The 115343-nt window shown below is 64.4% G+C and carries 94 protein-coding genes and 1 pseudogene (1 of these 95 only partly in view); 59 read left to right on the forward strand and 36 right to left on the reverse strand.

Features of this window, described 5'->3' with window-relative positions; translation table 11 throughout:
• A protein-coding gene (locus tag CJ179_RS46590) for an MFS transporter (protein WP_257016237.1) crosses the window boundary here: on the reverse strand, positions 1-264 show its 5' portion. The gene continues 993 nt to the left of window position 1, outside the view; 264 of the gene's 1257 nt are visible here — the first part of the coding sequence; the start codon lies at positions 262-264; its stop codon lies off the left edge, out of view.
• A gap of 65 nt (positions 265-329) precedes the next feature.
• Here CJ179_RS46590 and CJ179_RS46595 point away from each other — a divergent pair, with 65 nt between their 5' ends.
• The 4 genes from CJ179_RS46595 (at position 330) to CJ179_RS46610 (ending at position 7654) form a co-directional block, all read left to right on the forward strand.
• Positions 330-692 (forward strand): MerR family transcriptional regulator, encoded by a 363-nt coding sequence (locus CJ179_RS46595; RefSeq protein WP_005250705.1) that lies wholly within the window; start codon positions 330-332, stop codon positions 690-692.
• A 232-nt stretch (positions 693-924) separates the two neighbouring features.
• Positions 925-1848: a nuclear transport factor 2 family protein gene (locus tag CJ179_RS46600; RefSeq protein WP_095865977.1), complete on the forward strand. Its 924-nt coding sequence runs from the start codon at positions 925-927 to the stop codon at positions 1846-1848.
• Between the two features lie 297 nt (positions 1849-2145).
• A complete protein-coding gene (locus CJ179_RS46605) occupies positions 2146-3162 on the forward strand; it encodes an LLM class flavin-dependent oxidoreductase (RefSeq protein WP_095865978.1) in 1017 nt (338 codons plus the stop codon).
• A gap of 991 nt (positions 3163-4153) precedes the next feature.
• Complete coding sequence (locus tag CJ179_RS46610) at positions 4154-7654, forward strand: serine/threonine-protein kinase (RefSeq protein WP_095865979.1); 3501 nt, start codon at positions 4154-4156, stop codon at positions 7652-7654.
• A 261-nt stretch (positions 7655-7915) separates the two neighbouring features.
• On the opposite strand, the gene CJ179_RS46615 is transcribed toward CJ179_RS46610, so the two are convergent.
• The 7 genes from CJ179_RS46615 to CJ179_RS46645 form a co-directional block, all read right to left on the reverse strand.
• The gene (locus CJ179_RS46615) at positions 7916-9145 is read right to left on the reverse strand and encodes an MFS transporter (protein WP_257016238.1); all 1230 of its coding nucleotides are present in this window, start codon (positions 9143-9145) and stop codon (positions 7916-7918) included.
• Positions 9146-9394: 249 nt separating this feature from the next.
• Positions 9395-10177 carry an SDR family NAD(P)-dependent oxidoreductase gene (locus CJ179_RS46620; RefSeq protein WP_025433357.1) on the reverse strand — a complete coding sequence of 261 codons (783 nt, stop codon included), beginning with the start codon at positions 10175-10177 and terminating at the stop codon, positions 9395-9397.
• A 73-nt stretch (positions 10178-10250) separates the two neighbouring features.
• Positions 10251-11228 carry an ABC transporter permease gene (locus CJ179_RS46625; protein WP_226955567.1) on the reverse strand — a complete coding sequence of 326 codons (978 nt, stop codon included), beginning with the start codon at positions 11226-11228 and terminating at the stop codon, positions 10251-10253.
• Positions 11229-11278: 50 nt separating this feature from the next.
• The gene (locus tag CJ179_RS46630) at positions 11279-12280 is read right to left on the reverse strand and encodes an ABC transporter permease (protein ID WP_095865980.1); all 1002 of its coding nucleotides are present in this window, start codon (positions 12278-12280) and stop codon (positions 11279-11281) included.
• Positions 12277-13800: a sugar ABC transporter ATP-binding protein gene (locus CJ179_RS46635; RefSeq protein ID WP_257016239.1), complete on the reverse strand. Its 1524-nt coding sequence runs from the start codon at positions 13798-13800 to the stop codon at positions 12277-12279. The genes CJ179_RS46630 and CJ179_RS46635 overlap by 4 nt, the downstream gene beginning before the upstream one ends.
• Before the next feature lie 65 nt (positions 13801-13865).
• Positions 13866-14996: a sugar ABC transporter substrate-binding protein gene (locus CJ179_RS46640; RefSeq protein WP_257016240.1), complete on the reverse strand. Its 1131-nt coding sequence runs from the start codon at positions 14994-14996 to the stop codon at positions 13866-13868.
• 225 nt (positions 14997-15221) lie between these two features.
• Positions 15222-15749, reverse strand: coding sequence for a nuclear transport factor 2 family protein (locus CJ179_RS46645; protein ID WP_257016241.1), 528 nt, complete (start codon positions 15747-15749; stop codon positions 15222-15224).
• A 787-nt stretch (positions 15750-16536) separates the two neighbouring features.
• Between CJ179_RS46645 and CJ179_RS46650 the strand changes: the two genes are divergently transcribed.
• Complete coding sequence (locus tag CJ179_RS46650) at positions 16537-17610, forward strand: alkene reductase (protein ID WP_095865983.1); 1074 nt, start codon at positions 16537-16539, stop codon at positions 17608-17610.
• A gap of 261 nt (positions 17611-17871) precedes the next feature.
• Here the strand turns inward: CJ179_RS46650 and CJ179_RS46655 are convergent, their stop codons facing one another.
• Complete coding sequence (locus tag CJ179_RS46655; RefSeq protein ID WP_257016242.1) at positions 17872-20067, reverse strand: LuxR C-terminal-related transcriptional regulator; 2196 nt, start codon at positions 20065-20067, stop codon at positions 17872-17874.
• Positions 20068-20408: 341 nt separating this feature from the next.
• Between CJ179_RS46655 and CJ179_RS53880 the strand changes: the two genes are divergently transcribed.
• Positions 20409-20792, forward strand: coding sequence for a helix-turn-helix transcriptional regulator (locus CJ179_RS53880; protein ID WP_306454278.1), 384 nt, complete (start codon positions 20409-20411; stop codon positions 20790-20792).
• Positions 20793-20958: 166 nt separating this feature from the next.
• Here the strand turns inward: CJ179_RS53880 and CJ179_RS46665 are convergent, their stop codons facing one another.
• On the reverse strand, positions 20959-21405 hold the full coding sequence (locus CJ179_RS46665) for a cupin domain-containing protein (protein WP_095865986.1): 447 nt from the start codon (positions 21403-21405) through the stop codon (positions 20959-20961).
• A 105-nt stretch (positions 21406-21510) separates the two neighbouring features.
• A complete protein-coding gene (locus tag CJ179_RS46670) occupies positions 21511-22008 on the reverse strand; it encodes a MaoC/PaaZ C-terminal domain-containing protein (protein ID WP_025433362.1) in 498 nt (165 codons plus the stop codon).
• A 282-nt stretch (positions 22009-22290) separates the two neighbouring features.
• Between CJ179_RS46670 and CJ179_RS46675 the strand changes: the two genes are divergently transcribed.
• The 12 genes from CJ179_RS46675 (at position 22291) to CJ179_RS46730 (ending at position 33813) form a co-directional block, all read left to right on the forward strand.
• Positions 22291-23181 carry a CoA ester lyase gene (locus CJ179_RS46675; protein ID WP_095865987.1) on the forward strand — a complete coding sequence of 297 codons (891 nt, stop codon included), beginning with the start codon at positions 22291-22293 and terminating at the stop codon, positions 23179-23181.
• Positions 23182-23208: 27 nt separating this feature from the next.
• Positions 23209-23676 (forward strand): MaoC family dehydratase, encoded by a 468-nt coding sequence (locus CJ179_RS46680; RefSeq protein ID WP_095865988.1) that lies wholly within the window; start codon positions 23209-23211, stop codon positions 23674-23676.
• On the forward strand, positions 23673-24509 hold the full coding sequence (locus CJ179_RS46685) for a fumarylacetoacetate hydrolase family protein (protein WP_025433364.1): 837 nt from the start codon (positions 23673-23675) through the stop codon (positions 24507-24509). The genes CJ179_RS46680 and CJ179_RS46685 overlap by 4 nt, the downstream gene beginning before the upstream one ends.
• 392 nt (positions 24510-24901) lie before the next feature.
• Entirely contained in the window at positions 24902-26026 is a 1125-nt protein-coding gene (locus CJ179_RS46690; protein WP_061045928.1) for a substrate-binding domain-containing protein, read from the forward strand.
• Between the two features lie 62 nt (positions 26027-26088).
• The gene (locus tag CJ179_RS46695; RefSeq protein ID WP_095866140.1) at positions 26089-28629 is read left to right on the forward strand and encodes an ATP-binding cassette domain-containing protein; all 2541 of its coding nucleotides are present in this window, start codon (positions 26089-26091) and stop codon (positions 28627-28629) included.
• A gap of 13 nt (positions 28630-28642) precedes the next feature.
• The gene (locus CJ179_RS46700) at positions 28643-29659 is read left to right on the forward strand and encodes an ABC transporter permease (RefSeq protein WP_095865989.1); all 1017 of its coding nucleotides are present in this window, start codon (positions 28643-28645) and stop codon (positions 29657-29659) included.
• A complete protein-coding gene (locus CJ179_RS46705) occupies positions 29656-30507 on the forward strand; it encodes a mycofactocin-coupled SDR family oxidoreductase (RefSeq protein ID WP_095865990.1) in 852 nt (283 codons plus the stop codon). Before CJ179_RS46700 ends, CJ179_RS46705 begins: the two co-directional genes overlap by 4 nt.
• Positions 30508-30550: 43 nt before the next feature.
• Positions 30551-30904 (forward strand): EthD family reductase, encoded by a 354-nt coding sequence (locus CJ179_RS46710; RefSeq protein ID WP_095865991.1) that lies wholly within the window; start codon positions 30551-30553, stop codon positions 30902-30904.
• Between the two features lie 45 nt (positions 30905-30949).
• Complete coding sequence (locus CJ179_RS46715; protein ID WP_025433368.1) at positions 30950-31810, forward strand: LLM class F420-dependent oxidoreductase; 861 nt, start codon at positions 30950-30952, stop codon at positions 31808-31810.
• Between the two features lie 42 nt (positions 31811-31852).
• Positions 31853-32365 carry a nuclear transport factor 2 family protein gene (locus CJ179_RS46720; protein WP_179377914.1) on the forward strand — a complete coding sequence of 171 codons (513 nt, stop codon included), beginning with the start codon at positions 31853-31855 and terminating at the stop codon, positions 32363-32365.
• 184 nt (positions 32366-32549) lie between these two features.
• Positions 32550-32930 (forward strand): hypothetical protein, encoded by a 381-nt coding sequence (locus tag CJ179_RS46725; RefSeq protein WP_218834931.1) that lies wholly within the window; start codon positions 32550-32552, stop codon positions 32928-32930.
• Positions 32931-33030: 100 nt separating this feature from the next.
• On the forward strand, positions 33031-33813 hold the full coding sequence (locus CJ179_RS46730; RefSeq protein ID WP_095865993.1) for an SDR family NAD(P)-dependent oxidoreductase: 783 nt from the start codon (positions 33031-33033) through the stop codon (positions 33811-33813).
• A gap of 263 nt (positions 33814-34076) precedes the next feature.
• On the opposite strand, the gene CJ179_RS46735 is transcribed toward CJ179_RS46730, so the two are convergent.
• The 5 genes from CJ179_RS46735 to CJ179_RS46755 form a co-directional block, all read right to left on the reverse strand.
• Positions 34077-35360, reverse strand: coding sequence for a nitrate/nitrite transporter (locus CJ179_RS46735; protein ID WP_061045930.1), 1284 nt, complete (start codon positions 35358-35360; stop codon positions 34077-34079).
• A 334-nt stretch (positions 35361-35694) separates the two neighbouring features.
• Positions 35695-37158 carry an aldehyde dehydrogenase family protein gene (locus tag CJ179_RS46740; RefSeq protein WP_095865994.1) on the reverse strand — a complete coding sequence of 488 codons (1464 nt, stop codon included), beginning with the start codon at positions 37156-37158 and terminating at the stop codon, positions 35695-35697.
• 185 nt (positions 37159-37343) lie between these two features.
• The gene (locus CJ179_RS46745; protein WP_095866142.1) at positions 37344-38447 is read right to left on the reverse strand and encodes an NADH:flavin oxidoreductase/NADH oxidase; all 1104 of its coding nucleotides are present in this window, start codon (positions 38445-38447) and stop codon (positions 37344-37346) included.
• Between the two features lie 28 nt (positions 38448-38475).
• Positions 38476-38877: a cupin domain-containing protein gene (locus CJ179_RS46750; RefSeq protein WP_005250650.1), complete on the reverse strand. Its 402-nt coding sequence runs from the start codon at positions 38875-38877 to the stop codon at positions 38476-38478.
• Positions 38878-38916: 39 nt separating this feature from the next.
• Positions 38917-40089, reverse strand: a complete 1173-nt coding sequence (locus tag CJ179_RS46755; protein WP_095865995.1) for an acyl-CoA dehydrogenase family protein — start codon at positions 40087-40089, stop codon at positions 38917-38919.
• 295 nt (positions 40090-40384) lie between these two features.
• Between CJ179_RS46755 and CJ179_RS46760 the strand changes: the two genes are divergently transcribed.
• The 3 genes from CJ179_RS46760 to CJ179_RS46770 all read left to right on the forward strand — a co-directional run bounded on the left by CJ179_RS46760 (position 40385) and on the right by CJ179_RS46770 (position 42737).
• Positions 40385-40729, forward strand: coding sequence for a DUF485 domain-containing protein (locus CJ179_RS46760; RefSeq protein ID WP_095865996.1), 345 nt, complete (start codon positions 40385-40387; stop codon positions 40727-40729).
• The gene (locus tag CJ179_RS46765) at positions 40722-42308 is read left to right on the forward strand and encodes a cation acetate symporter (RefSeq protein WP_095865997.1); all 1587 of its coding nucleotides are present in this window, start codon (positions 40722-40724) and stop codon (positions 42306-42308) included. The genes CJ179_RS46760 and CJ179_RS46765 overlap by 8 nt, the downstream gene beginning before the upstream one ends.
• Before the next feature lie 111 nt (positions 42309-42419).
• Entirely contained in the window at positions 42420-42737 is a 318-nt protein-coding gene (locus CJ179_RS46770) for an EthD family reductase (RefSeq protein WP_095865998.1), read from the forward strand.
• A 15-nt stretch (positions 42738-42752) separates the two neighbouring features.
• On the opposite strand, the gene CJ179_RS46775 is transcribed toward CJ179_RS46770, so the two are convergent.
• On the reverse strand, positions 42753-43616 hold the full coding sequence (locus CJ179_RS46775; RefSeq protein ID WP_095865999.1) for an acyl-CoA thioesterase II: 864 nt from the start codon (positions 43614-43616) through the stop codon (positions 42753-42755).
• Between the two features lie 187 nt (positions 43617-43803).
• Between CJ179_RS46775 and CJ179_RS46780 the strand changes: the two genes are divergently transcribed.
• The 6 genes and pseudogenes from CJ179_RS46780 to CJ179_RS46805 form a co-directional block, all read left to right on the forward strand.
• The gene (locus CJ179_RS46780) at positions 43804-45600 is read left to right on the forward strand and encodes an acetyl-CoA carboxylase biotin carboxylase subunit (protein ID WP_095866000.1); all 1797 of its coding nucleotides are present in this window, start codon (positions 43804-43806) and stop codon (positions 45598-45600) included.
• A 1-nt stretch (position 45601) separates the two neighbouring features.
• Positions 45602-46351, forward strand: a complete 750-nt coding sequence (locus tag CJ179_RS46785) for an SDR family NAD(P)-dependent oxidoreductase (RefSeq protein WP_095866001.1) — start codon at positions 45602-45604, stop codon at positions 46349-46351.
• A gap of 42 nt (positions 46352-46393) precedes the next feature.
• Positions 46394-47959, forward strand: coding sequence for an acyl-CoA carboxylase subunit beta (locus tag CJ179_RS46790; protein ID WP_095866002.1), 1566 nt, complete (start codon positions 46394-46396; stop codon positions 47957-47959).
• Positions 47956-48714, forward strand: a complete 759-nt coding sequence (locus CJ179_RS46795) for an SDR family NAD(P)-dependent oxidoreductase (RefSeq protein WP_095866003.1) — start codon at positions 47956-47958, stop codon at positions 48712-48714. Before CJ179_RS46790 ends, CJ179_RS46795 begins: the two co-directional genes overlap by 4 nt.
• A gap of 325 nt (positions 48715-49039) precedes the next feature.
• Complete coding sequence (locus CJ179_RS46800) at positions 49040-49372, forward strand: WhiB family transcriptional regulator (protein WP_095866004.1); 333 nt, start codon at positions 49040-49042, stop codon at positions 49370-49372.
• A gap of 10 nt (positions 49373-49382) precedes the next feature.
• Positions 49383-49671, forward strand: a pseudogene (locus CJ179_RS46805) (DUF4193 family protein); the annotation flags it as partial.
• A gap of 474 nt (positions 49672-50145) precedes the next feature.
• On the opposite strand, the gene CJ179_RS46810 reads toward CJ179_RS46805, so the two are convergent.
• The 3 genes from CJ179_RS46810 to CJ179_RS46820 all read right to left on the reverse strand — a co-directional run bounded on the left by CJ179_RS46810 (position 50146) and on the right by CJ179_RS46820 (position 53828).
• The gene (locus CJ179_RS46810) at positions 50146-50988 is read right to left on the reverse strand and encodes a mycofactocin-coupled SDR family oxidoreductase (RefSeq protein ID WP_095866005.1); all 843 of its coding nucleotides are present in this window, start codon (positions 50986-50988) and stop codon (positions 50146-50148) included.
• Between the two features lie 593 nt (positions 50989-51581).
• A complete protein-coding gene (locus tag CJ179_RS46815; RefSeq protein WP_257016248.1) occupies positions 51582-52193 on the reverse strand; it encodes a TetR/AcrR family transcriptional regulator in 612 nt (203 codons plus the stop codon).
• Positions 52194-52301: 108 nt separating this feature from the next.
• The gene (locus tag CJ179_RS46820; protein ID WP_095866007.1) at positions 52302-53828 is read right to left on the reverse strand and encodes a class I adenylate-forming enzyme family protein; all 1527 of its coding nucleotides are present in this window, start codon (positions 53826-53828) and stop codon (positions 52302-52304) included.
• 465 nt (positions 53829-54293) lie between these two features.
• Here CJ179_RS46820 and CJ179_RS46825 point away from each other — a divergent pair, with 465 nt between their 5' ends.
• Both CJ179_RS46825 and CJ179_RS46830 read left to right on the forward strand, forming a co-directional pair.
• Positions 54294-55295 carry an LLM class flavin-dependent oxidoreductase gene (locus tag CJ179_RS46825; protein WP_095866008.1) on the forward strand — a complete coding sequence of 334 codons (1002 nt, stop codon included), beginning with the start codon at positions 54294-54296 and terminating at the stop codon, positions 55293-55295.
• 209 nt (positions 55296-55504) lie between these two features.
• A complete protein-coding gene (locus CJ179_RS46830) occupies positions 55505-56542 on the forward strand; it encodes a LacI family DNA-binding transcriptional regulator (protein ID WP_095866009.1) in 1038 nt (345 codons plus the stop codon).
• A gap of 118 nt (positions 56543-56660) precedes the next feature.
• Here CJ179_RS46830 and CJ179_RS46835 read toward each other — a convergent pair whose 3' ends face one another.
• The 5 genes from CJ179_RS46835 to CJ179_RS46855 all read right to left on the reverse strand — a co-directional run bounded on the left by CJ179_RS46835 (position 56661) and on the right by CJ179_RS46855 (position 63193).
• Positions 56661-57392, reverse strand: coding sequence for an SDR family NAD(P)-dependent oxidoreductase (locus CJ179_RS46835; RefSeq protein ID WP_218834932.1), 732 nt, complete (start codon positions 57390-57392; stop codon positions 56661-56663).
• Between the two features lie 17 nt (positions 57393-57409).
• Positions 57410-58168, reverse strand: coding sequence for a 2-oxo acid dehydrogenase subunit E2 (locus CJ179_RS46840; RefSeq protein WP_095866011.1), 759 nt, complete (start codon positions 58166-58168; stop codon positions 57410-57412).
• The gene (locus tag CJ179_RS46845; RefSeq protein ID WP_257016251.1) at positions 58165-60327 is read right to left on the reverse strand and encodes a thiamine pyrophosphate-dependent enzyme; all 2163 of its coding nucleotides are present in this window, start codon (positions 60325-60327) and stop codon (positions 58165-58167) included. Before CJ179_RS46845 ends, CJ179_RS46840 begins: the two co-directional genes overlap by 4 nt.
• 55 nt (positions 60328-60382) lie before the next feature.
• Positions 60383-61735, reverse strand: coding sequence for an MFS transporter (locus CJ179_RS46850; RefSeq protein WP_095866013.1), 1353 nt, complete (start codon positions 61733-61735; stop codon positions 60383-60385).
• A 900-nt stretch (positions 61736-62635) separates the two neighbouring features.
• Positions 62636-63193, reverse strand: coding sequence for a nuclear transport factor 2 family protein (locus tag CJ179_RS46855; RefSeq protein ID WP_095866014.1), 558 nt, complete (start codon positions 63191-63193; stop codon positions 62636-62638).
• A gap of 444 nt (positions 63194-63637) precedes the next feature.
• Here CJ179_RS46855 and CJ179_RS46860 point away from each other — a divergent pair, with 444 nt between their 5' ends.
• From CJ179_RS46860 to CJ179_RS54305, 11 genes are all read left to right on the forward strand, one after another.
• Complete coding sequence (locus tag CJ179_RS46860; protein ID WP_179377916.1) at positions 63638-64906, forward strand: MFS transporter; 1269 nt, start codon at positions 63638-63640, stop codon at positions 64904-64906.
• Positions 64907-64950: 44 nt separating this feature from the next.
• Positions 64951-67377: a glycoside hydrolase family 3 C-terminal domain-containing protein gene (locus tag CJ179_RS46865; protein ID WP_257016253.1), complete on the forward strand. Its 2427-nt coding sequence runs from the start codon at positions 64951-64953 to the stop codon at positions 67375-67377.
• Positions 67361-68026, forward strand: coding sequence for a TetR/AcrR family transcriptional regulator (locus CJ179_RS46870; protein WP_095866016.1), 666 nt, complete (start codon positions 67361-67363; stop codon positions 68024-68026). The genes CJ179_RS46865 and CJ179_RS46870 overlap by 17 nt, the downstream gene beginning before the upstream one ends.
• Positions 68023-68790 (forward strand): IclR family transcriptional regulator, encoded by a 768-nt coding sequence (locus tag CJ179_RS46875; RefSeq protein WP_095866017.1) that lies wholly within the window; start codon positions 68023-68025, stop codon positions 68788-68790. The genes CJ179_RS46870 and CJ179_RS46875 overlap by 4 nt, the downstream gene beginning before the upstream one ends.
• A gap of 120 nt (positions 68791-68910) precedes the next feature.
• Positions 68911-70257 carry an MFS transporter gene (locus tag CJ179_RS46880; RefSeq protein WP_095866018.1) on the forward strand — a complete coding sequence of 449 codons (1347 nt, stop codon included), beginning with the start codon at positions 68911-68913 and terminating at the stop codon, positions 70255-70257.
• Entirely contained in the window at positions 70254-70559 is a 306-nt protein-coding gene (locus CJ179_RS46885) for a hypothetical protein (RefSeq protein ID WP_373560195.1), read from the forward strand. The genes CJ179_RS46880 and CJ179_RS46885 overlap by 4 nt, the downstream gene beginning before the upstream one ends.
• Positions 70556-71839, forward strand: a complete 1284-nt coding sequence (locus CJ179_RS46890) for an aromatic ring-hydroxylating dioxygenase subunit alpha (RefSeq protein WP_095866019.1) — start codon at positions 70556-70558, stop codon at positions 71837-71839. The genes CJ179_RS46885 and CJ179_RS46890 overlap by 4 nt, the downstream gene beginning before the upstream one ends.
• Complete coding sequence (locus CJ179_RS46895; RefSeq protein WP_095866020.1) at positions 71829-72335, forward strand: aromatic-ring-hydroxylating dioxygenase subunit beta; 507 nt, start codon at positions 71829-71831, stop codon at positions 72333-72335. Before CJ179_RS46890 ends, CJ179_RS46895 begins: the two co-directional genes overlap by 11 nt.
• A gap of 4 nt (positions 72336-72339) precedes the next feature.
• Positions 72340-73293 carry a PDR/VanB family oxidoreductase gene (locus CJ179_RS46900; RefSeq protein WP_095866021.1) on the forward strand — a complete coding sequence of 318 codons (954 nt, stop codon included), beginning with the start codon at positions 72340-72342 and terminating at the stop codon, positions 73291-73293.
• Positions 73290-74600, forward strand: coding sequence for an amidase (locus CJ179_RS46905; RefSeq protein ID WP_257016254.1), 1311 nt, complete (start codon positions 73290-73292; stop codon positions 74598-74600). The genes CJ179_RS46900 and CJ179_RS46905 overlap by 4 nt, the downstream gene beginning before the upstream one ends.
• A gap of 628 nt (positions 74601-75228) precedes the next feature.
• On the forward strand, positions 75229-75453 hold the full coding sequence (locus CJ179_RS54305) for a hypothetical protein (RefSeq protein ID WP_218834933.1): 225 nt from the start codon (positions 75229-75231) through the stop codon (positions 75451-75453).
• Positions 75454-76172: 719 nt separating this feature from the next.
• Here the strand turns inward: CJ179_RS54305 and CJ179_RS46915 are convergent.
• Together CJ179_RS46915 and CJ179_RS46920 are read right to left on the reverse strand one after the other, a co-directional pair.
• Positions 76173-77813: an NAD(P)/FAD-dependent oxidoreductase gene (locus tag CJ179_RS46915; protein WP_095866023.1), complete on the reverse strand. Its 1641-nt coding sequence runs from the start codon at positions 77811-77813 to the stop codon at positions 76173-76175.
• A 28-nt stretch (positions 77814-77841) separates the two neighbouring features.
• The gene (locus CJ179_RS46920; protein ID WP_257016255.1) at positions 77842-78786 is read right to left on the reverse strand and encodes an alpha/beta hydrolase; all 945 of its coding nucleotides are present in this window, start codon (positions 78784-78786) and stop codon (positions 77842-77844) included.
• A gap of 256 nt (positions 78787-79042) precedes the next feature.
• On the opposite strand from CJ179_RS46920, the gene CJ179_RS46925 reads away from it, so the two are divergent.
• A complete protein-coding gene (locus CJ179_RS46925; protein ID WP_095866025.1) occupies positions 79043-79762 on the forward strand; it encodes an SDR family NAD(P)-dependent oxidoreductase in 720 nt (239 codons plus the stop codon).
• Between the two features lie 7 nt (positions 79763-79769).
• On the opposite strand, the gene CJ179_RS46930 is transcribed toward CJ179_RS46925, so the two are convergent.
• Positions 79770-81506, reverse strand: coding sequence for a sigma-54-dependent Fis family transcriptional regulator (locus CJ179_RS46930; RefSeq protein ID WP_179377918.1), 1737 nt, complete (start codon positions 81504-81506; stop codon positions 79770-79772).
• Positions 81507-81576: 70 nt separating this feature from the next.
• Positions 81577-82278, reverse strand: coding sequence for a GntR family transcriptional regulator (locus CJ179_RS46935; RefSeq protein ID WP_257016256.1), 702 nt, complete (start codon positions 82276-82278; stop codon positions 81577-81579).
• A 127-nt stretch (positions 82279-82405) separates the two neighbouring features.
• On the opposite strand from CJ179_RS46935, the gene CJ179_RS46940 reads away from it, so the two are divergent.
• The 3 genes from CJ179_RS46940 to CJ179_RS46950 are packed head-to-tail and all read left to right on the forward strand — an operon-like array spanning position 82406 to position 86147.
• Positions 82406-83899 (forward strand): NAD-dependent succinate-semialdehyde dehydrogenase, encoded by a 1494-nt coding sequence (locus CJ179_RS46940; RefSeq protein ID WP_095866027.1) that lies wholly within the window; start codon positions 82406-82408, stop codon positions 83897-83899.
• Positions 83896-85176, forward strand: coding sequence for an iron-containing alcohol dehydrogenase (locus CJ179_RS46945; RefSeq protein ID WP_095866028.1), 1281 nt, complete (start codon positions 83896-83898; stop codon positions 85174-85176). Before CJ179_RS46940 ends, CJ179_RS46945 begins: the two co-directional genes overlap by 4 nt.
• Positions 85173-86147, forward strand: a complete 975-nt coding sequence (locus tag CJ179_RS46950) for a 3-hydroxyacyl-CoA dehydrogenase (protein WP_095866146.1) — start codon at positions 85173-85175, stop codon at positions 86145-86147. Before CJ179_RS46945 ends, CJ179_RS46950 begins: the two co-directional genes overlap by 4 nt.
• A 236-nt stretch (positions 86148-86383) precedes the next feature.
• Here the strand turns inward: CJ179_RS46950 and CJ179_RS46955 are convergent, their stop codons facing one another.
• Positions 86384-87739 carry an MFS transporter gene (locus CJ179_RS46955; protein WP_095866029.1) on the reverse strand — a complete coding sequence of 452 codons (1356 nt, stop codon included), beginning with the start codon at positions 87737-87739 and terminating at the stop codon, positions 86384-86386.
• 383 nt (positions 87740-88122) lie between these two features.
• Positions 88123-89232: an NDMA-dependent alcohol dehydrogenase gene (locus CJ179_RS46960; RefSeq protein WP_095866030.1), complete on the reverse strand. Its 1110-nt coding sequence runs from the start codon at positions 89230-89232 to the stop codon at positions 88123-88125.
• A gap of 621 nt (positions 89233-89853) precedes the next feature.
• Between CJ179_RS46960 and CJ179_RS46965 the strand changes: the two genes are divergently transcribed.
• Complete coding sequence (locus CJ179_RS46965; protein WP_257016258.1) at positions 89854-90102, forward strand: hypothetical protein; 249 nt, start codon at positions 89854-89856, stop codon at positions 90100-90102.
• 418 nt (positions 90103-90520) lie between these two features.
• On the opposite strand, the gene CJ179_RS46970 is transcribed toward CJ179_RS46965, so the two are convergent.
• A complete protein-coding gene (locus CJ179_RS46970; protein ID WP_095866031.1) occupies positions 90521-91360 on the reverse strand; it encodes an oxidoreductase in 840 nt (279 codons plus the stop codon).
• A gap of 690 nt (positions 91361-92050) precedes the next feature.
• Between CJ179_RS46970 and CJ179_RS46975 the strand changes: the two genes are divergently transcribed.
• Positions 92051-93499: an IS1380 family transposase gene (locus tag CJ179_RS46975; RefSeq protein ID WP_095866032.1), complete on the forward strand. Its 1449-nt coding sequence runs from the start codon at positions 92051-92053 to the stop codon at positions 93497-93499.
• A gap of 125 nt (positions 93500-93624) precedes the next feature.
• On the opposite strand, the gene CJ179_RS46980 is transcribed toward CJ179_RS46975, so the two are convergent.
• Positions 93625-94557: an aldo/keto reductase gene (locus CJ179_RS46980; RefSeq protein WP_095866033.1), complete on the reverse strand. Its 933-nt coding sequence runs from the start codon at positions 94555-94557 to the stop codon at positions 93625-93627.
• A gap of 735 nt (positions 94558-95292) precedes the next feature.
• Between CJ179_RS46980 and CJ179_RS46985 the strand changes: the two genes are divergently transcribed.
• The 5 genes from CJ179_RS46985 (at position 95293) to CJ179_RS47005 (ending at position 100921) form a co-directional block, all read left to right on the forward strand.
• On the forward strand, positions 95293-96330 hold the full coding sequence (locus tag CJ179_RS46985) for an ABC transporter substrate-binding protein (RefSeq protein WP_095866034.1): 1038 nt from the start codon (positions 95293-95295) through the stop codon (positions 96328-96330).
• 283 nt (positions 96331-96613) lie between these two features.
• Entirely contained in the window at positions 96614-97681 is a 1068-nt protein-coding gene (locus tag CJ179_RS46990; RefSeq protein WP_218834934.1) for an ABC transporter ATP-binding protein, read from the forward strand.
• A gap of 28 nt (positions 97682-97709) precedes the next feature.
• On the forward strand, positions 97710-99458 hold the full coding sequence (locus CJ179_RS46995) for an iron ABC transporter permease (RefSeq protein ID WP_095866036.1): 1749 nt from the start codon (positions 97710-97712) through the stop codon (positions 99456-99458).
• Positions 99459-99744: 286 nt separating this feature from the next.
• On the forward strand, positions 99745-100254 hold the full coding sequence (locus CJ179_RS47000; RefSeq protein ID WP_179377919.1) for a nuclear transport factor 2 family protein: 510 nt from the start codon (positions 99745-99747) through the stop codon (positions 100252-100254).
• Between the two features lie 178 nt (positions 100255-100432).
• Positions 100433-100921, forward strand: a complete 489-nt coding sequence (locus CJ179_RS47005) for a nuclear transport factor 2 family protein (protein WP_179377920.1) — start codon at positions 100433-100435, stop codon at positions 100919-100921.
• A gap of 169 nt (positions 100922-101090) precedes the next feature.
• Here the strand turns inward: CJ179_RS47005 and CJ179_RS47010 are convergent, their stop codons facing one another.
• Both CJ179_RS47010 and CJ179_RS47015 read right to left on the reverse strand, forming a co-directional pair.
• Positions 101091-102674 carry an ISL3 family transposase gene (locus CJ179_RS47010; protein WP_095866039.1) on the reverse strand — a complete coding sequence of 528 codons (1584 nt, stop codon included), beginning with the start codon at positions 102672-102674 and terminating at the stop codon, positions 101091-101093.
• Positions 102675-103064: 390 nt separating this feature from the next.
• Positions 103065-103772: an IS6 family transposase gene (locus CJ179_RS47015; RefSeq protein ID WP_095866040.1), complete on the reverse strand. Its 708-nt coding sequence runs from the start codon at positions 103770-103772 to the stop codon at positions 103065-103067.
• A 977-nt stretch (positions 103773-104749) separates the two neighbouring features.
• Here CJ179_RS47015 and CJ179_RS47020 point away from each other — a divergent pair.
• The 6 genes from CJ179_RS47020 to CJ179_RS47045 are packed head-to-tail and all read left to right on the forward strand — an operon-like array spanning position 104750 to position 111168.
• Positions 104750-105868 (forward strand): thiamine pyrophosphate-dependent enzyme, encoded by a 1119-nt coding sequence (locus CJ179_RS47020; protein ID WP_218834935.1) that lies wholly within the window; start codon positions 104750-104752, stop codon positions 105866-105868.
• Complete coding sequence (locus tag CJ179_RS47025) at positions 105865-106884, forward strand: alpha-ketoacid dehydrogenase subunit beta (RefSeq protein WP_095866041.1); 1020 nt, start codon at positions 105865-105867, stop codon at positions 106882-106884. Before CJ179_RS47020 ends, CJ179_RS47025 begins: the two co-directional genes overlap by 4 nt.
• 45 nt (positions 106885-106929) lie before the next feature.
• Complete coding sequence (locus CJ179_RS47030; RefSeq protein WP_095866042.1) at positions 106930-108258, forward strand: dihydrolipoamide acetyltransferase family protein; 1329 nt, start codon at positions 106930-106932, stop codon at positions 108256-108258.
• Positions 108259-108301: 43 nt separating this feature from the next.
• On the forward strand, positions 108302-109684 hold the full coding sequence (gene lpdA, locus CJ179_RS47035) for a dihydrolipoyl dehydrogenase (protein ID WP_095866043.1): 1383 nt from the start codon (positions 108302-108304) through the stop codon (positions 109682-109684).
• A gap of 52 nt (positions 109685-109736) precedes the next feature.
• Positions 109737-109958, forward strand: a complete 222-nt coding sequence (locus tag CJ179_RS47040; protein WP_095866044.1) for a ferredoxin — start codon at positions 109737-109739, stop codon at positions 109956-109958.
• 7 nt (positions 109959-109965) lie between these two features.
• Positions 109966-111168: a cytochrome P450 gene (locus CJ179_RS47045; protein WP_095866045.1), complete on the forward strand. Its 1203-nt coding sequence runs from the start codon at positions 109966-109968 to the stop codon at positions 111166-111168.
• Positions 111169-111366: 198 nt separating this feature from the next.
• Here CJ179_RS47045 and CJ179_RS47050 read toward each other — a convergent pair whose 3' ends face one another.
• Positions 111367-112578, reverse strand: coding sequence for an FAD-dependent monooxygenase (locus tag CJ179_RS47050; RefSeq protein ID WP_095866046.1), 1212 nt, complete (start codon positions 112576-112578; stop codon positions 111367-111369).
• A 159-nt stretch (positions 112579-112737) separates the two neighbouring features.
• Between CJ179_RS47050 and CJ179_RS47055 the strand changes: the two genes are divergently transcribed.
• A complete protein-coding gene (locus tag CJ179_RS47055; RefSeq protein WP_143549062.1) occupies positions 112738-114438 on the forward strand; it encodes a helix-turn-helix domain-containing protein in 1701 nt (566 codons plus the stop codon).
• Between the two features lie 103 nt (positions 114439-114541).
• On the forward strand, positions 114542-115270 hold the full coding sequence (locus CJ179_RS47060) for an HpcH/HpaI aldolase/citrate lyase family protein (protein WP_257016288.1): 729 nt from the start codon (positions 114542-114544) through the stop codon (positions 115268-115270).
• The last annotated feature ends 73 nt before the right edge of the window (positions 115271-115343 follow it).

Consider the following 115343-nt stretch of genomic DNA (forward strand, 5'->3'; position numbering starts at 1 on the left):
GGCCGCCATGATCACCAGGAAGAGTCGACGGCGTGGCCAGTTGGCGGTCCACGCGGTGACCGGCAAGGTCACGAGCATGACCACGAGGGCGTAGATCGCGACCAACAGTCCGACCTGCGACTCTGATGCCCCCAGGCCTTGGCCCATCTGCGGCAGCAGACCCATGGGCAGGGTCTCGGTGGTGATGGTCATGAAAGCGGCCACGAACAGGACGCCGAGGCCGCCCCGTTTTGTTCTGGAGGAGTCGTTCATTACGTCGGTCACGCCATTGACGCTAAACTTGTACATTGATGTCAAGGTCAAGCCGAAACGGAGTGAAGCACATCACCATGAAGATCGGTGAACTTTCCCATCGCACCGGAGTTGCCACTCGACTCCTCCGCTACTACGAACAGCAGGACTTGCTGCACCCCGACCGTCTGGCCAACGGCTACCGGGATTACCCCGAGAGCGCAGTGCAGCGCGTCCAGCAGATTCGCGATCTGCTCCAGGCGGGGCTGAGCACCGGGGTCATTCGCGAGATCGTGCCCTGCTTCCTCGGCGCCGGCGCCGCCTTGCGCCCGATGGTCGACGCGGAGTTGGCCGCCAATCTCGCCCGCGAGCTCGGCGAGATCGAGCGGCGCATCGACACTCTGACGCGCAATCGGGACGCCATCCGCGCCTACCTTACGGTCGCCAGCCCGGCCGCCTGAGAGGCGAGAGGGATGGCCGCCCGCCGCCGACAGGGTGTGGATCTCAGGTTTCCGAGTTCGGTCGTATTCCGTTCTGCGCGTTTGCGCCGCGCGTGGGTGGTGACGTGCTTCACTCCGGATTCGCTTGACCTTGACATCAATGTCATTGATTAGCGTCGACAACATGACCCGCAACAATGGATTGATCAAATCGGAGCGAGGCCGCCTCGACCCAGTATCAGGACAAAGGCCGATGACCCCGACGGCCGAGGGGGCACTCGCGGCGTTGGACATCTTCGTGGCAGGTTGGGCCTGCAGCGACCAGGACGCCTTGACTACCGTCTTCGCCGACTCGAGCGTCCTGCACTCCAGTGCGCATGGCGAGGCCCGCGGAGCCAGGGACATCACGGCTCTGTTCAGCGCCGATTTCGATCCTGTCATGCCCCTGGACATAGTCACCACGAACCACTTCGTCGGCGGCGACGACGAGCGGGCAGTGCTGACCTCCTACCTGTACGGTTTCACGCCGCAATCAGAACCGGCGCCTTCGACGTTCGGCGCGACACTCGTGGCCGACCTCGTCCGGACTGAGTCCGGTTGGCAATTCGAGGTCCTGCGGCTGTCCATCCCATGGATCGACGGGGACGAGGCTCGGTTCGCGAAATGGAGCATCCCCTCCCCCGAAGGATGGAAGATCGGCGACGCGACGCCCAGCATCGTGAGCGAATTGGACTCGCCCTGGGCCCGCGGCATCCCCGATCTCGACCCCGACGATGCCGTGCGGCAGGTCGCCGACTTCTACTCGCGCTATTCGTGGGCCATTGACCAAGGGGACATCACGCTCCTGCATGGCTGCTTCACCGAGGATGTCTTCGGGGCGTTCCCCCCGATGGGTGACCTTCAGGGACGCCATGAAGTCATCGGACAGATGAAGTCCTTCCGTCGCCTGTGGCCGTGGATGCAACATTTCGGCCGTCCGCTGCAGATCACGGTCGACGAAGCTCGCAATACCGCTCACCTTGTGGTCGGCCGCATCATCCCTCAGCGGCCGGCTACACCGAATGGGCAGGATCTCTACGGAGCCCACTATCAGTTGGATCTCCGCCTCGAAGACGACACCTGGAAGATCTCGCGTTTCGAATACATACCCGGCTGGATCACCGCGACGGAACGGTAGACCGCCCGTCGCCCGGCTCGACGGCCACATCGAGATTTGGGTGCAGCCGTCACGGCACCCACCAGCGCATCCTCGGCCCGCCGTAGGAGGCCGTGGTAACACCGGCCGGGAGTGCGGCCGCCGCACCGCATCCCAGGATTCTGTCCCCGGTCCCAGGCACCCCGGGTCCGGGCACACCGCTGGAGCCGACTCTCGGGTGAGCAGGGCGACCGCTCTCGCCCTCCACATGGCGGCCCGGGTTCGCCGGCACCCCTGACGCACTCACTACCCACTCATAGATAAGAAACGGCACATGCGATGGATACCCTTTCCGCTCCTCAGGATCGTCCGGCACTCTCGCTTCTCGATCTCGCACCGATCCGTCACGGCCACACTGTCGGTGACGCATTGCACCGCACCGTCGAACTCGCCGCCCATGCCGAGCTCCTGGGCTTCCACCGGTACTGGCTTGCCGAGCACCACAACATGGCGCCGATGGCGAGCTCGGCCAACATCGTCCTGGCCGGCGCCGTCGCCGCCGGGACCCGAACCATTCGGGTCGGCACCGGCAGTCTCAATCTGTCCAACTACGCGCCGCTCGTCGTGGCCGAGCAGGTCGGCACGCTGACAGCCCTGCATCCCGGCCGCTTCGATCTCGGGCTGGGGCGCGCACCGGGAACGGACCCGTGGACAGCGGCCGAAATCCGTCGCGGACGACCGGCGGATCAGGAGTTCACTGCGCAATTCGCCGAACTCCTCGCCTACCTCCACGGCACACGACCCCGGGTGCGGGCCATCCCGGGAGAAGGCGCCCACATACCCATCTACCTGCTCGGTTCCGGTGTCTACAGCGCGGCCTTCGCAGCGCGTCTCGGGCTGCCGTTCGTCTTTGCCGCACATTTCGCCCCGACTCGGTTGCAGGAAGCGACGGATCTCTACCACTCCACATTCCGCCCTTCACAGACTCTTTCCGAGCCGTATGCGATGGTCTCCGTGAACGCGGTCCTCGCCGATGACGACCGAGAGGCGGCCCGGCTGTTCACCTCCGTCCAACAGCGGTTCCTCGCAACGGTGCGCGGCCGGATGCAGCCGCTGGCTCCACCGGTGGACGACATACATCGACTGTGGACCCGGGACGAAGCCGCAGCAGTGGCAGAGCAGCTGAGCCAGTCCTACATCGGTACGCCTGAGACCGTCCGTCCCCGACTCGAAGCGCTCGTGGCTCGGACGGGCGCCCGCGAGCTCATCTTCATGTCGGAGACCTACGACCAAGCAGCACGAATGCGCTCGTATGAGCTCATCGCCAGCCTCTGGAACCCAGTGACGGCACCGTAGCCGCACGCGCGAGGGCTGCCGCCTGGGCTGTTCGACGCAGTACCCTGAGTTGCCGCGATGGACGGCCCGCTGGACAGGGACATTCGCGTACGTGGTCCGGTGGAAGCGCACCCGAGACCGGACTTCGGCGGCAGCTGCGAGAAGCCACTCCATCTCGCAAACGAAATGCTTCTCGAAGTGCGCGCAAGATTGGACCCTGTCGATGTTTACCAGTGGTCGAAATGATTCATCAGCTTTGCGTCCCGAACAGATCCTACTGTCGTGGCCACAAGTCCGAGAGTCCGTTCAACCTTTGCCCACGCCCACGATCGGAGTGCACGCCTAGATACACCTGATACCTCATTCGACGCACTTGATGCAGACAATTGATACGAATACCGTTGCGCGAAACGCCAATAATCCCGGAAATCCGCATGCAGCGCTGGAGGTCCACACGATACGATTCCCGCGATGCCGCCAATAGTGTCAACCGAACGCGATTGGGCACAACGGCTCCCGAGTCTCGCGTTCCGGTCGGGAATAGCTCGGCCGCCCTGGTCAGCGTCACCGAGGATGACGGCGTCACCGCGGTCCGCGGGACCGACGAGGTAGTGTCTTCCCGCGAGGATCCGTGTCTACGACAACGAGACGGTCGTTCCGCGCGGACCGGAAGCTTTGCTGCACTGCGGGTACGGGAAAATTCAGTCGACGGCCGCAAGGCTGGGAGTGGCACTCGCCCGCAATCAGTTGCTCGTCGTGCTGCCGTGCCACAGCTGAGTCGTCTGGGCTGGCGCACTCACCAGATATCCGGGAGCTGGGAGCGCTACTCGATCTTGACCCAACGGACGACCGACCGTCGACCACGACCTCAGCTGATCACGCGAGCCGCTCGAACTGATTACCTACCGACGATTCGAGCGTTCGGATTGGGGTTATGCTCGCATTGATGCTCGAGAGGTGATTTGCATGACACAGGGATTGTGGACACCGAGGCACGAGATCGAGGTCGGCCGTGGCCGAATACGATCCACTGGCGACGCAGCGTGATTTGACCTCGGGTATCGCCACGGAGTTGGCCGTGGCGGGGTTCGACGATGCCCAGGAGATCGGGCGGGGTGGCTTTGGTGTCGTCTACCGCTGCCTACAGCCATCCCTCGACCGCATCGTCGCGGTCAAGGTCCTCAGCGCCGATCTGGATCCGGACAATCTCGAGCGGTTCATTCGTGAGCAACGGGCCATGGGCCGGCTGTCCGGGCATCCGAACATCGCCAACATTTTGCAGGTCGGTGCCACGGCCAGCGGGCAGCCGTACATTGTGATGCACTACCACGCGCACGGTTCGCTGGCTTCCCGGATCCACCGCTCGGGGCCGATAGGTTGGGAGGAGGCGGTTCGACTCGGAGTAAAGGTCGCGGGCGCGCTCGAGACCGCGCACCGGGTCGGCACCGTGCATCGGGACGTCAAGCCCGCGAACATCCTGCTCACGGACTACGGTGAGCCGCAGCTGACCGATTTCGGAATCGCACGCATCGCGGGTGGCTTCGAGACCTCGACGCGCGCAGTGGTCGGCTCACCGGCGTTCACCGCACCCGAGGTGCTCAAAGGCCAGCCCCCCACCCCGGCATCGGACGTGTACGGCCTCGGGGCGACGCTGTTTTGCGCGATCACCGGGCATGCCGCGTTCGAGCGCCGCAGCGGCGAGCAGGTGGTGGCCCAATTCCTGCGGATCACCTCCCACCCGGTCCCGGAACTGCGTGGGGAGGACATCCCCGACGACGTATGTGCCGCGATCGAACGAGCGATGTCCCGGGAGCCGGCCAGTCGTCCTGCGACCGCCGTCGAATTCGGGGAGGACTTGCGCGAAGCCCAACTCCGGAACAGCCTGCCCGCCGACGAGATGGCCCTACCCGCCGACCTCGGCACGCAGACCCCCGATGAATACCGCCGCGGCGCCTCGACCAGGACTGCGTCGGGCAGGTCCGGCCCAATGACGACGGGCGGCCGGAACGATGCAGCGACGCCAGGGACGCCGCCCGCCCCCTCCACCCGATTCCGCCCGCCCACGCCGACCCGGCAACTGGTCGAACGTAGACATCTGATCGACTTCCTACGCGCCGGAGAGCGGCGCCGGTTGACGGTCATTCACGCTCCTGCCGGATTCGGCAAGAGCACCCTCGCCGCTCAATGGGGTGAAGTACTGACCGAGGAGGGTGCGGCGGTCGCGTGGCTGACGGTCGATCACGATGACAACAACATGGTGTGGTTTCTCTCGCATCTGGTCGAGGCGATCCGGCGGGTCCGCCCGGCCTTGGCGCGCGACCTCGGGCAGGCGCTCGACGAGCACGGCGACGAGGCCGAGCAATACGTCCTGTCGTCGCTGATCAACGAGATTCACGCCCGCGGCGAGCGGGTGGCGATCGTGATCGACGACTGGCACCGGGTCACAGACGCCGGGACACGCGAAGCCATGGGATTCCTGCTCGACAACGGCTGCCACCACATCCAGGTCGTCGTGGCAAGCCGCACCCGGGCCGGCCTTCCGATGAGTAGAATGCGCGTGCGCGATGAGCTTGTCGAAATCGATTACACCGCACTACGTTTCGATGACAATGAGGCACGATCCTTCCTGGTCGACCTGGGCGGACTGGAGCTGGAGCAGGAGGATGTCGCGGACCTGCGGAACTCGACCGACGGGTGGGTGGCGGCGTTGCAATTGGCATACCTGTCACTGCGTGGACGCGACGACCCCACCGAGCTGATCGGGCACATGTCGGGTCGGCATCACGCCATCGGCGAGTTCCTCGCCGAGAACGTGCTCGACACGTTGGAACCGGAGATCCTCGATTTTCTGCTGGCGACGTCGGTTACCGAACGGATCAGCGGCAGCCTCGCGGGCGCGCTGGCGCACGTGTCGCGCGGGCAGGCGCTACTCGAAATAGTCGAGGAGCGGGATCTGTTCCTGCGACGGGTGGACGAGGACGGAGTCTGGTTCCGGTACAACCACGTTTTCGCCGAGTTCCTGCAACGACGACTCGAGCGTGATCAGCCCGAGCGGATCGACGAACTTCACCGCACGGCATCGACCTGGTTCGCCGATCATGAGCTGCTCGGCGAGGCCGTCGATCACGCGCTCAGGGCTGGGGATCAGGTCCGGGCAGTCGAGCTCGTCGAGCGTGATGGCATGCACCTGATCGAGTACTCGCGCATGACGACCCTCCTTGGGATGGTTGCGAAACTCCCTCCCTCGCTGACGGAGTCACGTCCGTGGTTGCAACTCGCAGTGGCCTGGGCCAACATCATGCTGCACCGGGCCGCGCCTGCACAGCGGGCACTCGACCGCGTCGAATCAACGCTCGATCGTGTTCCCCCCACCGACGAGGTCGCCGACCTGCGTGTCGAGGCGGCTGTGATGCGAGGTGTTATTCGGTTCCGCGCGGACCGAGTCGACGGCGCGGACGAGTTGGTCCAGGCATGCCTGCCACGACTGGACACGTTGCGGCCGTGGGTCGTGTCGAGTGCCGCGAACATGGCAACCTATCGCGCGACATACCAGTTCGATTTCGACGAAGCGCGCCGACTGCAGGAATGGGCGTCCGCATTTCATGCGCGAACCAACGGCCCGTACCTGGTGATGCACGGGCACTGTTTCGCCGGCCTTGCCGCCTACGAACAACTCGATGTCGCCGCGGCGGAAAGCAGCTTTCGGGCGGGGGTGCGTGTGGCGAGCAAGTTGGGTGGCAAGCACTCAGAGGCCGCGCGCCTGGCCGATTCTCTCCTCGGCGCGTTGTTGTACGAACGGGGCGAGATCGACCAGGCCGAAATCTTGCTCGACGAAGGCTACGAGCTTGGGGGCGAGGGCGGTCTCGTGGAATTCAAGATCCCTCGGTATGTCCTCGGGGCGCGTATCAAGGCCCTGCGGGGCGACCGAATAACGGCAGCGAAGCGACTGGATGAGGGGGCGAGGATCGCTGTGACACTGTCTCTTCCGCGGTTGCGCGCCAACGTCGAGAACGAACGGATCAGGCTGGGGCTTCCCCTGAGTCCCGACATCCCGGTCTCGCGGCCCGCAGAATATTCCTCTCGTCGTCGACCGGTCGACGGTGTCGAGGCACTGACGGCACAGATCGAGGAGGCAACAGCCATCAGACTGCTGCTCGACGAGCATTCACCGGACCAGGCCGTGCTCGCGTGCACATGGGCAAAGGAGTGGACGAACCGACTCGAGGGCCGCGGTGCACACCGACTGTTGCTGCAGGCCAGAAGGTTGCTCATAGCCTGTCTGTCTGCCTCGGGTCGTATCGACGAAGCCAAGGAACTGCTCACCGCGATCGCGGCACAATGCGCCGAGCTGGGCATGATGCGTCACCTTCCCGATGGTGGACCACACATCGTCTCGCTCATCGCGGCGCTGCGGGAGGATCAGGTCGCCGGGACGTGGCGCAGCGATTGGGCGCAAGTCCCGGCCACATTCCTCGCGGACCTGGCGACTGCCGACGCGCCCCAAAGGATCTGAATCGTCACTGCACTCGGTTCCAGCAGCCGGCCAGCACGGCAATCCTTGCGAAGACGACGCAATGTGAACTCGCCACATGGCATGTTGAAGTTCGGTGCCTGTCTCCTTCATATGGACTCGCCCACAAACCTGTTCAGCGACGATGTTATGTACATCGGGCGCAACGTATACCATCCAACACGCTTGGCCTACCAAACCGACCCGTGATGGTCGCGACCTGCATAAGGGCGGCGCCGCGTTTGACGTGGCGCACTGAGTAGCCTAAAGAGCACTGTGACAGTAGATTTCGCAGTGCCGATCGGTGAGGAAGTACGCGAGGGCGAGGGCGGGTAGGACTACACCGGTGAGTGCGGCGGCTCTCCATCCACAATGGGCGTATACGAAGCCCCCAACGGCGGACCCGAGCGCGCCGCCGGCGAAGAATGTGGCCATGTACAGGCCGTTGAGGCGGGAGCGCAGCTGAGGGCCGAGGGCGTAAATGGCGCGTTGCCCCAGGACCACGTTGGTCATGACGCCGAAGTCGAGCAGGATTGCCGCACCAACCAGGATGCCGACGCCGAGGGCGGTTCCGGTGGGGACGAATGCGGCAGCTAACAGGGAAGCAAGTACAGCGAGGATGGCGATACATGTCCACGGTCGGGTCAGTCCGCGGTCGGCTAATCGGCCGGCGAGCGGGGATACTGCGGCGCCGACGGCGCCGACTAGGGCGAACACGGCAAGTCCCAATTGGGACAAACCGAACGCCTCGCTGGTCAGAAGCAGGGGAACGGTTGTCCAGAAGACACTGAAGGATCCGAACAGGCAGGCATGGTAGAGCGCGCGGCGCCGCAGCACCGGGGTTTCGCGCATGATGCCCGGAAGCGACCCCAGCAGCGCGCGGTAGCTCACCGTGTAGTCCGGGCGCCGAGTGGGCAACGTACATCGGATTGCGATGGCAATTGCCATGACGAGGAGCGCGGACATTGTGTAGACGGCTCGCCAGGACCAAACACTCGCGATGAGACTGGCGACCGGTCTGGCCAGCATGATTCCAAGGGTGAGTCCACTCATGACGGTGCCGATGACGCGGCCGCGCCGATGCTCGGGGGCATAGTGCGAAGTGAAGGGCACCAGCACTTGCACGGCTACCGCGGCGAGTCCGATCAGTCCCGAAATCATCAGGAACGGGATCGGCGCCCCACCGATGGCGGCAGCGACGAGGACCAGGGCTTCGATCGTCAGCAGAACCGAGATCAGGGCTCGGTTCTCGAACACATCGCCCAACGGTACGACGAGGAGAAGACCGAGACCGTAACCGATCTGGGTGAAGGTGACGATCAGCCCGGCGGTCTGCGGCGACATCCCGAGGGATGCGCCGATCTCGCCGAGAAGTGGCTGCGAGTAGTAGAGGTTGGCGACGACCACGCCGCAGGCCGTCGTGATCAGCACCATAAGCCATGCTGGCATTGCAGTGTTGGCGTTGTGAGCCGGGAGGTCGGTGACGCGGCTCATCGGATCTCCTCTCCACAATGAGCAGGTGGGCATCGCTTTGTGCGTCCGCACGCGGTGCACTCGGCACGGCCCGCACGTGAGCCCCGGCTACCTGAAATCGTCGGTCTGGCAGGGCCGAAGTCCGACTCGGACGCCGGTTGATGGGTATGGGCTCGTTGCGTTGCCCCGCAGGGTGGGGCCGTGGTGTCGGCGACTGAATCAGGCGCGGCGGCCGTCCCCACCAAGTCGATTCTTAGGCGGCCGCACCGCCTACTGAATAGTCCAACCCCCGTCTGCCATGTATACCGCTCCGTGTACGAAGCTGGCTTCGTCGCTGGCCAGGAAGAGCGCTACGTTGGCTAGTTCCGAGGGTTGGGCGTGGCGTCCGGCGGGCGCCTTGCGCAGTGCCTCGACCACAGGCAACTCTTCATTGTTGAGGATGTCCTTCGTCATTTCGGTCTCCACCGCGCCGGGGGCAATGGCGTTGACCCGCACGTTTTGGTGGGCGTAGTCGAATGCCATTTGCTTGGTGAATCCGATAACCCCATGCTTGGAGGTGGTGTAAGCGATCCCGCCGCCACCTGCGATGAGCGCTGAGACGGAGGCGGTGTTGACGATCGCTCCGCCCCCGGCGGCCAACATCGAGGGCAGCAGAGCCCTGCTGACCAAGAACATTCCCTTCAGGTTTACTCCGACCACTTTGTCCCACAACGCGTCGTCCGTCTCGAGTGCGGTGGCGTAGTCATCGAGGATCCCGGCATTGTTCATGATCACGGTGACTTCACCGAGGATCCGGATCGACTCTTCGGCGGCCGCCTCTACGCTGGCCGTGTCAGAGATATCGACCTGTACACCGGCTGCATCGCCTCCGCAGTTCCGAATGAACTCGACCGTTTCGTCGATGCGCTCCTTGTTCAGATCCCAGATGACGACGCGTGCACCTTCCATCGCGAATCGGAGCGCGCTCGCGCGGCCGATCCCCGACGCTCCGCCGGTGACGACCGCCTTACGGTTGGCCAAACGTGTGCCCTGGACGAAGCCGGTTTCACTCATGAGTCATCTTCCTTCGATATATCGGTAGTGGACAGCATTCTCGAGGTGTAGTGGTCGACCCCGGTACGGGAAGCTAGGGCACAGGGGTGGATGCAGATACCGTCGTCTGCGTGCGGGGTGTGCGCGAGGACCGCCGGGCAATATGGAATCTGCGGAGCGACTGGCCGATCGGAGAGGATCCGTTCGCGATGTCCAGGACCAGAAATACGAGCAGGACCGCTCCGGTCGCAAGGCTTGCCGCCCAGAATGCGGCGCCGTGCAAGGTCAGACCGGAGAGAAGGAACTGCAGGGTCAGAACGCCGACGAAGATGCCCGACATGCTTCCCCGGCCGCCGTACAGGCTGATCCCGCCGATCAAGGCTGCCGTGACGGCGGCGACAAGCAGCGTTTCGTGTCCACTTGGAGTGGCACTACCGGACCGCAGGGATGCCAGCGAGCCCGCCAGAGCAGCCAGCCCCGCCGAGAGAGCGAAGGCCAGAACGAGGGGCTTTGAGGGTGAGATACCGGCCGCGCGGGATTCCTTGCGCGCACCACCTATTGCGTAGATCTCTCGGCCGATGCGGGTGTACCGGAGGACGTACCCGACCGCCACCACGAGGGCAATCATTGTCAGACTGAACGGGGAGAAGATGACGAACCGCTCGCGCAAGGCGGTTGTGATCGCAAGGTTGGACAGGTCCATCGTCACGGTCTGCTCGTGTGAGAGTACGTATGCCACACCGCGCAAGGCGATGAAAGTCCCGAGTGTGAACACCAGTGAGGAGATGTTCAATCGGGCGATGAGGGCGCCTTGAACGACACCGAAGGCGACCCCCGCGATAGTCGCCGCGGCAACCGCGACCACGACCCCGGATCCGGACATCTGGACTGCGACGATTCCGGCGCAGGCGGCGATCGAGCCCACCGACAGATCGAGTTCACCGGCCAGCATGGTGACACCGAGTCCGGCGGCGACGATGCCGACGAGGGCACAGGATTCCAAGATCGCATAGATGTTGCCGCTGCTTGCATAGCCTCCGGTGGTGAGGGCGAAGAAAAGAAACACCAGCACCGCCAACGCGATGCGCAGTATGAGGTCATGGTGAAGAATTCGAGACCGCATCATTTAGCTCCCGCTCTGCCACGAACCAGGTGGAAGGACACCACAACAACCAGGATGAAGGCACCCATGATGGTCGTCCTTATTCCGAAGGACCAGCCCAGCAACAACATGTAGTTTTGAAGCATCGCGATGAAGACCGCGCCCAGCGCCGTTCGAGTCGGCGAACCCTGCCCACCCTGAATCGCGGTGCCACCGATGAGAATCGCTGCGACAACGTCGAAGTCGAGGCCGCCGAACTCGCTGATCCGGGCCTGGCTGAACTGCGCGGCGCCGAATATCCCCACGATGCCCGCCGCTACGCTCGCGACGACGAAGACTACGGTCGTGACCTTCCAGACCGCGATTCCGGAACTGAGCGCAGTGGCCCGGTTGGCACCGGTGACCACCGTTTGCCGCCCGAATCGTGTCTTGCTCATCACGAACCACGCAACGACGATCAGGATCAGGAACGCCCAGGTCTGCGTCGGCACCCCGAGCGGACGAGCGTTCCCCCACCACTCAACCGAGGTGCTTTCGATACGGACGTTCTTACCGCCAGTCGCGAGACCAGCGAGACCCGCGAGTAGTGCCCCGGCCCCCAAGGTGGTGACGATCGGGTTGGCACCCATCGAGACCAAAGCGCCCTGCACGGCACCGAGTATCAGGGTTACGATCAGCGTCGCGACGACAGCGAGGGCAAACGGCGCACCGTGTGACATCAGCAGAGCAAAGGTCACTCCGCCGAATACCGCTGTCTGCCCAAGCGCCAGTGAGAAGAATCGGCCGGCGACGGTGATGAACGTGGCACCGAGGGCAACGATTCCGGTCAGGGCCGCGGACCTGAGGATGGCCAGCGCGTTCGCTGTGGTGAGGAATGCCTCGTTGGTCAGCCCCGCGACGATGATCGCCGTAGCCAGCGCCACGGCGGCCCCCGCCAGCGGGAGATATCTTCTCGCTGCCGGGGCGTCTGCCGACGCGGGCGGATCTGCGGATGTGACCGTAGTCGTGCCGACCGCGCTCATATCTGTGCCTCCTCGGGGTGAGTGATATCCCGCAGCACGTCATGTGTGCTGATGGACGTGGCAGGAACCGTGCGAATGAGACGACCACGGAACATCGTGACGATGGTGTCGGCGAGGCCGTGAACCTCCTCGAGGTCCGACGAGGCGAACACGATCGCCAGGCCCTGCTCGGCGAGCGTCCGCAAGTGCTGGTAAATCTCGGCACGCGCACCGATGTCCACGCCGCGGGTCGGTTCCTGCACCAGTAGCACTTTCGGTGAGATACCCAGCCACTTTCCTAACGCGACCTTCTGCTGGTTTCCACCGCTGAGAGTGCCGGTCTTGTGGGGCATCCGGGTCGGGCTCAGAGCGACTTGCCCTGCGATCGCGTGGGTCAGTTCCCGGACCCGGCGTCGGCTGACGAGTCCGTTCGGCGAGATCGACTTGATGGCAGGAACCATCAAGTTGGTCGAGACGGTCAGGTCGGCGAAGATGCCATCCAGTTTCCGGTCACTCGAGCAGTACGCAATCCCGGACTTGATGGCGTCGGTGAGGGTGTGCGCCGGTGCTAGTAGCGCACCGTCGATCACGATTGACCCGGACTCGACTACGTCCACACCCGAAATCGCACGCACCAACGCACCTGAGCCGGAACCTAGCTGACCGGCCACCCCGATGATCTCCCCTGCGTGCAGTTGCATCGACACGGGATTGGGAAGCTCTCGGGTCGTGATGCCGGCCACGTCGAGGATGGCAGCTCTGAATGATTGGGCGCGTCTCGGGAACATGTCTTCGAGGGGACGACCGATCATCGTTTCGATGACCTTCTCGAGGGTGACGTCACTGACGTTGCAGGGAGGGTTGCTCCGGCCGCTGCGGAATATGGTGATGCGGTCGGCGATCTCGAAGACCTCACCGAGCCGGTGGGTCACGTACACGATGCTGTGCCCGGCGGCCGCGAGCCGCAGTACCGTACTTTTTACTCGTTCGATGTCGCTATCCGACAATGCCGCAGTGGGTTCGTCGAGAATGAGGATCTTTGCATCACGAGCGAGCAGACGGCCGATTTCGATGAGTTGGCGCTCTGCCACCGACAGCGTCTCCACCGGGGTGCGTGGATCGATGTGCTCTAGCCCCACGGCATCGAGATGCTTGCGCGCTTCCTTCGCGAGCCTCGCGGAGGTCCGCGCGCCCTTGAACGGTACGCCGCCGAGGAAGATATTCTCCGCGGCGCTCAGGGGGCCGATCACGCTCAGCTCCTGCTCGGCGACGGCGATACCGGCAGATCGTGAGCGCCGGGTACTGCCGAGTTGAGTCGGTTCGCCGTCGATCAGGATCGTTCCCTCGTCCGCGGATTCGAGGCCTGCGAGAATTTTCACCAGGGTGCTCTTGCCCGCGCCGTTTTCGCCGAGGAGCGCCATCACTTCGCCCCTGCGCAGATTGAAGTCCACTCCGCGAAGGGCGTGCACCGACCCGTAGGACTTCTTGATGCTTCTCATCTCGAGGACCGGCGGCGCGGCGCCGTTGTCGACAGAACCCATCGTTCGCTCTTCCGTCTCTGATTGTGAGGCTCGAATAGTTACACCGCTGATCTGCAGGGGGTAGTTCAGCTGTAGTTGCAGAGCTCCGATGCCGGCCTGCCCCAGATGGTCGTGCTGTCGAACGATGCTGCGGTGCCGTCGAGTTTGGTGTTGGGCATGAAGTTGCGCTTGTGCGGCGGGGTGTCGATCGACGGCGGTGCGTCCGCGGACAGGTCTGCATCGCCGTCGAGGACCGAGCCGTTGTTCAGGTAGGCCGCCAGCGCGTAGATCGCGGACTGCCCCTCGACGAGCGGAGATTGGATCGCCGAGCCGACGAGTTCACCGTTTATTACCGCAGCATTGGTGTTGGCGTTCATGCAGGTGCCTCCGACGAAGAGCGCGTCTTTGCCGGGAAGGATGCCGTTCTCTTTGGCTGCGCGGATGGCGCCGAGCGCCAGGGCATCGTTGACGCCGTACACCCAGGTGAATTTTCCCTTGTTGGCTGGGATGACCTGGGAGCCGATGCTGTAGCCCTCGGCTTCGAGGAATCCGCCGGATGTCACATCGCTGAGAACCGCTGACGAGGGAGAGCTCTGCTTCAACTCGTCGGTGAATCCGGCGACTCGTTGCTGGGCGGCCGTGTGGCCGGCAACTGTGTTGACGATCAGACCGTCGCCGAGGGGGACGCCGGCCTTTTGGGCGCCAGCGATGAGCAACTGCGCTGCTGTTCGACCGCTGCCGTAGTCGTTGACGCCGGCGTACGCGTCGAACAAGGAGTCCTGCTCGTCGGTGGGAACCTGGTTGAGAATGACGAGCGGAATTCCTGCTGCTTTGATGGCTTGTTCGGACGCTACTGCCGCTTCTCCGGAAATGGGGTTCAGCACAACGCCGACGGGCTTGGCGCCCTGAGCCAGCATCTGCTGGATTGCAGAGTCCTGTTCTTCCTGCGTCGACGCCTCGACATAGGAGACATCCCAGCCGTACGACTCTGCAACTTCACGTGCGCCGACCTCGTTCTGTCCGAAGTACGGATTCTCGCGGGACTGACCGAAGAACATCACCTCACCGGATGAGGGCATGCCGTCGGGCGCCGATGACGTGCTGCTTTGAGCGTTGCCGCACGCGGTGAGCAGGAGTGTGGCGGCTGTGCAACCGGCGACGGCGGTGAGGTAGGCCCGTTTGCGCTGACGGTCTGCGCGAGGTGGGAATTTCGACATGTTGACTCCTGTTTGGGGACTTGCCGGGGGCACTGCCGGTGGGATGGGTGGGGTGAGTACGCGATCCCGCCGAGCTGCGGCCTGGGGACCCTGCGATGTGCGCGAAGGATCGGACTTCGAGCAGCAATATCCGGCCGCCGGTATGACCGGATCGCCATGGGGAAGCGGGCCTCGATTGTCCGGGGATCATCGTCACCCGGTCAGACAGGGCGCCGATTATCGTGCCTATTTGTCGGACCAGACGACTCGAAGCCGGGTCAAGGTAAGCGCGGAGAACTTCCATTCCCCGTCCACGCGCTCATACTTCTCGTGGTAGTGACCGTAGCCGTGCATGACCTCGTCGCCGTAGTCCAGACGGTCGTACATCGACCAGCGCCCCACAGCGCGATTCGGGCTGATCAGCTCAATTTGTGGGTCGTGTCCTTGATGAACTGAGATGACCTCGGAGACTGCACCCGCGATGACCCGCGCCGTCGCTTTGCCGCCGCTGACGATCCAATCGTCAGGGTTGATGTCGGCTGCAGTCACCCCGTGATGTCCGATGTGATGTTGACCTTCACCACCGAAATCGACGCGTGCGTCCGGGGTGAAGAGCGCCTCGATGCCTGCCCAGTCCTTTTCGTCGACGACCTGGAAGTATCGTGACTTCAGCTGGCGAATCTCCTCGATGGCGCACAACTTGTCGATAGGGCCTGGAACATAGCGACTCTTCACTTCTCGCGTGTCCGCAGTTGATGACTCTGAAACGATCACGGATCCTCCTCGCCTAGGGATACCTATCCGGTCCATTGGGAGCGCTTAGCTGGATCTGCCGCGGGCCGTCCGTGTTTTGCTGCGGATACGTCGCGCAGCCAGAAGGTCGGCCGGCGATTCGAACGGCGCGTCAGGAACGACAAGTAGATGTAACGAACGGGATAATGCCTACAAACGCTCGTTCGTTGGATGTAACGTAGATCATAGTTCGCGGGGGCGCAAGAGACTGCGCACACCGATCAAGCACCCGCCGGCACCGTTCCACTGCCGGACATCCGCGCCCTCACTGCGAGTGCGGCCGTTCGAGATGAACGACTCCCCACACCAGAGCAGCCACATCAGGCCTGATTGCCACAGCCTGTGACACGCACCCGGCCATGCGTCCTCCTGTGAGGGTTGACACATCGACCGATACCACCAATACTTACGAACGTCCGTACGTTTTCGGCACGGGAGAGGCACTTCGACCAATCATCGATCGCACGCGGGTCAACCAAGACATCATGCGAGACACCAACCCCACCTGAGCATTACCGGATCCGACGATTCGTCCTACGACACCGTTCGATGAGTCCCGGACAGGGCTCTTTCGTCGCAACCTCGGGCCTCGCTGCGCCAACGAGACTGCGCTCTTGGGCTCGGCCGACGACGGCACCACCAAATTCACGCGCACCAGACACCGAAAGCGCGGTCGACAACCAACCGTGCAAATGGCAGTGCTTAGTACTGATGCAAGCCAAGCGATAGCCGGCGGACAAACATCCCCACAGTAAGGAGATCTCAGGTCATGTTGTTCGAGACATACAAATTGGGTTCACTCGAGCTGTCGAATCGAGTCGTCATGGCACCCATGACGCGGGTTCGCGCCTCCGAGACGGGACTGCCGTCCCAGAGTGCCGCGCTCTACTACGCGCAACGCGCCAGCGCAGGGCTCATCGTGAGCGAGGGCATTTCGCCGTCGAAGCAGGGACAGTCCGAGCCGAATATTCCCGGTCTCTACAACGATGAGCAGGAGGCGGCCTGGCGCCCGATCACCCAGTCTGTTCACGATGCCGGCGGCCGGATCTTCGCCCAGCTCATGCACGGCGGCCGCGTGGGGCACCCGGAGATCAACGGAATGCAGCCGCTCGGAGCCTCGCCCATCGCCGCCCAGGGCACGATCTTCAACTCCGGTGGTCGGCTCGCGTTCGTCACGCCCGTCGAGATGACCGTCGAGCAGATTCGAGAGCAGGTCAACGTGTTTGTCGCGGCGGCCGAGCGCGCGATCGCCGCCGGCTTCGACGGTGTCGAGATCCACGGCGCCAACGGCTACCTGATCCAGCAGTTCCTGTCGGACAACAGCAATCATCGCACCGACCAGTACGGCGGGTCGCATGAGAACCGGGCACGCTTCGCGGTCGAGGTCGCTACCGCCGTCAGCGCCGCCATCGGCGCCGACCGAGTGGGGATCAGGTTCTCACCCGGCGGGAAGTTCCACGACATGAACGAGAGCGATCCCGAGGGCCTCTACACCACGCTTCTCAACGCATTGAATCCGCTGGGGTTGGCGTACCTTCACATCCTCGAGACTGCATCGGACGATATCAACGACCGCATCCGGGAGATCTGGACTGGTCCGCTGATCGTGAACCCTGCGATTGTCGGAAGTGCAGACTTCGTCGACAGGGCGAATGCCGACCGGTGGTTGGCGCGCGGCGGCGACCTGATCGCATTCGGCCGGTACTTCATCTCCAATCCGGACTTGGTACGTCGCCTGCGCGATGGCCTCGACCTGACCATGCCCGATCTCGACACCTTTTACTCGGGCGGGGACAAGGGCTACATCGACTACCCGGAGTGGTCGGACAGCGCCGTCAGCTGACACTGATTGGGCGTGGCCGGGCCGGAGTTATTCCGGCCCGGCATGGGGTGCTGTGTTGAGCTACCAATGGAGTTGCTCCGCCGCAGATGCTGTCGGCGGGCATGTTGGGCCTCCAATGGGCGATGCCGGAGGGCGCGTGCGTTCGAGTTGCCTGCCGGTGTGCGCGATTCCATGACCCCATAGGCCCTCAAAACCCCGCCGCCCCGCGTTGTTGTGGCTCGAAAGCTCATCGTTCACCTGACGAACATCCACGTGATTGGGTCACCGCCCGTGCCAGCCGACTTCCAAGACAGCCTCGGGGTCGACGGCGTCGCGCTCTGTCAGCCAGGCGGCAACGTGGACGCGGGAGGTGAATCCGAGCTTGTTGAGTATCCGCTCGACGTGGCCTTGGGCTGTGCGCTGCGAAATGACCAGAGTCTCGGCGATCGCCTTGTTGGTCGACCCCTGCCTGATCAGCTGGGCGACCTGCCACTCACGTGGGGTCAATCGATCACCGGATCGGGTGCAGCGCTCATCTTGGTCGGGTTGTTCACCGAGTGCGTACGCCACGGCCTGGTCGAGGCTAAAGCGTCGCCCTCGCTGCTGCGCTTGGGATTGCTCCCGCTCGCCGAGTCTCAGCGTGGTCCGTGCGCGCACATCCTCGAGGTTTGCCGGTGCGCCGGTGGGGATGCGGCCGACACGGTGTTGCCATGCAGCTGCGGCTTCGAACAACACAGCGGCGCGTTCGGCGTGGCGGTCGGCGGTGAGGGTCGCGGCGATATGTAGGAGGTCGGCTGCAAGGACAGGACTTCGCAGCTGTCGTGTCAGATGTAGAGCAACTTCGAGGTGATGAGCTGCCCGTGTGGGTGCACCCGTCTCGGAGATAGCAGCGAGGGCCGTATGAGCAACGGCCCGGTTCACCGATTCGCCGTGTGCGTCGGAGATTACGAGGGCTTCTTGGAGGTAAGTGGCTGCGCTCTCGAGGTCGCCGTTGTGACCGAGAGCGCGACCGAGTCCGGTCAGTGCTTCCAAGCGTGCGGTGTCGTCCCCGGACGCATCAATCGCCTCGAGCGTGATTTCAAAGAGCGCGGCCGCCGTCGTGGCATCGTCAGTCACGAGCGACACTTCGGCTTCCGCACGTAGAACTAGTTGCCCTACGCCCGGATCCAAGTTCAGGGCGGCGAATCGACGCGCCTCGGCGAGCAGATCGAAGGCCTCACGAGATCGCCCCTGTAAGCCGGCCAGTGTGCTTTCGGCGCACAGCGCGGCGACCTGTGCGAATGAGCGTCCCGGGAGTTGGTGGGCCCGGGCGTGGCTCAGCCAGTGTCGGCCCTCGTCGAGGAGACCGCGTGTCACCCAAAAACGCCGGAGAGCGATCGCGATGCGAAGTCCGCACGGTGCGTCGCGCGGCTCGTCGAGGCAGGCCGACATCACGGCATAGAGGTTGGCCCGTTCTCGGTCGAGGCGATCGATGAGTTCGACCTGCCGAGAGCCTAGCCAACAGGCGTCCGCGTGGAGGGCGAGTTTGATGAACCAGTCTCGATACCTGTGGAGGACGGTCGTGTGCCGGTCGGTTGCCCGCAGCTTGTCGAGGCCGTAGTGGCGCACCGTCGCGAGCATGCGATATCGCACTAGACCGCGGGTCTGTTCGGGGGTGATGATCGACTTGTTGATCAGCGAGGTCAACACGTCGAGTAACTCGCCTGAGGTGGCGTAGCCGGCGCATACTGCTTCGGCGGCGTCGAGGTCGAATCCGTCTTCGAATATCGACAGCACCTCCCACAGACATCGCTCGGCCGCGGAGCACAGGTCGTAACTCCAGTCCAGGCTCGAGCGCAGGCTCTGCTGGCGGGCGGGCGCTCCCCGGCTGCCGAGGGTGAGGAAACAGCACGGGTCGTCGAGGTGTTCGAGGATCTGCTGTGCGGACAAGGCCCGCAGCCGCCGAGCCGCTAGCTCGATGGGTAGGGGAAGCCCCTCGAGACGCTGGCAAATCTTCACGACGGCGAACTGATTGTCCTCGGTGATCCCGAACCCGGGCACGGCGGCGCTGGCCCGATCGGCGAACAGGGCGACCGCCTCGTAGCTGGGGAGCCCGCTCGGTGAACTCGGGCAGTGGCAGTCGGGGGTCGCCAACGGTCGCAGCGCCAGGGTGGCTTCGCCGCCGATGCCCAGACATTCCCGACTGGTGGCCAGGATGCGCAGATCCGGGCAGACCCGAAGCAGTTTGCCGACCACTACCGCAACGTCGTCGACCAGGTGCTCGCAGTTGTCGAACACGAGTAGCGCGCGTTGTGCCGCCAGGTGTTCGGTCAGATCGTTGAGAGAGGGCGCTGTGATCTCGGGTGCCAGTGACTCGGCGAGGGTGCCGATCAGTTTCCTGGCGTCGTGCACCTCGCCGAGTTCGACGAGCCGGACACCGCCTGTGAACGTGTGCGCGACGTCTGCCGCCACGCGCAACGCCAGACGTGTTTTCCCCACTCCCCCTATTCCGGTCACGGTGACCAACCGGTGAGTACCGAGGAGTCGTTTGGCGTCAGCGAGTTCGGTGCGCCTCCCGACAAAGCTGGTTAACTCGAGCGGGAGGTGCACTGTTCGATCCCCAATGGCAAGCGACATGGAACCGCTTCTTTCAGTGGAGTTGCTTCGGTACCCGACACTCGCTTAAGCTTACGAGTGTTTGTTTGCTTTAGCCTACGACTCTACCCGGCGGATGACAAGGATCTCCCTGTCGGCCAACCATTTCAGGCCGAGTTTCAGCAGGTCTCGAAATCCGCGTCGGAGCGTCCATGGCTCGGTTGGACCCGGAGGTTGCGGAATCGATGACGATGTATGCCGAGCTGAGTCTGATCCTCGACTTGCTTCACTCTCAGCACGTGGATGACCGGGCGGCACGCCTTCGTGCCGCATCGGCGCTGGAGAGGGTCCTGCTCTCCGGCGGCCGCGCCGATTCGTGTGTTCACACCGGACTCCCGGCCCGCGGCGATACCGCGCGCCCTTCCGATCACGATGAGCCGCTGACCGGTCGCGAGCACGAGATTCTGGGAATGATGGCCGATGGTGCGTCGAACGCCGAAATTGGTCGTGACCTGTACATTTCGAGGAATACGGTCCGGTTCCACGTCAGCAATATTCTACGCAAGATGTCGGTGAACAATCGCACCGCGGCGGTGGCGAGAATGACAACCGGAATCGGCGCGCGCTGAACCTCTCCCCCGATTCGCCCCGTCTCGGCGCACCGAACAGCCGATATGCGTTCCGCCGCCCGACACACGGAAGTCCTCCGGCCGTGATTCGGCCGGAGGACTTCCGTGGATGGAAACTATCGAGCCGCAGGAGAGGATCTCCTGCGATGAAGCGGTGGCGGGAAAGTCAGTGCGCCTCGGCATGGGTTCCGACACGGACGTATCCGGCGAGAGTGCTGTCGTCTACCTCGGGCAGATTGACGACGATGTTCTCGGGCGTGCGGGTGGTGAGCCAGATGAGTTCCTCGGTGGTGCTCATGTTGGCTTCGACGTGCGGCATGAAGGGCGGGACGAAGACGAAGTCCCCTTCCGACATGTCGATGTACTCGCTGAAGTTCTCGCCGAAGTAGATTCGCGCCTTGCCGGTGAGAACATACCCGCCGGTCTCGGCCTCACCGTGATGATGCGGCAGTGACCGATATCCCGGCTCGTTGAAGACCTTCCCGAACCAAATCTTCGTCGCCGGCGTGTGCTGGACACTGACTCCGGACACACGCACCGCGCCACCCGATTGGCCCGTATTCTCCGCTTCCTCTCCTTGACGAGTGACTACCGGCTTGTCATGTTCGGCCATGCTGAATTCCTTTCAAGAACAAACGTTCGCTTGCAACGCAGCGTACGAGTGCGCCCGTGATCACACAAGAGTGCGCGAGGGTCGCAATCCGTCACCTGCATGTCGTCAGCAAAGCGCCTCGGGACGTCGGCGGATCATGAAGCTGCTCCGGAAGGTCATCACGGCTTCACCCCGCTGATTGAGCGCGCTGTAGGCGAAAGACCAGATGCCCTGGTCGGGCTTCTTGGTGGGGCGGGAGGCAATGAGTTCGGCTTCAGGATGCAGGGTGTCGCCGATGAGCACCGGACGCACAGCGCGCACCTCGTCGAGGCCGAGCCAGGCGACGACATTGTTGAAGTATCCGGTCTGCGTCGTCAGTCCCAGGGCGAGCGACAGCGTGAACGGCCCGTGCGCGATCCGCTGTCCGAACTGGGTGCCGGCGGCATACTCCTCGTCGAGGTGCAGCGAGACGATGTCGCAGGTCAGCCCTGCCCAGTGCACCAGGTGCGCGTCGGTGACAGTCATGCCGGGCCCGCGGAGCACGTCCCCGAGGTCGAGGTCCTCCCACCAGCGATCAGGCTGCCCGATCACTCGGGCGGCAGTGCTGACGTCGTTGATTGTCATCGAAACTCCTCATAGCGCCGGCGCCGCCGGCCGTGTTAACGTACGAGCGATTGTTCGTTTAACAGTACGGGCCGCCAACCCGCTGGTCAATCATTTGGTCAAAGCCTGCACCACGATGTCTGGATGTGACGCGATGCCGCACACCACAAGGTCCCGCGCCTCCTTCGCGGTGGGCGCGGATTTCTCCGGATGGCCGGTCCGGCGATCGGCGGTATCACCCGGGACCGTGTGGGGAATCAGTGACGTCCCCGCACCGGCGGTGCCCTATCGAGTGAGGAAGTAATGCGACCCCTACGTTCCCTCCAGTTCGTGCCAGCCCATCGTGAGGGCTGGGCGCAGAAGGCAGTGCGTGCCGGCGCCGACGCCGTGATCCTCGATCTCGAGGATTCGGTCCCCGAGCCGAGTAAAGCCGATGCCCGTGCGCTGGCAGCCGAGACGATCGACACCCTGCGACGCGAGCACCCCGAGGTGACGGTGCTGGTGCGCCCGAACCCACTCGACACGGACCATTTCGGCCGAGATCTCGCGGCTGTGGTGCGCGCAGGACTCGACGGGTTGCTGTTGCCGAAGGTGTACGGAGCCCGTGAGGTCCTCGACTTCGCTGCGTTGCTCGAGCACTTCGAGATCGAGGCCGCCCTGATCCGGGGCAGCGTCGAGGTGATCCCCACCCTCGAGACCGCGAAGTCGCTGGTGAACTGCGAGGCGATCGCCGCCGCGCATCCGCGGGTCGCATCGCTGATGGTCGCCGCCGCCCGCGATGCCGACGTCTCGCGCGAGGTCGGTTTCGAGTGGACCGCCGAGGGCCTCGAGACCTTGCATTACCGCAGCAAGGCCGTGCTCGCCTGCCGCGCCGCCGGATTGGCCCACCCCATCGTGGGGCTGTGGCAGGAGATCGCCGACCTGGACGGGCTGCGCCGATTCGCCGAGGGCAACCGTCGGCTCGGCTTTACCGGCCAGGTCCTCATCCACCCCTCGCACATCGAGACGGTCAACGACGTCTACGCCCCGGACCCGAAGGTCGTCGACCGCTTCCGCCGCATGATCGAGGCCTTCGAGCAGGCCCAGGCGAACGGGCAGGCCGCCGCCCTCTTCGAGGGCGAACACGTCGATATCGCGCACGTCAAGACCGCCCGCGGCGTGGTCGCCCTCGCCGAATCCATCAGTTCGCATTAACCGCAACAACCTCGTAAGGAACCGACAATGAGTGGACTGTACTTCGAAGAACTCGAGCCCGAGCTCACCATCAAGCACGCGGTGACCAGAACTGTCACCGAGACCGACAATCTGCTGTTCACGACGCTCACCTTGAACGTCCAGCCCCTGCATCTCGACGCCGAGTTCGCCAAGAACAGCATGTACGGCGAGCGTATCGTCAATAGCGTCTTCACCCTCGGCGTCGTGGTCGGCATCCCGGTGCAGGAAACCACCCTCGGAACCACCCTGGGCAATCTCGGATTCGAGGAGATCGCCTTCCCGGCACCGGTGCTGATCGGTGACACCCTTCGGGTCGAGACCCAGATCCTGTCGCGACGTGAGTCGAAGTCGCGCCCGGACACCGGCATCGTCCGGTTTGAGCACCGCGGCTTCAACCAGAAGGACAAGTTGGTTTGCCGCGTGCAGCGGTCCGGCCTGATGCTCAAGAAGCCCGCCGAGGTCGCTGTCTCATGAGGCTGGCCACGCTGCGCCTGAACGGATCGACCTCCGCCGCACGGATCGACGGCGAAACCGCGGTGCTGATCGAGCCCTATCCCAGCCTCTCGGATCTGCTGCGCGACCCGCACTGGCAGCGCATCGCCACCGAGGCAGCCGGGCAGGTCGTCGACCTCGGCGCCGTCGAGTACGCGCCCGTGGTTCCGCATCCGACGAAGATCGTGTGCGTGGGCCTGAACTATGCGAATCACATCGAGGAGATGGGACGCGAACTCCCCCGCTACCCGACCTTGTTCGCCAAGTTCCCCGAAGCACTCATCGGCGCCTACGACGACATCCACGTCCCGGCCTACGCCGATCAACAGGTCGACTGGGAGGGGGAGCTCGCCGTCGTCATCGGCAAGACGGCGAGAACGGTACTGGCCGACGACGCCGGCGAGTACATCGCCGGCTTCGCGGTCGCGAACGATGTCACCATGCGCGACTACCAGTATCGAACGCAGCAGTGGCTGCAGGGCAAAACCTTCGAAGGAACCTGTCCGCTCGGTCCAATGCTGGTGACCCCGGACGAGTTTTCGCTCGGCGCCCCACTGACCACCCACGTCGACGGCGCCGCCGTCCAGTCGGACTCGACCGGCGACCTGGTGTTCACCCCCGCCCGGTTGATCGAGTACATCTCCCACATCGTCACCCTGCAGGCCGGGGACGTGATCTTGACCGGAACTCCCGGCGGGGTGGGCCACCCGACCGGAACACATCTGTCCGACGGCCAGGCGCTCACCACGGAGATCACCGGCCTGGGCACACTGCACAACACTGTGCGCGTTGCCGCTCCGGTCGCGATCGGCTGACAGCCGCTCTGCACTCCACAATCGAATACGACACGGCCACTAGCCCTCCCAGTCCGCCACGGACCGGGAGGGCTAGTGGCCGTGCTCCCCTCGCGTCCTCCGATCCCTGCTGCACAGATCGCGCACGTTGGTTTCGGGTGTTTGCACGCGACAGCGAACTCCACGGCCGCAAGGTCCACGAGCGGTTATTCACCGACGCAACAGGGTTGGTGAATCGACGATGGGGCGGGCCAGGCGCGGCACAGTCCCATTGACGTGTGACGGCTACGAAGTAGCCAATCTCCCCTGGTAGCAGCATGCCGTAGATCACCCGTTGACGAATGATGTGCTCTACGCCACAATACAAGAAACGAGCAAACGTTCGTCAGTATCTGGCAGAAGAAGGAAAATCCATGAACGCTCTTTCTTGTCGTCGCGCAGCCCTTGCCGGAGTTGCCCTCAGCGCAGTCCTCAGCGTCGCGGCGTGCACGGCTAGCGCCCCGGCCGAATCGAGCGGTACTTCCGGGGGTTCGACGAGCGACGGCGGCCAGGCCCTGCCGGTCGAACAACTCTGCGGCGATCGCCCGCTGAAGATCGCGCATGTCGCTGGCTTCGGCGCCAACTCCTGGCGCAAGATCACGCAGGCCGAACTTACCGACGAGCTCTCCGCGTGCCCGAACGTGACCCTCGAGTACACCCAGGCCGACAACGACCTGCAGAAGTACATCACCGCGATCAACTCGTACACCGCACAGGGCTTCGATGCGATCGTCACCTACGACGACTTCGGCAGCCAGGCGCTCAGCGCCCTGAAGAACGCTCATGACTCCGGTGTCGTCGTCGTGCCCTATATCGCCGATCCCGGTGGGGAGGTCGGTGTCGACTACGACGGATACGTCCAGTACAACTTCGATGTCGAGGGCGACGCGATGGCCAAGTGGCTGGGCGGCCAGGTCCAGCCGGGCAGCAAGATGCTCTTCAGCGGCGGCCTGCCGGGTGGCAGCCCCTCGACCGTGGCGCTGTGGGACGGAATCAACGAGACCTCCAAGGAGCTCGGTGATCCCTTCACCCCGCTGACCAACGAGCCGCAGCCGTCGAGCTGGGACGCGGCATACGAGCAGCGCGCGATGGCCGGGGCGCTGACCAAGTACCCCGAGATCGACGCTCTGGCATCGGATTACGGTGTCGCGTCGAAGGGCGGGCTGCGAGCGTTCATCAACGCCGGCCGGCCAATCCCGCCGCTGGCGACGTCGGCGACCGACAACGAACTCGGCTGCATGTGGTTGCAGTACCACCAGGCCAACCCGGATTTCCAGTTGCTGACCCTCGACGGCACCACGACCGTCGTGCGCATCGCAGCCCGCAAGGCATTGGCCGCGCTCAACGGACAGCCCGATAACGAGCCGGAGAACTTCGAACTGCCGACATTCGTCGACACCCTGGGCGGCAAGCTCCCGACCTGCCGCGAGGACCTGCCGCCGGACGCCGACCTGTCCTCGGCGCTCTCGCCCGAGCAGCTCTCGGCCGTCTTCCAGTAGCGGCCGGGCGCGAGGGACGAGGGTGGTCAACAATGACTCAGCAAGAGATCGTCGAGGATGTGATGTACGTGAGTGACGTACAGGTTCAGGAAGATCCGGTCCACGAGATCGCCGATCAGGACGTCGTCCTGCGGCTGGACGCGGTGGACAAGAAGTACCCGGGCGTCCACGCGATCAAGGGTGTCTCGCTCACCGTGCGGCGCGGCGAGATCCATGCGCTGGTCGGCCAGAACGGGGCGGGGAAGTCCACCCTCGTCGGCATTGCGGCCGGTTCGATCACCGCCGATTCGGGGACGGTGGAGATCGGTGGCGTCGCCGCCACCGACCCGTCCCCGGCCTGGTGCCGGGAGCAGGGGCTCGCCATCGTCTACCAGGAGCCGGCGCTTCTTCCGGATCTGACGGTGGCCGAGAACATGCGCCTGAGCATGCCCGAGGACCGCCGCCCTTCGGTCGGCGAGCAGGTCGGCTGGGCGGAAGGCATCCTCTCGCGGTGGAGCAGCGTGGCCTCGATCGATCCGCGCACTCCGGTGCGCGAGTTGCAGCCCGACGCGCGGTTCGTCGTCGAGATCGCGAAGGCCATGGCGGAAGAGCCCAAGGTCATCGTCCTGGACGAACCCACCGAGCATCTGCTGCCGCCCGCGGTGGCAGAGTTGTTCCGCCTGGTGTCGGAGTTGATCGACGCCGGTGGGGCCGTCGTGTACATCTCGCATCGGCTCAACGAGGTCAAGCAGATCGCCCACACCGTGTCCGTGCTCCGGGACGGCGCGCTGGTCGGGACGTTCGACGGCGCCGAGGTGACCGAGCAGGACGTGGTCAACCTCGTCGTCGGCCGCGAGCTCACCCGCGCGCACACCCGGGCCGAGACCCGCACGACCGCACTCGGTGACACCTTGCTCGAGGTCACCGGATTCTCCGGTACAGGGTTCGACGACCTGGACCTAACGGTCCATGCCGGCGAGATCGTCGGGTTCGCCGGTGTCGAGGGTCAGGGACAGCGCGAGGTCCTGCGTGCGCTCAGCGGCTTGGTCGCCGGGCGCGGCACCATCGAACTCGGCGGTCGGGCGGTCAAGACGTCGAGTCCGACCGCCGCGTTGGCCGGGGGTATCGCCTACCTTCCGCACGACCGGCACCACGAGGGCATTCTTCCGGGCCTGAGTCTGCGGGAGAACGCCTCGCTGTCGTCGCTGGGGCGGTTGTCTCGCGTCGGCGTGCTCTCGCGCCTGCGCGAGCGCAAGGCCACGTCCGAGACGTTCGCGTCGATGCGGGTCAAGGCGCCCTCCGCCGAGGTCGATGTCGCCACTCTCTCGGGCGGAAACCAGCAGAAGGTCGTGCTCAGCCGAGTTCTGATGACCGAGTCGAAGCTTATTCTGGCCGACGAGCCCACCCAGGGTGTCGACATCGGCGCCCGCGAGGAGATCTACACCATCCTGCGGGAGGCGGCGGCCCGCGGCGCGGCGATCATCGTGCTCTCCTCCTCTGCTGCTGAACTCGAGCAGCTCTGCGATCGGGTCATCGTCTTCTCCCGTGGCAAGGCCGCGAAGGAACTCGTCGGCGACGACCTGTCCGAGCACGGCATCGCCCAGGCCGCACTCAGTGCCACCGGCAGTCGCAGCCGCGTCGGCACCGCGCTGCGGAAAGTCACTTTCGGTCGGAAGCTGGCCCGCAACGACCTCACTCCCGCGGCGATTCTCGCGATCGCGACCATCCTGCTCGCGGGTGTGGCGATCAGCCAGAGCGAGTTCTATCTCACCGCACGCAATTTCGGGCTGATCTTGCCACTGCTGGCCACCTTGGCGTTCTTCGCGATGGCCCAGCAGGTGGTGATGATGGTCGGGGGCATCGACCTGTCGGTCGGGCCGCTGGCGGGCCTGCTGGTCGTGGTCGGCTCGTTCGTCCTGTCTGCGTACAAGACGCCGATCGGGATGATCATCGGGCTGATCGTGCTCGCACTCGTGGCCGCGGTCGTCGGTCTGGTCAACTGGACCTTGGCGGTGGTCGTCAAGATCAACCCCCTGATCGCCACCCTGGTGACCTATACCGCGATCCAGGGCATCGCATACCTGCTACGACCACTGCCGGCGGGCAAGATCGACCCGATCTTCCTTTCGTACGCGTCCACCAAACTCGGATTCATCCCGATCATGATCGTCTTGGCGATCGTCGTCGCGGTGCTACTCGAGTTCGCGATGTACCGGACTCTGTTCGGTATCCGCCTGCGCGCCACCGGATCCGCGCATGCAACCGCAGATCGAATCGGGGTGCGCACCAAGCGGATCACTCTCATCGCGTATGTAGGATGCTCGGTGCTGGTCGTCCCGGCGGCCGTGCTGCTGATGGCGCAGGCCGGTACCGGAAATGCCAGCATCGGTGACAGCTACACCCTCGCCAGCATCGGTGCCGCGGTACTCGGTGGCGCCTCGATCTTCGGCGGCCGTGGCTCGTTCATCGGTGCCTGTCTCGGCGCGGTGCTCGTGGTCCAGATCAATACGGTTGTGCAGTTCATCGGCTTGCCGCTGTACTGGCAGCAGTGGCTGCTCGGCGGTCTGACCATCGCCGCGGCCGCCTTCTACTCCAAGTCCCGAACCCTCGCAGAGCGGAGCTGACGCCGTGAGCGCAATGCACGCACCACAAGCACTCCCGGACACCGAACCGAAGGACTCCGGTTCTCGCCGCTGGACGCCGACCTGGAACAGCACCAGCTCGGTCATCGCGATCACCGTGGCCCTGTTCGGTTTCAGCTGGCTCATCGCACCCGGCAGCGTCTCCGGCAGCGCGATCGACTCGCTGCTGCCCTTCGCCGGGATCCTGGCGATCGCCGCGATCGGGCAGACCATCGTGGTCATGCTCAAGGGCATCGACCTGTCACTGCCCGGCATGATGACGATGGCCGCCCTGGTCAGCAGCCAGTACGCCCAGGACCACGGCAGCATCCTCACCGCGTTGCTCATCGTCGCCGCCATCGCCGTCGTCGTCGGCCTGGTCAACGGCATCGTCGTCTCGGCCTTCTCGGTGACCCCGCTGGTGGCCACCCTGGCAGTCAACGCCGTCCTGGTGGGTGCCGCCCTCGCGTACTCCGGAGGAACCCCGACCCGCGCCCCTCAGAGCGTGTCCGACTTCGCACTGGAAAAGACGATCGGTGTCTCCAATACGGTGTGGCTCGCGATCGCGCTGATGATCGTGACCGTCTTCGCGACTGGCCGCACCGCCTGGGGACGCCGGGTGATCGCCGTCGGGTCGAACGAGCGCACCGCCCACGCCGCGGGCGTGCGCACCGCGCGGATCAAGATCAGCGGGTACGTCGCCGCGGCGCTGTGCTACAGCGGTGCCGGGGTATTGCTGGCCGGGTACGTGAGCACACCGAACACCAACGCCGGCACCAGCTACCTTCTGCCGGCCATCGCGGCAGTCGTCGTCGGCGGCACCGCGCTGACCGGTGGCCGCGGCAACATCATCGGCACGGCTGTCGGGGCCCTGTTCCTGAGCCAGCTCACCCAGCTGGTGCTCTCCCTCGGCGCACCGTCCTCCACCCAGTTCCTCGTCCAGGCCGTGGTCATCGCCGTCGCGGTGGGAGCACAGCAATTGGACCTGCGCCACATCCTCCACCGTCTGATTCCCGGAAAGGAACATTCATGACACACATCGGTCAGCGACTGAACGGCAAGGTGGCGTTCGTGACCGGCGCCGCCCGCGGCCAAGGCCGGTCGCACGCTCTCACCCTCGCGGGCGAAGGCGCGGACCTCATCCTGCTCGACTCGGTACGCCCGATCGACCAGGTCAGCTACGCAATGCCCGAGCATGCCGACCTGAAGGAGACCGCGCGCCTGGTCGAGGAACGGGGCCGCCGGGCGGTCGTGATCGAAGCCGACGTCCGCGACGAGTCGATGATCGATGCGGTCGCCGACGCCGCCGCCGAGCTGGGGCGACTCGACATCGTCGTCGCCAACGCCGGCGTGCTCGGAGCAGCCAAACCCTCCTGGGAGCTCACTCGCGTCGAATGGGACACCCTGATCGACATCAACCTCACCGGTGTCTGGCAGACGATGAAGGCGGCGTTGCCGCACATCATTGCCGGTGGCCATGGCGGGTCGATCATCGCGATCAGTTCCATCGCCGGTATCCGCGGAGTCCCGCACGTGGCGCACTACAGCGCCGCCAAGCACGCCCTGGTCGGACTGGTCGGCTCGGTCGCGAACGAGGTTGCTCCGCACAACATCCGCGTCAACACAGTGCATCCGACCAACGTTCGCACCGACATGATCGACAACCCGACGGCGGCGAAGATCTTCCGGCCGGACCTCGAGGACCCGACCCTCGACGACGGGATCGACGTTCTCGGGCGGATCAACCTGCTTCCGGTGCCGTGGGTGGACTCCGCCGACATCTCCGAGGCCGTCCTGTGGCTGGCCAGTGACGAGTCACGGTATGTGACCGGCACCGCGCTGCCCGTCGATGCCGGAATGCTCGCAAAGTACCCCGGCTGACAACCCACTTCCCTCCAAAGACCCCAACAGAGAAGGAAAATCAATGACAGTCAATGGTGGACCGGTCCGCACGATCGCACTGATCGGACGCAAGCCGGGTATGTCGTTCGCCCAGTTCGACGAGTACTGGCGAGAAAAGCACGCCCCGCTCGCCGCGCAGGTGCCCGGCGTGATCCGCTACGTGCAGCGGCACGTCGTTCCGCAGGAAGGTGCCACCGAACCCGACAACGGATTTGGTATCGACGGTCTGGCCGTTCTCGACTACGAGAGCGCCGAGGCGATGGAGGCCGGTTGGGCATCCGAGGCCGGTCAGGCGGCCCTGGCGGATGTCGAGAACTTCATCGGCAAGCACTACGTCGTGGTTCTCGAGGACCACGTCGTCGTCGGCGACGCCTGAACCCGTCGGCGTCCCTTACACGCAGACACTAGTTAGGAGCCCGTCATGGATGTGGGCGTCGTTTACTTCTTCACCGATCAGGGTCCGGACCCCATCGAGTTCGGGCAGGCCGCGGAAGGGTACGGATTCGAGTCCCTGTTCGTGCCCGAACACACACATTTCCCGGTGTCCCGGAAAACCGACTACCCGATCCCCTATGGCGGGCCCGAGCTACCCGGGTTCTACTTGCGCACCTATGACCAAATCGTCACGATGTCGATGATCGCGGCACACACGCAGACGATCATGCTCGGGACCGGCATCTGCCTGCTCGCCCAGCACGATCCGATCGCCAAAGCCAAGCAGATCGCCACCCTCGACCACCTCTCCGGCGGCCGCGTCATCTGCGGCGTCGGAATGGGGTGGAACGTCGAGGAGGCCGAGGCACACGGCGTCGTGTGGAAGCAGCGCTATTCGACGGTCCGCGACAAGCTCAAGGTCATGCAGGCACTGTGGACCCAGGAGGAGGCGAGTTACGACGGGCAGCGGGCGTCCCTCGCCCCCTCCTGGGCGTGGCCCAAACCCGCGCAACCGAATGGTCCACGCACCTACCTCGGCGGCGCCGGTCCGACCACGATGCGGCACGCCGCCGAGTGGGCCGACGCCTGGTACGTCGTGCCCTCAGCGGAGGATCCGACTCTGTCGAAGACAGTGCCCGAGTTCCGTAGGGTCGTCGAGGAGTCCGGTCGTGATCCCGAGTCCGTGGGTATCGCGGTGGCCTCGGCGCCGCCGGATCCTGCAGCACTCGAGAGCTATCGAGAATTGGGGATCGAACGGGCAGTGCTGTGGGTCGATCCGGCAGATGACCCGGGCGAGGGCATGCGCAACCTCGAGACGGTCTCCAAGGTCCTCGCACAGATCTCCTGACAAACCTTCCAGAACTCAACCCTCACAGGAGGACTCGAAACCATGAACACCACTACCGCGGATGTGAGCATCGCCGAGCTCGCCGAGCGACTGATACGACTCGAAGACGTCCGTGCAATCGAACAGCTCAAGTACCGCTACGCCGGCTTCTGCGACAACGGCTACGACCCGGAGGGCATCGCCGGCCTGTTCGTCGACGACGGCCGGTGGGTCGTGGACGGCGAGGGTGGATCCATGACCGGCCACGAGGAGATCAAGGCGCACTTCCGGGCGTTGTCGGACAAGATCACCTGGGCGCTGCACTACATGATCGCCCCACGTGTGGAGCTCGCCGACGACGGTCAGAGCGCAACCGGATACTTCTACCTGCTGTGCCTGTGCACCATCGAGAACAGCCAGGACGCCACCAAGAAGGACCCGGTCATCCTGACGATCAACTACACCGATCAGTTCGTCAAGCGCGACGGCACCTGGTATTTCCAGGAACTGCGTGGACGCACCCACCAGGTGTCCAATTGGGACCAGGGCTGGGTCAAGCAGCCCTTCCGCGACTGAGGCTGCGGCAGCACCCATTCGGCCGCTCCGGCCATCCCGAGCGAGGCCGAGTTGTCGACGTGCGGGGCTACGGGGTCACCTCCGTCGCCCCGCACAGCGGCGCATCACATCCGCGACGGAAGTGGCACAACACCTTATCCGCCGGTCCGCTCCTTTCAATTGTTCGACGGGTGGGCCTCACGCTTTGCTGTGGGCCGCGATCCAGGAATCACGCAGTGCAGCGCATTTGGAAGTTATCGCCATGCAGCCCAGCCGATTCGGAAAGATGGCGTCGACTGATGTCGACGCTCAGGTCGAGCGTTATAAGCGACTGCGGCGCAAGAAGCGGGACGGCGAACGTAGGAGGTCGCGTCCTCCGGCGGAAACCGATGCGCACGCGATGGTTCGTGTGGCGCTGGCCTGGCTGCCCTACGGCGGCGTTCCGGCCGACGAACTGCTGGTGCACTTCGGACTGACGGAAGATCAGTTCGTCGCCGCACTCTGGCAGATCATGGCCGACGGTCACTGTGCTCGAGAGGATGCGCGGGACATTGCCGAGCATTACCCGCGGTCGACGAACAACTAGGAGCGCCGAGTCCGCACCGATCCGGTGCGTGGCGGCATGGGCGGCCGGTGCGACAAGTGGCTGTGTATTCACTCACTAGACATACCCTGGGGAGGAAATTGTGATCGAAACTGCCAGTGGAACCGGGACTCGTCTTGCCGATCGGACGGCGGTGATCACCGGCGGCGCGTCGGGTATCGGCCGGGCCAGCGCTCTACGATTCGCGTCCGAAGGCGCTGAGGTCGTCGTATGGGACCTCGATCCGGTCGGGATCGATGCGGTGGTCACCGAGATCCGCCGGGCGGGCGGACGGGCCCACGGGGTGGCGGTCGATATCTCCGACGCGTCGGCGGTGGCAGCGGCGGCCGCCGAGACCGCGGCTGTTGCGGGTGAGGTGACGGTGCTGATGAACAACGCCGGTGTGCTCGACGATTATGCCCCGCTCCTCGACACCGACGAGGCGCTGTGGGACCGCATCATCGGCGTCAATCTCAAGGGCATGTTCTTGGTGACCCGCGCGGTGTTGCCGTCGATGATTGCTGCTGGCGGTGGGTCGATCGTCAACACCGCCTCGGTCGCCGCGTTCATCGCCGGTGGGGGCGGTACTGCGTACACCAGTTCCAAGCACGGTGTCGTCGGGTTCACCCGGCAGATGTCGTTCGACTACGCGCACCAGAATGTGCGGGTGAACGCGATCGCGCCCGGTGCGGTGGAAACCGGGATGTCCAAGGACATCTTGTACAACGAGGATCTGCCGGTCGTGGAGGCGCTGAGTAGTGCACCGGCGGGCCGGCATGCGCAGCCCGAGGAGTTGGCGAACGTCGCGCTGTTCCTGGTCAGCGACGAGGCGAGCTTTGTGCACGGCGCGGTCTACGTCGCGGACGGCGGCTGGACCATCCGCTGACTTCCCTACTTCGACGACAAAGGGGGCTCGGACCGGATCGCGGTCCGAGCCCCCTTTGTCAGTGCTCGTCCCGTCATGCGAGGCATCTCGGGTGTTGTCGAGCACGACCCGCAGAGTGCGCGGGAGTGCTCTCCGGCTCCGGACTCGCGCCGCCGTCGTGTGAACCGCCCGGAACCGGAGAGCGTTTGGGAGCCGACCCGCAAGGATGACGCAACGCCTGGTATGCGGTCTCGCGGGTCGGCGATCAGGGGTTGAGTGTGGGTCTACAGCCGGGAGCGGCGGGCGCACTCCACGCTCAGCAGGCCGAGGACTCCGATGGTGACCATGGCGTAGGTGGCGCTGCCGGTGGCGTCGATGATCAGCCCCAGCATCGGGGCGGCCAGGACGGCGCCGACATTGCTGACGGTGACGATGAGTCCACTCGTCTGGTAATTCGCCTGCGGCTGAGACAGTTCCGCCGCCCATGCCCAGTAGGTGCCACCGTAGAGCGATGCTGCCAGGAACATCATGCACAGGTAGATCCCCAGAGTGCTCGCGGGAATCCCGGGCAGAGCGACAACCATGACGCCGGCCAGACCGGCACCGATCATGTTCGTCTGGAATCGCTCGCCGCGGAAGAGCCGGTCCGACATCAGCCCGCCGACGGGAGCCGCGACGAGTTTGAACATGAAGGTGACGCCGATGATCGCCGAGGCTTCGAGCAGCGTCATGCCGCGGTCTTGTTCGAGGAACAAAGGCAGGGCGTAGGAAAGCCCGTAAAGGGTGATCGCCGTGCCTGCACCGTACAGCGAGGACCACCACACACGCGAGCTGCGCAGCGCCTCGGCGAGCGATCCCGGTTTGGGGAGCGCATCGAAACGGGTCGAGTGCGGGCGCCGGAGACCAACGGGTTCGGCAACGAGGGCGTCCATCGAGGGAACACCGGGGTGGGCCTTATGGAAGTCCTTGACAGTGAGCACGAACAACGCCCCGCAGGCGACGCTCGGGACCACAGTCAGCCACATCGAGGCGATCTCCCACGACATACCGCTGTCGGTCAGCAGCGGGCCGGCGAACGAGGTGATCGAGAAGCCGACGCCGAGGAAGCCCATCAGCAGGCCGGTCGCGAAACCGCGCCGGTTCTTCGGGAACCACAAGGATGCGTGGGTGGCCAGGGACGCATTCATCACGCCGCCGCAGCAGCCCAGGAGCAGACGCAGCACGAGCATGCCGGTGTAGGACTCACCGACCACCGGGATCAAAAGCGCCGAAACGGCGTTGCAGAGCAGGCCGATGACGACGATCTTCTTCACCCCGATACGGGCGGCCCACTTGCCGGCGAAGACCGGAACCACGCAGAACGTGAGCATCGATGCGGTGGTGAGCAAGGACAGTTGGGTGGCGTTGATTCCCCAGTCGTCCTGGATGACCGTGCCGAACACGGCGACGGTGTTCAGGCCGATGAAGCAGCACATGAAGCACAGCAGGCTGACCAGCAGGACCCACCAACTGTAGAGGGGTGCGCGTGTGTAGGTCACACGCGCGCCGGTGAGCGTCGATGTCGTCATGACGTGGCTCCTGGTATCTGGATTCTCCGCCGACAAGGCAGGAGGCGTCTTCGGGTGGGTGCGGTGAACCTAAGTGCACACGGCACGCGGAGGATTCGACCGTCAATTGCAGTCGGAACAGTGCAGGCTGTGGCGCAAGATGGGACCACAACTCAAGAAACGAACGTACGTATGTTAGTTCAGCCTCGGTTGCCGTGTCAACGATCACAACGAGAGCTGGTGCCGAACAAACCCCGCAGCGTCCAAGTAGTGAGGTCGAACCGGCTTCGGCCACAGAACACGCACACGCCCGGCTGGTGTACCAGCCGGGCGTGTGCGAGGGCTTCGAAAGGTGTCAGGCGAGCGAGACGGTGACCGCCTTGCTCTGCAGGTAGCCGTCGAGGGCTTCGCCGCCCATCTCCTTACCCCAACCGGACTGCTTGAATCCGCCGAACGGCAGCGCGGCGTCGAAGACGTTGTAGCAGTTGACCCAGACCGCACCGGCGTTGACCGCCTCGGCGAAGCGGTGGGCGCGACCGACGTTGCTCGTCCACACTCCGGCCGCCAGACCGTAGGTGGTGTCGTTCGCGCGGCGCAATACCTCGGCTTCGTCATCGAACGGCATCAGCGAAACCACCGGGCCGAAGATCTCTTCCCGGGCGATGGTCATATCGTCGTCGACCCCGCCGAGCACGGTCGGCTCGAGGTAGTAACCGGGCTCGCGTGTCTGGGCACCACCGGCGATGATCTCGGCTCCGTCACTGAGCGCGCCTTCGACGAAGGTCATGACCTTGGAGCGGTGCTGGTCGGTGATCATCGGGCCGACCAGGACGCCGCGCTCGGCACTGGGCCCGATCTTGATCTCCGGCACCTTGGCGGCGATGCGGGTCTGGACCTCGTCGTAGACGTTGCGCTGCACATACAGCCGCGATCCGGCAGTGCAGGCCTCACCCTGTGCGTAGAGGACGGCACCGAGCACTCCGTCGACGGCGATGTCGAGATCGGCGTCGTCGTAGATGACGTTGGGGGATTTGCCGCCGAGTTCGAGGGTCAGCTTGCTGAGGTTCGATGCGGCCGCGACGACGATCCTCTTGCCGGTCTCGACCGAGCCGGTGAACGCGACCTTGTCGACCTGCGGGTGACCGGCCAGTGGAGCTCCGGCGTCCGCGCCCGTTCCGGTGATCACGTTGACTACTCCGTCGGGCACACCGGCTTCGACTGCCAATTCCGCCAGACGCAGCGGGGCCAGGGAGGCGAGTTCGGCGGGTTTGAGCACCACGGTGCATCCGGCGGCCAGCGCCGGGGCGAGCTTCCAGACCGCGGCGAGTGCGGCGCCGTTCCAGGGGATGATCTGGGCAACGACGCCGACCGGCTGCCGCCGGGTGTAGGAGAAGAAGTCTCCGGGGTTCTGCCGCGACAGCGGGATGGTGCGTCCCTCGAGCTTGGTGGTCCACCCGGCCATGTAGCGCAGCAGGTCGGCCATGTTCGGCAGGTCGATGTCACGGATGAACGCGTAGGGCTTTCCGCAGTCCTGGGTGTCGATGAGGGCGATCTCGTCCGCATTGGCCTCGATGAGGTCCGCGAAGCGGTGCAGGATCCGGGCGCGGGCCTCGGCCGGCATCCGCCGCCACGGGCCGTCGTCGAATGCACGGCGTGCGGCCTGCACCGCCAGTTCGACGTCGCGCGGGCCGCCTGCGGCGATCTCGGCGAGCTTTTCTCCGGTCGACGGGTTGAAGACGTCGACCGTGCCGCCTTCGACCGGATCCACCCACTTACCGTCGATCAGCAGTTGATGACGGCTGGGGCTGGTCTCGGACATCTTTTCTCCTTCAGGTAGAGCTGCTCGGCGAACACACGAACGCTGGCGGCGATGATGCGGCCGTGGGTGCCGCCCGGCGCGCGCGGACGTCTCTGCACCCGGCACGCTTACCACATACGAACGATTGTTTTCTTACGGTACCGGGTGGGCACCCATCCATGTCAACGATCGCGCCCACCAGGAGATCAGGGGATGTTGCCGCGGTAGCGGGCCGACTGGTACGGGGTCGGCCAGTCGAGCGTGTCCTCGACGCCGAGCTCCTTAGCCGCCTTGAGCGGCCACATCGGCTCGCGCAGCAGGTTCCGTCCGACGAAAACAGCATCGGCGGCTCCGTCGACGAGGACCTGCTCGGCCTGCGAGGAGTCGGTGATCAGCCCGACGGCCGCGACCGGAATGGATGTTTCGTTGCGAATCCGGCGAGCGAACGGCACCTGGTATCCCGGTCCGACGGTGATCTTCTGCTCCGGGGTCAGGCCGCCGCTGGAGACGTCGACGAGGTCGATCCCGGAACCCTCGAGCGAGCGGATCAGCGCGACGCTGTCGTCGACGTCCCAGCCGTCCTCGGCCCAGTCGGTGGCGGAGATCCGGAGCAACAGCGGCAACTCCTCCGGCCAGACCGCGCGGACCGCGGCGATGATCTCCCGCAGCAAGCGGGCGCGGCGGTCGGGGTCTCCGCCGTAGTCGTCGGTGCGCCGGTTGGTGATCGGGGACAGGAACTGGTGGAGCAGATAACCGTGTGCGGCATGGATCTCGACGACCCGGAATCCCGCGGCCAGGGCACGGGCGGCGGCGTCGGCGAAGTCGGTGACCACCTTTGCGATGTCGGCCACGGTCATCTCACGCGGCACGGCCTGGTCTCCCCAGGCCGTCGCCGACGGACCGACCGTCTCCCAGCCGCCCTCGCTGATCGGGACGGTCCCGTCGCCCTCCCAGGGAACCTGCGCGGAGGCCTTGCGGCCGGCGTGCGCGAGTTGGATGCCGGGGATCGATCCGTGCTCGGTGACGAACCGGTTGATGCGGGAAAACGCGTCGAGCTGCGTGTCGTTCCACAGCCCGGTGCACTTGGAGCTGATCCGCCCTTCCGGGCTGACCCCGGTCGCCTCGGTGAGGACCAGGCCGGCCTTCCCCTTGGCGAATGAGCCGAGGTGCACCAGATGCCAGTCGTCGGGTATGCCGTCGTCGGCGGAGAACTGGCACATCGGCGCCACCCAGAGGCGGTTTCGGAAGGTCACACCGCGCAGGGTCAGCGGCGAGAACAGCCGCGTGCGATGAATAGTGGGTTGAGACAACACGAACTCCTCAGCTCGGGTGGTGCGGCTATTCCAGCGTGGAGCCGGCGTTCGGCCCCTCGAGGAACTTGTTGGGGGTCAGGAAGAAACACAGCACCAGGGCCCCGTTCGGCGCCGAGGCGCGGTGCTGGTTGCCCTGCGGGCGCCACGAGAAGTTACCGACGGTGGTCTCGCCTTCCTCGTCGACGATGCTGCCTTCGAGCACCCAGGTCTGCTCGATCCGGACGTGCTCGTGCAGCGGCAGGACCGATCCGGGCTGCCAGCGGAACAGGGCGGTGAGCAGACCGCTCTCCTCATCCTTGAGCAGCACCTTGATATCGATGCCCTCGTACCCGGAGGGGCGCCAGGGCAGGGCGTCGACGTCGACGTAGCGCGAGGCCAGCGGCGGAAGTGCGTTGAGTTCGTCGGCGAAGGGGGTGATCGCGGGCATGATGGTGTCTTTCTGTGTTGTGGTGTGCGGGTGCGTGAGTCAGAACGACCGCGGCAATCCCAGGTACTTCTCACCGATGTGGTTGCGGAGCATCTCGTTGGTCAGTGGGGCGAAGGTGTAGAGGCGGGCATCGCGGAACAACCGCTCCATCGGGTACTCCTTGCTGAACCCTGAGCCGCCCATCAGTCGCATGCCGGCGTCGGTGACGGCGACCGCGGCATCGGAGGCGGCGACCTTGGCCATGGCGCTGAGAATGTCGGCGCGTTTCCCGGTGGCGGTGGCCTCGGCGGCCTGCAGCATCAGGGCCCGGGCCGACTCGATCGCGATGGCACCGTCGACGAGGCGGTGCTGACCGGCCTGGAAGCTGCCGACCGGACGCCCGAACACCTGACGCTGCCGGCCGTAGTCGACGGCCGCTTCCAGAGCTCCTCGGGCGATCCCGAGTGCGGCGGCGGCGGCATTGAGTCGTTCACCGTTGAGAGTGCCCAGCACCTGACGGAACCCTTTGTCGACGTGCCCGAGCACGGCGGCCGTGTCCACCTCGACGTTGTCGAAGGTGACCTCGCAGGTGTCGAGGCTGTGGATGGCGAAGGTATCGAGCTCTTTCACCGTGATGCCCGGGGTCTCGGTGGGGACCAAGAACATGGTGATGCCGTCGATCGGGGAAGACTCCGGCGCCGAGGTCCGGGCCAGGACGATGAGGTTCCTCGCGTGCTGCGGACCCGAGATCCAGGTCTTGGCACCGTTGAGAATCCACCGGCCGTCGCCGGACTGCTTCGCCCGGGTGCGCATGACACGGGCGACGTCGGTGCCGCCGTCGGGTTCGGTCAGCGCGAAGGCCACCCGCTCGCGGCCGTCGAGCAAGGGGGCCAGGACGGTGCTGCGCTGCTGGTCGCTGCCGTACTCGGTGAGCAGTCCGACGCCCATGTACTGCACGACCAGGCACACCGCCATCGAGGTCGGGCCGGAGGCGAGCTCTTCGAGGACGATGATCTGATGTCGGGGGTCGGCGCCGGTGGTGCCGTCGGCCTGGGCGTCGAGTCCGATCAGCCCGGCTTCCCCGAGCGCGCGGTACAGCTCGAGATCGAACGCGTTGGCGTCGTCGAGTTCCCTGACCCGCTGCGCAGGTGCGAACCGTTCGATGATCTCGCGCACCATCTCGCGCAGATCCGCTTGCTCCGTGGTGTCCGGCAGGGTGCCGCTTCCAATCATGGGATTCCTCCGACTCGGGGTGACCGCGCCCTTCGGGGACGCAAAAGGGTGCGGTCGCCGTGCTGTGACCTGGTCACGTATCTCACGATACAAACGAACGCACGTTTTTCCAAGGTGTCAAAAGGCCTTTCCGTGCACCTGGACAAACAAACACCCGTTCGTATAGCGTCTGTGATGCCCATTACAGAGGGCGTGCAGGGCGTTCGGTCCCACACGCGACCCGGCCCCGCCCTCACTCGTCGTGAACTCGCGGTATACGCGCGAAAGACGGCACCAACCACGAGAAAGGGTGACCATGCCTCCCACCGAGACCGCCGTCGACTGGAGTCGACTCTGGTCGGATCCGGCAATGCTCCGCCTGCGAGGTGACCGCCGCAGTTTCTTCACCATCGCCTGGAGTGTTTTCGCGGTGGCGTTCTGCGTGCTTGTCGGCTTCGCGGCCTTCGCACCGGAGATCATCGCCAAGCGTCCCGTGTCGGGGCTGAGCATCGGGCTGATCCTGTCCCTTGCCTACGTCGCGACCGTGATGGGACTCGGCGCCTGGTACGTGCGCCGCGCACGCCACTGGGACACCCTGGCCGCGGCGGTGCTCAGCACTCCCACCGCCGCTCGGGAGCGGGAGGTCACGGAAAATGTCTGACGGATTCAACACCACCGCCGTCGTCGTCACCATCTTGCTGCTGGCCACGACCTTCGTCGCGACCTACTTCGCCTCGCGCCGCACGAAGACGTCCGCGGAGTTCTGGACGGCTGGCGGCGCGATGACCGGACGCAAGAACGGCACCGCCATCGCCGGCGACTTCCTGTCCTCGGCCTCCCTGCTGGGTTATGCCGGGCTGGCCTACCTCTACGGCATGGACGGGATCGTGTACGCGATCTTCGCGTGCGGGATCTTCCTGATGGTGATGTTCCTGATCGCCGAAAAGCTCCGCAACCTGGGGCGTTTCACGTTCGCCGACGCGCTCGCCACTCGGCTGCGGTCCGGGCCGGTCCGCATCGTCTCGGCGATCTCGACACTGTTCATCTGCGTCTTCTACCTGCTCGCCCAGATGGTCGCGGGCGGCGTGCTGATGGAGGCCCTCGCCGGGATCGACTTCTCCTGGGGTGTGGTGATCGCCGCGGTCCTGATGCTGACCTATGTGCTCTTCGGCGGCATGCTCGCCACGACGTGGCTGCAGATCATCAAGGCTGTTGCCCTGATGAGCGTCGTCGCGCTGCTGGTGATCCTCGTTCTCGTCCGGATCGATCCCAACCCGCTCAACATCATCGAGCAGGCGGTCTCGCAGAGTAAGTTCGGCGACCACTACCTGGCGACCGGCAACTCCTTCAAGGGACCCTGGAACATCATCTCCATGGCAGTGGCCGTGACCTTGTCCGCAGTGGGGCTGCCCCACGTGCTGATGCGGTTCTTCACCGTCCCCGACGCCATCGAGGCCCGCAAGTCCGCGATCTGGGCGATCAGCCTGATCGGCGGTTTCAACGTCCTGATCGCATTCCTCGGCATTTCCGCGCGCGCTGCCCTCGGCGCCGGCGGGGAGGCAATCGCCGGCAAGGGCGGCAATCTCGCCCTGCCTGCCTTGACCGTCTGGCTCGGCGGCGGGGACGGCTTCGCGTCCGACCTGCTGCTGGCGCTGGTGGTCGCGGTCTCGATTGCCACGCTGCTGGCGGTGTCGGCCGGCCTGGTGCTCAGCGCGTCGAGCACGATCGCTCATGACCTGTGGGCCAAGACGTTCCACCGGCCCGAACGGGAGGAGATGACGGTCGGCCGGATCGCGGCGGTGGCGTTGGTGATCGTCACCGTCGGTGCCACCCTGGCCATCGGCGGCACCCAGAACGTGACCTTCCTGGCCACGCTGGCCACCTCCACCGCGGCCAGCGCGAACTTCCCCGTGCTGATCATGACGCTGCTCTGGCGGCGGATGCGTACCCTCGGGGCCGTGGTCGGCGCATTGTCGGGTCTACTGACGGCGCTGGCGCTGATTCTGACCGGCCCGCTGGTGTGGCCGAGTCTGGCTCCGCTGCTGTCGGATTCGTTGTCGACAACAGCGCCCTTCCCATTGGCCTTCCCGATCCTGCTGTCGGTGCCCGCCGGATTCCTCGGGTGCGTCGTGGGCAGCTACCTCAGTCGAGAGCCGGCAGATGACGCCGCCTTCGACGAACTTCAAGTGCGAGCCCTGACCGGGGCAGGTCTGGACAAGACGAAGACCCTCGCGCACTGATCCCCACGGCGGCGTTCGACCGGAAGTTGTCATCTCCGGCCGAACGCCGCCGTGCATTCCCGATTGGTCGCCGAACTTCTCGGTCGCCGACCCCGCCTGAAGGAGAAATGTATGTCCGTCAAGATCGTTGCGCTGATCACGGCGAAATCCGAGCTTTCTCGCGACGAGTTCCTCCGGTACTGGAACGTCGAGCACCCCCGGTACGTATGGAAGCTCCCGGAGCTCGAGCGCTACGTACAGAATCCGGCGATCGAGCATCGCACGGAATGGGCGTACGACGGGATGGCGGAGCTGTGGTTCCCGTCCGTTTCCGCAGTGGCCCAGGCGTTCTCCTCGCCGGAGGCGGACGCCGTCCGCGAGCACGAGGAAGAATTCATCGGGGACATCACCTGGTTTCTCGCCTCCGAGGCGGAGGTCGTGCCGGTCTGAACGGTGCCGTCGAGATCAGGGTTCGCGCAGAACGCCCTCCTGGGAGGCCGACGCGATGCGCGCACCCGCCTCGGTGGTGAAATCGCAGGTGCACAGGCATCGGCCACCGGTGGCGATCGGGCTGACCTGCCGACACAGCATCCAGTCGTTCATCGAGAACCGCCGGTGAAACCACATCGCGTGGTCGATGCTCGCACCGGCGATCACCCGGTTGCCGTACCAGGAGCGCCCGTGCGGCATCAGCGCCGAATCGAGCAGGGTCAGGTCGCTGACATACGCCAACAGGGCAGTGTGCAGCAACGGCTCGTCCGGGACCCTGGTGGCCGCCCGCACCCAGAACCGCTGCTCGGGGGCCCGGGTGCCGGCCGCGGCCAGCGCCTCGGGGTGCTCGAGAAAGCGGAAATCGAAGGGATGGGGCTGCGACCACCACGGTGGCAGCACCGCACGCTCGCCCTCGAGTTGCTCGTGCAGCGGCACCAGTTCCTCCGGCGCCGTCTCGGTCAGGGGCGGGGACCATTCGTGCTCGGGGCCGTCCTGCTCGGTGGCAAACGAGAGCTGCAGGGTCGCCAGCACCTCCTCGCCCTGGGCGGCGGTGACGGCGCGGGCGCTGTAGGAGCGGCCGTCGCGCAGGACCGTCACCTGGTAGCTGACGGGTGCATCGGGATTTCCCCCGCGCAGAAACAAGGTGTGCAGCGAGTGCGGGTACCGGTCGGCGGGCACGGTCGCACCGGCCGCCATCACGGCCTGGGCGAGAACCTGTCCGCCGAAGAGCCGGGGAAGTTTGCGCGCCGAGGTCGGTCCATCGAACCGGTTCACCCCCGCGGGGGTCACTCGCAGAGCGTCGACCAGGGACTCGAGTTGTTCGGCAGAGGCAATCACCGTCCGCGCCCTCTCTGTCGTCGACCCCGCCCACGGGTGAGTCGGGGACCATCGTTGACCGTTACCACATCTGACGGTACCGTAAGCGAACGTACGATTGTTTGTCTAAGTGACATGGTCCTACGAAGGCGACCCCACACCGGGGCGTCCATCGCACAGGTATTTCGAAACCCCAAGGAGTCCGGGCATGTTGTCCAAGGTCCTCGTCGCCAACCGCGGCGAAATCGCGGTCCGCATCATTCGCACCTGCGCAGAGGCCGGCATCGCCAGCGTCGCCGTGTACTCGGAGGCGGACGAGAAGGCGCTGCATGTGCGTCTGGCCGATGAGGCGGTCCTGCTCGGCGCGGCCTCTGCGTCGGAGTCGTACCTGGCGATCGACAAGATCATCGAGGCCGCGAAGAGCACCGGTGCGCAGGCCGTGCACCCCGGCTACGGCTTCCTGGCGGAGAACGCCGCGTTCGCCAAGGCCGTGGAGGACGCCGGATTGATTTTCATCGGACCCCCTTCCTCGGCGATCGAGGTGATGGGCTCGAAGATCGCCGCCCGCGATCTCGCCGCGAAGGCCGACGTCCCGCAGGTCCCCGGCTCGCAGGGCACCATCGCCTCTCCGGCGGATGTCATCGCGTTCGGTGACGAGTACGGCTACCCGGTGGCGATCAAGGCCACCTACGGCGGTGGTGGCCGCGGCATGCGCATGGTCGCCTCGGCCGCCGACGCCGAATCCGCGTTCGCCTCGGCCAAGCAGGAATCCGCTGCCGCGTTCGGTCGTGACGATGTCTACCTCGAGCGGTACCTGTCCAGTGCTCGCCACGTCGAGGTCCAGGTCTTCGCCGACACCCACGGCAATGCGGTGTGGATCGGCGACCGTGACTGCTCGGTGCAGCGCCGGCACCAGAAGCTGATCGAGGAAGCACCTGCTCCCGGCCTGTCCGACGAGCTGCGCCGTGCCATGGGCGAGGCGTCGGTCCGCCTGGCCAAGGAGGTCGGCTATGTCGGCGCCGGCACTGTCGAGTTCCTCGTCGAGGCCGACCGGGAGGCCTTCTACTTCCTGGAGATGAACACCCGCATCCAGGTCGAGCACCCGGTCACCGAGATGACCCTGGGCCTGGATCTGGTCGCCGAGCAACTCGCCGTCGCCGCCGGCGAGCCGCTGTCGATCACCGAGTCCGGCGCCTCCCCGCGCGGGCACGCGATCGAGGTCCGCGTCAACGCCGAGGACACCCGCGGCGCCCTGTTCATGCCCAGCCCCGGCCCGATCGCCACCGTGCAGGCACCGACTCGGGCCGGTGTCCGCTGGGACGGCGGTTATGAATCCGGTGACGAGGTCCAGCCCTACTACGACAGCCTGGTCGGCAAGCTCATCGTGTGGGCACCGACCCGGGACCGGGCCCTGGACCGGTTGACCCTCGCTCTGGACGAGCTGATCATCGATGGCGTGCCCACCACCGTCCCGGCCGCGCGACAGATCATTGCGCACAAGGACTTCCGTAACGTCGCCATGCATACCAACTGGCTCGAGCGCGACATCGACTTTGCCTCGCTGCTGCCGCCGGTCGAGGACCTGTCCGACGCCGACGCCGACGCCGAGGACACCGAGGAGATGCTGCCCCGCAACGAGGTGTGGGTCGGCGACCGTCGCTACGTCATTCCGTTCTTCACTCCCGCCGGTCCGGCCGCTGCCGCGCCCGTCGCCGAGCCGCAGGCGCGTCGCGCCGCGACCGGTGGCCCACGGAAGAAGCGGGGCGGCGGCGCCGCGGCGAGCGGTGAGGCCAAGAGCCCGATGCAGGGCACGGTCGCGCAGATCGACGTCGAGGTCGGTGCCCAGGTCGAGGCGGGGCAGGTGTTGATGGTGCTGGAGGCGATGAAAATGCAGAACCCGATCCGCGCCGCCGTGACCGGGGTCGTCGACGCCTTGCACGTCGAGGTCGGGCAGGTCGTCGCGGCCGGGGCATCCCTGGCCACCGTCGTGGCGGCAGGTGAGTGAGATGACACCACCGGTAGGGCAGCCGGTCGCGGTGGTCACCGGCGCTGGGGGCGGACTCGGAGCCGTCACCGCGGCGGTGCTCGGCGAACTCGGCCTGTCGGTGGCCTGTGTCGACATCGACGAAGTCGCTGCCAAGCGCACCGCCACCGAGCTGGGAAACAACGGGGTCACCAGTGCCGCCTACGGCGTGGACATCACCTCCGAGTCGGCGGCAAGCTCGCTGGTCGACGCGGTGCACGCCGACCTCGGCCAGGTTTCCCATCTGGTCAACATCGCCGGCATCCTGCGCCGCACCCATCTCGCCGACACCACCGCCGACTCCTGGCGGCAGGTCATGGACGTCAACGTCACCGCCCCGTTCCTGCTCACCCAGGCCTTCGCCGTCGATCTGAAGGCCGCCGAGTACGGGCGTGTGATCAACTGCGCCTCCTTCGCCGGCACCCGCGGCTACGAGTACCCCGCCTACGCCGCCTCCAAGGCCGCACTGATCAACCTGACCAGCTCCCTGATGTTCGACTTCTGGGGCACCGCGGTCACCGTGAACGCGGTCGCTCCCGGTGCGATGGTCACCCCGATGCTCGATCGACCCGCGGCAGAGCGGATGGCGGCCAAGACCCCGACCGGGCGCATCCTCGATCCCGACGACGTCGCCGCGGTCATCGGTTTCCTCGCCGGCCGCGCCTCACGCGGGGTCAACGGCACCACCACCGTAATCGACGGCGGCGCCTCTCTGCTGTTCAGCTACAAGTAGTTGACCGAATCCTTCTCATACCGAATCAATTTGGAGTTTCCGATGACTGACATCCTGGATGACACCCAGACCGCACCCGCGCGGAGCCCACACGACGAGCTGGAGGCACGCCTGACCGCCGCTCGGCTCGGCGGCTCGGAAAAGCAGCGGCAGAAGCAGATCGATGCCGGCAAGATGCTCGTACGCGACCGGCTCGAGTTGCTCTTCGACAATGGCTGGTCCTTCGAGGACGGCCTGCTCGCCCGCTACGACGAGGGCCTGCCCGGTGACGCCGTCGTCACCGCGGTCGGCAAGGTCGACGGCCGCGACATCGTCGTCATCGCCAACGACTACACCGTCAAGGCGGGTACCTGGGGCAAGCGGACCTTCGAGAAGATCGTCCGCGCCCAGGAACTCGCCGACTCCACCGGCACCCCGATCGTGTACCTGTTCGACTCCGCCGGCGCCCGCATCGACGAACAGTTCGAGAGCTTCGTCGGCCGCCGTGCCTGGGGCAACATCTTCTACAACCAGGTCCAGATCTCCGGCCGCGTCCCCCAGGTCTGCGCCCTGTTCGGCCCCTCCCCCGCCGGCTCCGCCTACGTGCCCGCACTGTGCGATCTGACGATCATGGTCCGCGGTCACGCCACCGCCTACCTCGGCTCCCCGCGGCTGGCGCAGATGGTGACCGGTGAAGACGTCACCCTCGAGGAAATGGGTGGCGCAGAGATGCACTCGACCGTCTCCGGCCTGTCCGACGTCCTCGTCGAAGACGACGCGGAAGCCATTGCCGCCGTGCGGGTGTGGCTGTCATTCCTGCCGTCGAACTGGCAGCAGGAGCCCCCGGTCACCGCACCGGCGGACCCGTCCGGTGCCCGGACCATCAAGGAGATCGTCCCCGAGGTCGAATCCGAGATCTTCGACATCCACGAGCTGATCGACTCCCTCGTCGACGACGCCAGCTTCTTCCCGTACAAGGACCTCTTCGCCCCGGAACTGGTCACCGGGTTCGCCCGCCTGAACGGCCAAAGCGTCGGCATCGTCGCCAACCAGCCCACCGTCAAGGGTGGAGTGATCTTCCCCGACTCCTCCGACAAGGCGGCCCGGTTCATCTGGATCTGCAACGCCTACAACATCCCGATCCTGTTCCTGGTCGACATCGCCGGCTACATGATCGGCTCCGAGGTCGAACGTCAGGGCATCATCCGGCACGGCGCGAAGATGATCTTCGCCGTCTCCGAGGCCCGCGTCCCCCGCATCACGGTGCTGCTGCGCAAGGCGTACGGCGGCGGGTACCTCGCGATGTCCGGTGCCCCGATGCAGCCGGACGCCCTGATCGCGCTGCCGACGGCCAAGCCCGCCCTGATGGGCCCGGACGCCGCCGTGAACGGCATCCACTACAACCGCATCCAGGCCATCGAGGATCCGGAGGAGCGCGCCGCGTTCATCGCCGAGAAGCAGGCCGAGTACGCCGCCGGCATCGACGTGTTCAAGATCGCCAACGAGAACGCCGTCGAAGCGGTCGTGCCCGCGAACGAGCTGCGCCACGAGCTCACCCAGCGCCTGGCGCTGTACCGCAAGCGGGATCGCACCGCCCCGGCCCGCCGAAACGGCGTCACCCCGGTATGAGCGCACCGGTGCTCGCACCGCGGCGGGATGGCCTCACCGGTGTCGTCACCGGTGCGGGCACCGGGATCGGTCGGGCCTGCCTCGAGCTGCTGGTCGAGCACGGTGCCCGCGTCGACGCGTGGGATCGCAGCGACGAGGCGTTGGCAGATCTTGCCGACCGCAAGGATGTCGCGGCCCGCACAGTCGACATCACCGACGCTGCTGCGGTCGCCTCGGCGGCCGCAGCAGCGCAGAAGCATTGGGAACGAATCGATTTCGTTGTCAACTGTGCGGGCGCCTTCCTGGTGGGACCGCTGGCCGAGGTGAACGTGGAATCGGTGCGCTCACTGTTCGACGTCAACGTGCTCGGTACCACCCTAGTCACGCAGGCGCTCCTCCCCGCGCTCAAGAGCAGCAGGGGAGCAATCGTGAACGTGGCGAGTTCGGTCGCGCTCAAGCCCACCGCCAGCAATGCGCACTACGCGGCGTCCAAGGCGGCGGTGGCGCACCTGACGCGGTGCTGGGCCCTCGAGTTGGGCCCCGAGGGGGTTCGGGTCAATTCCGTCGCTCCCGGTCCGACGCCGACCGCGATCTACCGGACCGCCGGGATGAGTGCCGAGCAGGAGTCGATGCTGCTGCGTGAGCGTGCGGCCACGATCCCTCTGCGCCGTGTCGGCGATCCCGTCGACACCGCCCGGTGGATCGCACGGTTCGCACTCGAGGACGACTGGACGACCGGAGTCGTTCTTCCGGTGGATGGTGGAATGGCGCTCTGACGCCGCGCATCCACGCCATTCGCTTTCAGCACCCGGATCCCGGGCCTCACGACGAGGGCATGGGATCCGGGTGCCTCCCGTTCCCGCCGATGTTGACCCCAGGCATCAGCGCAACCGACACCGCCCATTCCGACTGCGCACGCGCTGCGCACCGACTGCAGTCCCAGAAACCGGAAGCCTCGACACCCCGGTCGGCGACAGGGAAGTGTTGCCGACCCACGTCTCCGTGCACGAACGTCGCCGACCGACCCCGCACCCTTGCGTGGCCCCGCCCGGGGCCGGCGGATCAAGTCAATGTTCGACTCCGAAAGCGACCAATCCCGCAGTGCCTGATCATTCGCACCACCACATCGACCGGGACTGGCAGCACCGCGCCTCCTGCCGCGGCACCGACACCGAGAGGTTCTTCTCCCCCGACGGTGAACGCGGCAGCGTCCGCGCCCAGCGTGAGCACGCCGCCAAACAGATCTGCCAGGACTGCCCCGTGCTCGCCGACTGCCGCACCCACGCCCTCACCACCGAGGCTTATGGCATCTGGGGTGGCATGTCCGAAAACGAGCGTGCCCGCCACACCCGACGTACCCGCCTCGCGGCCCGACCCCGGGAGAGTGGCGCGCCACCGAACCCCCGAACCGGGCCCGACCCGACCGCATCATGAGGTAGAGGTCATGGCCACCCACTACGACGCACCGAGAGTCCTCGAAGCCGGCGAGACGACCGACACGTCGCGCGAACAGCTGGCGGCAGGCAGGGAAGAAGCCCAGGTACCCGACATGGACGTCGAGGACACCGACACCGCAGAGTCCTTCGAGCCGCGCGGCGCGGACCTGTCGGGTGAAGCATTCACCGGACCGTGATCCGAACAGTCTGACCAGTTCACCTGCACCAGTTGCATTTGGTCCAGCACACCGCAGCCGTCTCGCCAATGGTGATCAGCTGATCTACCGGGAGTGCGCACTTTGCAAGCATCAGACCACCGGCCGCCGGGCATCGATCTTCAGCGGGCCACCAGGGGTACAGCGAGGCGAGGACGATACGACCTTCCTCCGGTTCGCAGATCAGTCAGCAAGTGCGTCGAGAATCAGGTCGTAGTTCTCATCGGTAAGGAAGCCAAGTGCCTTTGTCGGCGGCCGTAGCGTTACCGATGGCGCCACCATGCGATGGGGCGAACTGACCTTCAGCGCCCAGGACAGGACTGGGCCGGTACTTCGCGGCCTTCGAGGACCGGGGTGAAAGTACTGGCCGCACCCCCGGAGTATCGGCCGAGGTGCGGGTGGTACGGATGAGCCACCCGCACTGAGCAGAGCCAAAGAGACACGCAGGGGAACGCACCGCTGCCCCTTCACCCGGGACGGAAAAGTGCCGGGTGAAGGGGCAGCGGATTGCCCCATGGCAAGGCTCACACCGCCTCGCCACGGAATCCGACGACTTCTAGCCGCCGACCTTCTGACTTGCGCCGGCGTCGATGGGCAGGTTGATACCGGTGATGTACCGCGATTCGTCCGAGGCCAGGAAGAGCACGGCGTTGGTGATGTCGATGGGTTCGACCCACGGGATGTTCGGGAGCGAGTGCATGGTGGCGAACGCGTCGCGGGAGTCCTCGAGTGTCGGGTGCGCGAGGTCGGGGCGGAAGAGTCCGTAGAAGGTCTCGTTCTGCAGGAGCTTGGTGTTGACGTTCGTCGGGTGCACGGCGTTGACCCGGATTCCCTTCGGGCCGAGTTCGTTTGCGAGCGTGTGCATGAGACCAACGATGCCGTGCTTGGCGGTGACGTAGTGGCCGACGTTCGGGTAACCGTTCAGGCTCGACGTCGATCCGGTGAAGATGACTGAGCCGCCTTCGCCCCGCTCGACCATGTTCGGCACCGCTGCCTTGACGGTGTGGAAGACACCGGTCAAGTTGGTGTCGATCATGTCGTTCCACTGCTCTTCGGTGAGGTCCAGGACCTTGTTTGCCGAGATGATGCCTGCGTTGGCACAGACGATGTCGATACGGCCGAACTCGGCGAGGCCGTCGGCGACCGCAGCCTCCATCTGCTGCAGGTTGCGCACGTCGGCCTGCGCGATGACCACGCGGCGGCCCAGTTCCTCGACCAGCCGCGCCGTTTCCTTCAGGTCATCGAGCGACGCCATCGGGTACGGCACACTATCGATCTGGTCGGCGATGTCGATGGCGATGATGTCAGCGCCCTCTTTCGCCAGCCCCAGCGCGTGCGAACGTCCCTGGCCGCGTGCGGCCCCGGTGATCAGGGCGACCTTGCCCTCCAAGCGGCTCATTGCGTTTCCCATTCTCTCGATGTAATTCCCTGCCGGTGTCGGCGGAGCAACGGACACAAACGTACGTGCGTTTGTTTAATTAGAGTGTGATCTGAGCGACAACAAATGTCAACCAGATGGGGCTGGTGAGCGCGGCATCCCTCAGAGCAGCGGGCATCACGGCGAAGCGACCTTCAATGGAGATTCGAATCTCACCGGGAAACGTTCCGTGCCAATGAATTATCCGGCAACCGACCAGGCCGAATCACGATCGGGCATTGGTTCTGCCCCGGGCAGTGCCACGACGCCCAGGGCGACGATCGTAGGACACTGGCGGCGCGCGATGCGATCGCGATCGAAAATTCCGTCCTTCTCACTGGCGTCCGTCTTCGCGGCCGCCCATCGGAGCCAGCCGTCGGCGCGGGAACGAAAGCAAGATGTACGGGCACCAACAGAGTCGCGGTGGCCCTGCAATCACGCACCGTGCTGTCGTCGGCTAACAGAGCGGCGTCGACGTCCTGGCGAGGCCATCTGCCACGGGTTCGAACACCCGGTCGCCAGAGGCCCCATCCCGGCTGGTGCCCCGGTGCGGGATGGCGCGAGAAGCTGCTAGGTTAGCTGCCGTTCTCGACGCCGAGCTGTCGCAGCGCCATCTTGATGTAGGTGTTGACGACCTTGTCGAGCGTCTTGGGGCCGCCGGGTTTGTACCAGGACGACACGTGTGCACCCTGAGCCAGTATCGAATACGTCTGCAGTTTGGCATCGAGGATGTCAGCGCCGGTCTCCTTGGCCACGTCCTTGATGAGCTTCTGCAGCAGTCGCTCGTACTCGGCACGCTTGGCGAGGACCAACTCCAAGTCTCCGTCGCTCAGGGCCCGGAGCTCGGTATTGCCGATGAACGTCTCCCGCGCATGCTCCGCGTGGTAACGGATGTGGCAGTCGACCGCCGCCTTGAACCGGTCCAGCGCACTCCCGTCGACGCTTACGAGCGCCTTGTTCACGGCTTCGAGGAGTTCGTCCATGACCGACACCATGATGTCGGTCAGCAACTCTTCCTTGCCGCTGATGTGGTTGTAGAGGCTGCCGACCTGGATGCCGACCTCGCTCGCGACTGTGCGCAGCGACGTGGCCTCGTAGCCATGTTCGTAGAACAGGCTGGCCGCGGCCTCCCGAATGGCGACGTTGGTGCGCGCGCCGCCGCGTGTCACCCGAGTTGCTCGAGTCACTGTGCCCCTCCGAGGTAAATTGGACGGTCCCCGAAGGGGCCGGCAAGCGGTCTCAGGAACAATCGTACGTTAGTCGATTGGTATTCTCGTTGATTGGTGACGCGGTTGTTACCAGCCCATCGTTGCCCGGATGTTGGTCTTGACGATCTTGCCGCTGGGATTCATCGGCAGGGCGTTCGGGCCCACGAGCGCGATCATCTTCGGAACTTTGTATCCGGCCAAGTGCTTGCGCAGGAACGTGGCGATCTCTGTCTCGGTGACGGTCTGACCCGGCCGCACGGCGATGACCGCTCGCACCTCCTCGTCCCACTCTTCACTCGGGACGCCGAGGACGGCGGCTTCCATGACAGCCGGGTGCGTGTGGAGCAACTGCTCGATCTCCGAGCTGTACACGTTCTCGCCACCGGTCTTGATCATGTCCTTGGCCCGGTCGCGGAAGTACAGGTAGCCATTTTCGTCGCGGACCGCCAGGTCACCGGTACGCAGCCAGCCGTTGTCGAGCACCTCCTTGGTGGCCTCCGGTCGACCGAAGTATCCGGTCATCAGATTGGGGCCGCGGACGCAGATCTCTCCGATCTCCCCCACCGCCGTCGGGGCACCGTCGTAGAGATCACGCAACTCGACCTCGGTGAGGAGGTATTCGGTGCCGATCGAGCCGTCGATCTCCGGCCGGAGCATGTCCTGTGGGAGAAGCCGGGTGACCATCGGCCCGGCTTCAGTGAGGCCGTAACGGAAGAACAGGTCGACATCCGGGATCAGGGCCGACACTGCCAGCTTGTCCGGCATGCGCAGCAAACCGGCACCGGTGTGGAGGGCCTTGAAATTGTTGCGGAACCCGTCGGTGTCGAACGTGCCCGACTTGAGCATGCGCCGGATCATGTTGGGCACGAGGAACATGTTGGTGATCGACTCGCGCGCGACGAGGTCCGCGATCTCCTCTTCCACGAATTTGTGGACGAGGACCGAGCTGTTCCCCGTCACGTAGTGGGGCAGGAACCAGCACAGCAGGGCGGCGGAGTGGAAGAGCGGGGTGACGACGAGGCCGCGATCGTTCGGGCGGGCACCGATACGGCAGTCGGCGATTTCGTTGACTGCGTTGGTCAGGATCGCCGAGTGCGAGAGCACGACCCCCTTGGAGAAGCCGGTGGTGCCACCGGTGAACAGGATGCAGGCAGCATCCGATGCTTCTACCGGCACATCCTTGATCGGTTCCGACCGCAGGAGGTGATCGAACTCGTCTCCCTCGTGCACCACGGTGACCGGCGCTTTGAGGCCGTCACCGGCCAGGACCTCCGCGATTGCGGCGTCGAAGCCATCGCCGACGAGTACGACGCGGGCGCCGGTTTCGTTGATGCCGTGCGCCAGCTCCTCGGTTGCCCATCGCCAGTTGTATGGGACAAAGGCGGCACCGGCGGCGACGACTCCCAGGAAGGTTTCGATGCTGAAGGCGGTGTTGCCCGCCAGGACGCCGACGGTGTCACCGGGTTTGACACCCTGCGACCGCAGACCGGCGGCGATTCGCCACGCCCTGTCCGCGAGTTCTCCATGGGTGAGCCGGCGCGTACCGTCGAAGATCGCTTCACGTTGGGGCACCAGCCGCTCGTTGCGACGAATAGCGTCGACGAGAGTAAACATCGTTCTCCTTAGCCGTACAAGTGTTGCTGTGGCCTTCAACACTACGTTAGACGTACGTACGTTCGCTAGTCCCGCGGTTCTGGAATTCTCACCAACTTGCGGTGAATGCCGAAGGACCGCCTCAGGGGCAAGACAGCCAATGGATCGTGTATTGAGCCTTCTGCCACACGACCGCCTCGTGGATTGACGAGGAGTTGGCTCGGAATCTCGCACGCGAGCATTCCGATATCGAAGGCTATATCGTCACCCCACCCAAATAGAGCGGCGTTTCTCGCATTCCTCAGCACTGCGATCCCGGGCCCGCTGCAACCCGGATCGAAGGGCGGATTGACATCGCGAGGCCACAAGCTTCCTCAGGTGTCCGGGGTGCGGATTTGACTTTCACATTGATGTGAAGGTTTAGCGTCGTCGAAGACCGCGAAGACGCGAACCCGTGGACAGAATTTCGACGAGGAGGACCCCGCTGTGAGACTGAGCATCCTGGACTATTCACCGGTTGACGAGGGCGGGACCGCAGCCGAGGCTCTCGCTGACACGCGCAAGTTGGCTCAACGCGCGGATGCGCTCGGTTACGAACGATTCTGGGTCTCCGAGCACCATCACACCGACGCGCTTGCCGGTGTCGCACCCGAGATGCTGATGATGCACCTCGCCGACAGCACTCGCCGGATCAAGGTGGGCTCTGGTGGAGTGATGTTGCCTCATTACAGCAGTATCAAGGTTGCCGAGAACTACAAGATGATCGAAGCTCTGCATCCCGGACGCGTCGATCTCGGATTCGGACGGGCGCCGGGTGCAGACGCACTGATCAGTCACGCGTTGAACGAGGAAAAGGCCAGGGACCTGCCCTACGACGTCAAAGTCTCCGACCTCAAGTCGTTCGTCACCGGGCATTATCCCGTCGGGCATCGCTTCGCCCGAGCCGCCGCCCGACCCAAGATTTCGACCAGCCCGCAGATGTGGGTGCTGGGTGCGAGCGGGTCGACAGCCGGCCTCGCAGCGAAAGAAGGGCTGGGATTTACCTTTGCCCACTTCATCAACCCCGGTGGGCGAGGTGTTCCGGCGGCGCAGGCGTACCGAGAGCAGTTCGTGCCATCCGAGCTGCAACCGGAACCGGAGGTGATCGTTACCATCTTCGTTGCGGTGGCGGAAAGCCGGAGCAAGGCAGATGATCTCGCAACAGCGTTCCATCTCTGGCTGGCGCAGATCGAAAGCCCCGCAGCGTTGACCGCATTGCCCTCGGTATCGACAGCCCGCCATCACAGGTACACAGCCGGTGAGGCGGCGACGATCGAGCGCAATCGGAACCGCCTTGTCTTCGGGACACCATCAGAGGTTTGGAGCCAGATCGAACAGTTGGCAGAGGCCTATAGCACCGATCAGATCATGATCAACCCGAATGTTCCCGGACTCGACGCCCGCATGACCACGATTGAGCTGGTCGCCAAGGAGTTTGGCCTCAACTAGCGACCCAGCATCGAAGGCTCGGCCGGAACAAGAACCCCTTGGCGTTCCGAATCGTCGAGCTCGACATTGCCGTGCCGGCCTCGCCGAGACACGCCGCGGTTGCGCGTCGATGATTCGCGAAGTTTGACGCTGTGGCCGGCAGGTAATGTTGGTGTGAAACTCGACCTTGTCACCGACACGAACTCTGAGCCAGGGGATGGTAGCGCACGATGGCAGCACGGCCCGGCATTCGTGATGTCGCAGCGTTGAGTGGGGTGTCGGTCGCGACAGTCTCACAGATACTCAATGGTCGGCGTCTCGAACGCTACAGCGACGACACACGACGCCTCGTGAATGAGTCGGCTGCCAAGATCGGGTACAAGCCGAACTCATTCGCTCGCGGACTACGCACGCAACGCTCTGGAGTGATCGGGATGGTGAGCAACCAGATCGTCACCACGCCGTATGCCGGCAAGCTCGTATTGGGGGCACAGTCCGCCGCGCAGCGCGACGGTCTGGTCTTGATGGTCGTGAACAGTGAAGGCAACACGGACACCGAACTCCGGGCGATTCGGTCCCTACTGCAGCACCAGGTCGACGGTGTGCTCTATGCAGCTCTGGTCAAGCAGATCGTTCACGTTCCGGACGTCCTCGACAACACGATCACGACGGTCGTCCACGGCCACCCGTCTTCGACCAATCATCCGGCGGTTCTCTCCGACGAACGGGACGGTGCGCGTCGGGCAGTTCGACATCTGCTCGATTACGGCCATCGTCGTATCGGATTCGTCACCACGACGCAGGTGCTGGTCGCCGCCGACGAGAGGCTCACGGGCTACCACGAAGCGCTCGCTCAGAGCGACGTCCAGTTCGACCCGGCGCTTGTGAAGGCCGGGGAAACCAGCCCTCAGGGTGCGCGTCAGGCGGCCCTGGAACTGCTCGATCGTGCAGACCGCCCGACGGCGATTTTCTGTTTCAGTGATCACATGGCGATGGGTGTGTATCAAGCAGCTAGTCTTCTTGGCCTTCGTATTCCCGAGGATCTATCGGTGGTCGGTTTCGGCGATTTGGAGCTCATTTCCGCCGGGTTGATGCCGCAGTTGACCACAGTTGCGATTCCCTACTTCGACATGGGCGCGGCAGCGGTACGGTCCGTTCTCGATCGAATGGAGCAGTCCGGTGGCTCTGCCGCCGCGCCATCGCAGGTTCTGTTGCCTTGCGACCTCGTTTCGCGAGCGTCGGTATCGGCCCCGGCTACGCAAGCGTAGCTGCCTGGTTACCCGCCTGGTCCGCGTCTCCGGGATCTAATGGAGGTCCGGTCCGCACAGAACGTCGGCGGGCCGGACCAGGAGTTGACCGAACGCGGTTACCAGGGTCTACTGCCGATCAGCCCAAGAAGGCACCACCATTGACTGCGAGCACCTGGCCTGTGACGAACGAACTCGCGTCCGACACCAGGAATTCGATCGTACTGGCGATCTCGTCGGGGTTCCCGAGACGTCCCATCGGGTTCATGCCTTTCAGGGACTCGCGACGTTCTGATCCGAATTCCGCCAGCATGTTGGTGTCGATCGCCCCTGGGGAGACGGAGTTGATCCGGATACCTCGGGCAGCCAGTGGTGCCGCCAGCGACCGAGTGAGGCCGACGACCCCCGCCTTGGAGGCCGCGTACGCGGGGGAGGCGAACCGTGACGATGTTTGGGCCGCCATTGAGGAGATCGAGACGATCGACCCTCCATCTCCAATTGTTTTGGCGGACTCGGCGATCACGTGGAATGTTCCGGTGAGGTTGATCGACAAGATCCGCTCCCACTCAGTCGCCTCGGTGGTGTCGAGTGTCGAGGTTCCGACCACTCCTGCCGAGTGAACGCATCCCCGAATGCCGCCTGGCAGCCTTGCGGCCTGCGCGAACAGTGCCGCAACACTGTCCGGGTCCGTGACGTCGACAACGCGGGACTCTACGGCAGATTCGGTGGCCAGCTCGGACACTGTCTCGTGCAGACCCTGCTCGTTGCGGTCGGAGAGGAGGAGCCCGTATCCGCGTTTAGCCAGTACCTTCGCAGTTGCTCGTCCGATGCCACTGCCGGCACCAGTCACGACGATGTTTCTCGAGGTCAATGTTTCACGCTCACTTTCTATGTCAGTAGCGACAGTTCGGGATTCTCGAGGTGATGCTGCAGCGCACGGAGCCATTCGCACACCTCGGACGTATTGAGCAGATGCCCGTCCGCGTTCACGGTGCAGGTCAGCATCTGCCGGATGCCGATCCCGTCTTTCGTAGCGACGACCCGCTCCTCGACTGCACCCACGGATATGCTGAGAAGGGCACGCGCGGGCCGAGGGTGGTAGTACTCGCTCACACCTGATTCTCCGAGGTCGACTACCAGGACGGTGGCTCCCTTCGACGCTTGTGGTTCCGTCTTTGCTGCCTCTGCGGAGAAGTCGATCACGTTGCTGTAGGTCGTGATCGAGAGGTCGTCGCTGCTGTCAACGATCCGGGTGCCCGTGCGGGGAGTGAAGACGGCAACGTTGCTTGTCGGGATGCGTGGATGGTCCCTGAGGGTGAGAGCCGCCGCTTTCACGATCAGTGCCGTCAGTGAGATCGTCCGGTCGCGGTCGGCGTTCACGGCGTCGCGCAGGTCCACCAGCCGGTTCGCACACACGTCTTGTTTGGCGACGATGTCCGCGCGGAGATTTTGGGGGTTCTCCCGTATGCGGACCCCCCGAGTGGGAGTGGCCAGGGCTGCAGACGCCGCCGTCTCAACATCCCGGCGAACGATCCGTCCACCTGGTCCGGTGCCGTGGACGGCTGCGATGTCGACTCCGGCGATGGAGGCTAGTCTGCGGGCGAGGGGTGACGCCCTGAGGCGGTGTGGCTCGGCTGCCGGGTTCAACGGCTCTGCACCACCTTCAGTGGTGCCCGTGAGTCGCCGGCGAGGTCCATGTCTCGCTGGAGGGCCGCGACTATTTCCTCGCGGCGAGCCACCGCTGCCCGCTCGAGCCGGCGCGAGATGGTGGGTGAGGCTTCTCCGCCGGCGACCCTCATGACCGGGTGGTCGAGGTGGTCGAAGAGGCGGCGTTGGATCTCGTCCGCGAGCCATGCCCCGTAGCCCGAGGGGTAGGAGCCTTGTTCGACGATGAGTACCCGGTTGGTCTTCTTGATGCTGGTCTCGATGGTGTCCCAGTCGATGCTGGCGCGGTCGAGCCAGCGCAGGTCGACAACCTCCGCGTCAACATTCGCGTCGTCTGCCGCTGCAAGGGCCTCCCCGACCATGTTGAGGTAGGTCAGGATGGTGACCTCGCCGCCGGTCCGCGCAACCCGTGCGATACCTGGCAGTAGGTGGTGGTCGAGGGAGCCTAGCTCGCACTTCTGCTTGGCGTGGTAGAGCTCGGTCTGTTCCAGGATCAGCACCGGGTCGTTGACCTCGAGGGCGGTATTGAGCAGTCCCACGTAGTCGTACGGGTTCGAGGGGGCGACAATTCGCCACCCCGGGAACATCGCGAACAGCCCCGCCGGATCCATCGAGTGCTGGGAACCGTAGCCCGAGCCGATCCCGACCTTGGCACGGACCACAACAGGCATCTCGACGTTTCCGCCGAACATGTGTCGCGCCTTACCGATTTGGTTGAAGACCTGATCTGCCGCAACCAGTACGAAGTCCGCGAACATGAACTCGACGATTGGCCGGTATCGACCCATCATCGCGAGTCCTCCAGCCGCACCCACGAAACCGTTCTCGCTGATCGGTGTGCCGATGATACGGGTGGGGAACTGCTCGGACAGGCCCCGCGTCGCCCCGTTGGTTCCCCCATTCAGGCGATGAATGTCCTCGCCGAGCAGGAGGATGCGGGGATCGCGCTGGAGCGCGTTTCCGAGGGACCGCGCAACCGCGTCGACGTACACCACCTCCGCCGATGTCTCGTCGGTTGTTTCGTCCTCCTGGTGCGTGATCCCTGAGAGCTCGGACAGATCGCTCCGGATGTGTTCGTCGACCAGATCGGTTGGAGGCCAGAAGCGCTCCGCGATCATTCGATTTCCGCCGGTCGCTGTCTCGAAGAACCCGGCCAGGATCGCCTCGCACTGCTGGTTCACTATCGCTTCGAAGGATTGCAGATCCGGCTCGGTTGCCAGTCCTCGCTGACTCACATGGTTCCGCGCGGTCACCAGTGGGTCTCGCTGCTTCCACTGCTTCTCTTCATCGCGAGTGCGGTAGCCGAACGCACTGCCTGCGAATGCACCGCTTTGGTGGTAAAAGCGGTAGACGTCGGCCTCGACGAGGACGGGCCCTTGTCCAGTTGCCATGTGTTCGCGTGCCTCGCGCATGGCGAGGTACACGGCGACCGGGTCCATGCCGTCGACCTTCCACGAGGGAATGCCGAAGGCCTGTCCTCGTGCGGAGAGGCGGGTCTCGGCCGTCACCTCGGCGATGTGGGTAGCTACCGCGTACTGGTTGTTCTCGATGAAGAAGCACAACGGCAGCTTCCACGCACCCGCCAGGTTCATCGTCTCGAGCGCGGAACCGATGTTGGCCGCACCGTCCCCGAAATAGGTGACGGTGACGTTGTCGATGCGGTCGGTGCCCGAACTTAGCTGTTGGCTCCAGGCGCTGCCGGCGGCGAACGGTATTCCGCCGCCGACGATGGCATTGGTTCCGAGCGCTCCTGCCTCGAGCCACTGAAGGTGCATCGACCCACCCCGGCCAAGGCTGAATCCACTATGCAGACCAAGGATTTCCGCATACGACTGACTCAACAAGCCCGATATCGGTTCCGGGAGATCGCCGGTGGAGGGGATCGCATGTCCTTTGGTCCCGAGGTAGGCCAGCGACTTGGCGAGGAACTGGTGGTGGCCTCGATGAGTGCCGTTGACCGTGTCCCCCGGCTCCAGTGCGAGTGCTGAGCCGACGGCGCCTCCCTCCTGTCCGATGCTCGAGTGCATCGGGCCGTGGACGAGTCCTTCGCTCGTGACCCTGATCAGGGACCGCTCGAACGCTCGGACGATGGCAGTGTGGGCGTACATCGACCACAACACATCCGGATTGATCGATTGCACGTCCTCATGGTCAACCGTGACATTCACCCAGGGGACATGGTGGGTCAGCTGTGCCTTATGCATTGATGGCCGCCTTGATGCGATCCTGGGCGCTCGGTGCCGGTGTGCGTACTGTTCCGCGGGCGAAAAGGCAGCCGATCACGGCAACGAGACACAGCGCCGCTTGTACGAGAGCCGCATAGATCCAATTCTGGGGATCGCCGCCGACCAATGCGATGGCAACCGACGGAGCGAATCCGAAGACCAGGCCGGCGATCTGCATGCCGACTGCGAGGCCGCTGTATCGGACTCGCACATCGAACTGTCCCGCGAACAGCGCCATCGTGCTTCCGTTGCCGATGCTGTAGACCAGGGCATAGGTCAGAATTGCGGCGATGTACATCAGGACGAGATTTCCGGTGGTGAAGGACCAGAGATAGAACGCGAAAGCGGGTGCGCTCACCAATGCGCCGTACAAGAAGACTGGCTTGCAGCCAATTCGGTCCGACAGCCAGCCCCCGAACGGGACTGTGACCAGTGCGGTCGCGCTGACCGCCACGAGCATCCAGAGGACGGTGGAGCTCACCAAACCAACGACCTTCGTCGCGTACGCGAGACCGAAGACGGTGACCATGGTGTGTGTTCCCTGAAACAGGCCGAGGGCGGCGAGAGTCAGTACGGCTCCCTTGTTATGTCGCGCGAGCTCTCGCAACGGGGAGATCGACTCAGCATTCGAGTCGGCCTTCGCTTCGGTGAACTCTGCGGGGTCCTCGAGGCCCCGTCGGATCAAGAACCCGAGAACGATCAGTACTGCGCTCAGCAGGAACGGGATTCGCCAGCCCCAGCTCATGAGCTGCTCGTCGGGGAGCATCGCGATGGGTACGAACACCAGATTCGCGAGGATGAACCCGGAGAGGTTTCCGGATTGGATCCAGCTGGCGTTGAATGCTTTGCGAGATTCTCCGGAGCTCTCAACCACCAGACTTACCGCACCTGCGGTTTCGCCGGCAGCAGAGATCCCCTGGACGATGCGCATGAGCATCAACAGGATGGGCGCTGCGGTGCCGATCCGTTCGTACGACGGAATCAGGCCGATGACGAGAGTCGCGCTGCCCATCATCACCAGCGTGAGCACGAGCACCTGTTTGCGAGAGAGCTTGTCACCGAAATGCCCCCACAACAGGGCACCAAACGGTCTCGCAACGTATGCGACACCGAAGGAGGTGAGGGAGATCAGTAGCGAGAGGTTTCCTGCCGAGGGAAAGAACACGGTGCCGAAGACCAGCGCGGCCGCCGAGGCGTAGATGAAGTAGTCGTAGTACTCCAGCATGCTGCCGAAATAGGCCGCGAGGGTGGCGCGGCGACTCTGCCTAGCTGTGCCCGAGCGACTCGCTTCGACGGGGACAGCCGTGCCGTCATTTTGGTGCATGACTTCTCCTTGATCCTGGATGAGTGGCCCCCGACGGTCCCGGCATATCGCCCTCCTGGCCGGGTGCGTCCAGTGGTAAAACGTTTTGACACATGGAACGTACAAGTGATTGAGGTCATACGCAAGCGGCAATTGCCAGGCGCAACACACGATGCGACGCCACGTGCGCGGCAACGCGCCCGAGAAGGGAACCCGACGAACCAAGACCAGACGCGCCATCGAAGCCCACTCGGACGTATCCGAAGGGGTGACCGGAGTGAATCCTGCCGGTCGATGGCGGATACACCGCTCGATGCGCGAGGTGGCCGCAGACGGACGGAAACTTCGCAGTCACGGTCCGGCCACATCACACGAACGAAAGGACGAACCTCATGACCGCAATCGCACAACGACAAGTCCACACACGCGCGCACGATGGGGACACCATGTGCCCGACGGGCTCCATCCGGTGGGGCAATGGCACATCACCGATACCACATTCACTGTTGTCCGAGGTGGCGGACGGTGGACTGACTGCCCTGGGCGTCGCCGTTGCCGCACAGGTCTGCTGGCGGTCGTACTCACCGTGAGTGCGCGCCGACCTCTTTCGCGCCGCGCACGCGCTTCTACTCCGCCGCGCCGATGCCATGGTCGTCAAAGCGGCAAACCCCGCACCGAGTCGGACGGTGAATTCGTCTTGTCGGCAGGGTTTTCCTGTGGGTGCAGAGAAAATCGCGCACCTGCACGGCACCTACAGCTCGTCCGCTGCCGGCGCGCCTTCGCTCACATCGGTCTCGCGAAATGTTCCGTCCTCGTGGTGCCCCGACACCGGCGGAGGACTGTCTCCCAGCCGATTCCGTATCCTTTGCTTTGGCACGGCGTATGTCGGCGGGCGCAGGGCATGTACAGAGCGCCGCTTTCCTAGGGCCGCATCAGAACCGAAGTTGTCGGGTACGTCTCGGCGAAGTTCTGTGGCAGCGAAGAAATGAAGACGTTCTCCGTTCGCGTCCGCGTGATCTTCCATGTTCCGTCGATCTTGCGGAAGGCATTGTTGAGTCGGCTCGACCGCAGCAGCGACCGGCCGTCGGAGAACAGCCAGGGTTGCATGTGGATCCACTGCCCCGTGGCCTCGTGGCCGTCGACGTGAATCTGCTCCGATGTCAGATAGTGGGCATTGAGCAACAGTGCTGGATCGCGCTTTTCACCCCAAAAGCTTTCGAAGTGCGCGCGGATCGCGGCGTGTCCCTCGGCCCTGCCGAACTGGTTGTCGTAATATTCGCCGACACCTTCCCAGACCGCGTCCACTGCATAGAGATCGAGAATGAGGTCGATTCGGTGTGCGTCGTCCCGAACTCCGAATTCGGGGCAAGGAGTGTCGCAGAGGAACATGTAGCGCGCTTGTATCCGGCGAATCTCCGCTTCGGCTTCGAGCACCTCGATGCGGTCGATCAGTGCAGCAATTGTGGCGTCATTCGCCATGGATTCTCCTCCCGCTGCCCGTTCCTCGCCGGAAGCCCTCTGTGGCTTCGTTTTCGAGGTAGGCGCGCCATCAGGCGAAATATCTGAGTCGTGTGAGGAAGTACTGTACTCACTCCGCGGCGATGTTCGCGAGTGGACACGACACCCACGCCCGGACCGGCGCCGATCTCCACTCGCCTCGGTTTCGGGCGTGTAAAAGGTTCCTCGACCGGATGCCAGCGGTCCGTTAGGCGGACCATCGCCGTTGTCTTCCGTTCATCCTGCGGCCACAGTCTTGTCGCCCCGACCACGCGGAGGTCCTCTTCTCCTCTCCGCGAGAGCACCGGGCGAACCAACGCCCAATTCCAGTCCGGCTCGACTCGCTCACTCATACAGACCGAGTACTCGGTCTGTATGCTCGCACCACTCCGCCCGCGCAGCGCGTGGGCCCTCAAAGGAGGATCCATGACCACCACAGACGAGGCTGTCCCCGTCGATGCCGCTCTCTCCCCACCGACCGAAAAGGCACCGGCGAAGCTGGTGGCTGCGATGGCACTCGCGCAGTTCGGGCTGTCGATCGCACTGCTCACACCCGTCACGGCGAGCCTGACGATCAAGGTGCAGACCCTCGTCGGCACCGACAACGTGATTGCCGTCTTCGGCACCGTCAGCAGCATCGGTGCGCTGGCCGCCTTTCTCGCGAACCCGATCTTCGGCCGAATCAGCGACCGCACCACCGGACGATTCGGTCGCCGCCGACCGTGGCTTCTCATCGGCATCGTGGGTCTCGCAGCGAGCGAGCTCGTGCTCGCTCTTGTTCCCAATGTCGTCGGAATCGCGATCGCGTGGTTCGCGGCGCAGGCGTTCGCCAACGCCGCCCAGGCGGCGCTGATGGCCTCCATCGCCGACCAGATCCCCCCGGCCCAGCGAGGCAGGGTGAGTGGACTGATCGGCGTCATGCAGCAGAGCAGCAAACTCGGCGCCGCCTACGTCGCGCAGTTCCTCGTCGCCAACATGCTGCTGATGTTCCTGGTCCCTGCCGTGATCGGCATCGTGTTCCTGTTGCCGTTCCTCCTCCTGCTCCCGGATCGACCGCTCCAGGCGCGTCCGCCACGGGAAGGTCTGCGTGCAGTTCTCAAGACCTTCTGGCTCTCGCCCCGTCGTTATCCCGACTTCGCCTACGCCTGGGCATCCCGATTCATGATCACCATGGCGCTGTATCTGTTCATGACGTACCGCCTGCTCTACATGCAGTACGAACTGGACCTGTCGCTCGCCCGCGCCACCGCGGTGATGGCCACCGGGGTGCTGCTGTACACGGTGACGCTCGCGCTGGCCGGCCAGGCGGCGGGGTGGCTCTCGGACAAGGTAGGCACACGGAAGCCGTTCGTCATCACCGCGAGCGTGATCTTCTCGATCGGACTGGTGCTGCTGACGCAGGCCCACACTGCGGGCGGCTTCTACGTCGCCGAGGTGGTGCTCGGGCTCGGGTTCGGCATTTACATGGGAGTGGACCTGGCGCTCGTGATCGATGTTCTCCCCGGACAGGACGACTCGGCGAAGAATCTCGGCGTCCTCAACATGGCCAACGTCCTGCCCCAAACCCTCGCACCTGGGATCGGTGCGCTTCTCATCGGCGTCGGCGGCCACAACTACGACCTCCTGTTGAGTGTCGCCGCCGCCGTCTGCGCGGTGGGCGCGCTCCTCATCGTCCCGATCAGGAAGGTGCGTTAGTGGCCGCGCAGGACGTCTCTCATCGACACGAAAAGGATGCAGAATTGCACCCCCTGGCAGACCTGGACGCCCGAATCGACACGGCAATCGGAACCATGGACGTCGAGTCCAAGGTTCGGTTGCTGACGGGTGCGTCCAACTTCACCCTCCACCCGGACCCGTCCATCGACCTGGCCGAGATCGTGCTCTCCGATGGACCCACCGGGGTGCGCGGTGACCGCTTCACCGGCGGCCGCATCGCCTGCCTGTTACCCAACGCGACCCTATTGGCCCAGCACTGGGACACCGGCGTCGCGGCAGATGTCGGCGCGTTGCTCGCCGAGGAAGCGCAGGCTCAGCGGGTACACGTCGTGCTGGGACCGACGGTCAACCTGCACCGCACTCCGCTCGCCGGTCGCCTGTTCGAGTCGTTCAGCGAGGATCCCCTCCTCACCGGAGTACTGGCGTCCGCCTACATCAAGGGTCTGCAGGACAACGGGATCGGCGCGACCATCAAGCACTTCGTCGCCAACGAATCGGAGACCGATCGCAAGACCGCCAATGCCGTTGTCGACGAGCGGACCCTGCGGGAGATCTACCTGCTCCCCTTCGAGATCGCGGTGTCCGAGGCCAACCCGTGGGCGGTCATGGCCGCCTACAACTCCATCGGCGGCACCCCTGCCACCGAGCATGCCCGCCTCCTCGACGGCGTCCTCAAGGGCGAGTGGGGTTACGACGGGCTGGTCATGTCCGACTGGTACGCCACGTACTCCACCGCGGAGAGTGCCAATGCCGGACTGGACTTGACGATGCCGGGCCCCGCGGGCCCCTGGGGAGATGCCCTCGTCGACGCGGTGCGCGCCGGTGCGGTCGCCGAGTCCATTCTCGACGACCACGTGCGCCGTCTCCTGCGCCTGGCGGGCCGAGTGGGTGCGTTCGGCCCGGAGCGGCAGTGGACGCCCGGTGGGCCGGCACCGGACAGCCCCCAGCGGCGCAGCACCCTGCGTCGTCTTGCCGCCGGCGGTATGACGGTCCTCGTCAACAAGGGGGCGACGCTGCCGCTGACAGGTACCGGCACGGTCGCCGTCATCGGCCGACACGCGACGGAGACGACCGATCAGGGCGCTGGATCGTCGCAGGTACGGCCACCGCACGTGGTCAGCATCGCGGACGGCATCGTCGAGGCATTCGGTCCCGATCGCGTGTCCGTGGTCGACGGGGTCGAGGTGCGCACGGACCCACTCGCCGCGGCACCGCACCTGTTGCGCGATCCCGAGACGCACCGGTACGGGATGCGGGTCACCACCCGCGACGAGCGAGGCGAGGTGCTCGAGTCTCGTCACGTCGACTGGAGTGAGGTCTCGCTGCGCGAAGACTCCTGGCTCGACTCGGCGACGACCATCGAACTCAGCGCCGAGATCGTCCTCCCGGAAACCACGCGGGTCCAGGTGGGTGTGCGCGGCCGCGGCGAATGGACGTTCACGACACCGGGTCACTACGAGCAGATCCGCCTCGATCGGGTGGACGACGCCGGCGAAGTACTACGGTTGCCTTACCGCACAGTGACTCTCGATCTCGAACCGGGTGCGATCATCACCGCGGTGGCTACTCCCGCACCGGGTCGGCCGATCCTCGGGCTCGCGGCGCGCGTGGCCACGAAACCACCCGCGGTGGCGATCGGTGCGGCAACGAAAGCCGCACGGCAGGCGGACGTGGCGGTGGTGGTGGTCGGGCTGACCCCGGAGCAGGAGAGCGAAGAGGTCGACAAGATCACCCTCGCGCTCCCCGGGGAACAGGACGCGATGGTCGCGGCGGTGGCGGCGGCCGCGAAACGGACGGTTGTGGTCGTCAACGCGGCCACCCCCGTTCTGATGCCGTGGCTCGACCGCGTCGACGCCGTGCTGTGGGCCGGACTGCCCGGGCAGGAGGCCGGCGACGCCGTCGCCGCCGCGCTGTCCGGTGCAATCGAACCGGCCGGTCGGCTCGTCACCACGTTTCCGGCGCGGGACGGCGAGGGACCGGCATGGTCGCCGGTTCCCGACCGCGGGGAAGTGCGCTACGCGGAAGGTCTTTCCGTCGGCTACCGCGGGTGGTCGACCGAGCCGCTGTTCTGGTTCGGACACGGCCTCGGCTACGGCGACTGGGCGTACGGCAACGCCGAGGTGATCGTCGACGACCATCTCCGCTGCGTGCGGGTCGAGGTGACCAACGTGGGGTCCCGGACGAGCCGTGAGGTCGTGCAGGTGTACTGGCGGCCGGAGGGCGAGCCGGTCCGGCTGATCGGGTGGTCCGGGATCGACGTCGCTCCCGGTGCCACCGTGACCGTCGACGTCCCCGTCGACCGACGGGTGCTCCGGCGGTGGCACGAGAACGGTTGGCAGCTCCTCCCCCTGACCGGCGAGGTGTTGATCGCCCGTGGCCTCGGCGACGTCAGGCTCACACGACCGGCATTGCCGACGATACAAAGGAGCCAGGATGTCCTTCCCGCCTAGCTATCACTCGCAGCGCGGGAAATCGTTGCGCGCCTTGGCCGGGGAGGCGTCCCGGGCCAAGGCCGTGCAGGCAGCGACCGATCTGTTCGCCACCTCCGGATACCGAGGAACGTCCATCGCGAAAGTGGCCGCGCAGACCGGGCTGTCCCAGTCCGGTCTGCTGCATCACTTCCGGACCAAGACGGCACTGCTGGCGGCCGTGTTGGAGCAACGCGGCGCCGAGGACGGGGAGTTCCTCACCACCGGCGACGGCGAGGCACCGCTCGGGTGGGATGCGTTCGACGCGCTCGAGGCCCTGGTTGCCCGCAATTCGACCCGTCGCCATCTGGTCGAGTTGTTCGTGCGTCTGTCCGCGGAGGCAATCGAGGAGAATCACCCCGCCCACCAGTGGGTCCAAGACCATTACGACGGAATGGAGGCGTGGCTGACCGACGCGGTCCGCGTTGCTCAGGCGCGCGGCGAGATGCGTGCCGATGCGCCGGTCTCGGTGCTCGTTCGCACCACCATCGCGGTCGTGGACGGGTTGCAGCAACAGTGGCTGGTGCGGCCCGATCGGGTGTCGATGGTCGACGAATTCTCTGCACACGTCGCGGAACTGCGGGCACGGTGGGGCACGGTGGGGGAACCGGACGAGGCTACCGAGCAATGATGGCTCGGCGGGGTGAGCCGGACGGGGACTCCTTGCTGCGCAAGGTTCGATTGATCCTGGATGCCTTCGACACCGGGGCACCCGTCCTCGGTCTGTCCGAATTGGCACGGCGCACCGACCTCGCCAAGACCAGCGTTCACCGGGTGGCCAGCGAGATGGTCGAGGTAGGCCTACTCAACCGGCAAGGCCGTCGTTATGAGCTGGGGCCGTTACTTTTCGAGTTGGGTCAGCGCGTACCTCGCACCCGGGATCTGCGACTGATCGCCGCGCGGTATCTCGAGGATCTCGCGGTCACCACCCGCGAGACGGTCGTGCTGGGGTTCCCCGGCGACCGGAATGTGCTCTTCGCCGAGAAGTACTTCAGCCAGCGCGGTGGCGGTGTCACCTTCACCCAGGTGGAGGGGCGGGTGCCGTTCCACTGTGGTGCATCGGGCAAGGCTCTCCTCGCGTTCGGGGACCCCTCGATTCGTGACCGTGTCCTCGGGTCCACCCTGCGGCAGCGAACGCGGTGGACCATCACCGATCCTGCTGTGCTGGACGCGGAGCTCGCGCAGATACGACGGCAGGGATACGCGGTCGATCGCCAGGAACTTGTCGTTGGGTACGGGGCTGTGGCGGCACCGGTGTTCTCAGCCGATATTGCGGTGGCGACGTTGACCGTGGTCGGGCCCATCGACCGGGTGCCTGTCGCACGTCTGGCGCCGGTCGTCACCGCGGCCGCGCGGGCCCTGTCACGAGATTTCGCCGGTGTAAACAAATCCTGATTTCAGCTTTTCGGTCCGAAGAGCGGGCCGATTGCATTTTCTTCGATGACTCCGGCGTGAACAATCGCTGCAGCTGAACAGCAGTTGTCGATCTCGAAAACAGCCGATGGAGGACCCACAATGGCAGGACCGAAGCGCACCCGAAGTGAGGTGCGCACAGCGGCGATCGCGAGCCTGGTCGGCAGTGCTCTGGAGTGGTACGACTTCTTCCTCTACGGCACGGCCGCCGCGCTGGTGTTCAACACGCTCTTCTTTCCGAACTTCGACCCGCTCGTGGGCACGATCGCCGCATTCGGCACCAACGCCGCCGGCTTCCTCGCCCGCCCCCTCGGCGGTGTGATCTTCGGCCACTTCGGTGACCGGGTGGGACGCAAGTCGATGCTCGTGATCACGCTGATGATCATGGGTGTGGCCACCTTCTTGATCGGTGTCCTCCCCACCTACGCGGCGATCGGCATCTGGGCGCCGGCGCTGCTGATCGGGCTGCGCATCATCCAGGGCATCGCGGTCGGCGGTGAGTGGGGCGGCGGTGTGCTGATCGTCAGTGAGCAGGCACCCGCGCACCGCCGCGGCTTCTACTCCGCGTGGTCTCAGACGGGGGTCGGCCTGGGATTCGTGCTCTCCGCGTCGGCGTACTCGCTCGTGCAGGCATTCACCACACCGGAATCGTTCCTCGCCTGGGGGTGGCGGATCCCGTTCATCGCCGGCATCGTCCTCACCGCGGTCGGATTGCTGATCCGGCTGCGGGTCATGGAAACACCCGCCGCCCGTCAACAGGCCGCCTCCCCGAAGAAGGCGAAACTTCCCGTCCTCGAGGTCATCCGCACCCAACCGAAGTCCATTCTCATCACCTTCGGGGCGCGGATCGCCGAGAACGGCGCACTGTATATCTTTCTCACCTTCAGCCTCGCCTACGCGGCGAAGATCGGCTTGTCGACCGGACTCGTTCTCACTGCAGTCGTCACGGGCATGCTCGTCGAGTCCTTCGCGATGCCGCTGTGGGGAGCGCTCTCCGACCGCATCGGGCGCCGTCCGGTCTATCTCGGTGGTGCCATCGCGATGATCGCCTGGGCCTACCCCTTCTTCGCGATGCTGGACTCGCGTGAACCGGTCTTGGTGTTCGTCGCCATGTTCGTCGCGGTCGTCATCTGCCACGGTGCCATGATCGGCACCCAGCCCGCCTTCTTCACCGAGCTGTTCGACAGCCGCGTGCGCTACAGCGGCGTCGCCCTCGGACACGAACTGGCCTCGGTTGTTGCCGGCGGCTTCTCGCCCATCATCGCCACCGCACTGTTCGCCTGGGCCGGGATGTCATGGCCGATCTCACTGTTCATGGTGGGCATGGGTCTCATCACCGTGATCGCGGTGGCCGCTGCACCCGAAACCAACGCGACGGACATCGACGACACCGACTCCCCGAGCGAGATCGGAGACTACGACCCTACGCCGGAAAGGATCTCGCGGTGACCGCGCGCGACGGCCGCACGATGCTCCTCACCTGCTACCGCGACATCCGGCACTACGGCTGGCTCCACGTAGACCTCTTCCTGCACGACAGCGACGGCAAAGAAGTGAATTGGGTCCACTGGGGTGCTATCGAGGAGGGCCCCGACGGCGCAGACGCCGCGTGCGCCACCGTCGAACCCGCGCTCCGCAGAACCACCGAATGGCAGCACGGCATCAGGGCCGACGGCAGCGACTACTGGACCGCACATGCCACCTGGTCCGAACACGCCACATCCGACAACCCACAGGAAACGACATCATGACCACCTCCATCGAAAAGGACCACACCGGTCCCGACATCGCCGATCTGGTTCACCCCGACCGCGTGGACGTCTCCCTCTACACCGACCCGGAACTGTTCGAGCTGGAGATGGACCGCATCTTCAACCGGACCTGGGTCTGGGTGGCGCACGAGAGCGAGATCCCGAACGCCGGAGACTTCCGGACCGCCACGGTAGGCAGGCAGCCGGTGATCGTGACCCGCGACCGCCGCGGCGGAATCAACGTGCTGCTCAACCGCTGCCGCCACCGCGGTGCAAGTGTCTGCGAGGTCCCGCGCGGCAACGCCAACGGCTTCACCTGCCCGTACCACGCATGGTCCTACGCCCTGGACGGGAAGCTCCGTGGGATCCCGTACCCCGACGGCTACGAGGACGTCCTGGAAAAGAAAGACTTCCCGCTGCACCGCCTACAGGTGGACAGCTACGCCGGGATGATCTTCGCCAGCGCCAACCCCGACGTCGAGCCGCTGGCCGACTTCCTCGGACCGGCGAAGCACTGGATCGACCTGTTCATGAAGCAGGGCGCCGGTTACCCGATCAAGGTGCAGGGCGAACACAAGTTCCGGTTCAACGGCAACTGGAAAATTCAGCTCGAGAACACCACCGACGGCTACCACTTCCCGATCGTCCATCGATCCTGGATGTCGTCGGTCGACGAAGAGACCGCGAACATGCTGTCGTTCATGACCGACGAACAAGCCGTGACCCATTCCCTCGGCAACGGCCACAGCGTGATGATCATGGTGCCCGAACACGTCGACCTCGACGACGACGACGGATCCGAACCCCTGCAGGAACGGTTCCGCCACATCGTCGACGAGTTGTCGAAGACCATGCCCGCTGATCAGGTCCGGCGCATCGTCCGCTCGATGCACGGCGCCGGATTCAACCTCAACCTCTTCCCGAACGTCGCGATGTCGATGTCATTTTTTCGCGCACTGCGCCCGATCTCCGCGACCGAGACCGAGATCCGACATCTCGCCCTCGGCCTCGACGGAGGCCCGGAGGTCGTCAACCGCGAGAGACTGCGGATCCACGAGCACTTCCAGGGGCCGTTCGGATTCGGCAGCCCCGACGACTCCGAGGCCTGGGACCGCGTCCAACGCGGCGCCGCCGCCGGGCCCGGACTGCCGATCCTGGTGAACCGCGGGCTGACACGGGAGCAGGACGACGCGAAAGGGCGCGTCTCCCACGCCACCGACGAAACCGGCATGCGCGAGGCGTACACGATGTGGAAGGCAATGATGACCGATGTCCGTTGAAACCATTGAGACCGCGCAACTCTCCGATCCTCGGATCGGTCCGGCGATCGAACTGATCTGGCGCGAAGCACACCTGCTCGACCGCAAGCGGTACGAGGACTGGGACCTGCTCTGGGCACCCGACGGTCGGTACGTGATCCCGATCGACCCCGACACCGACGACTTCGAAGCGTCACTGAACATGGTCTACGACGACGACCGCATGCGCCGGATGAGGATCGAACGGCTCACCGCCGGCTACTCGATCTCCGCGACCGCCGCCGCGCGCACCGTGCGGACCCTGTCCCGCTTCGTCGTCGACCACCTCGACGACGAAACCGTCGAACTCAGCTCCGCACAGGTGCTCGTGGGCTATCGCCGCGAGGCGACGTTCGTCCTCGCCGCCGACGTGACACACCGCATCCGGATCGCCGGCGCCGCGCCCCTCATCGAGCGGAAGATCGTCCGGCTGATCAACTCGACGGACGCCGTCAACGCGTCCGGCTTCCTGCTGTAGGGAAATCTGCATGATCACAGTCACCGTCAATGATATCGCCGCTGAAACCGAAGCAGTGAAGAGCTTTTCGCTGCGCCGCCGCGACGGCGCACCGTTCGCGCCCTATGCGGCGGGAGCGCACGTGGACGTCACCGGTCCGAGCGGAATCACCCGCCAGTACTCACTGTGCAGCCCACCCGACCAGACCGACAACTACCAGATCGCGGTCAAGCGGGAGGACTGCTCCCGAGGTGGGTCCGCGGCACTGCACGACCAGGTCGACGTGGGCGACGAACTCACGATCAGCGAACCGCGCAACCTCTTCGCACTCGCGCCGGCAGCCGACGTGCACGTCCTGGTCGCGGCGGGGATCGGTATCACTCCCCTGCTGAGCATGGCCTACCGGTTGGCCGCCGACGGTTCCCGGTTTCGGCTGCACTACTTCGCCTCCAGCCGGGAGGGGGCGGCGTTCGTTCCCCTGCTCGAGGGTGCCTCATTCGCGCCGTCGGTCGAGTTCCATTTCGGCGTCCAACGTGGAGAGCAGCCCGCCGTCCTCGCACGCATCCTCACCGACATCAGCTCCGGGACACACGTCTACTCGTGTGGGCCCAAGGAGTTCATGCAGCGTGTCGTCGAGACTGCCACGCAATCGCTGCCGGAAGAACAGGTTCACATCGAGCACTTCCAGGCCCTGGAACCGACCACCCACGACGGCGGCGAGTTCGAGGTCGAACTCGACACCGGTGAGGTGTTCTCCGTGCCACCAGGGCGAAGCATCGTCGAGGTCCTCGGCGACGCCGGCATCGACGTCGACACGTCCTGCCGGGAGGGCATCTGCGGTACCTGCGTACTGACCGTCCTCGACGGTACGCCCGACCACCGCGACAACTGCCTGACCCGCAAAGAGAAGGAAGCCGGGGACCAGATCGCCACCTGCGTGTCACGGGCGACGACCGCGCGGTTGGTACTGGAACTGTGACCATCGCCGATGAACGACATCAAGGAGACGTGGAGTCGAGTCTGTCCGCCCTTGCGACTCGGATGGACGTCGGTGATCTGCTCCCCAGCGAGGCGGTCGCCGGCGCACTGGAACGCCTCGATCGCACCGAGCCCAGCATCCGGGCTTGGGTTCGTGTCGACCGAGAAGGGGCACTCGACGCAGCACGCGCACTCGACCACGCGCCGAGACGTGGTGTCCTGCACGGAATACCCTTCGGAGTCAAGGACATCATCGACCTCAAAGGCCTGCCCACCGAGTGCGGTTCACCGTTGCGGCGAGGCCAAGTGGCCGACGACGATGCACCCCTCGTCGCCCGGCTCCGGGAACTCGGAGCGATCCCGCTAGGCAAGACGGTCACGACCGAGTTCGCCTACTTCGCCCCCGGCCCCACCCGGAACCCGCACCGTCGTTCGCACACGCCAGGCGGTTCCTCGAGTGGGTCCGCGGCCGCGGTCGCGGCCGGCGTGGTTCCGCTGGCCCTCGGCAGCCAAACAGCCGGCTCGCTGACCCGGCCCGCTTCGTACTGCGGTGTCGCGGGACTGGTCGCGCCGGTTGGCGGACCACTCGACACCACCGGGTTCGCCGGCCTGTCCCACACCCTCGACGCGGCCGGGATTCTCACCCGCACAGTGACCGATCTCCGACTCGCCTACCTGGCACTGACCGGCCCTGACAGGCCCGCCGACCCGGTACGGAATCCGGAGCGCCCCCGGCTCGCGGTCTGGCCCGGCACCGAGCTCATCGACATCTCCGACGACATGCAGACAGCGGTCAAATATACCGTCGACGCAGCCGTAGCCGAAGGTGCCGAACTCGTCGACTTCGACTGGCCTGCACTGACACCTCTCCTCGTCGAAGCGCACGGCACGGTCATGGCATACGAGGCCTCCCGAGCGCTGGCGCTCGAAGGCCAGCACCCCACACAACTGAGCACACCACTCAACGATCTCCTGGCGCTCGGCCGCAACATCGCCGACGACGACTATCGCGACGCTCTCGCGATCTCTATACGGGCACAAGGTGAAATAATGGCCCTACTCGACGACGTCGACGCCATCATCGGCCCCGCCGCCCCCGGCGCAGCACCCGAGGGACTGTCCGCCACCGGGTCACCCATATTGAGCCGACCGTGGCAACTGTTGGGGCTCCCTGCCCTGACCGTCCCCGGTCGCCTCGACCGGCAGGACATGCCGCTCGGCATCCAGCTCATCGGACACCCCGATCGCGTGGAGCAACTCCTGTCCCTCGGGATCTGCATCGAAGCGAGCAGTCGTCGCCCGGTGTGAGGGGCCCTTTTCAGGCGCAGCTGCCGAACAGTCCCGTTGCGAACGGAGTCGATCAGGGTCTGCCCTCCCCCGACGGTCAGTTCGATGCCATCGTCGAACGCCGCTGTATGGCCACACCGATCCAGGCACAGTGGACTCACCGGCCACGATCACCACCGGTCGCCGCTACGGCGTTACCGACGCGCAGGCGGCCGGGTTGGTCGACTCCACCGCACCGGAGGACCCCGCCCGTCCTCGACGAACTGCTCGACCACCACACCTCCGGCAAGATCACTGACAAGCGCACCGTGGATGCGGCGATGCGGTGGAGCCAGGCACCACGACACAGTCGCGCGTACTGGTGTTGTCGGCAAGGTCCACCAGGGCTGCGCCGGCGTCTCAGCGCTGGTGTCGCAGCCGTAGCGGCCGGCGTGAAGGCGGACGTCGTCGACCCACGACAGCCCAAACCGCTCCCGCGTGCATCCGGCCTTCGGAAGCGGGCCCTTGATCGGCGGGGTCTCAAGCTTCCAACGGCACCCGATTCCAGTTGGGACAGGGTGGACCTCCCCGGCCCGGTACAAATTCGCCCGTGAAAACAACAGGCTTCCCAGATCGAATCCCGGAGCGGGGACTATCGTTTAGCCCCCGAGTGAGCCGGTTCCCGGCCGGCACCGGCGATGGCCGTGCCGAGAATGCGGCGCACGACCTCTTGCGGGACGTCGAGGTTGATTGGTCGGGTGCCCAGTGTATGGCGGAATCGGTGGGGGCTGACCACGGCGGGGCGCCCGTGCTCGTCGGTGATCGCTGTGTCGGGCGCGTCGACGAGTTGCATTCGCTTCTGGCTGTTCAGCAGGTCCTCGAGGCCGAACTTTGAGACGAGGACGCGGAGATGGCACTTGATCGTGTCGACGGTCAGAAAGAGGTGATCGGTGTTTTTTGGTTTGAGGCGGGGTGGGTATAGGCTGCGTTGTCTTTGTACGTCGCAGCGGTACTGCTCGGCGATTTCCTCACCCCGGCCGAGCCAGCCGGGTCACCTCCCCACCTTCTCATACCCGACTGACATCAAATCCACCCACCGGCGCTACGGCCCGTAGACGCGCTCGTCACTACGTGCAGATTGTCCGTCGAGCACCCCTGCCAGCTGATACCCATAAATGGCAGGGCTGCGCTTGGCTGCTGCACAAGAAAGTTGGCATCGCGCCCCTCCGAACACCCCTTGCCGTCGCGACTCCCACCCAGCGATTTCTGCCACGGAACGAGTCCTCCTCACCCGTCATGTCCTAATCATTTCTGCGCCCTCACAACCCCTCGTCGAAACCACGTTTTTGGAGTCAACTCTCCTCAGTCCTCATGTGGCTGGCAGGAACTCGAGTGCGCGGTTCCGCATGCACTCGATGGTTGCCGCCAGCATCGCGCGGGTACCGGATGGGCGATACCCGTGCCGGCTACTCGCCGGTCGCACCGTGCGAGGGCAGTATCTGCTGTCCAGCCTGTCCGGGTTCCAAACACTCTGCGCGCGAGGGTGAGCGACCGCCTGTGATCGTGGATCGCGGCGCTCACCCCCTGGTCAAGAAGGGGCACGGCGATGTCCAGCTAGCGCGCGAAAGCGACTCTGTCCGCAAGGAAGGACGTGTAGCCCTCGGCTTCGGCCTCACGACAGTACTGCTGGTACACCTGTCCGCCACCCATGTACACCTGGAATTCCTCCGACTTTCCGGGAACGTTGTCGCCGAGGAACCAGGCCTTGGCCTTTTTCCCTTCGCTGTACATGACGGTCGCCTTACCGGTCCGTTCGGTTTCCTCGACCCACCAGCTCTCGGACTCGGGGGTGGCTTCGAACCGATCGACTCCGTTCTCCGCGGCCCACAGCAAGGCTCGCTGCAGCCATTGCGCACCGAGCTGGATCGGGACGACGAGGTTCGAGTACGGAGTCTGGGGCCCGAGGGACATGAAGAAGTTCGGGAATCCGTGGGCACTGATGCCGAGGTTGGAGCGCAGTCCCTCGTCCGCCCACTTGTCGCGTAGCGTGACGCCGTTGCGGCCGACGATGTCGATGTTGGTCAGTGTTCCGGTCATGGCGTCGAATCCGGTCGCGAAGATGAGTACGTCGAGCTCGTACTCCGTGTCACCGACGACCACGCCATTCTCGGTGATTGCGCTGATCGGGGTGCCTGCCACGTCGATTAGGTGGACGTGGTCGAGGTTGAACGCCGAGTAGTAACCGTGCCCGGTGGGGACCCGTTTGCCGTTGAAGGAGTATGTTTTCGGCGACAGCAACTCGGCCGTCTTGGGGTCCTCGACGATCTCGCGGATCTTCGACCGGATGAACTCGGAGGCGAGTTCACTGGCTTCGTGATTGCTGGCGAGGTCGTTGAAGCACTCATTGGCGAAGTGGAAGCCGCCCTGGTTCCACTTGCTTTCGAAGATTTCGCGGCGGGTCTCGTCGTCGACCTCGAGCGCACTGTATTGCGCCGGTTCCATCGCCACCCCGAACGGATGGTTGGCGGCCTTCTCGTAGATCTCATCGTAGTGCTCCCGGAGGTACGCCATGTCTTCCGCAGTCACGGCCTCGTTCGAGGTCTCGACGACGTAGTTCGGCGTGCGCTGGAACACGAAGAACTGCTCGACATCGGGTGCGATCGTCGGAACGATCTGGATGCCCGACGCACCGATGCCGATCAGCCCTACGCGCTTGCCCTTCAGATCGACACCGTCCTTCGGCCAGTGCGACGAGTGGTACTTCTCGCCGGCGAAGATGTCCAGTCCCGGGATGCTCGGGTAGATGGCCTGGGAGAGCACACCCATTCCGCTGACGAGATACTTGGTCGTGACATCGCGTCCGTCGGCGAAGCGGACCGTCCAGGTGTTCGCGGCGTCGTCGTACACGACCGACTCCACCCATGTGTTCAGCTGGATGTCCTTGCGCAGGTCCAGTCGGTCTGCAACGAAGTTCAGGTAGTCAAGGACTTCCCTGCCGGAGGGGTAACGCTCGGTCCAGGTCCACTCCTCGCGCACCTCCTTCGAGAAGGAGAACGAGTAGTAGCTGTACTCACTGTCGGTGCGCACACCGGGGTATCGGTTCACCCACCAGGTTCCGCCGATGCCAGCCTCACCGTCGACGACCAGTGTGCGAAGGCCGATTTCACGCAGATGGTGCAGCAGTGCGAGTCCGGAGAATCCGGCACCGATCACGACGGCGTCGTAGTCTCGCGTGGGGGTTGGGGAATTGCTCATGTCGATCGTGGTCCTTTCGGGATGTTGCTCAGGCGGTGGCGTGGGTCGCATTGTCGGTTGCGCCCACGCCCCGGCCGGCGTGGTACCAGGTCGCGACGGCTGCGATCGACTCGTCGGCCGCCTCGTGGAGTCCCGCCTGCAGCGGGAAGACGTGCTGTTCACCGGACACGCTGTCGAAGATGACGTCCACTCCGGCCGCGACAGCGCGCTCGTGCAGTCGGATGGCGTCGGCGTACAGCGACTCGGTGTCGGACGCGGTGATGTAGAGCCGCGGGAACCCGGCGAAATCGGCGTAGAGCGGGTTGACCAGCGGATCGGTCGGGCTCGCGCCACCCGAGAGGTACCGGTCGATGTTGCCCTGCAGGCCTTCCCGGGTGATCAGGAAGTCCGTTGCGTCGTTCGTGACGAGGGTGGCGCCCGTGTTCTCCATGTCCAGCCACGGCGAGATCGTGACGACCTGGGCGGGGTGGGACCGCTGCTGCCCGAGCAGGCGAAGTGTCGTCGCGACGCTCAGGCTGGCTCCGGCGCTGTCGCCGACGAACGTGATGTCGCGTGGCGAGATCCCGTCGTCGACCAAGCTCTCGAAGACCGCGGTCACGTCGTCGAGCTGCGCCGGGTACGGGTGCTCCGGGGCGCGGCGGAAGTCCGCGACGAACGCGTACGCGCCGCACGCCTTCGCCAGATGGCCAGCCAATTTGCGGTGGCTGGCCGACGAGCCGAGCGCGAACCCACCGCCGTGCAGCACAACCAGCACCTCACGCGGGTCGGAGTCGATCGGCTCGACCGAGATACCCGGAACTCCACCGATCTCGGTCGAGCGGTACGTCACACCTTCGGGTTCCGTGGTCACCCGCTGCCAGTCCTCGAACACCCACCGCATCAGTTGCAGCGACATCTGAGGGTTGGCTTCGAACTCCGTCGTCCATTCGGCGTAGATGCGACCCAGTGGGTCCGTTGGTCGACTCGTTGGCATTGCTGGCTCCTGTGCGGTCATCGATGGACGCGTCGAGAGCCGGATTTCTCACCGGTGACGCGCATCACGAACACGAGAATGCCCTCCGCGCCATTACGTTCCGCGGAGTGTCGCATTATGAGTCACCACGATCTCATCGCGACGCACCCGGTTCGGGACGTGTCAGCATCCGCGATGCTTGGTCGCCCCACTGTGGCACCCGTCACCTCCGCCACCGGTAGTGGTACAAGGTCACTAGAAGGAGCACGTCGCCGCCATGAATCGTTTGCAGGGGAAAGTCGCCATCGTCACCGGAGCCGGCCGAGGAATCGGCCGAGCGATCGCCGACGGGTTCGTCCGCGAAGGAGCGACCACCATCGCCACTGGACGCAGCATGTCCGACACGGACTCCGGACAGACGATCAGCCGCAGACTCGATGTTGCGGACGAGGCGCATTGGGAGCGCGTGGTCGACGAGACCATCTGCAGACACGGCCGAATCGACATTCTCGTCAACAACGCCGGCATCATCGCGTACGAGACGCTGCACGAACTCACTATGGCCGCATGGGAAGAAGTGATCGCGACGAATCAGACCGGCACGTGGCTGGGCATGCGTGCCGTCGTCCCTCACATGATCGAGCAGGGCGGCGGATCGATCGTCAACGTCTCGTCGATCTGGGGTTCAGCCGCCGTCGCGGGCGCCCACGCCTATCACGCTACGAAGGGCGCGGTACGCAACATGTCGAAGAGCGCCGCGATCACGTACGCGAAGAACAATATCCGTGTGAACTCGGTACATCCGGGTTTCGTCGGAACCCCCCTGACGGACGCGCAGGACGCGCAGGTCAACGAGTTCGTTCTGTCGCGCACACCGATGGGACGTGCTGGCGCACCTGAGGAGATCGCCCACGGGGTCGTGTTCCTGGCGTCGGACGAGTCCAGCTTCATGACCGGCTCGGAGCTCGTCATCGACGGTGGGTACCTCGCCCAGTGACATCCGGTCAGGCAGTCAGCCGGTACGCCTTCATCTTTCGGTAGATGGTGGCCCGTGACAGCCCGAGGATTTGCGCCGCTTTCGAGCGGTTCCCTCCAGCCTCCTCGAGGGCGTGTCGCAACGCGTCAAGCTCGGCACGCTCGATCATGGTCAGAGCGCGACCGCCCTGAACTGCGGCGGGCAGATCCGAGGGGCGCACCACTCCCCGTTTTCCGGCTCGAAGCAGCTTCTCCACGACCGACCTCAGCTCCGCGACGTTGCCCGGCCATGCGTACGCGATCATGACCTCCATCGCCTCCTCTGACAGTCGCATCGCCGCTCCTGCCGTCAATTTCTCGACGAACAGCTGCCAGAGGGGACCGATGTCGGCGGTCCGGTCGCGAAGCGGCGGCAGCCAGACGTGGTCCACTTCAAGTTTGCCTGCCACGGCTTCTGTATAGGCAGGCGAATCAGCGGCCATGGTCAGCAGGACCGGGGCTTGACGTGCATCCGACTGCAGCAGGGCACGCAAGCCGGACAGCAGCGTGCTGTCCAGCGCATCGATGCCACGAATTATCACCGGCGTCGTGCCGCCGACGAGCCCGGCCACCCGCTGGAGCCACGCCGCGGTACCCACGACCAGGTGTTCGGCCGCGTCGACGACGGTCTTGGGCTTCGGAGCACCTGCAAGGAATTGCCGGCCCATCACCGCAGAGGTCTTACCGGTCCCGGGCTCGCCGCCCACCACGACAGGCGTTCCCCTCAGCACATGCTGATTGATGCGTTGCACCACGGCAGCCCACGAGCGTGAGCCACCTGCCAGCCGGAATTCCCTTTGAACGGCGCCACCGGCGCTGTACGACCGCCGGCGTTCGAGGACGACGACAGCCCCCGCTCCGTGCCCCGTTGGCGTGACATGGGCGTCGAAGTAGCCGACCGAGAGCTCGACTGGTATCCGGGCCGTGTGCCCAGTGTCCCCGGAGCGCTGACGGAGAATCCCGATGTCAGTGGGCGTCAGGGTCGCCGCCGCCACGCTCTGCATCACGATGTTTTGGGGGCCGAAAGCAATGACGGGCTGCAGGTGGACGCGCGACGCCTCGAGGAATGCGTCGAGAACTACACGAGCTGCGGGCTGTTGCACCTCGAGCGCATGTTGCTCCAGTTGTACGGCGACAGAGTGGACCAGTGGTTTGAGTAAGTGCGTGTTCGCAGCGGCACCGGTGGAGATGGTGACGACGGCGAGTAGATTGCCGGTGAGCGGATGGTGAACAGGGGCGCCGGTGCAACTGGCCTGCTGGTAGAACTCCGCGAAGTGCTCAGCCCCGGAGATCTGGACCACCCGCCCGGTGGCAGCTGCGGTGCCGACTCCATTCGTGCCGACCGAGTCCTCCGCGAGTACCGCACCGCGGACCGTCCCCAGTCGATCGAGGTGCTCGGCCGCCGTCCGGTCCTGGAACCAACGCTGCAGAACGCGCCCCTCGGCGTCGGCGAGAACCAGACCGAGGTCGGTGTCGGCCAACCCTTCCGACACGCGCGCCAGCGGAGCCGCGAACATCGTCACCAGTTCCTGGTCAAGGTACTCGTCGTCGACATGAGGAACCGACGACACCGCCGTTGGCGTGCCGAGCGCCTGCCTGGAGCGCTGCCAGGACTCGAGCACGTCCGCTCGGACCAGCCCCGTCGCGGACGGCGCCGAGAAGAACTCTTCACGAACCTGCGCGAGGTGCCGGTTGTTGTATGCCGACGAATCAAGGGGTGGACTCACTGCATCTCCAAGGGTCAGGCAGTCGCGAATGTGACACACAACCACATTCTCGTAATACCGTATGACGAACTCATGATACGTAGTTGGGTTCCATCGCATCGGACAGACGCCCGGTGTACTCGATGGCTGCGAGCTCACCGGCCAGCTGGATGTGCCGCTCGCAGGCCGTCCGCGCGGCGAGCGGATCCCGCCGCTCAGCCGCCGCGACGACGATGCCTCGCAGCTCCCGCATCGACGACTGCACCCGGTTCTCGTCGAGGAACGCGGCACGGCGGAACATCGCGATCCGGCTGTGAATGCCCAGCAAGGACGTGGCCAGGACCTCGTTGCCCGCCCCTGCGAGGAGTAACGCGTAGAAGTGGCGCTTGCTGGCCTCCCGCGATGCAACCGTGCCGTGCAGGTAGGACTGCTCCATGTCCACGATGTGCCCGAGTAGGGCAATCGCCTGCGCGTCGCTCGCGTTCGCTGCGAACAGTTCGCCAGCCAACCCCTCCAGCGCGCGTCGCACCTGGTAGATCGCTTTGATGTCGCCCTCGGACAGCACCGTCACGATCGGACCACGGTTCGGCAGCATGGTGATCAGGTGCTCGCTTTCGAGCTGTCGGAGGGATTCACGGATCACTGTCCGGGATACGCCGTAACGCTCGCACAGCGCGTTCTCCCGCAGCCTCTGCCCCGGCACCAATGTGCCGTCGAGGATCTGATCACGCATGGCGTGCAGAACCTGCTGCCGCAGCGGGGCGGCGTGGTGCTCGATTTTGGCGGTCGTCACGAGCAGTCCCCTTCGATAGCTGTCTCAAATCGACTCACTCCGGGTTGGGCCTCACCGGACGCTCCTACCGTAATACGAGATCGGACAGGTGGACCACACCACAACCCCGCAAAGGACCTTCACGACAATGACCGCATCGACCACCCTCCCGGACAGCGTCACGTTGCACGGCCACACCGTCCCCACTGCCTTATACATCGGAGGCCAGTGGCGCACCACCGACGCTTCCTTCGCCGTGGACAACCCGGCCACCGGCGAGGAGATCGCTCGGGTCCACGCCGGCACCGGGCGGGACGCCCTGGATGCTCTGGACGCCGCGGACCAGGCTCAGAGATCATGGCGCTCCGTCGCCCCGCGCGACCGGGCCGACCTGTTCCGCCGCGCGCATGCGGCGTTGCTCTCTCGGGTCGACGAGATCACGACCGTCATGACCCTCGAGAGCGGTAAGCCGCTGTCCGAGTCGCGGGGTGAGTTCGCCCTGTCCGCCGACTTCTTCCTCTGGTATGCCGAGCAGATCGCGCACCTGCACGGCACCTACGCACCGGGATCCCGCGGCGGGTATCGCATCGTCACCACGCATCAGCCGGTCGGGCCGTCGCTGCTCATCACGCCGTGGAACTTCCCGCTGTTGATGATCGCCCGCAAGGCGGGCGCAGCGCTGGCTGCCGGCTGCCCGGTGATCGTCAAGTCTGCCAGGGAGACACCGCTGACCTGCGCCCTGTTCGTTCGAGTGCTGGAGGAGGCGGGGTTCCCCGCAGGTGTGGTGAACCTCGTGCACACCACGTCGTCTTCGTCGGTGTCGGAGACCGTGATGGCCGATCGGCGCCTGCGCAAGGTCAGCTTCACGGGCTCCACCGGTGTCGGGTCCACCCTGCTGCGACAGGCCGCACCGGGAATAGTGAACGCGTCGATGGAACTCGGAGGCGACGGCCCGTTCATCGTTCTCGACGACGCCGATATCGATCTCGCCGTCCAACAGGCCGTCATCTGTAAGTTCCGCAACGCTGGGCAGGCCTGCGTCGCCGCGAACCGCATCATCGTGCACGAGTCGGTCGCCGAGGAGTTCACGACCAAGTTCGTCGCCGCGACTTGCGCGTTGAAGGTCGGCGACGGGTTCGACCCCGATACCGACATCGGTCCGATCATCTCCCGGCGTCAGCTCGACACGGTGACGCAGCTCGTGGAAAAGTTTCGCGGAATCGATGCTGATCTGCTGACGGGCGGGTCCCCGATCGAGTCGGACGGATACTTCTTCGAACCGACGATCTTCGCGGTCCGGGATCGCGCCAACGCTGTCTGCAACCAGGAATTGTTCGCGCCGATCGCCACGATCTACACCGTCGGATCCACCGCCGAAGCGGTCGAGTTCGCAAACGACACCACGTACGGCTTGGCGGCATATGTGTTCACTCGCGACTTGTCTCGTGCGGTCACGGTCAGTGAGAACCTGGACTTCGGGATGGTGGGGATCAACCGGGGCATCATGGCCGACCCGGCCGCCTCGTTCGGCGGCGTCAAGGCCTCCGGACTCGGCCGCGAGGGCGGCCACGACGCGATCAACGAATTCCTCGAACCGAAATACCTCGCGATCACCGTCGACGAGAAAGAAGCACTCGCATGAGCACCGCCCCTGACACCACCTCCGCGCCAGCCGCGATTCGCACCACCAACGAACTCGGACTCGGCCTGCTCCGCCAGCCGACCAGCGTGCTGTTCGGCCCCGGTCAGCGACGCCAGATTCCGGCGATCATCAACTCCCTGACCGATCACGTCCTCATCGTCACCGACGAGAGGATGTCTGCCAGTGCAGAGTTCATCGCCATCAGCGAGGAGCTGCGGTCGCGCGGACTCACAGTCTCGGTGTACTCGGGAACAGAGCCCGACCTGCCCCGCGAGAACATCCTCGAGGTCACCGAGCGATTCGGTTCCGCCGGGGTCGGCGCGATACTCGGCATCGGCGGGGGATCCTGCATGGACCTCGCAAAGGTCGTGTCCGTCGTCCTCACCCACGGAGGGGACGTGCGCGACTACTACGGCGAATACCTCGTCCCCGGTCCGGGATGTCCGGTCGTCACCGTCCCCACGACCGCGGGAACAGGCGCCGAGGTCACCTCGATCTCCGTCGTCTACGATAAGGACAAGGGCATGAAGGTCGGGGTCGCGAGCCCGCACCTCGAGGCAATCGCCGCGGTCATCGACCCGGAGTTGACCCTCACCTGCCCGCCCGGACTGACAGCCGCCGCAGGCGCGGATGCTCTCAGCCACCTCGTCGAGGCATTCACCGGCCGAGCGAAGAACCCGTCCGCCGAGGACATCGCGACGAAACTGTACGTCGGCAAGAACCGGCTCACGGATCTATACGCCCGCAACGGGATTCCGCTGCTGCAGTCCGCCCTCGGTCGCGTGTGCGCGAATCCTGCCGACCTGGAGGCACGTTCGGACACCCTCTTCGCCGCGTATTGCGCGGGAATGGCGATCAACACCGCCGGTACCGCTGGTGCCCACGCGATCCAGTCCCCGATCGGGGCGCTCACCCACACCCCGCACGGGTTCGGGATCAGTGCGCTGCTACCGTACGTGATGCGTTACAACCTGCCCACCCGGATTCCGGAGTTCGCCGAGATCGGACGGCTCCTCGGCTCCGCCGACGCCACCGGGTCCGACCTCGAGCAGGCGCGGGCCGGCATCACCGGGATCGAGAACATCCTGGAGTCAATCGGGGCGCCGACGGACCTAAAGACCCTCGGGCTCTCCCCCGACGACTTCGACACCGTCGCGAACCAGGCGCTACTGGCAACGCGGTTGACGGCGAACAACCCCCGCGACCTCGATCATGCCGCGGTGCGGTTCATCCTCGAACGCGGGTGGGCCGGCGACCGCAGCTGGTGGACCGTATGACCGCCCAGCCGGACACGGCACCGTCGACTGTCGCGATCATCGGCGCCGGTTCGATCGGTGTCGCCTTCGCGGTCCTGTTCGCCAAGGCCGGCTTCGGAGTCCGCGTCTTCGATCCCGTCCCCGATGCACGCGGGCGCGCCGGCTTGGACGCCCTCGATCGCCTGCGCCTGCTCGCGGACCATCAACTCCTCGCCGAAGATCCCGCCGCGATCGCCAGCCGGATCACCTTCCCCAACTCGATCGAAACCGCCGTGCGCGGTGTGGACCTCGTTCAGGAGTGCGCGCCGGAAAAGGTGGAGCTGAAGGCCGAGCTCTTCGATGAGGTGGCGCGGTTCGCGCCGAGCCGGGTGGTTCTGGCAAGTTCGAGTTCGGCGATCGTGCCGAGCAGGATCGCCGAGAGCCTCGACGACGCTACAGCGGCCAGGCTCGTGGTCGGGCACCCCGGCAACCCGCCGTACCTATTGCCGGTGATCGAGGTCGTACCCTCGCCCCGGACCGACGCGGCCACGACGGAGCGGGCGGAGCAGATCTACCGGCAGGCGAGGCTGCGACCTGTTGTCGTCCGCCGCGAGATCGAGGGCTTCATATTCAACCGGTTGCAAGGTGCTCTTCTCCGCGAGGCGTACTGCCTGCTGCGCGACGGCGTCGCGTCGGTCGACGACATCGACGAGGTGGTGCGGAGCGGTTTGGGGCCCCGGTGGAGCGTCATCGGCCCCTTCGAAACGGTGGACCTGAACACCCGAGGCGGAATCGAGTCGCACGCAAAGAAAATGGGGCCCGCATACGCGAGGATGGGCGCCGAACGCGGACAGGAAGACCCGTGGACGCCCGACCTGGTCGCGCGCGCCACCGCCGAACGCCGAGCACTGCTCGGACTTCACAAGTGGGACGACCGCGTTCGCTGGCGTGACGAAAAACTGATGAGGGCGCTGGCGGCACGCAACAATTCTGCCCAGCCGCAGGATTCATGACGTCGCGAAGAACTCGTCCACAGTGACTGCCCTCATCGTCTTTCGTGGAGCACCGCGACGGCATGGTGGAGGGCGCACCTCCCACGACGATCACGACGCCGGATGAGCCTCCTCGGGCGGCACCTCGTGGCACACGCGGGTGCATGCGAGCCTGACACCGGACGCAGCGAACGCATCATCCAAACGCTCACACGGAAACTCGACTTCGAGCGCGTTCGTTCACCGGCCGGTGTGGGTCAGTTCTTCTCGCTGTCGGCTGCGGAGCTTATTCCAATGTCCGCGATCGGGGTAAAGGCGGTCTCTTTGGCTGTAATGCAGGCGATTAGAGCCCCTGCACACAGAACCACTTCGATTGCAATCGCGAAGGGCCAATTAGCCGGGTCATTTCCGACCAGCCAGAATCCGATGGAGGGTGCGAACCCGTAGACGAGCCCAGAAATCTGCATGCTGATGGCGAGCCCGCTGTAGCGCACACGAACAGGGAACTGCTCGGCAAACAGCGCCATCGTGCTTCCGTTGCCGATGCTGTAACTGATGCCGTAGACGAGGATTGCTGCGACAACAATTGCTGCAGTGTTACCAGACGACAGGCTCCACATATAGAGAATAAACGCGAGGATGCATCCGGATGCGCCTGAACTGAACACACGCTTGCGACCGAACCAGTCTGAGAGCCAGCCTCCAAACGGCACGGTGACAAGCGAAAGCACACTGATGCACAAGAGTAGCGAGAGCATCATGGCGTCGGATGCCCCAGTGAGTCGGGTTGCGTATGCGAGGCCGAACACGGTAACCATCACGTGCGTCCCCTGGAAGAGTCCAAGCGCACCGACCCGGAGAACCGCACCCTTGTGATGTGCCGCGAGTTCGCGCAGCGGAGGTCGGCGAACGGACGCCGAATCCTCGACCTTTCCTTCTTCGAAGACCTTTGGTTCCTCAAGCCGCCGGCGGATGATGAAGGCAGCGATGATCAGAACGATGCTCAGCAGGAACGGCAGTCGCCAGCCCCAGGTGAGAAGCTGCCGTTCCGGCAGCGCTGCAACTGGGATGAACACCAGCGTTGCGAGAATGAAGCCAGTCAGATTACCTGTTTGGATCCAACTCGAATTGAATGCCCGACTCGACTCTCCGGAGGCCTCGACTACGAGGCTGCTCGCACCTGCTGTCTCGCCTGCAGCTGAAAGCCCCTGAAGCATGAGCATCATTGTGAGGAGGATGGGTGCAGCTACGCCAATTGTGGCGTACGAGGGTATGAACCCGATGGCGAGCGTCGACCCTCCCATCAACAGGAGCGTCAGCACCAGAATCTGTTTGCGAGACATCTTGTCGCCGAAATGCCCCCACACCAAGGCGCCCAGTGGGCGAACCAACCACGAGACACCTAGGGTGCCCAGCGAAATCAACAGAGACAGATCACCCGCTCCTGCGAAAAATACCTTGTCGAACACCAAGGTCGCGGCGGACGCGTAGATGAAGAAGTCATAGTACTCAAGTGTGCTGCCGATGTATCCGGCCAGCGCGGCACGCCGACTCTGATCTCGGACTTTTGAGACGTGAGGAGCAGCGCCGAGCGCTGACGAACTTGTCGACATACTTTTCTCCTGGAAGCGGTGTGTTGAGGGGAACGAATGGCTGTCAGCAGCCCAGCCCTTGATACGCAGGCGCGATTGGGATGCCTACAACCGTCCAACCTGCTCGCCACCGCCAAAGGGTGGTGTCAACTTGACGCATGCGGCTTCCTACGCTCCCGAGATCTATCAGCGTGACGCCAGCGCGGTCCGGGCGCAGCCCCTCCACCTTCGTAAACCTCGTCGCCGAACAACTCCGATCGGCTCAGATCAGCATCGTGTGGCTAGTTCCTTGTCAGGCCCAGGTTCCGTGAACGAAGTAATGGTCGCTGGCGGAGCCACCCTGACCCGCAAGCGATCTCGATCCCACCGGCCTCGTCCGCACTCGCGCCCTGCGATCCAATAAGTCAGTGATCGATGGTGAGCACGCCGCGGATATTTCTTCCGGCGAGCAGATCGTCGTATCCCTGGTTTACTTCCTCGAGCGGATAGCGATTGGTGATCAGTTCGTCAAGCCGCAAGTCTCCGTTCTGGTAAAGTTTCACGATCTTCTTGATGTCGGAATGTGGGGCACCAGAACCAAACAGACTTCCGACCACACGCTTTTCATACAGAGTCAGTTCCAGGCTAGGGATCTGCAACTTCGTCGCGGGGTTGGCCAACGCAGTCACCACGACGGTGCCACCCTTGCGAACGAGCGCGAACGCGTCGGTGACGACTTCTGGCTCGACCAAGCTGACCGTCACGATGCACGCGTCGGCGCCCTGACCACGCGTCTCACTCCACACGAACTCGTGCGCCTCAACGGCTGTAGCGAAGGCGTGCGTGGCGCCGAGTTTCAAGGCCATCTCGCGTTTGAACGCCACCGGATCAACAGCGACGACCATCTCCGCTCCAGCGTGACTCGCACCTTGTACCGCGTTGATTCCTATGCCACCGACCCCGTAGACGACAGTGGTGTCCCCCGGCCTCGTATCGGCGGCGTACACAGCCGATCCCCATCCGGTCGGCACACCGCACGCCGCGATAGCGACAACGTCGAGCGGCACGTCTCGTTCGACCACAACGACCGAGGACTGCGGAATGACGTTCCACTGCGAGAAAGTTCCCAAGAGATCAACGCCTCCGAGTCCTTGACCTCGCGCGTGCAAACGCTGCGTTCCGTCGAGCATGGTTCCCTGCATCAGGAAGGCTCCGTTGTCACAGATGTTCGACTTCCCCATCAGGCAGAACCGGCAGCGTCCACAGTGCGGCATCCAGGAAGTGATGAAGTGATCCCCGGGCTTGATTTGGGTTACCCCAGGTCCAACCTCCTCTACGACACCAGCGCCCTCATGCCCTCCTACTATTGGAGGTTCGACCGATATGTCGCCGTGTCGGAGATGCTCATCGGAGTGGCACAGCCCGGCGTAGTCATAACGGACCAGGACCTCGCCCTCCTTGGGCGGGTCGAGTTCCAACTCCGTAATTTCGAAGTTTCCTGCGTTCCGCCACATCACAGCAGCCTTTGTCTTCACTGACAGATTCCTTCCGATTCCATTCAGGCCAGGCCCGCGCATCTGACCGAAGGAGGCCTTTGCCGCCCGACGTGTCGACCCCATCGGCCGGCAGCGCCTGGTAAAACGTTTTTGCACATACGGAACCTACAAGTGACTGATGTCATACGCAAGCGGTAATTGCCAGGTTCGACGCACGATGCGATCGTTATGTGAACCGCCAGAGGCCGAGAATGCGCTGCGAAACCGGCGAACCAAGACCAGACGCACCACCGCCCACCGGCACCGATCCGCACGCGCGGCCCCGGCATGCCGCGATCGCGCACCTCGCGAGGAGGCACCCGAACTGCTACCGCTGCGTGCCGGGACGTCCTCGCCGTCAACGCCTCCAGGGCCGCCGCGGTGCGAGCCACACACTGCTGGTCGCCCCAGTGCCCATCTCCTCGTCGCGAAAACGGACACGACTCGAGTCCGCGGCGCTTCGCCGTCGACGGACCGAGCCCGTCGTGCAGCCGGACGCGCAGAAACGGTGGAGTGCCGCAACCCTTCCGCGACCCTGCCCGCGTCGCTGCCCGGACTGTGGGAGTCCGTAGGTGGGGCGGATTCGGCGTGATGCGGGCCAGTCTCGGTCCCCGCGGGAGTATGATCGGACCATTCGAAACTGTCGACCTCAACACCCGCGGTGGCATCGAAGAGCACGCCCGCAGGCTCGGGCCCGCATACGAACGGATGGGAGCCGAGCGGGGTCAGCACGACCAGTGGACACCCGGGCTGGTCGCCGAAGCCGCACTGCAACGGCGCACGCTGCTTCCGTTGTCGGACTGGGAAGCTCGGGTCCGGTGGCGGGACGAGTCGGCGCGTTCGGTGCCTATGGGTGCCCGGAATGAGTGACCCGCCGGGCCGCTCGGCGATGGTCGCGATGTCGTCGACCAGCAGCGGAGCGCGCGGGCTGCGGGGCCGATTCCCGTTGATGTGTAGTTACGGCGGATCCGAACAGGGTCGAGCGCTCGCTACGGATGGATGTCGGCCTGCGAGACGGAAGTCGGGCCGGGGATGCACCCGGTGCCGGCCGGGCACGGGTGGAATTCGATCGCGCATCTCAATGACTATGACGGTAATCTTGATGAAAGGCCGTTCACGCGGGAGGAGTTGCAGAGGTTCTTCGACTCGGCAGAGCCGACGGGCACCCCTTTCTCATTTCTCTTTGTACCAGGTTTGGTTCTGCATCTCAGCGGGTCGATCTGGCTTCATGGGCCGCAATACACTCGGAGTGTCCGTTGGCGTCGGTGGAATCCTCCTGTGTGCTTGATCAAGTGAGCTCGTCGAACTCCGTGCTCAGTGTGACGTGTCGCCATGCCGCGAGGTCGGCCGCGACGTCGCCGAGCTTTTTCTCCATTCGTTCCGCCGCGGTTGTTCCAAGCACCAACCGCAGTGGCGGTCGGGGCAGCGTGGCTAAAGACACGATGGCGGCAGCGGCCTTGAGTGGGTCACCCACTTGCTGATGATTACCTAGAAGGACACGCTTGCGGAAGGCGCCTGAGGTGCCCGTGTAATCGTCGATGACGGTGCTGGCGAATACCATTGAGCTGGGGTCGAAGAAGTCAGTGCGGAATCCTCCTGGCTCGACCAGCGTGACGTCCACGCCAAGTGGCGTTAGTTCGGCTTGGAGGGACTCACTAATTCCCTCGACCGCAAACTTGGTGGCGCAGTAAATACCACCGCCCGCGCCGGCGATGAAGCCGCCGATGGAGCTGATGTTGATGATAAGTCCGGAGCGTTGGCTTCTGAAGACGGGAAGCGCGGCTCGAGTGACGTTCAGGAGTCCGAACACGTTAACCTCGAAGGTCGCGCGCACCTCGTCGTCAGAGGACTCTTCGATAGCTCCCGCGAAACCGCGTCCAGCGTTGTTGACCAAGACATCGATGCGACCGAACTTTGCGACAGCTTGCGCGACCGCACTATTGGATTCGGCCTCGCTGGTCACGTCCAACTCGACCATGTGCAGGTTTTCGGCGTCTGTTCCCAAGCCTTTCTCGATCAGACTTAGGTCGCGAGCCGTGGCGACGACTGCATCCCCCTGTTCGAGCGCTAGGCGCGCGATGTGAAAACCGAACCCGCGAGATGCGCCAGTAATGAACCAGACCCGCATGAAGAGCCTCCTACCAAATATGGATCTGCCAAGTGAACGTTTCGAGGGTCATGACGCCCCCGACGGGCGGCCTCGAACGCGTGGCCCGGGGTACTGATCTCGGTCCTCGGTCCGCCTGTACCAGTGCCGTGAATTGAACGATCCGTCCGGTACCAACACGTTGACAAAGGTGTATAGAGCTAATCGAGAGGGTCCGAATGATGTGAGATTAGCTGACGAGCCGCCTGATTCTCGAGCGCAGAGACGTACACGTGAAGGCCCCGTTCGTCCTCAAGCCACTCACTTTCCACAGCATGATTGTCGCTCATGCACTCGACCGCATGCGAGCACGAGGCGCGTCAGACTGACGCGTGTTTGTTCGTCCGCAGCTAATGTATGTCATGGCGTTGGCCACGCGCAAGAGATTCGAGTGAGGCTTGACCGCCGTGCGAAGGATGTTCAATCGATGCCAGATTAACTGCGGTGGTTAACGATCGACTCCGCGTGACCGCCGGTCAACAGGTCGACGAAATGGCCGCTGGCGATCAGCTCGTGCGGGTAACCCAAGTCGATCTTGGACGCACTACTCAGCCTGGATGCACCGATCTGGACGAGTCCGTGGGTGGGTCGTAACGGCGAAATGCCCTGTCGTAGTGGAAGAATTGAACTTCTCACAGAAACAATTCGGCCACGACGAAGGGTATCTCGTAGATGCAACTATCTCATACCCGACCCGTCGCGGCGGCGAGGTTCGACGACCCGAATCTGGTGGCGACCGCGGGACTGGTCCCGGTGATGGCATTGGCGCAGGCCAGCGGCCTGCTCACCCTCGCCGATCAGCAGCTGAGCGTGCCGACCGACAAGGGCGCCAACCCGGGCCGCAAGGTCGCCTCGCTGGTCGGGGGGATGGTCGGCGGTGCCGACAGCATCGCCGACCTGGCGATCTTGCGGCACGGGGCGATGGGAACGATATTCGACCGGCCCTACGCACCATCGACCCTGGGATCGTTCCTCCGCCAGTTCACCTTCGGACACGTCCGGCAACTCGACGCCGTCGCCTCGCGGTTCCTGAGCAACCTCGCCGAGAAGACCCCGCTGGTCACCGGCATCGACACCGGGCGAATCCTGGTCGATATCGACGACACGATCATCGAGGTCCACGGCCACGGCAAACAAGGCTCCGGATACGGCTACTCCGGCGTGCGCGGGCTCAACGCCCTCATCACCACCGTCACCACAGAGACCGCTGCGCCGGTGATCCTCACCCAACGCCTGCGCCGAGGCGCCTGCGGCTCCCCGCGCGGCGCCGCCCGCATGGTCGCCGACGCCCTGACCACCGTCGACCGGCTGCGTTCCCAGGCCCGCGGGGCGCACATTGGCTGTTCGAGCGGTGACGGCGCGTCGAAACCCCTGATTCGGTGCGATTCGGCGTTCTACGGCCATCCCACCATTGGTGCCGCGCTCCGCGCCGGCGCCGATGTGTCGGTCACCGTGCGCCTGACCTCCACCATCAAACGTGCGATCGCATCCATCGACGCCGACGAGTCCGCGTGGACGCCGATCGAGTACACCGACGCCGTCTACGACGAGGGCACCGACACCTGGATCTCGCGGGCGGAGGTCGCGGAGATACCGTTCACCGCGTTCACCTCCCAGAAGAAGGCCCACCAGATCCCCGGTCGGCTGGTGGTGCGCCGCATCCCCGACCTGCGACCGCCCAAGGACCAGGGCCAGGGCACGTTGTTCGACATCTGGCGGTTCCACGCATTCTTCACCACCACCGACCCCGACGACCTCGATACCGTCGACGCCGACAAAACCCACCGTCAGCACGCGATCGTCGAGCAGGTGCACGCGGACCTGAAGAACTCCGCACTCGCGCATCTGCCGTCGAACTCGTTCTCGGCGAACGCCGCCTGGCTCGTCGCCGCGGTGATGGCATTCAATCTCACCCGCGCCGCCGGCACCCTCACGGCTGACCCGAAGCTGACGAAAGCGACCACCGGCACCCTCCGGCGCACCCTCGTCTCGGTCCCCGCACGCATCGCTTCCTCCGCAAGACGGTTGACGCTGCACCTACCCACGCACTGGCCGTGGGAAACAGCGTGGCACAACTTGTTTGACAGCACCTTCGGTCGAAATCAGCCGATCATCACCTAACACCGGTCACACATGCCCACCCTCGATGCGAAAGACTCAGTGGAACAACCCGACACACCAGGTCGGACGATCACCCACGCCCACACCCCACCCGCTGCCACAAAACGGAATTCACAGCGACAACATCAACGAATCGGTGCATTCGGGCTCAGTAACTCGAACTCGTCCTGCTCGAGCACCACGTCCATGGCAGACAGGACATCCTCCAGTTCGAAATCTGTGGAGCAGCCCACTACCGGGATGACGCCCCCCCACTGAGACGAGAATGTCCTGAGCCACGAGATCGAGACCTGGGCTGGAGTGCAGCCGCGCTGAATGGCGACCGCACGTACGGCGGCTGCCGTTCTGCGAGCCTCGGGGGAGATGGGCTTGCCTCGCACGCTGACGTCGCCCGGCTCGTCATGGCTGGCTAGGACGCCGCCACCCAAGGGTGACCACGCAGCCACGGCCAGGTCGAGTTCCTTCGCCATGGGCAAGAACTCTCGCTCAGCCGTACGATCGATGAGGCTGTAGCGCACTTGCACGCCAATGAAGGGGTCCCACCCGCGCAATTCCGCCATTGTGATCGCGCGACTCACCTGCCAGGCTGGAGTATTGGAGACAGCCACGTACTGGACCTTCCCGGAGGAGATAAGGTCGTCCATGCCGGACAAGATCTCCCACCACTGCGTCGCGAAGTCCCATGCGTGTAGATAGAGGATGTCGATGTAGTCGGTGCCGAGTCTCATGAGGGACTCCTCCACGGTCCGCCTCAAGTTGCGCCGGCTATTTCCAGCGCGCAATGGAGACACTCCCCCTTGAAGGCTGTACTTAGTGGAGATGACAAAGTCGTCGCGGTGGACTTTCACCAGACGACCAACGGTGCGCTCGCTGTTGCCATCCGCGTACGTCGCTGCCGTGTCGATGAAATTCCCGCCCGCCTCAGCGAAACGCTCGAACAGTTTCTGCGCCATCAAGTCCGATACGCGCTCGGACTCTTTGGATGACCCGAAACCCAGGGTTCCCAGACAAAGCTCGGAGACTCGCAATCCCGAGCGTCCAAACAATTGGTAGCGCATGACGATTCCTTCCTTGACGGCGTGGGCTCACTGGTCAAGACCGTGCGATCCCGCGGGTGTGGATAGTAGGTCGGCAAAGGCCGGCGAGCTGCAGGGAACCGCATTTGGATCACCAGTTGCACGACGGTCGTCGGCGAACGGCATGATCCGCAGGTAAAACGCCGTCGATCCTGAAAGTAGTCGACCTACAACAGCGTAAGCGGCGAGGTCCCGGCGCCGTACGCGAAACTGCCTGTTCGGCCAAGGCCTCGGTGCCTTCTCTTCTCATCAACCCTGTGCGAGTCCCCGAAGAGAATCCGCCCACCAACGTCCCTGGTCATTAGAGCTAGCCCACGAACGCTCGCAAGCATGAGGTCGATTGCACATGCATTCTTGGTGGCGACTTCACAGATCCACGACATGGTAGGGGATCTAACAGGTTTCGAGACTCAATGACGCAAACGAGTGCCTACTCGCCAAATCTCCCACCTCCGCGCTCGCCCGTCTAGAGATCGAGTGGATCACCGAAAGATCCCGACGGATCCGGTTTGTTGCCGATCCACGCTAGTGGTCAGTGTGAGTTCCATCACTGTGTTGACGGTTACATTGGCGATTGCTAATCTCGCTACCTACCCGGCGAACGATCGCTCGTTTGCAGCCTCCTTTTCGCGCACGACGCTAGATCTTTCGCCACCCACGACAAGCGGCCGCCTATCGCATCCGCTAATTCCCTAACGATCCATCACCAGGAGCACCATGAAAATCAGGAAGACTAATGCAGGATTGGGTGCACTCCTTGCTCTCGCGTTGACCGTTCTCACGGCCTGCGGTTCCGGCGATTCCGAGAAAGCCGCGGTCGTCAACGGCTCCTGGGAAGACGTGGTCGCGGCGGGGAACAGTGAGGGGCAGGTCAATCTCTATACCGTCGCGCCGTCCATCCAGAGCGACCGTGTGGTCGCTGCTTTCAACCAGATGTATCCCAACATCAAGGTTAATGTCACCCGGGGGGCGGGCGAGCTCCCCGCACGTGTCGAAACCGAAATCAGTGCCGGTACTGACGGAGCCGACGTGCTGATCTACTCGGATCCCCACTTCTTCAACGACATCGCCGACAACCTGCTCGAGATCAACGGGCCCAATGTCGAGGGCTGGAAGGACGCCAACTGGCAGGTTAAGGGAAAGGTAATCATTCCCACCACGTTCCCGGTGACAATGCTCGTCTGGAACACAAACATCTTCCCGGACGGGTTCAAAAACTGGAACGACCTGCTGGCCCCTGCGGTCAAGGGGAAGCTGGCACTGAAGAGCGACGTCACCACGTCGTACGCCGCCATGATCGACTTCATGGAACGTGAACTGGGGCCTGACTATCTGAAGTCGCTCGGCCAACAGGATCCGAAATATTACCCCTCCTCGATCCCGATGAACCAGGCGATCGCCAGCGGTGAGGTCGGCGTCACGGACCTGTCGACGCCGTCCATTGTCAAAGATCTGCAGAACCAGGGGGCTCCGGTCGCTTCCGCGAACCCGGACCCGGGCCAAGCCTCCGCGTGGGCAGCTGGGGCCATCGCCACTTCCAAGCGTCCGAACGCCGCCCGCGTGTTCACGGACTTCCTGATGTCGAGGGAGGGCCAGACTGCCATCAACGCAGATGGGTTCGGCGCCGCCGGCCGCGATGGCATCGAGGGAAGCCTCGACCTCGCGGGCTGGGAATTGTTTGACTCCACCGTGTATGCGCCCGAGAAGATTCAGGAGGCGAAGGCGAAATTCGATGAGTACTTCGGCGCCGCCTGAAAGTGTGTCTACCCCGCGCTCGGCCGGAGGCCGCGCTTCCGGCCGAGGGCATTTCCCGAGTTGCTGCGCTTCCGGACGAGCCAAGTGGGCAACCCGTACACCGTGAGATGACAAATGCAATCGGCGCTCACGCGCCGTCAAGGAGGCCCCCGTGGGGAGTCAAGTGATGAACCGAAGCGCCACCGACGCGACCGAGAAGACCGAACCGGGGGCGATACGCCCCGTCCAGGTTCGTATCAGCAACCTCAACAAGACCTTCCACCGCAAGCGGGAGTCCGTCCACGTGCTCCGCGACATCACCCTGGAGATCGAAAAGGGAGAGCTGCTCGTTCTTCTCGGCCCGAGTGGTTGCGGCAAGACAACCCTCCTGCGCTGTCTGGTCGGACTCGAAAAGCCCGGCAAAGGCTCCGTGGAGCTGGGCGACAAGACCGTGGTCGACGCGGCTCGCCGCATCTTCGTACAACCCAACCGTCGTGACATCGCAATGGTATTCCAGAACTACGCGCTATGGCCGCACATGAAGATCGCCCAGAATGTCGCCTACCCGCTGAAGTCGCGACGGATGAAGAACGAGATCCAGCGAGGCCGGGTCGAGGAGGTCCTGAAGGTCGTCCAATGTGAGCACCTCGCCGACCGTTTCCCGCCGGAGTTAAGTGGTGGTCAGCAACAGCGGATCTCGCTGGCGCGCGCCCTGGCGCCGCGGCCCGCCCTGCTCCTTTTGGACGAACCGCTGAGCAACCTCGACGCCTTGCTACGCATCGAGCTGCGTGCCCAGTTGCGGATGCTGCACCGCGAGCTCGGCTTCACCGGCGTATACGTCACCCATGACCAAGAGGAGGCTCTCGCGCTGGGCACTCGGGTCGCGGTAATGAAGGAAGGCCAGTTCGAGCAAATCGGCAAGCCGAACGAGGTCTACAGTCGCCCGGCCACCGAATACGTCGCGGACTTCCTCGGGGCGCGCAACCGGCTCGAACTCCATTCGAACGGCGATGGAAGCGCCCGCGTGGGCGGTTCCACTCTCCCCGGTTTCGTACGCCCCGGCTTCAAAGGTTCCTACGCGCTTCGCATGCGGGATGGCGACATGCTGCTCCGGCCGGCCGGCACTCGCGGGGCCGGCGCGGAAGAGGGACGCTACTGGGTCACCGGGGGCGAGCTCGGCGAGGTTCTGCCCACTGGGGACCACGCCGAGCACATCGTGCGCCTGGGAGACCAGACGCTGTTCATCGACGTCCCCTCGAGGCTCGGTGCTCTGGCACCGGAGCAGGCCGTGGAGATCGGCCTGAAGCCCGCCCACGTCCTCTGCTACGACACCGACGGCCGCCTGGTCGACGACTGGGCACCGGCCCGATGAGCCGCGCGCGCGACAGGGAGATCTTCTGATGCACACCACCGACAAGCCTACGGCGACCATCGCGGGCGACCCGGCTCCGACGGCCTTGCCGCACCGCCGGCGCCTCATTCCCGGTGGCGATGGCCATCAGCTGCTTTGGGTGCTGCTGACGGTCGGAGTCGCCGTCATGGTCCTCCTGCCCCTCGTCCCGCTGCAGTGGCAGGCTTGGAAGAATGGCGGCGACGGCATGCGGCGCCTTTTCGACATGCACGGCATCGGCGAGGTATTCCGTACCACACTCCTGCTTGGCTTTGGCGGCATGGCCGTCGGCCTGGTCATGGGGACGATTCTGGCGCTCTGTACTTACTCGTTGACACCGCGCCTGCGGACCGCCCTCGAGTTCCTGCCGGTGCTCCCGCTGATCATCCCCGCGGTCGCCCACGTTGTCGGTTTCGTGTTCCTGTTCTCTCCGGAAAACGGGTACGTGAACGCGTTTCTGCGGTGGACGCCGTTTTCCGGAGGGAGCAGCGGCCCGATCAACGTCTACACACTGTTCTGGATCATCTTCTACACCGGGACGCACCTCGCGGCCTTCGTCTACATGTTTGTTTACACAGGACTGAGGAACCTGGGGGCGGACTACGGCCTCGCCGCGAGAGTCAACGGCGCCGGCGGCTTTCGGGCACTGGTCACTATTACCCTGCCGCTGCTACGACCCACATTCGTTTACGCCGGAGTCGTGGTCCTGCTGCTCTCGCTCGGTCAGTTCACCGGCCCGCTGATCCTGGGACGCCGTGAGGGCATTGACGTCGTGACCACCAGGATGTACGAGGTCAGCGCCGAGTACCCGGTGGATTACGGCTTGGCCGCCGCTCTTGGCACGCCGCTGATCGTGCTGGCGCTAGTCTTGGTCTTGCTGCAGCGCAGGATGCTTGGCAACCAGAATCGGTTCGTTGGCCAGGGTGCAGCGACGATGGACAACCGGATGCTGAACCCCGTCGTGAGCTGGATCTGCGCCGCCATGGTCGGCGCCTACGTGCTGGTCGCAGCAATCCTCCCGCTTTTGGCGGTTGGCTTCGTCGCCTTCTCCCCGTTCTGGAGCGGTACCGTCGACTTCGGCGTGCTGACCTCCACCAACTTCAGTGATGTGCTCGCTGACGCAGCGGTCCGGCAATCCATCATCGTCACCCTGGTCGTCGCCGTCGTCGGGGTGCTGCTCGTGATACCTATCGGGATGCTGATCGCGCTAGGAATCTATAATAAGGACAAACTCTGGAAGCCGCTGCCAGCAATCTTGGACTTCGTGGCCAACCTACCTCTGACCGTGCCGGCCGCCCTGCTCGGCTTCGGATTCCTGTTCGCCTTCGCCAACCCCGCGATCGGTCTCTACGGCACGAAGGCCAGCCTGATCCTGGCCTATATGACAATCATGATTCCTTATTCAGTGCGCTACCAACTATCCAGTTTGGTGGCCCTGGGACGCCAAACGACGGAGGCCTCACAGGTCAGCGGCGCTGGCCCTCTGCGCACCTTCTTCCGAATCATTTTGCCGCTCTCGCGAACAGGCATAGCGTCGTCGGCTGCCATCATGTTCGTCCTGCTGACCCACGAATTCGGAGTCTCCCTGTTACTCCGGGCACCCGGCGTGAACGTAATGTCGGTAGTCCTCTACGACCAGTACAACGGCGGGTCCTACCCCCGGGTCGCGGTCATCGCCCTCATCATGACCCTGATGACCAGCCTCGGAGTCGCAGCAGCGATGTTCTTCGGAGGCCGTCGAGCACTGGAGAAACTGTGACATCTGGCGGTCCTGCCGGACCGCCAGACGATCTCGGACTATTTGATGCTCTGCACCCGAGGGCTGGATCGGGGCTGGATTACAGGGTCGAAATCATTCATGGCTGCGCTCACTAACACATCGGCATACGCGTGCTGCTGCCGAGCCGAAAGCTCTTGTCCGCATTCTGTGGCTTCGAACGTGGCCTTGGCGGCCGATCTTGTTATTCGTTTTTCTCATCCGAAATGAAGCTTGGTCGTCAACGAGTCGGCCGACTGTGATTCTATGGAGGTTATTTTAAATGCCCATGACTGCACTCGACTATGAAGAAATTCGTCAGCTTATAGCGCGGTATTCCCACGCTCTGGACTTCCAGGACCTAGAGACTTTCGCCAATTTGTTCACGCCGGACGGATCGTTTAATTCGAATGCAGTTCGACCCGGCGTCGCGGGCACTCACACTGGTTCGGATGAGTTGCGCGCGTTCGCAGCCGCTTCAGGCACTCACGCGGCTGGGCATACGCGTCATACCTCAAATAGTGTCTTGATCGAGGGCGACGGGGTGACAGCTCGCGCTAGTTCGTACTGCTTGATTACTCACGACTACGGCGTGCCCGATAAAGGCACCAAAGGGCCATTCTCCGGAATCAGCCGCACCGGGCTGTATATCGATGAGCTAGTCAAACTTGATGATCGTTGGCACTTCAAGTCTCGAACTTTCCGGTATGACGGAGACGAAGAGGCGCTTTCGCGCAGCGGCAAGGCGCTGCCTGCGGGTCGGTCGTTCGGAAGCTATGAGGTCAAGCTCATGTCGTGATTATCGGAGTTATGAGCGGCCGTGACGATCGCGCGTTCTCGTCTGCGTTTAGGCGAATTGGCCGATCCATTTTGTCGTGAAGGAATGACACTGATGAAATATTGGCCAAGCGTGATCTGATCGCCTAATCCGACTTTTGATCCTGTTTCAATTCCTGGAGGTACAGATACATATGGCAATGACTGCACTCGACTACGAAGAGATCCGTCAACTTATCGCACGCTATTCACACGCCATTGATTTCCAAGATCTCGATACATTCGTCAAACTGTTTGCACCGGACGGATCGTTTATATCGGACTCGGTCAGGCCGGGTGTGATGGGAACGCATACGGGACCCGATGAGTTGCGCGCTTTCGCTACTGCGGTTGGGGCCAACGCGCTCGGCCACAGCCGGCACAACACCAGCAGTACCTTGATTGAGGGCGACGGGAAGGCCGCAAGGTCTACGACATACTGCCTGTCAACGCATGACTACGGAATCCCGGATAAGGGGACTAAGGGTCCGTTGGCGGGTATCAGTCGAACAGGAATCTACATGGACGAATTAGTCAAGCTGAATGGTCGGTGGCATTTCAAAACACGCAAGTATCGATACGACGGGGATCCCAAGACCGCTCCGCGCAGCGGTGACCCGCTTGATATCGGTCGCTCTTTCGATTCCTAGTGTCGCGTGAATGAGGTTTCTTTACCTCGAGTGGCGTGCCGGGATGATCTCGTCTGCGGTCTTGGTCCAGGTGAACGGTTGGCAGTCGGTATTCCAGTTGTCGATGAATGCCCGTGGCCATGGAAAAGTGGATCTGGCGCAAATTTCGTGATTACTATGGGGCGCTTGATCATCCGGCATGTATGACGCGTTTGCGGAGTAGGTCGAAGTTGGCTCGCCCGTACATCTGCCGTTTGAGCATCTTGATCCTGTTCACGTGCCCCTCGACAGCGCCGGAACTGTGCGGCAGTGTCAGCCCGGCGGTGACGGCATCGAGATCGCGGACCAAGCCTGCAGCAAACGACCGAAGTGCCGGTGATCCTTCTCGCCGGGTGCGGCCGATCCAGGCGTTCAGGTCGTGGCCGCGCCGATCCACCATGATCTCGGCGAAGTCCCGGACGAGTCGTCCTGTGGTGGCGAGCGCGGGGCTGCGCGCCAGCAGCGCGTCGCGCCCGGCCCGGTCCTCGTCGGTGAGCCGGTCCGGTCGTCGGGTCAGCCACCCGGTGACCTGCCGGACGCTGGGCGCTGCCGGCATCGACGGCGGTGCGGTGTGGGCGGCGCGCAGTGGCTGCAGGAATCGGCGCACGGTCTTGGCGCTGCCGCGGTAGCCAAGTTCGGTGATCTCACGTGTGAGGACTGCCGCGTCAACACATCCGGCTGCGACGCGTTCACCCAGGTAGGGTGCGTATTCGTCGAGCAGACTGCGGCCGGTCCGCGTCGTTGGCAGCAGGTCTTGGACATCGGCGGCGCGAGCGAAGCGCCGGACCGTCTTACGGTCGAGCGGCAGCGTCCGGGAGATATACGAGATCGTTCTTCCCATTGAGAGCAACTCGTGGACGGCGGCGTGACGTTCCCGGGTCCGGGTGGCCAGGCGACTGTCGGCCAGGCCACTTTCGGTCGGGTCGATAGTCGCGGAGGGTTTGTCGATTCCGTCGTTGGTGCTCGTGGTCTCGGTGGGTGGGCGCAGGTCGGCGCGGTGGCGGATTACCGTCTTCTCCACCGCACCGGCGAGGTTGTGCCACAGGTGCCAGCGGTCGGCGACCTGGATCGCGTCCGGGGCACCGGTGCGGACGCCTTCGGCGTACGCCCCGGCACGATCTCGGCAGACCACCTCGATCTCGGGATGGCCGCGCAGCCAGGTGGCGACGGAGCCGGCGGTGCGGTCGGGCAGCAGCTCGATCGGTGTTCGTGTCTTCATGTCCACCACGACTGTGCCGTAAACGTGGCCTCGGCGGAGTGCGAAGTCGTCGATACCGATGACGGGCACCTCACCGATGGGTCGGTCGGGTATCGACCGCACTGCTCGCAGCAGTGTGTCCCGGCCGACGGCGACTCCGAGTCGGCCGGAAAGTCGGGCGCCGGCCCGGCCTGCCGCCGCCAGGCCGATCGCTTCGATCATCGCCGTCCCCGCCGGTGTTCGCCGACTCCACCGCTCGGTCAACCCCGCGATCTGCTCGGCGAAAGTCCTTGCCCCGCAGTCAGTAGTGTCGCAGAAGAACCGGCGGGCCCGGACATCGATCAGGACCGGGTGCCCACCGATCGCGGTGTCGGCCAACTGTCGGCGATACCGCGAATGCACACGAGCGGCTTCACCGCCGCACCGTGGGCACCACGCTCGGTCACCTCGGGGACGGGCCTCGATCCGGATCGTCGACCCGACTCGCCAAACACCGACAACATCGATACCTGCCAGATGCGGGAGCAGGACCCGCACACCCTCTTCAGCGCACCCGGAGAATCCTCACCCGACCTCTCCGATGCAGGTCAGTGACACGCCAAGCGGCTTCACGAAATTTGCGCCAGATCCGGAAAAGTCCCTACTGGTGGCCAGGTGCGTTCCCTGCTGGTGGCGGCGTAGAGTTCCCCGCTCGTCGTGTCGAGCGGAGCTGTGAGCCCTGTGCGGTGACAGTGGCGGTCCCAACCAATCACCGCACCGCACAGGGGAGCTCCATGTTGTCAGCGAGGGAACGAATGGTCATGGACATCATTGCCGTCAACCAGCTGGTAGGGACGTATCGAGGGCACTGTCACGTTAACTGAAATCGCGAACGGTACAATCGGTTTGAGTTCAGAGCGAGTCTAATGCTGTGGTCTGCTCCGCCGTTCAGGCGGCCATTGTTGCGGTCACCTCGTTCCAGACCCGGAATCGGTCGGCCATCTCTTCGCGCCATCGGGTCACCGACAGCCGGTGCCGGCGGGGCCGGAAATGCGATGAGATCCCGCTGAACGCGGCGAGGAATCGTTGCGCGTGCCGAACTGATGTGAAGCGTTTCATCGCGCGCTCGCGTTGCCGGGTCGGCTGATGCGAGTTCTCGGCGCGGTTGTTCAGGTATTTCGACCGACGGTGCTCGACCGACGCCATCGTCTCGCGGTGCGCCACCTCGTAGCTGGCCAGCTTATCGGTAACAATCACCCTCGGCACGTACCGCAAACCCTTAAGCAGCTTGCGGAAGAACCGCGTGGCCGCCTTCGCATTCCGGCGTGACTGGACCAGTACGTCGAGGACGTTGCCGTTCTGGTCGACCGCCCGCCACAGATAATGCTGCGTGCCGTTGATGCGGACGAACACTTCATCGAGATGCCATTTATCGCCGGGCCGAGGCCGGCGGCGGCGCAACTCGTTCGCGTAGGCCTGCCCGAACTTGTGACACCAGCGCCGGATTGTCTCGTAGGACACCACGACACCGCGGCGCAGCATCAGCTCCTCGACCTCACGGAAGCTCAACCCGAACCGGAAGTACAACCACACGCACTCGTCGATGATCTCCACCGGGTAGCGGTGGCGCTTGAACGACGGCATTGCGCTGGTCATCCCACGAATCTTGCCACCGAACGCATCCTCGTTAATGTGACAGTGCCATCGACACCCATCTGCCCCGCCACCCAACCCCGCAGCGCATCATGAAGGCTCACGGGCAATCATCACCTTCACGAACCGAATACCCACCGGACCGGAACCTACTCACCCGCCCCCGGGCGGCACCACATCCTCCTCGGCAGTAGCTCGCCCTCAGCAGCCGACTCCCCCGAGATCATACAAAGACCCTGCCCGAGTGCAGCAAGAGTCCGCCTTCACCACTCCGGCACTCCGGCACACACGCCGATTCGTAAAGCTCAATCTCGCAGTGTGATTGACGAGTAGACCAGGGGGACGACAAGTTCAGCCCCCACCGTGGACGGCCTGGGTAAGCGACGAAGTATCGGCACCGTCGGTATCGGCACCGTCGCCAGGATCGGCGTGACGCCGATTCTCGAGAAAGTGTTCTGAAAATGTCACGCCGCACGGCCCGACCACCACGGGCGTCGTCCGCGTGCGAGGGCGAGTCGTCGGGTCATCAATCCGATCATTGCCCATTTGATCATCGCCTCCCCATGCCCGCTCCACCGCCCCCAGCGAACTTCGAGGACCCGACCATCCAGGTCACAGACCTGCTGGTCAACAACGACGGCACCCTGGATACAAACCCACCGCACGGCGCAACCTTATCCACCTCATCGAGAAGTTGTGGCGCCATTTAGCGGCCGTCTTTCCAACTAAAGAGCGCAGATATTGCCACTCGCACCAGCCCGCCATAGCGTCCTCAGAAGAACGAAATCGGCCGCCCCGCCGATGCCCACGATCCAGAGGTCAGCCGATGCTCGAATATCAATTGATCGTCACCGTCAGTTCAAGCCGGAAGGCGCTAGGCCGATTTTTAACCTGCTGCTGCCCTTGGACATTCGTCACCATCGGTGCTCATCGACCCCAGCATCGTACCCTGCACAGCACTTCTCGACCAGGAGGACACTATGACCGCACTGATCAGTCGGCTTGAAGCACCCGGTTTCGGCGGGGCGTCGGTAGATCTGCCCATGCAGCTGCTCGGCTCTGACGGAACATTGACCACCGACCATTCGGATGGTCAATCCAGCGCGGCGTCGCTGCGCGCCTTCTACCGCGACATGGTGCTGGCGCGCCGATTCGACAGCGAGGCTTACAATTTGCAGCGACAAGGCGAACTTGGCCTGTGGCTGTCGTGCCGAGGTCAAGAGGCGGCGCAAGTCGGCAGCATCCGCGCACTGAAGTCGTCGGACCACGTGTTCCCGTCGTATCGAGAGCAGGCCGCAGCCCTGTGTCGCGGCGTCACACCATCAGAGCTCTTGACTCAGTGGCGAGGAACGGCGCACGGCGGCTGGGATCCGCGAGCCTACCGTTTTCACATCTATTCGCTGGTTCTCGCGACCCAACTGTTGCACGCCACCGGTTACGCTCTCGGTGTCGCGGCGGACCGTCGCAAGAATCCCGAGCTCGACGAAATCGTCATGTGCTACTTCGGGGACGGCTCGGCCAGTCAAGGTGACGCAAACGAGGCATTGAACTGGGCCGCGGTGACGAACGCCCCGATTGTGTTCTTCTGCCAGAACAACCAGTGGGCCATCTCGACACCCGCCGAGGCACAGAGTCGAACCCCGCTGCACGTGCGAGCCGAAGGCTTCGGCCTCAACTCCACGCTGGTCGACGGCAACGACGTTCTGGCCGTACACGCTGCAACGACGGCTGCGGCCGATCGCGTACGGGCAGGGGGGCCGCCGGAGTTGATCGAAGCCGTCACCTACCGGATGGCAGGCCACTCCACGTCCGACGATCCGACTCGCTACCGCGACGCCGTAGAAGTCCGACTCTGGGAGGGCCGGGACCCTCTCACACGCGTTCGTCGTGTCCTCGACGAGATGGGCTGGGCAGATGACGAATTTCATACTGCCCTGGACGACGAAGCAGCCGCGTTGGCGGCAGCCACCCGCGCCGCCTGCACATCGCTGGAACCCGCTCCGCTGGAAGCAACGTTCCGCAACACCTACGTCAACGAGACCTCAGCGCTGCGAACCGCACGCGAGGAGTACATGGCATGGAGGGAATCCTTCGAATGAGCACGTCCACCCAGTCTCGACCGGCAGCAGCCCCCACAAACATCACGCTCGGAAAGGCCCTCAACGAAGGTCTCCGCCGGGCCATGGGCAACGACGACCGCGTCGTGCTCATGGGTGAGGACATCGGCTCCCTTGGAGGGGTATTCCGTGTCACCGAGGGCCTGGCGGCCGAGTTCGGCGGCGACCGCGTCATCGACACCCCACTCGCCGAATCCGGGATTGTCGGAACGGCCATCGGGATGGCTTTGCGCGGCTACCGGCCGGTCTGTGAAATCCAGTTCGACGGGTTCGTGTATCCGGCCTTCGACCAGATCGTCTCGCAACTGGCGAAGATGCGTGCCCGGTCGGGCGGGCGACTCACTGTTCCCGTCACGATCCGGATCCCCTGCGGCGGTGGTATCGGCGCCGTCGAGCACCATAGTGAGTCCAACGAAGCGTACTTTTGCCACACCGCCGGACTACGCGTCGTGGCATGCGCCAATCCCGCGGACGCGTACTGGATGATCCAGCAGGCCATCGCATGCGACGACCCGGTCATCTTCTTCGAGCCGAAACGGCGCTACTGGGACAAGGCACCGGTGATGCTGGGTCCGGTACCGGACCATGCACCCGCATTCGATCGGGCACGAGTGGCCAGAGTAGGTGGCGACGTCACAGTCGTAGCGTACGGTCCTACCGTCCGCGTGGCCCTGGATGCGGCAACGGTGGCCGAGTCCGAAGGCAGATCGCTGGAAGTGATCGACCTGAGGTCGCTCTCACCACTCGATCTCGACACCCTCGCCGCATCTGCGAGCAAAACCGGCCGCGTCGTCGTCGTCCACGAAGCGCCCACGTTCGTCGGCCTCGGCGCCGAGATCGCCGCTGCGATCACCGAGCGATGCTTCGGGGTGCTCGAGGCGCCAGTGCAGCGGGTCGGTGGTGCGAACATCCCGTACCCGCCCTCGCGTACCGAAGAACTGTATCTGCCGGGGATCGACCGCGTCCTCGACGCAGTCGACGCCGTCGCCCGATACTGAGTCGAGCCGCGGCCTGTCCGCGCCCAACCGCTGAAGGACCCAACAATGGCCCCCACCAACCAATTCGCGATGCCTGACGTCGGCGAAGGACTAACCGAAGCGGAAATCGTCACCTGGCACATCAAGCTGGGCGACGTCGTGGCGATCAACGATCCCCTGGTCGAAGTCGAGACGGCCAAGTCTCTCGTCGAACTTCCTTCGCCCTACGCAGGGGTCATCGCCGAATTGCATGCGGCAGAGGGTGACACCGTGGGGGTCGGGTCGCCCATCGTCAGTTTCGGTGAAGTGGCAGGAAGCACTGTCACGGGTCCATCCGATAACGCCACGTCTCCGCCGGTGACACCCCCTCCTAGCGAGTCCGTGGACGCACCGCGTGACGACCTCGTCGACGGGAACCAGGACGAGGACGACGTACGTCAACCGGTTCTCGTCGGCTATGGCCCGAGCCGGGCGAAAGTCGCGCGTCGTCCCCGCAAGCCCGGGTATCAGGCTCCGTCTGTCCCGTCGCCGCCGACCGGCGGTTCGCCGCGTGCGTATGCTTCGCCCCCGGTCCGGCGGCGGGCCAAGGACCTTGCCATCGATCTCGCCACGGTGTCCCCGACCGGTGAAGGTGGCCGCATCACCCACCGAGATCTCGAAGCAAACCAGTCGAAATCAGTGCTGACCGCAGCAGAACCGGCCGAGAAGCGGATCCCGATCAAGGGGGTGCGAAGGGCCACCGCGCAGGCCATGATGTCGTCGGCGTTTTCTGCTCCGCACGTGACCGAGTGGGTAACGGTCGATGTGACGGAGTCACTGGAGCTACTCGAGCAGATGCGGGCCGACCGGACTTACGCCGGTGTCAAATTGACCCCGCTGGTGCTGATACTTCGAGCCACGTTGTCGGCCTTGCGTCATCATCCCGAGATCAACGCGAAGTGGGATGCCGATGCCGGAGAGATAGTGCAGTACCGCGACGTCAATCTCGGGATCGCGGCGGCCACGCCGCGCGGACTGCTCGTGCCGAACATAAAAGCCGCACAGAGCCTCGGTACCCTCGAACTGTGCGAGAGCCTCGGCCGATTGATCGCTGATGCGCGCGAAGGCCGGACCCAGCCCGCGGACATGGCGCAGGGCACCTTCACAGTCACGAACATCGGGGTCTTCGGCGTCGACGGTGCGACCCCCATCCTCAATCCCGGTGAGGCCGGAATCCTCTGTGTCGGCCAGATTGTCAAGCGACCGTGGGAACACAACGGGGAGATCGTGCTTCGTGACCTCTGCACCTTGTCACTCTCGTTCGACCACCGGCTCGTCGATGGACAGCTCGGCAGCGAGGTGTTGGCCCACGTGGCCCGCCTGCTCAGGCGGCCCGCGCTCGCCCTCGTGAACTGAGCGCAGCATTCTACCGACACATGTATGACGAAAGTAGGTTTCCATGACCGACCACACCGCTGATCTGGTCATCCTCGGCGGCGGCTCCGGCGGCTACGCATGCGCTTTGCGCGCAGCGGAATTGGGGCTGTCGGTCGTTCTCATCGAGAAGGACAAGCTCGGTGGAACCTGCCTTCACCGCGGCTGCATACCCACCAAAGCACTACTACACGCCGCGGAAATTGCTGAGACAAGCCGGTCCGGCGCCCGGTTCGGAGTCCTGACCCACCTCGCGGGCATCGACATGACCGGAGTCAACACCTACAAGGACGGTGTTGTCGACAAGCTGCACAAGGGCCTGCAGGGGCTCGTCAAGTCCCGAAAGGTCATGCTGGTCAGCGGTACCGGCACATTCGTCGGTCCGACGTCGGTACAGGTCGACGGCGACCGCTACATCGGTCGCAATGTCGTGCTGGCCACCGGTTCGATCCCGCGGACACTGCCCGGGATCGAGATCGGGGGCCGTATCGTCACCTCGGACCAGGCGCTCGCCCTCGATGAGGTACCCGAGCGGGTGGTGGTGCTCGGGGGCGGAGTGATCGGTGTGGAGTTCGCCAGCGTCTGGAATTCTTTCGGATCGCACGTCACCGTCGTCGAGGCCTTCTCCCGCCTCCTTTCCAGCGAAGACGAGTTCACATCCAAACAAATCCAGCGGGCGTACCGTCGTCGTCAGATCGACGTCAGGACTTCGACAAAGCTCACGGAGGCACGCGCGGAGGCAGATCGTGTTGTGCTCACGTTGGAGTCGGGGGACGCACTCGAAGCCGACCTCCTGTTGGTCGCGGTCGGGCGAGCTCCCAACACGTCCGGCCACGGATACGAGGAAGCCGGCCTCGCGATGCAGCGACAGCTCGTCTCCACAGACGAACGGCTACGCACCAATCTGGACGGTGTGTATGCCGTCGGTGACATCGTCGCCGGACCGCAGTTGGCGCACCGCGGTTTTCAGGAGGGCATCTTCGTGGCCGAAGAGATCGCCGGGCGCACGCCACGGCCCATCGACCAATCAGGTATTCCTCGGGTCGCCTATTGCGAACCGGAAGCCGCCTCGGTAGGTCTGTCCGAGGCAGATGCCCGGAGCAAGTTCGGGACGGTCCATTGCGAGACCTACGACTTGAACGGCAATGGCAAGTCGCAGATCCTCGGGACCGCCGGCGCAGTCAAGCTCATCAAAGCCGGGCCTGCGGGCGAGCCGGGGCCGGTCGTGGGCATCCACATGGTCGGAGCGCGGGTCGGTGAACTCATCGGTGAGGCCCAGCTGATTTACAACTGGCAAGCCGAGGCGGACGACGTCGCGCCGCTGATCCACGCCCATCCGACTCAGAACGAGGCGCTGGGGGAAGCTTTCCTTGCTCTCGCCGGGAAGCCACTCCACAGCCACGCGTGAAGTCGTTCGAGCAACAGCGAAATAATTGAGCAACAAACAGTCAGGAGCAAATATGCATCTCGACGTGGATCTGGAGCTCTGCACCGGCCATGGCCGCTGCTACGCGTTGGAGCCGGACATCTTCGAGCCATTCGACGACGACGGGAGGGCGCGGATCTCCGATTCGGTAGAGGCATCGGACCCCGATCTGCGCGACCGACTCGTCTCAGTCGAGCGCGCGTGCCCGGAACAGGCACTCATCTGGCGTGACAATCCGCAACGAGGAACGGAGTAAGAATCCGATGAGCCTTTTCACTCATTACGATCACACCAAGCTGCCCCTCGGCGAAGATGGGACCCCCCGACAGTTCTACGAACAACTACGCGACGAGGCATTCGAGAACAACACTCCCATCGGCTGGAGTGAAGAACTAGGCGGCTTCTGGGTGGTCGTTGGCCGCGCGGAAAGCCAGGCCATCCACCGCGATGTCGAGAACTTCTCGAGTAGGCAGTCGTCTTTTCCCCTGTACGGCACGGCCACTGAGCAGCGACTGATGCTTGCGGAGAACGACCCCCCGCAGCACGAGCGGTATCGGAGCCTCGCCTCCGCCGCCTTCTCCCCGCAGCACGTCCGTACGCTCGAGCAGCAAGTTCATGACGTTGTCCATGGCCTGCTGGACGAGTTCGAAGGAAAAAACAGGATCGACGTGCGGGCGGCGCTGGCCACCCGTCTACCCGCAGCGGTCACAGCACTCATGCTCGGCGTTCCGGCCGCAGACGGAGTGATCTACCGGTCGTGGGTTGATGCGATGGCCGACAGCCATCTTCATCCAGAGGAATCCCAACGGATCCTCAGCACCATGAAGCCCTATTTCGACGACCTCATCGCCGAGAAGCGCACCAATCCCGACGGGCAGATCATGTCCAATCTGGTTCACGCTCAACTCGACGGCGACTCGCTGACCGATACGGAGCTGATGGACTTCTTCTCGATCCTGCTGATCGGTGGACTGGACAACACCGGACTGCTACTGGCAAATATCGTCTGGCATCTCGCCAAAGACGAACCTCTGCGCAAGAGGCTGACCGCCGACCGGGATCTGATCCCGACCGCCATCGAGGAGAGTCTGCGGTTCTATGCCCCCGGAAAGCCTGCGAGGATAGTGCAAAACACCGTAGAGATCGCAGGCGTGACAATGACTCCGGGGCAGGTAGTGCATTTTTGTCACCCCGCCGCCAACCGGGATCCTCGCGAGTTCGACGATCCGGATACCTTCCTGCCCGACCGTTTCCCCAACAGGCATCTGGCGTTGGGTTCGGGTATACACCGCTGCCTGGGAATGCATCTGTTGCGCCTGGAACTGACCGTCGCAGTCGAGGCGCTCTTGGAGCGGTTCCCTGACTTCTCTCTCGCAGCTAGCGAGGACATCGAATGGTCGTGCGGCCATGTCGAGGGCATCGTGGGTCTGTCGATTGAGCTTGCCGGTTCGACGCAGGTTGCCTGAGTCGGCATGCATCGACTCGTGTGCCCGTGTGGTGAAGCCATTCAGATGTCCGGCGAGGCCGAATTTTTGGAACTCGTGCGCGAACATCTGAATGAGTACCACCCTCAACTCACATACACCGACGAGCAAATTCTCGCCTTTGCCCTATGAGACCTCGACGATTCCGCGACTCGAGGAAACGTGCGCATGGCGCAGATCTCACCTGCCGGCTCCGTACAACCCGAAGTTGGCGGCCGGGTCTTCGGTCGACCAGACCGCCTGGCACTGGGCAGCGGTCCCCAGCTCACGCGACCGGGCGATCAGGGTCTCGCCGAGATCAATCTGAGAGCGCTCCCACGTCGACAGCGCCTGTGCTATGTCACTCGGGTTGTCCCGGAGGCTCGCTGCCAGCTGCCAGCCGTTCTCAGCAGCTTTGGCCGTTCCGGCGGCCGCGTGTGGCCGCGCGACACTTGCCGCGTCGCCGAGGATCGCGACCCGCCCGCCAACCATCTGCGAGGCGGTCTGGTCCACGATCACTTGCAGAAACGGATTCGGTGTCCGGCTCACCATCTGCGCGAGCGGTTTCGAGAAGTCATTGGCTGCCGCGCGCATCTCGTCGACGTAGCGCTGATCCACGTCGTGCAGTGAGAACGGACGTCGCTGACCGGCGCTGTCGGTCATCAGCGCATCCAGTTCGACGCCTTCCGGGACCGGCCGATACCAGACGTAGTTCAGCGCCCGCCGTCCATGGGCACCTGCGAACGGGATCGGATAGGCGACGATGTGGCTGTTCCCGGTGCTCCCGAACGAGATCGAATCGAACAGCGCATCGACAACGTCGCGGTCGAGCAGGTCCGGGTCGACCACACCCCGCCAGCCGACGTAGCCGGAATAGGTCGTCTCGACCGGAACCCCCAGAATGTTGCGGGCCGTGGACGAGATGCCGTCGGCACACACGACGAGATCGGCCTCGACGGCCAGGCCTGACTCGAATCCCACCGTCACGCCGTCCGTGGTCTGCTCGATCGACGCCAGGTTGTGGGCCAGGTGGTAGTTATCGAGCGTGACCAGTTTGAGAAGTTCACGGTAGATCGTGGTCCAGCTGGTGAGTCGATAGTTCCGCTTCGGAGCCGTGACGGACTCGCCGGTCGGCGAGTAGGTCCGGACTTTGGTCGGGGTGCAGCTGATGGCGTCGACGTCGACACCGTTGTGTTCGACAAGGATGCGCAGCAGGGTGCTGTGGGCAACGATCCCGGCGCCGGCGCCGTCGAGGAGCTGCGGAGATCGTTCGAAGACGTCCACCTCCCAACCCTCCGACTGGAGCACAGCTGCTGCGTGAAGCCCGCCCAGGGAGCCGCCCACGATGACGGCCCTTCCAGAGCGCCGAACGGGTTCACTCGAGCGCTGAGTCGGTTCAACAATTGTGGTCATGTCTCAAAGCATCGGGCACTCGGATCAGGGCAGGCAATGGGACAGAACACCGAGAAGAGTAGTTTCGCTGTGATATGACACATTGATGCACATCACATCAGATGTGACACTCGTCATACGCCTCGAGTCGGCGTCTTAGTTGGAAGGAGGAGACCGTTGGTGGACACGACCGGTCTTCACACACCCCCGGCGTACTTGGTCGGCGGTGCGTCCTACCGGCAATGGGTGGACGCCCTCGCCTCCATCACCCGCGCTGTCAACGAAAACGACTCGGAGCGCGGAGTCGGTGATCTCATCGCTCGCTCGTGTCAGCGTCTCATCGGCGTCGACCGAGTGGCTGTGCTCATCGGCGACAAGGGCGCCAATGCCTTGAGGCTGGTGGGCGCTGCGGGGCTGTCTCCGGACTACGTCGAGCAGGTGAACAACCAGACCCCGATCGAGATCGACCCCGACCCCGACCTCGCGCTCGTCGCCGGGTCACCGTCCAGTCGCGCATACCGGGGACGCCGATCGCTCTCCGTCGCGGACATCCGCACCAACAGCAGCTTCGCCCCCTGGCGTGAGTCCGCCGAGGAGGAGGGCTTCCAGTCCATGTTCGCGGCGCCACTGGTGACGAGCAAGAGCACCCTGGGCGTCCTCGCTTGCTACAACGACACCGTCGGGCTGTTGACGCCCGCTCAACGCGAACTCACGGAGATGCTGGCCGACCACGCCGCTCTAGCGATGGAGTCCTTCCAGCTGCGTAACGAACAGACCCAAGCAGTCGAGCGCATGACCCAGGCGGTCCAGGAACTCCGGCGGGACCGCCGGTTGCATCAAGACCTGATGGAGCTCGTCCTGGAGGGCGGCTCGGTTGATGACATCCTGCAATCAGCCTCTAAATCATTGGGATTGCTACTCGAAATCGATTCGAACTGCCGGGAATCCGACAAGCGAGTCGCCATCTCCGTGGCCGGCGAACACTTCGGGTCCATCGAGGCCGATCAAAAATTGGATTCGCAGGCGCGGCGCGCACTCGAATCAGTTGGTCTCGTCGTCGCACTCGAACGGCAGCGGCTGCAAGTCGCCGACGAGATCGGAAATCGACATGCCACGGAACTCCTGACCGAGATTCTCACCAGCAATCATCTCGTAGACGCCGACGAACTGAACGACCGGGCGCTGCGGCTCGGATTCCGACTCGACCTGCCCAACGCGGTGATGGTGTTCCGCAGTGATCAGCCCGTGCCGAAGATCGCGCGGCGGGTGGCGGAGATCGTACGAACGGCCGCCGATGGAACGCATATTCACCCGATCGCGTCGTACCGTGGGGACGTCGCCGTGGCGCTCTTGCCAGAAGACGCCGACTTGGAGCGCGCGTCGAGTTTCCTGCATTCGGTGGTGAACCAAAAGATCACCACCACAACCGTTTCCTCGGTTCTCGGTCCTCTGACATCCGCGCCGGACGATCTCGCCTCCAGCTATCGGATGGCAACGGCGGTCCTGAAGATTCGGCAGAGCCGACACATCAACGGCAAACTGATGCGACTCAACGACACCGGCACACTGGGACTGCTGCTGTCGAACGTCTCCGAGGACACCGTGAGATTCAGCCAGTCCCTCCTGGCCCCGCTCACCGATCCATCCAACAGGGCCAGTGACTCATTACTCCCGACCCTGCGGACTTACCTGCTGCACAATCGCAGTTCACTGATGACCGCACGGAAACTCTCAGTCCACCAGAACACCGTTGCCAACAGACTCGATCGAATCTCGACGTTGACGAACCGGTCGCTGGAGAACACCGAGCACCTGCTGGATTTCAGCCTCGCACTCCTCATACAGGACGTTCTCGAAGTAGACGAATCACATCACGCGTGAACATAGAGCAAGGAGCATCAAACCCCCCATGACCTCAACAATGCAACAAAGCGGCTTCAGAGCAGCGCTCTCCCGTCAGTCCCTCACGTTCGGCACCTTCGCGATGCTCGACAGCGCCCTGACGTGTGCTCTGCTCTCACGTTCCGGATACGAGTTTCTTGTTGTCGACCTGCAGCATTCGCCGTTTGATGTGCGAAGAATAGAAGCGGTCATCGGCAGTTGTGTCGGAACCACATGCAGTCCGTTGGCCAGGGTCCTCCCCGGGAGGCCAGACCAGATCGGCTGGATACTGGACTTGGGCGCCCATGGAGTTGTCGTGCCGCTGGTCAACACCCCCGACGACGCCAAACGCGCCATCGACCAGTGCAAATATCCACCACGCGGCCGACGCAGCATCGGTGCCGTCAGGAACCTGATGTTCCGCGGAGCCGACTACGCCGACGTCGCCGACGACGACGTTGCCTGCATCATCCAGATCGAGCACGTCGACGCTCTGGCCAACCTCGACAGCATCCTCGATGTCGGCGACATCGACGCGATCATGCCCGGGCACATCGATCTTGCGCGCTCCATGGGCTACAAACTGCAATACGGGCCTGCGAGCATCCCGACCGAGGTCACAGCTGCGATAGCCGAGATCGAGCAGGCCGCGAAGAAGCGCTCGATACCCGTCATCCCGGTCCCCGGTAGTCTGCCCGAAATCGAGGTGGCGTTGGCGAAAGGCCACCGGGTCATCTGCTGCGGCACCGATTTTCACACCTTCCGGGCAGCGATCGAACGCCAGATCCAAGACTGCCGCGACCTGGCCGCCGGGCTTGCCGATCCCTCTTGACCGCGCCCTACTCAGACACCCTCTTCCCGACGACCTGATCTTTATTCGAACGGAGATTCACCACTACGTTGAA

This window comes from Rhodococcus sp. ACS1, from assembly GCF_002300155.1.
Classification (GTDB): Bacteria; Actinomycetota; Actinomycetes; order Mycobacteriales; family Mycobacteriaceae; genus Rhodococcus_F; species Rhodococcus_F koreensis.

Bases quoted from the DNA above. Each gene is read 5' to 3' on its own strand.
- CJ179_RS46870 (WP_095866016.1), top strand. From the start codon at position 67,361: ATGTCCTTCCCGCCTAGCTATCACTCGCAGCGCGGGAAATCGTTGCGC.
- CJ179_RS47020 (WP_218834935.1), top strand. From the start codon at position 104,750: ATGACCGCACTGATCAGTCGGCTTGAAGCACCCGGTTTCGGCGGGGCG.
- CJ179_RS46665 (WP_095865986.1), bottom strand. From the start codon at position 21,405: ATGGCCGAACATGACAAGCCGGTAGTCACTCGTCAAGGAGAGGAAGCG.
- CJ179_RS46765 (WP_095865997.1), top strand. From the start codon at position 40,722: ATGTCTGACGGATTCAACACCACCGCCGTCGTCGTCACCATCTTGCTG.
- CJ179_RS46785 (WP_095866001.1), top strand. From the start codon at position 45,602: ATGACACCACCGGTAGGGCAGCCGGTCGCGGTGGTCACCGGCGCTGGG.
- CJ179_RS46620 (WP_025433357.1), bottom strand. From the start codon at position 10,177: ATGAGTGAAACCGGCTTCGTCCAGGGCACACGTTTGGCCAACCGTAAG.
- CJ179_RS46890 (WP_095866019.1), top strand. From the start codon at position 70,556: ATGACCACCTCCATCGAAAAGGACCACACCGGTCCCGACATCGCCGAT.
- CJ179_RS47050 (WP_095866046.1), bottom strand. From the start codon at position 112,578: ATGACCACAATTGTTGAACCGACTCAGCGCTCGAGTGAACCCGTTCGG.
- CJ179_RS47025 (WP_095866041.1), top strand. From the start codon at position 105,865: ATGAGCACGTCCACCCAGTCTCGACCGGCAGCAGCCCCCACAAACATC.
- CJ179_RS46915 (WP_095866023.1), bottom strand. From the start codon at position 77,813: ATGAGCAATTCCCCAACCCCCACGCGAGACTACGACGCCGTCGTGATC.
- CJ179_RS46820 (WP_095866007.1), bottom strand. From the start codon at position 53,828: ATGTTTACTCTCGTCGACGCTATTCGTCGCAACGAGCGGCTGGTGCCC.
- CJ179_RS46650 (WP_095865983.1), top strand. From the start codon at position 16,537: ATGTTGTTCGAGACATACAAATTGGGTTCACTCGAGCTGTCGAATCGA.
- CJ179_RS46675 (WP_095865987.1), top strand. From the start codon at position 22,291: ATGCGACCCCTACGTTCCCTCCAGTTCGTGCCAGCCCATCGTGAGGGC.
- CJ179_RS46985 (WP_095866034.1), top strand. From the start codon at position 95,293: ATGAAAATCAGGAAGACTAATGCAGGATTGGGTGCACTCCTTGCTCTC.
- CJ179_RS46970 (WP_095866031.1), bottom strand. From the start codon at position 91,360: ATGCGGGTCTGGTTCATTACTGGCGCATCTCGCGGGTTCGGTTTTCAC.
- CJ179_RS46755 (WP_095865995.1), bottom strand. From the start codon at position 40,089: ATGATTGGAAGCGGCACCCTGCCGGACACCACGGAGCAAGCGGATCTG.
- CJ179_RS46595 (WP_005250705.1), top strand. From the start codon at position 330: ATGAAGATCGGTGAACTTTCCCATCGCACCGGAGTTGCCACTCGACTC.
- CJ179_RS47045 (WP_095866045.1), top strand. From the start codon at position 109,966: ATGAGCCTTTTCACTCATTACGATCACACCAAGCTGCCCCTCGGCGAA.
- CJ179_RS46980 (WP_095866033.1), bottom strand. From the start codon at position 94,557: ATGCGCTACCAATTGTTTGGACGCTCGGGATTGCGAGTCTCCGAGCTT.
- CJ179_RS47030 (WP_095866042.1), top strand. From the start codon at position 106,930: ATGGCCCCCACCAACCAATTCGCGATGCCTGACGTCGGCGAAGGACTA.
- CJ179_RS46705 (WP_095865990.1), top strand. From the start codon at position 29,656: ATGACACACATCGGTCAGCGACTGAACGGCAAGGTGGCGTTCGTGACC.
- CJ179_RS46945 (WP_095866028.1), top strand. From the start codon at position 83,896: ATGAGCACCGCCCCTGACACCACCTCCGCGCCAGCCGCGATTCGCACC.
- CJ179_RS46670 (WP_025433362.1), bottom strand. From the start codon at position 22,008: ATGACAATCAACGACGTCAGCACTGCCGCCCGAGTGATCGGGCAGCCT.
- CJ179_RS46925 (WP_095866025.1), top strand. From the start codon at position 79,043: ATGAATCGTTTGCAGGGGAAAGTCGCCATCGTCACCGGAGCCGGCCGA.
- CJ179_RS46950 (WP_095866146.1), top strand. From the start codon at position 85,173: ATGACCGCCCAGCCGGACACGGCACCGTCGACTGTCGCGATCATCGGC.
- CJ179_RS46690 (WP_061045928.1), top strand. From the start codon at position 24,902: ATGAACGCTCTTTCTTGTCGTCGCGCAGCCCTTGCCGGAGTTGCCCTC.
- CJ179_RS47005 (WP_179377920.1), top strand. From the start codon at position 100,433: ATGACTGCACTCGACTACGAAGAGATCCGTCAACTTATCGCACGCTAT.
- CJ179_RS46695 (WP_095866140.1), top strand. From the start codon at position 26,089: ATGTACGTGAGTGACGTACAGGTTCAGGAAGATCCGGTCCACGAGATC.
- CJ179_RS47060 (WP_257016288.1), top strand. From the start codon at position 114,542: ATGCTCGACAGCGCCCTGACGTGTGCTCTGCTCTCACGTTCCGGATAC.
- CJ179_RS46955 (WP_095866029.1), bottom strand. From the start codon at position 87,739: ATGTCGACAAGTTCGTCAGCGCTCGGCGCTGCTCCTCACGTCTCAAAA.
- CJ179_RS46940 (WP_095866027.1), top strand. From the start codon at position 82,406: ATGACCGCATCGACCACCCTCCCGGACAGCGTCACGTTGCACGGCCAC.
- CJ179_RS46965 (WP_257016258.1), top strand. From the start codon at position 89,854: ATGATCGGACCATTCGAAACTGTCGACCTCAACACCCGCGGTGGCATC.
- CJ179_RS46790 (WP_095866002.1), top strand. From the start codon at position 46,394: ATGACTGACATCCTGGATGACACCCAGACCGCACCCGCGCGGAGCCCA.
- CJ179_RS47040 (WP_095866044.1), top strand. From the start codon at position 109,737: ATGCATCTCGACGTGGATCTGGAGCTCTGCACCGGCCATGGCCGCTGC.
- CJ179_RS46770 (WP_095865998.1), top strand. From the start codon at position 42,420: ATGTCCGTCAAGATCGTTGCGCTGATCACGGCGAAATCCGAGCTTTCT.
- CJ179_RS46975 (WP_095866032.1), top strand. From the start codon at position 92,051: ATGCAACTATCTCATACCCGACCCGTCGCGGCGGCGAGGTTCGACGAC.
- CJ179_RS46635 (WP_257016239.1), bottom strand. From the start codon at position 13,800: ATGGGTTCTGTCGACAACGGCGCCGCGCCGCCGGTCCTCGAGATGAGA.
- CJ179_RS46920 (WP_257016255.1), bottom strand. From the start codon at position 78,786: ATGCCAACGAGTCGACCAACGGACCCACTGGGTCGCATCTACGCCGAA.
- CJ179_RS46615 (WP_257016238.1), bottom strand. From the start codon at position 9,145: ATGAGCCGCGTCACCGACCTCCCGGCTCACAACGCCAACACTGCAATG.
- CJ179_RS46750 (WP_005250650.1), bottom strand. From the start codon at position 38,877: ATGCCCGCGATCACCCCCTTCGCCGACGAACTCAACGCACTTCCGCCG.
- CJ179_RS46795 (WP_095866003.1), top strand. From the start codon at position 47,956: ATGAGCGCACCGGTGCTCGCACCGCGGCGGGATGGCCTCACCGGTGTC.
- CJ179_RS46780 (WP_095866000.1), top strand. From the start codon at position 43,804: ATGTTGTCCAAGGTCCTCGTCGCCAACCGCGGCGAAATCGCGGTCCGC.
- CJ179_RS46995 (WP_095866036.1), top strand. From the start codon at position 97,710: ATGCACACCACCGACAAGCCTACGGCGACCATCGCGGGCGACCCGGCT.
- CJ179_RS46740 (WP_095865994.1), bottom strand. From the start codon at position 37,158: ATGTCCGAGACCAGCCCCAGCCGTCATCAACTGCTGATCGACGGTAAG.
- CJ179_RS47015 (WP_095866040.1), bottom strand. From the start codon at position 103,772: ATGACCAGCGCAATGCCGTCGTTCAAGCGCCACCGCTACCCGGTGGAG.
- CJ179_RS46810 (WP_095866005.1), bottom strand. From the start codon at position 50,988: ATGAGCCGCTTGGAGGGCAAGGTCGCCCTGATCACCGGGGCCGCACGC.
- lpdA (WP_095866043.1), top strand. From the start codon at position 108,302: ATGACCGACCACACCGCTGATCTGGTCATCCTCGGCGGCGGCTCCGGC.
- CJ179_RS46855 (WP_095866014.1), bottom strand. From the start codon at position 63,193: ATGGCGAATGACGCCACAATTGCTGCACTGATCGACCGCATCGAGGTG.
- CJ179_RS46720 (WP_179377914.1), top strand. From the start codon at position 31,853: ATGAACACCACTACCGCGGATGTGAGCATCGCCGAGCTCGCCGAGCGA.
- CJ179_RS46895 (WP_095866020.1), top strand. From the start codon at position 71,829: ATGTCCGTTGAAACCATTGAGACCGCGCAACTCTCCGATCCTCGGATC.
- CJ179_RS46685 (WP_025433364.1), top strand. From the start codon at position 23,673: ATGAGGCTGGCCACGCTGCGCCTGAACGGATCGACCTCCGCCGCACGG.
- CJ179_RS46630 (WP_095865980.1), bottom strand. From the start codon at position 12,280: ATGAGCGCGGTCGGCACGACTACGGTCACATCCGCAGATCCGCCCGCG.
- CJ179_RS46600 (WP_095865977.1), top strand. From the start codon at position 925: ATGACCCCGACGGCCGAGGGGGCACTCGCGGCGTTGGACATCTTCGTG.
- CJ179_RS46850 (WP_095866013.1), bottom strand. From the start codon at position 61,735: ATGCACCAAAATGACGGCACGGCTGTCCCCGTCGAAGCGAGTCGCTCG.
- CJ179_RS46715 (WP_025433368.1), top strand. From the start codon at position 30,950: ATGGATGTGGGCGTCGTTTACTTCTTCACCGATCAGGGTCCGGACCCC.
- CJ179_RS46830 (WP_095866009.1), top strand. From the start codon at position 55,505: ATGGCAGCACGGCCCGGCATTCGTGATGTCGCAGCGTTGAGTGGGGTG.
- CJ179_RS46760 (WP_095865996.1), top strand. From the start codon at position 40,385: ATGCCTCCCACCGAGACCGCCGTCGACTGGAGTCGACTCTGGTCGGAT.
- CJ179_RS53880 (WP_306454278.1), top strand. From the start codon at position 20,409: ATGACGATGTATGCCGAGCTGAGTCTGATCCTCGACTTGCTTCACTCT.
- CJ179_RS46640 (WP_257016240.1), bottom strand. From the start codon at position 14,996: ATGTCGAAATTCCCACCTCGCGCAGACCGTCAGCGCAAACGGGCCTAC.
- CJ179_RS46710 (WP_095865991.1), top strand. From the start codon at position 30,551: ATGACAGTCAATGGTGGACCGGTCCGCACGATCGCACTGATCGGACGC.
- CJ179_RS46875 (WP_095866017.1), top strand. From the start codon at position 68,023: ATGATGGCTCGGCGGGGTGAGCCGGACGGGGACTCCTTGCTGCGCAAG.
- CJ179_RS46860 (WP_179377916.1), top strand. From the start codon at position 63,638: ATGACCACCACAGACGAGGCTGTCCCCGTCGATGCCGCTCTCTCCCCA.
- CJ179_RS46605 (WP_095865978.1), top strand. From the start codon at position 2,146: ATGGATACCCTTTCCGCTCCTCAGGATCGTCCGGCACTCTCGCTTCTC.
- CJ179_RS46680 (WP_095865988.1), top strand. From the start codon at position 23,209: ATGAGTGGACTGTACTTCGAAGAACTCGAGCCCGAGCTCACCATCAAG.
- CJ179_RS46735 (WP_061045930.1), bottom strand. From the start codon at position 35,360: ATGACGACATCGACGCTCACCGGCGCGCGTGTGACCTACACACGCGCA.
- CJ179_RS46700 (WP_095865989.1), top strand. From the start codon at position 28,643: ATGCACGCACCACAAGCACTCCCGGACACCGAACCGAAGGACTCCGGT.
- CJ179_RS46880 (WP_095866018.1), top strand. From the start codon at position 68,911: ATGGCAGGACCGAAGCGCACCCGAAGTGAGGTGCGCACAGCGGCGATC.
- CJ179_RS47000 (WP_179377919.1), top strand. From the start codon at position 99,745: ATGACTGCACTCGACTATGAAGAAATTCGTCAGCTTATAGCGCGGTAT.